Genomic DNA, 114,340 nt, shown 5'->3' with positions numbered 1-114,340 from the left:
GTCTCCGGGCTCTCGAAGCTGACCTGCCGGGCCCTGACCGCCGCCCGCTCGCTGGGCGACGAGGTCCTCGCCGTCACCGTCACCCACCCCGCCCCCGAGGACCGGCGGGCCGCCGAGGCCCTGCGCCGCGACTGGGAGCTGTGGAACCCCGGGGTCGAGCTCGTCGAGGTCTGCTCGCAGACCCGGGCGCTGGGCCGACCGGTGTCCGGTTACGTACGCGCGCTCACCGCGGCCGACCCTGACGCGCAGGTCACCGTACTGATCCCGGAGACCGAGCCCGCACACCTGTGGCAGCGGCTGCTCCAGAACCAGCGCGGCTCGGTCGTGGCGCACGCCGTACGCCGCGACACGGACGCCGTCATCTGCCGACTGCGGTTCCGGATCACCGACGCCACGGGCGTCACGGACACCGGCAACGACGGGCGCCGGCCGAGGTGACCCGGGCCTCGGCCAGCCCCAACGCCCGGGCCCCCGTCAGGGATCGCCCGGGCCCGCCCGGTGAGCAGGGTCTGCGGCGGTGTGTTCGAGGATCGCAGCGGCGATCGTCGCCCAGTCGGCCCGCTCGACGCCGTGGCCGGCGTCCTCCAGCGCCAACAGCCGGCCGTCGGGGATCCGTTCCGCGAGTGCCGCACCGTGCGGGAGCGGGAACATCGGGTCGGCGGTCCCGTGGATCACCAGCGTGGGCACGGCGATCGAGGACAGGAGGGCTGGTGAGAGCTCGCCGTCCGCAAGCGAGTCGTGGTTGCGGGCCGCGCCGAAGTCGTGCGCGCGCTCGACGTCGCGCCGGACGAGGCTGCGGGCGGCAGCCTCGTCGAACGGGCGCCGACCGCCGGCGAGCACGCGGGCGTAGGCCACCTGGTGATCGATCACCGAGTCGGCATCCGACCAGTCGACGTGCGCAGCGGAGACGAACCGCATGAACTCCTGCGTCGGCGGGGGGAGCTCGCCGCAGGGAACTGCGCAGGACGTGCTGATCAGTATCAGCGAGAGGACGCGATCGGCGTAGTGGAGCGCGAGCAGCTGCGCGAGCGCCCCTCCGGCGGAGACGCCCACGACGTGCGCGGCCGGGATCCCGTGGGCGTCGAGCACGCGGGCGGCGTCGCCGACCAGGTCCGCGCCGGTGTATCCGGGACGGCCCGGCGCGTAGGTGACCGATCGGCCGGTGTCGCGGTGGTCGTAACGGATCACGAAACGCCCGCCCTCGGCGAGCAGCCGGCAAAAGCCCTCCTCCCACCAGAGCATCGAAGCACCCAGGCCCATGACGAGCAGGACGGGCGGGGCCGACGGGTCGCCGAAGGACTCGGTGCACAGCGCGATGCCATCCGGCTCCACGACGTGCTCGGCCATCGTCGCTCCTCCTCTCCTGCGGTACGCGGGCCATGGGGTCGGTGGTAGTTGTACCAGCCCAGCCGGTCGGGAAACGCGACCTGACGCTCGGCCCGCCTCGGTAGGGTGGTCGCTTGCCGATCGGGGAGGCGGGGGAGGCGGATGACGGCGGGGGACCAGGTCGACATGGCGCGCAGTCAGGTGTTCGGGGAGGTGGCCGAACTCTACGACGCCGCCCGCCCGGGATATGCGGACGCCCTGGTGGCGGACGTGCTCGCGTACGCGGCCCTGGGGGAGCGCGAGGCGGTGGAGGTCGGCGCGGGGACCGGCAAGGCCACGGTGCCGTTCGCGGCGCAGGGCACGCGGCTGGTGTGCATCGAGCCCGATCCGCGCATGGCCGAGGTGCTCAGGCGCAACACCTCGTGCTACCCGGGGGTCCGGGTCCACAGCGGTGGCTTCGAGGAGTGGCGGCCCGGTGGCCGCCGCTTCGGGCTGCTGCTCGCCGCCACGTCCTGGCACTGGGTGGCCCCGGACCGGCGCTGGGACCTGGCCCGTGATGCTCTCGCGCCGGGCGGGGCCGTGGCGCTGTTCTGGAACCCGCAGGGGGTCCGCGACGCACGGTTGCACGCCGCCCTCGCCGAGGTCGACGGCCGCCACGGGATCGACGGTGCGCCGCACGCCGAGCCGGCGTCCTCGTACGGCGATGTGCCCGGGAACTGGGCCGGGCTGCCCGGCTGGCCCGCGGAGGAATGCCGGCGCGACGGGCGCTTCACCGACCTGCGTACCGTCCGCCACCGGCAGCGGCAGTACTACGACACCGGGCGGTACCTGGGCTATCTGACCTCGCTCTCACGCTATCGCGTCCTGCCCCCTGACCGGCGCGAGCAAGTCCTCGCCGAGACCGCCCAGGTCCTGGAGGCCCACGGCGGCGGCATCGAAATGGAGCATTTCAGCGACCTCTTCCTCGCCCGGGCGGGGTGAGCGGAACCGGGACGAGGCGCAGCGCACCGGGGCCTTCGACGTCCGCCGGGGCGCGCCGCAGGGACACGGTGCTCCACGGTGTCGCGCTCGGGGCGCACCCGGCATCGCTCATGGCCTGCGGCCGCCCTGGAGCACGGCCTCGATCTCGCCCGCGACATCGCCACGGCCGAGCTGCGCCGCGCGGAAGTCCTGCGTGCGCGGCATGCGCAGGACCAGTTCGTAGCCCACGTCGACGCGTACCCGCCCGCGGCGGAGTACGAAGTCGTAGGCGTGTCCGCCGCGGGCGCGGCAGCTGGAGAGGAAGTGCAGGTGGTATCCGGCGGCGGCCACCCCGAGCAGGTGGGTGGGGCTGCGGAAACCGACGATGGTCCCGTGCAGGTCGGTGTGGGTGGAGATGATCTGTCCCGCCACCGCGTCGATCAGCCGGGGGTAGGGGCGGTGCTGCTCCGGGAGCATGCGGGTGACCATGTGGTCGAAGTGCCCGTCGATGCGGACCGCGTAGAACGTGTTGGGGCTCGGCAGCCAGTCGTCGATCACCGCGCGCAGCTCTGTGGCGTCGACCGGCCCGGTCACCCGCCAGTCGTGCTCGCCGTGGAAGTAGGTCACCGCCGCGAGGGGGGTGCGCGCGGCCGGGTCGGCTTCACCGGCGGTCCCGTCGGCGCGCAAGCGATGGCACCGGCCGTCGAGGACGATCATCTCGCCGTCGAGCCGGTCGAAGGCTCCGATGCCGAAGTCGCCGTGGCGGCAGAGCTCGGCCACGGTCGTCGTGCCTTCGTAGACGCCTTCGAGCATGGCCGTCATGGTCGAGGCCTGGAAGATCCGCCCCCTTGGCCGGCCGGGCGCCCCCAGTGGTCCTGGCGTGTCATGCGCAGTCGAGTCCGGTTCCGGCATGTGCCCCCCTGCGTCCCCGTGAGTACGACGGCCCGGCAGCGACTTCGCGACACTTCCCCCGGCCCCGCCGGACCTGCATCCAGCAGCACGTTGGGGAGGCGGCCATCCCGTCACAACGGCGCGCGGGTGGTCGCGCGTTGTGCCCGGGAGAGCACCTGAAGGGCAACCGCCGTCCGGCACCCCCTTGCGCCCCCTCCCGGTCGCGCGTGTCAGGGCAGGGGCCCCTCCCTAGGGGGCCGGAGCGGTTGGCCGGGGATTGCGGCCCACCGGCGGGATCGGCGGGCCGGGCGGCAGCAGTTCGGCGGTCACGAATGCCACGACGGCGGCGATGATCGTCACCGGGATCATCTCGGTGCTGCCCAGGACCAGGACCACGAGCACCACGCTGCTGACCGGCAGCCGCATCGCGGTCACGGTGGCGGCAGCCATGCCGGCCGCCAGCCCGGGGCCGATGCCCAGGCCGGGCAGCGGTGAGCAGAGGACGCCTGCCGCGGCGCCGAGGAACAGGGACGGGAAGATGGGGCCGCCGCGCAGGCTGCCCAGGCACAGGGAGAAGGCGGCGCCCTTGCACAGGAGGACGGCGATCAGCGCGCCCACGCCCCAGGCGTGCGGATCTCCGGCCAGCTGGCCCAGCGTGGCCTGGCCCGAGGAGGCCACGTCCGCGGGAGAGCGGCCGGTGCCCAGGGCGTAGGCGGCGGCGCAGACGCCGGCGGCGAGCGCGCTGAGCGTCGTGACGGTCAGGGGTCGTCTGGCGACCTGGACGGCGGTCAGCCGGCCGCCGTACTGGATCAGGTGCACGCCGACGGCGAGGACCACCGCGATGACGATCGACCAGGCCACGTCACCGACGTCCAGACGGGGGAACTGCGGGCTCGCCTTCAGCTGCAGATCGCCGGTCCCCAGACCGGTCCAGCGGCCGAAACCGCTGAACACGAGCGAGCCGATGCCGCTCGCCAGCAGCGCGGGCAGCATGACGGCGAACAGCCGGGGCCCGCCCACGCCCACGACCTCCATGAGCAGCACCGCGCCGACCAGCGGATTTCCGAAGATGGTGGCGATGGCCGCGGCGGCTCCGGCCGCGCCCAGCAGCGCGGTGCTCATCGGTGTCTCCGGCGTTCCGGTGAGGTGCCGCAGTGCGATCGCGAGTCCGCCGCCCAGCGCGATGAGCGGCGCCTCGGGACCGAGCGTGGCGCCGAGCGGCAGGCTGAACACGGCCGCGAGGATCACCCCGGGCAGGGCTGCGGCTCCCGGACCGCCCGCGTGCAGGCCGGACGCGGGGATGTGCCCGCCCGCCCCGGGGAGACGGGTGACGATCTGCCCTACGCAGACACCCGATACGAGCAGGAGCGGAAGGGGCCACCACCACGGCGGAGCGTCGTGGCCGAGGGCGTGCGGGAGGTCCACCCAGACCAGGCTCTCCAGTTTGTGGATCCCGGCGAGGAACCAGAACGCGGCGAGCGAGACCGGGATGCCGATGAGCCCGCAGAACACCAGCGTCTTGCGGTATCCGGGAGTCCGGAGCAGCTCGCCGAGCCGCTGGGCCTCCGCGGGCCGCGCCGGCGGCTGCGGACTCGGCTGCGTCGGCTGCGTCATGGGGCCGTTCCTTCCCGTCCCCCGTCCCACACCGGTGCGTCCGGTACAGGGTGCTCCGTCAGCCGAGGAGCCGACGCTTCTGCTCGGCGAATTCCTCTTCGGTCAGCACTCCCTGCTCCTTGAGGGTGCTGAGCTGCTTGAGCTGGTCGATCTTGGTGCTCATGTCGTCGGCGGCAGGGGCGGCAGCCGGGGCCGGGGCGGGAGGCGGGGGCGGGGCTGCGGCCACCGGCTGTTGCTCGGCCTCCTGCTGGGCCCACCGGCCGGCCTGCCGCCGGGACACCCGGTTGGACACGGCGGTGGCGGTACCGGCGACGACGGCCGTACGGGCGACTCCGCGAAGAAGTCCGGGCATGGTGCTCATCTCCAGGGGTGAGGTGAAGCAGGGCTGCGGCCGTCGTCACGCGTCGGCGGGCGGGACCTCCATGGCGTCCAGCGATGCGAGCAGAGCCTGGACGGGAATCCGGCCGGCGGCCACGAGCTGGGCGCCTCCGCGCCTCAGTTCACGGGCGAACGGCGCCGCCCACTTGTTCTCGTAGACGATGATCCCCGCCGAATTGCCGGGTTCCAGAGCGACTCCCGCGTCATCGATGTCGCTCTGGTCCAGCAGGCCGGACGAGGCGCCTTCGAAGACGGACAGGTCGACCTCGTCGCCGAAGTCGGTCAGTTCCACCGCCGTCACCGAGCCGTCGAGGTCCTTGCGGACGAAGACCAGGTCGAAGATGCGGATGATGCCGCGATCGACGAGATCGACGAGCATGGGGAGCCCCTTGCCCGTCATCCGGTTGCCCCGGAACTCGATCACGACGTAGTCCACGGGGCCCATGTCCTCGATGTCGCCGATGTCGCCGATTCCGCGGGATTCCTCGGACTCGCTGCTCATGGCTGCTCCTGTCGGGCTGGGGGAGGAGGAGGACGTCGCACCGGCCGCCGAGCCGCGGGCGCTGGGCTCCGGCAACGGTGGGCAGGAGCAGACGTCACCCAAGGCCATTCCAGCACCGCCCACGCACCTTCGCACGTCCGGAAGGCCACCCGGTGAACGAGCCGAACGGTCAGCCGGTCAGCTGGTCAGCCGGTCAGCTGGTAGATGCTCCTGCCGGTCAGCAACAGGCCGACCACCAGGCAGATGACGACGATCGCCTGCTGCTGATGGCCCTCCAGCCAGCCGCGCAGGCGCATCAGCCGGTCGTGCGCGACCTCGGGCGCGAACACGATGTACAGCTCGGCGGCCAGCAGGCTGGCGCTCGCGAGGAAACAGAAGCCGAACAGGGCCACGTAGGTGGACGTGTGCGACGTGTTCGCCTCGAGCACGGTCGTCACGCCCGCCGCGACCAGGCCCCACGGCTGGACGAGCACGGCCAGCCCCGCGGCCGCCCAGACCGAGCTGGAGTCCACGCGGGAGGCCGCGCCGTCGGAGGGGCCGCCCCGCACGTCGGGGCCGAGCGGGGTGGCGGAGCCGGTGGGGGCCGCGCCCGCCTTCATGAGGCGGCGGCGATGGAGCCCGTAGAACACCAGCCCGACTCCGATGACCAGCTTGGCCGCCAGCCCCGCGATGCCGGGCGGGGAGCGCGGTGGCGGGGGCTGCCCGTCCGTGAATGCGAGTACGACCGCGATGACCACGACGAGGCAGGCCAGCCAGGCCAGGATGAACGCCAGGCCCTTCCACACGCCCCTGGCGGACGACACCACGAGCACGAACGCCATGATGGGCAGCGGGTCGACGGTGATGGCCAGCGCGATGAGCAAGAGGTCGAGGACCATGGCGCCCCAATCCTGTGACGAGATACCACGCTACGCACGGGTCCGGGCCCCGACACCTTTTCGGGGCCCATCGGTGGACGGGTGCAGGGCGGCCGGCCGCAGGTATTCGAGATGCCGGTCCCGGCCGTGTCCTTCAACCTGGACGCACACGAAGGAGACCGCACATGACGACGACTCGCCCACCGGCCCTGGCGTCGGCGTCGAGCCGTCCGTCCCCCTTTGCACCGACTCCCTCCCCGGTGCGCTGATGCCCTCCGGCCGACGCAGGCGCGCCGTCCTGCACTCCGAGTGGTGGCGTACCCGCTCGCAGCGGACGGCGGCCTCGGCCAAGCGGCTCCAGCACCGGGCCGAGACCCGGTTTCCGGTGATCACCCACATCGCGGAGCGCATGGTGTCGGTGAACGTCTTCGACTCCGCGACACGGCTCGCCGCGCAGTGTTTCCTGACCGCCGTCCCCCTGGTCTTCGTCGTCGCGTCGGTCGCCCCGGAGCGCGTACGGCAGCAGATGGCCGCATCGATCCGTGCGGTGTTCGGGCTCACCGGTGAGGCGGGCGATCAGCTGTCCGCCATCTTCCGCAGCTCCGACACGGACCTCCAGAACGCGGTGGGCGTGGTGGGCTCCCTGATGGTGCTGGTGTCCGCGACCGCCGTGAGCCGCGCCATGCAGCGGCTGTGCAAGCGTGCGTGGGAGATTCCGCGTACCGGGGCGCGGATCGCGATCTGGCGCTGGCTCGCGTGGATCGCCGTCTGGATCTGTCTGCTGGTCGTACAGGAACCGGTGCGCAGCGGGTTCGGCGTCGGGCTCTGGCTGGGCGTCCCGCTGACCTTCGTCTTCCAGGCGTTGATGTGGTGGTGGACCCAGCACATCCTGCTGGGCCGCCTCGTCGGCTGGATGCCGCTGCTGCCGGGCGCCCTGATCACGGCCGGCGCGATGACCGCCCTGTCGGTCACCGCCGGCTTCTACATGCCGCGCGCCCTCAACAGGGCGCTGAGCGAATACGGTTCGGCCGGCTCGGTCTTCGTCCTGCTGTCGTGGCTGATCGTGCTGTGCGTGGCCGTCGCCGTCGGTGTCACCATGGGCGCCGTCCTGGCGCAGGAGCCGTTCCTCGCCCGGCGGCTGGGCAGTCCGCCGCCGAGCCGGGAGCGGACGGAGCAGGGCTGAGCGCCGGCGCTCCGGCGCCGCGCAGCGCCGTACGGCAGCGCGGTGCCAGGGGTGCCATGCTGGGCAGCAGGGGCCCCGAGCGGCCTGGAGGTCCACAGCGATGGCAAAGCGTGCAGCAGAGACGGAGAACGGCGGGCGCCGGCTGTCCGCCGAGGAGCGGGTCGCCCGCGGCCGCGCCGCCCGGAGCCGGGCACCCCGCACCGGGCAGGGGGAATTCGAGCCGTACGCGCACCGGCAGGATCCGGTGGACGTGCTCGAAGGGCAGTCGGCCGGCCGGGTGCCGGAGCTGGTGCCGATCCGCTACGGGAGGATGTCGGAGTCACCGTTCCGCTTCTACCGGGGCGCCGCCGCCGTCATGGCCGCCGACCTGGCCCACACCCAGAACTCGGGCCTTCGGGTCCAACTGTGCGGCGATGCCCACATGCTGAACTTCGGGCTGCTCGGCTCCCCGGAGCGGAATCTGCTGTTCGACGTCAACGACTTCGACGAGACACTGCCCGGGCCGTGGGAATGGGACGTCAAGCGGCTGGCCGTGAGCCTGGCCATCGCCGGGCGGGAGAACGGGTTCACCGATGCCGAGCGCGCGGCGATCGTCCGGTCCGCGGGCAGGTCCTACCGCGAGCAGATGCGCCGCTACGCCGCCATGCGCCACCTCGACGTCTGGTACTCGAGGATCGACGCGGAGCAGCTCCAGACGCTGGGGGCGGCCGAACTGCGCTCGCGCGGCCGCAAGCGGCTGGCCGAGACACTGGCCAAGGCGCGCGGGCGCGACAGCCTGCAGGCCGCCGGGAAACTCACCGAGGTGGTCGACGGGGAGCGCCGGTTCAGGTCGATTCCGCCCCTGGTCACGCCGCTCACCGAGCTGCTGCCGGACGACGAGCGCAGCAGGCTGGAGGAGCCGATCCTCGACATGGTCGAACAGTACGGCCAGACCCTTCCTTCGGACCGGCGGCACCTGCTGCGCCAGTTCACCGTCGTCGACATGGCCCGCAAGGTGGTGGGCGTCGGCAGTGTGGGCACCCGGTGCTGGATCATCCTGCTCCTGGGCAGGGACGGCGACGATCCGCTGATCCTCCAGGCCAAGGAGGCCGGCGAGTCGGTCCTCGCCCCGTACGCAGGCGCCGGCGAGTACTCCATGCAGGGCGAACGGGTGGTGGCCGGGCAGCGCCTGATGCAGGCGGCCAGCGACATCTTCCTGGGCTGGCACCGGGTCAAGGGCGTCGACGGCCGCGAGCGGGACTTCTACGTACGGCAGTTGCGGGACTGGAAGGGGAGCGTCGAGCCGGAGCTCATGGCGCCGCGGGGCATGCAGACGCTCGGTGACGTGTGCGCCGCCACCCTGGCCCGGGCGCACGCCCGGTCCGGCGACCGGATCGGCATCGCCGCCTATCTGGGCAGCGGCGACGTGTTCGACCGGGCGCTGGTGCGGTTCGCCGAAACCTATGCCGACCGCAACGAGCGCGACCACCAGGCCCTGGTGGACGCCGTGGCCTCGGGCAGGGTGGCGGCGCAATCGGCCTGACCCTCGTCGTGAACCTCGTCGTGAACGGCGGCGGGCGCATCGAACGCGCCGCCTCTGTGCCAGTCGGCTGACCCGCCCGGCGAGGCGACACGTCGCCTTCGGTGACCGTGGGAGGCTCCGGTCATGACAGCCAAGGCACCCACGGCCGGGAACGCGAAGGACGCGAGGCTCGTCCTGCTGACACTGGCGGCCGGACAGTTCCTGATGGCCCTCGACAGCTCGGTCATGAACGTGTCGATCGCGACGGTGGCCGAGGACATCGGCACCACCGTGACCGGCATGCAGGGCGCGATCACGGCCTACACGCTGGTCATGGCGATGCTCATGATCAGCGGTGGCAAGGTCGGCGCGCTCATCGGCCGCAGACGGGCGTTCATGATCGGTTGTGTCATCTACGGGTGCGGATCCTTCACCACGGCCATCGCCCCGAACCTGACGGTCCTGCTGCTCGGATGGTCCTTCCTGGAAGGCGTGGGGGCGGCGCTGATCCTGCCGGCGATCGTGGCCCTGGTCGCCTCCAACTTCGCTGTGGAGCGGCGGCCGGCCGCCTACGGCCTGGTCGCGGCCGCGGCGGCGATCGCCATCGGGGTCGGACCGCTCATCGGCGGTGTGGCCACCACCTTCTTCTCCTGGCGCTGGGTGTTCGCCGGGGAGGTCGTGGTCGTGCTCGTCATCCTGGTGCTCGCCCGCCGGGCGGCGGACGCGCCCCCCGACCACAGGCCGCGCATCGACTTCGCGGGCGCGGTCCTGTCCGCCCTGGGCATCGGGCTGTTCGTCTTCGGTGTACTGCGCACGAGCGAATGGGGCTGGTTCCTGCCCAAGGCCGGCGCACCGTCCTGGTGCGCCCTCTCACCCGTCGTCTGGCTGATGATGGGCGGACTCCTCCTCGTCTGGCTCTTCTTCCGCTGGGAGGCACGCCTCGTCGCACGGGGTACCGAACCGCTCGTCGACCCGGAGCTGATGCGCAACCGGCAGCTCACCGGCGGCCTGACCATGTTCCTCTTCCAGTACCTCGTACAGATGGGCGTGTTCTTCGTCGTCCCGCTCTACCTGTCCGTCGCGCTGGGCCTGTCCGCCATCAAGACGGGCGTGCTGCTCCTGCCGCTCTCCATCTCCCTGCTGGCCGCCGCGATCGGGATCCCCCGGTTCCGTCCGGACATCTCGCCGCGGCGCGTGGTGAAGCTGGGGATCCTGTTGATGCTCGCCGGCGCCGTCGTCCTGCTCGCCACGCTGAACGTGGACTCCGGTGCTGCCGTGGTCACCGTCCCGATGCTGCTGATCGGACTGGGGATGGGGGCGCTGGCCTCCCAGCTCGGGGCGGTCACCGTCTCGGCGGTTCCGGACGAGCAGAGCGCCGAGGTCGGCGGGATCCAGAACACCGTCACCAACCTCGGCGCGTCGATCGGCACCGCGCTCGCCGGTTCGGTCCTCATCACGGTCCTGACCGCGTCGTTCCTCGCGGCCATCGGGGCGAACCCGGCGATCCCGGACGAGGTCGAGAACCAGGCGAACGTCCGGCTGGTGGGAGGCGCTCCCTTCCTGTCGGACGCCCAGCTCACCGCCGCCCTCGACGAGGCCGGTGTGGAATCGGCGGTGGCGGAGGCCGCACTCGACGCGAACGCCACCGCGCGGATCGACGGCCTGCGGGCCGCCCTCGGGATCCTCGCCCTGGCCGCGCTGACGGCGTTGTTCTTCACCCAGCGCATCCCCGAGACCCAGCCGGGGGCGGCACGAAGCCCGGCATGATCCGGAAGAGACGGCCTAGACGGGACGCGGCGGACTTCCACCGGGCGTCGCCGCGTCCTCGGCGTCCGGCGCGCCCTCCTCGGCGATGAAGTCCATCACGGCAAGGGCGAAGAGGAGCACGAGGGCGATGCCCAGGATGACCCAGCCCGTCGGGTACGGCCACAGGATGAAGGCGAGGACGGCCGCCGCCACCAGGATCCAGGTGATCCAGACGCGGTGGCGAGCGACGAACGGGCCGACCGGGCCCATGCGCAGGCCCGCCCGGTCGGCAGACGCCCGGGTGGCCGCGATGCCCGAGTGCCACATCTGGCGCACCACAGTGGCGCGGCGACCCGGGCCCGAGAGCCAGGCGGCGAGCGCGAGCAGCACGCCGAGGACCACGACCATGCGGACCGTGGTGCGCAGGAGCTTGATCATCGCGTCGTAGACGGCGCCGGCAGCCGGCTGGGACACGGTGTCGGGGAGCGCGTTGAGATAGACCGTACGGAAGACCGTCAGTGCGATGCCCAGGATGAGCGCCGCGACGGCGAAGCCGAGGGCCGCCGTGACCAGGGTCCGCCTCCGGTGGACGGAGAGCAGGACGCCGACGGCCGCGAGCACGACGGCGATGACCGGCAGCCAGAAGCCCATGATCTGCAGCAGTCGGAAACCGGTCTTGACCCGGCCGATGTCGTCCGATTTGAGCACGGTGAAGTCGGTGTGGACCTCGGGGATCTTGGCGGCCACGCTCATCCCGGAATCCACCAGCTTGTTCTTCACCTGGTCGATCACGGGAGCGAGGTCGATGGTCACCGAGTCGTTCTTGATCTGAACGGCCCCCTCGTCGCTGCCGGTCAGGGCGCGGACGAGCGAGGTGTGGATCGTGCGGTTCGCGTTGGTCCAGATGGTCTCGAAGGCGTTCGACTGGACGACGTCCAGCGCCTTCTCGTGCACGAAGCTGCGGACCGCGCCCTCCAGCCCGTTGCCCAGCTTCCCCAGTGCCTTCTGCAGCAGCGGCCGTTGGTCCGGCGCCACGTCCTCGAGGAGGTTGGGCAGGTCGATGTGTTCCATCACCGCGCCGGTGACCCGGTTCGCGGCGGCCGCCTGTACGTCGGGGTTGGACGCCAGAGGGGCCACGGTGGTCACGTAGCGGTCGGTGTCGCCCACGATGCTGGACGTCCAGGCGGCGACGATGCCCAGCGGGGCCAGGACGCAGCCGATGACGATCAGCAGCGCCGACAGGAACGCGCGCACCCGGTGGTGCGGCGGCGGGCGCTTCGCGGCCTCGCTCTCCAGCGTGGCGACCCGGGCCCGCAGTGCGGCGAGCTCGTTCTGGCTTTCGTCGTCCGGCATGACAGCCCTCCTAGGGGTCTACCCCAGACAACCCCGGCCCGCTCGATCCGGCGAGCGGAGGCGACCCGACCGGGTGAGACCCGCCGATGCGTTCCGTGGCGGCGGTGCGGCTCGGCGAGCACGGCGGCCGCGCCGTTCGGCGAGGCAGGGGGGAAGCCGTACGGGGCCGCTCGACATGCGGAACGCAGGAGGCGGGCCAATACTGCTGATCGCGGGCATCGGGCCCGCCCGAAGGAGGCATCCGTGGACGACTACCCGGCACTCAGCATCTTCTGGTCCATGCTGTGGTTCTTCCTGTGGATCATGTGGCTGTTCCTGCTGTTCAAGATCATCACGGACATCTTCCGCGACCATGAAATGAGCGGCTGGGGCAAGGCGGGCTGGCTGATCTTCGTCATCGTGCTGCCCTTCCTCGGCGTACTGGTCTACGTCATCGCCCGCGGCAAGGGCATGACCCAGCGGGACGTCAAGCAGGCCAAGGAGAACGAGGCGGCCTTCCAGGACTACATCCGCCAGACGGCGGGCGCCGGTCCGTCCGGCGGATCGGGTGGCGCGGACGAGCTGGCCAAGCTCGCCGAGCTGAAGGCCAAGGGCGCGCTCAGCGAGGAGGAGTTCCAGCAGGCCAAGGCGAAGCTGCTGGCCTGACGGCGCCACGTACCGGTTTCGTCTGCGCCCCGTACGCGCCGCGGTCCGGACGCGACGGACCGCGGCGCGGGAGCCCGGCGAGCCGCCCTCCACTGCCGGCTCGTCGAGGCCGCACACCGCCTACGACACCGCGGTGTCCGGTCGGCCCGGTCTCATCGGCGGGGGAGCGGCAGCGTGACCCGGTGCTGCGGGCTGAGGCTTTCGATGCCGTACCGGCCGCTCAGTTTCGAGATCAGCAGGCAGTAGGCCGGTGCGCACACCAGCTCGAGGACGAGCGCCTGCCACGGTGCATCCGCTGCGGTTCCGGAATCCGCGAGTTGCCCCAGCGCGAGCGCAATGCCGTAGGACAGCACGTTGTTGGCCGTGTGGATCGCGATCACGGCTTCCAGCCCGCCCGTACGGATGACGAGCCAGCCCCACCACACCGCGGAGTAGAAGAGCAGCGCGAACCCGGACCATGCACCGAACCCGTGCGCAAGGGCGAAGAGCAACGAGGCGACGACGATCCCCGGCCAGGGCGAACGGAGGAACCCTCCGAAGAACTGGGCGAGCCAGCCCCGGAAGACGAACTCCTCGGCCGCGGCCTGGAACGGAACCAGCACCAGGAACACCGCCGAGCCGAGCAGCAGCGGCAGCCATCCGGGGAATTCGCCGGAGAGGCTCTCCGGGCCGTCCTCGATCCAGCCCCAGAGCAGGAGCCCGCCCATCTGAAGCGCCATCAGGGGGAACGCCACGGCCGCACAGCGGGCGAGCCAGCGCCAGCGCAGCCGCCCCAGGACGGACATCACCGTACCGGCGGGCCGCCGGCCGCAGGCACGGACCGCCAGCAGGACCACGGGAATGCCGACCGCCAGGCCCGCGAGTCCCATGGCCTCGTCCGCCAGCGGGTCGGACAGCACCCGGTCACCGCCGTCGGGGGCGAGCTCCAGGCCCAGGCCGTGGCCGATGGCGATACCGGCCACGGTGACGGCTATGAGCCCCACCGCCAGGAGGACCGTCACGAGGAGAACCTCACCGATGCGGCCGAGTGCCCCCTGCCGCCCGTTCCTCGCCTGCTCGTGATACCGGGAGCCGGCCGGCGCGGCCACGAAGGCGGGGGGCTGAACGTACCCGGTGGGGGGAGCGGGCCAGCCGTGCGGCGGGGGCCACGGGGCTGCGCCGCCGGAAGGGCCGCCGCCGTCCCACACCTGGGCGTTCGGGTCGGCGGGCCTGAGCCGGCCATCCGGATGGGGAGTGTCTGACACAGGTACGGCCCGCCTTCTTCCCGTTCGACTGTCTGCGCGCCCATTCGATCATGCGTACGCCGCCCAGTCAGCCGGCGGAGGCGGACCCCGGCCCACGCCGCCGTGAACCGGCGCCGGCACCTGACACGTCAGGGTGACGTCGGAGCCGGTCGGCGTGAGCCGGTGCCCGGCCTCTGCCCGGGTTGCAGGAATTCTGGTCCTACCGGCAGGTATCGGACCGTGTTCCGCCCAGGTTTGATAGGAGTTGGCGTAACCGGTGCGCCACGGCGTCTGAGCGGGAAGGGCACGATCATGCTGGAGTTTCCCAAGCCGCGAGCCCTGGTGTGCTCGTACTGCCAGGCCGGCCCGAAGGACGGGACGGCCCGGACCCTGTCGGCGGAGGCCGGAATGCTGACGGTCACCTGGCACACCGCATCGTGTCCGCACTACGCGGCGGACCGCATCCTCGCCGACAAACGCATCTGACCTGCCGTCGGCCCCACTCGGCGTCCGCGGCCGCGGTGTGCGGGGCAGCAGGCCGCTCACAGCGTCGTGACGAGTCCGCCGTCGATGGTGTGGTCGGACCCCGTGGTGTTGCCGGCCCTGTCCGAGGCCAGCAGCAGGACGAGATCGGCGACCTCCTCGGGGCGGGTGAAGCGCCCGGTGACGCTCTGGGACGCGGCACTCGCGACGATGTCGGCCGGTGCGGCCCCCGTGCCACCCGCGACGGTGGCGGCGACGCCCTGCTCCCCGAGCCAGAGGGCCGTCTCGACCGGGCCCGGGCTGATCGTGTTGACGCGCACGCCGTGCGGGCCGACCTCCTTGGACAGCGCCTTCGAGAAATTGGTGAGCGCAGCCTTCGCCGCGGAGTAGTCGATCACCGCCGGGTCGGGCAGGAAGGCGTTGACCGAGCCGACCGTGACGATCGACCCCGCTCCGCGCTCGATGAGGTGCGGGAGGGCGGCCCGGGTGGTGCGGACGGCCGTGAGGAAGTTGATGGTCAGGGCCCAGGTCCAGTCCTCGTCGGTCAGCGACAGGAAACCGCCCAGCCGCGGACGCACGGCGCCGACGTTGTTGACGAGGATGTCGAGCCCGCCGAACGCCGCGACCGCTTCCCGCACCGCCTGCTCCGGTCCCTCCGGGGTCGTCAGGTCGACCGCGACGGGCCGGACCCGCCCGCCGGCGGCCAGTTCCGTCAGGGGACCGCCCACCGTACGGGCGGCCGCGACCACCCGGGCGCCCTCGCCGGCCAGCGCCCGGGTGACCGCCAGGCCGATGCCCTTGCTCGCTCCGGTGACCACCGCCACCTTGTCCGTGAGATGCAGGTCCACGCAGTGCTCCTCGACGAGGTCCGGACCGGGTTCCCGGGCGCCCGGCCCACGAGGACCGAGTCTGCAGGAACGCGGGCCCCGCACGGCACCGACGGGGCCGCGGCGTCAGGCAGGTGGCCCTCGTCTCCGTGCGCGGCCGTCAGCCGAGGCGCGTCGGGGAGGAGGCCGACGGGGTCAGGATGCGCGGGGCGCCCGTGCCGTCCGCCGGGACCGTCCACAGATCGGTGGTGTCCACCCGGCCCTCGGCGGGCAGGGCGTAGGCCAGGGTGCGGTCGTCGAGCCACACGGCCTGGTCGTCCACGCTCCGCTTCTCCGCGAGCGGTGTCTCGCGCAGCGTCCCCAGGTCCAGTACGTGCTCGCGCCACAGTGACGCCCCGCGCGCGACGCGCTTCTTGTACGCGACCCGGGTCTCGTCCGGCGACAGGGAAGGACACTCGACGTTCCGGGCGAGGGTGGTCATGCTGCGCCGCGAGAGCGAGCCCTTCACCAGGTACGTCTGGCCGGCGGTGCCGAGGGTGGCGTAGAAGGTGTCGTCGTCCTTGGAGAAGGTGACGCCCCAGAAGTTGACGTCGCCCGAGGCGTAGGGCCGGCCGTCCAGCTGGACGGAGAACTTCTCCAGGTCCGGTTCGATCGCCCCGGTACGGGTGTCCACGATCGCGGTGCGCGTGGAGAAGAACGCGGCTCCGTACGACTCGCCGGAGACGAACACCGTCCAGGCGGCGAAGTGGCCGCTCGGCGAGACCCGGGCCCGGGACGGGGTGCCCGCGAGCGGGAAGCTGCGCAGCGTGCGCAGGTCGGAGTCGACGATCAGGGCCCGGTTGTCCTGGGCGAGCGCGCCCGGACTGGAGTTCAGGCACACGCCGGTGCCGGCGGCCGCGTGGAAACGCTGGCAGGTGAGCCCCGACGCGGTGCGCCCGGCCTGGGGCGACTGCCCGGGGACCGAGACGAGGGCCCCGCGGTGCGGGCCCTGCGCGCCGTTGAGGAAGGCCAGCCGGTCCTGGCGCCCGAGCGTGACCGGGCCCTGGGCGACCGTCGGGTCCCCCTCGTGCGTCTGCTCGGCCCGGGCGGCGGCGCGCAGCACCAGCGCGGCGGCGAGGCCGCCGAGGAGCAGCACGGCCACGGCGAGTACGAGCAGCCGGCGTGAGCGGGTCATCGGGTTCCTCAAGGGTGTCGGGCCGGTTCGGGAGCGGTGTCGGGAGCCGCCGGGCGCAGTACGAAGCCGGCGACGGCCGCGCAGCAGCACAGACCGGCCGCCGCGGCGGCGAGCGCGGGAACGGCGCCCCAGAGGGTCCAGACGGCGCCGAAGGCGAGCGAGCAGCCGAAGCGGGCCAGCGCCTGGCCGGTGCCGACGAGGGCGATGCCGGTGGCGCGCAGCTTCGGGGGAACGGTCGCGGCGACGGCGGCGGGCAGGACCCCGTCGGTCGCGGCGTAGAACAGGCCGTGCAGTACGAGGACCAGGTAGGGGAGGGCGGGCCAGTGCGGGGCCCACAGCAGCAGCCCGTACCCGGCCAGCAGGAGGGCGTGCCCGGCGAGGAACACGGTGCGGCGCCCGATCCGGTCGGCCAGGGCGCCGGCCGGCACGGCCAGCAGCAGGAACACCGCTGCGGTGCCCAGGGGGAGCAGCGGGAACCACTGCTCGCGGATGCCGGTGCGGTCCTGGAGCAGCAGGTAGAGGAAGGCGTCGCTGACGGTGGTCAGGCCCAGCAGGGCGGCGCAGAGCGCGAGGGCGCGCAGCCGGGGCAGCCGCAGCAGCGCCGCCGCCTCCCGCAGGTTCACCGCGGCGGCCTTCGGGGCGGGCTTCGGGGCGCCGGACTCCGGTGAACCCGGCTGCGCCGCGCCGGGGTCCACCGCGGCCGGGCCGGCCGGGCCGGTCGGGCCGAGGCCCGCGCCCGACGGGACGAACAGCACGAGCACCACCACGCCGAGTACGGCGACGCACGCGCTGACACCGAAGACGGCGTCGTACCCGCCCACCGCCGTGTTCAGGATGAAGAAGGCGGCGAGCGGGCCGAGCAGGGCCCCCGTGGTGTCCATGGCGCGGTGGACGCCGAACGCTCGGCCCTGTAATTCGGCAGGTGTGGAAAGGGAGATCAGCGCGTCGCGCGGGGCGGTCCGCAGGCCCTTGCCGGTGCGCTCCAGAGCGAGGACCACGCCCACCGGGCCGAGGCTGTGGGCGAGCAGCAGCAGCGGCTTGCACAGGGCGGACAGGCCGTAGCCGATGCCGGCGATCAGCTTGTGGTTGCGGACCCGGTCGGCGAGGTGGCCGCCGGTCAGCTGCACCAGCGCGCTCACCCCGTTGTACACGCCGTCGAGCGCGCCGAAACCGAGCGGGCTCAGCCCCAGTCCGGCGACCAGGTACAGGGGCAGCACTGCGGTGACCATCTCGGAGGAGACGTCGGTGATCAAGCTGACCGTGCCCAGCGCGAGGACGGCCGAGGCGACCGCGGGGGACCGGACGGGCCCGCCGTCCGGGCCGGTCTGCGATGCGGTCTTCGCGCCGGCGGGCGCGGAGCGGTCCGCGAGGTACATGCTCTCGAGCTCCCGGTGCCGACGGTCTGAGTCACTCGTACGTGTGAGTGAAACCCTAGGGGTTGTACGGGCCGACCGGGCGGCGTACGGCCTGATTCGGCTCGGTCGGGCAGCTCAGCCCTGCCGGCTGCTCTCGTCGCGCAGCCAGGTGGAGAAGTCCCCGGTCCGGATGGCCTTGCGGGCGCCCCGGCGGGCGGCGAGCGCCGCCGCGACGAACACCACGACCGCGGGGAGCAGGCTCGGCCGGTCCCGGAGCAGGGCGCGCAGGTCGCCCGTACCGGTGCGCGCGGACGGCGCATGCGCCCCCTCCGTGCTCCGGGCCGCCTCCGCGGCCTGGAAGCGCTCCAGCTCGGCGGACGAAGTCGCCGCCCTGATGCGCCGCCTGACCAAGTCCCGCCAGGTGCGCGGCGGATGCACCACGACCCGGGCCGCCTCGACCACGCGCCGCTCCTGCGGCGCGAACGCGAGGGAGGCCGCCAGGTCGTCGGCCATCAGCGGGGGCAGGGCGGCGATCCGTGCGTGTCCCGGCTCGGACACCGCGATGACCCCGCGCCCGAACAGCCCCTCGCGGACCGCCGGCAGCCGCTGCCAGACCCGGTAGTACGCCCGGACGGGCCAGGCGCACCCGGAGAGGGGGATGTCGCGGCCGGGGGCCGCGGCGAGGAGGCCGGGACTGGCGGCCAGCGCTCCGGCCAGCTCCCGTACGTCGGCCGCCGCGAACTCGACGTCGGCGTCGACGTACAGGCGGGGGAAGCCCCGCGCGTGCTCGTCCCCGACCCGAAGTGCCTTGTGTTTGGAGGGAGTCGGTATCTCCACCACCCGGACGCGGGGGCCCCGCGCACCCGCCACCGCGGCGGTGTCGTCCGTACAGCCGTTGCACACCACGACGATGTCGGGCCCGGAGTCCGGGGCGTCGGCCAGGAGCGCGTCGAGGAGCCGGCCGATGACCCGGCCCTCGTTGTGGGCCGGGATCACGATGCTGGTCACCCCGGAAGTATGCACGCTCGAACGGCCGAGCCGACCGTTTCCTCCAACTCTCCCCGGGGGTAGGTCCGGTGGTCTAGATTGAACGCAGCCGACCGGATTCGGCGTGCTTCGGCGACGCTGAAATCCAACCGGAGCAGGGCAGTTGGGGAAATGCGGGTGCGGCGGCTTGGGGGAACAGGCTGCCGGCCCGTGGCCGGACCGGCGAGGGGTGCCGGGCGGCCGGGGGGCGGAAAGTACGTCGCAACACGTAGGGCATCGGTCGTGGGGGGCCATCACCGTCGGGCAGGTCACGCACGGGTCGCACAGGCGACCCGGCGCCGGCCGTCGGCGGCACCCCCTTCCTTCGCACGCGTCCCGGCCATGGGTTGTCGATACGCCCGCGGGCGTGTGCCGAAGGAAAGGGAACGCTGTGAAGGAATCCGAGAAGGAAGCCGAGAAGGACGCCGCGAAGGGTGCGGGGCGCGAGGGCGGGGCCGCGGCTGCGTGGCCGTCCAAGCCGTTAGGCGTCGCCGTCATCGGAGCGGGCTACTGGGGACCCAATCTCGTCCGCAACTTCCAGTCCAGTCCGGGGTTCCGGCTCCGCTGGCTCTGTGATCTGAACGTCGACCGTGCGCGGCAGGTGCTCGGCGCCTATTCCACGGTCCAGGCGACCTCCGACTACGCGGCCGTCCTGGCGGACCCGGCCGTCGACGCGGTCGCCGTCGCCACCCCGGCCGGCACTCACCTCGACGTCGCACTGGCCGCCCTGCGCGCCGGAAAGCACGTCCTCGTCGAAAAACCCCTCGCCGCCACGTACGAGGACGGCCTGAAGCTGGTGACCGAGGCCGAGGAACGCGGCCTCATCCTCATGTGCGACCACACCTACTGCTACACCCCGGCGGTGGCCCGCATCCGCGACATGGTCCGCTCCGGCGAACTCGGTGAGATCCAGTTCGTCGACTCGGTCAGGATCAACCTCGGGCTCGTCCAGAAGGACATCGACGTCCTGTGGGACCTGGCCCCCCACGACCTCTCGGTCCTCGACTTCATCCTCCCGGAGAACATCCGGCCCGTCGCCGTCGCCGCGCACGGGGCGGACCCGATCGGCGCCGGCCAGTCCTGCGTGGCCTATCTGACGCTCACGCTCAACACCGGCGCCATCGCCCACGTGCACGTCAACTGGCTCTCCCCGGTGAAGGTCCGCACGACGATGGTCGGCGGCTCCAAGCGCACCCTGGTGTGGGACGACCTCAACCCCACGCAGCGCATCGCGGTCTACGACCGCGGCGTGGACATGACGACCCCGCAGGAGATCGGCGCGGACGAGCGCCGCGACATGCTCGTCTCCTACCGGTCCGGGGACATGGTGGCGCCCGCGATCGGCGAGAAGGAGGCCCTGCGCAGCATGGTCGAGGAGTTCGCCGCCGCGATCAGGACGCGGCGGCCGGCGCTGACCGACGGCTGGGCGGGCCTGCAAGTGCTCGACATCCTGGAAGCGGCCTCCCGGAGCCTGGAGTTCCGCGGCGCGGTCGTCGGACTGCGCACCGGGCGCTGACCGTTGGCGGTCCCGTCACGGGACCGCCCGCGCCCGCGGGCCGCGCACACCGCGGCGGGCGCAGCAGGAAACACCATGACCGACTCAGTAGGGGCAGGGCGTTGAGCAGCGTACGAGGCAAGAGGATTCTGGTCACCGGCGGGGCGGGCACGATCGGCTCGCACGTGGTCGACCTGCTGGTGGACAACGGGGCGCGCGAGATCGTGGTGCTCGACAACTTCGTGCGGGGGCGCACCGCCAACCTGGCCCGCGCCCTGCAGAGCGGCGTGGTGGAGGTCGTCGACGGCGACATCCGCGACACGACCGCCGTACGCAAGGCGACCGAGGGCGCCGACCTGGTGTTCCACCTGGCCGCCATCCGGATCACCCAGTGCGCCGAGGAGCCGCGGCTGGCGAACGAGGTGCTGGTCGACGGCACGTTCAACGTACTGGAGGCCGCGGTCGGCGCCGGTGTGGGCAAGGTGATCGCCTCGTCGTCGGCCTCGGTCTACGGGCTGGCGGAGACGTTCCCGACCACCGAGCGCCACCACCCGTACAACAACGACACCTTCTACGGGGCGGCGAAGGCCTTCAACGAGGGGGTGCTGCGCAGCTTCCACGCCATGTACGGGCTGGACTACATCGCGCTGCGCTACTTCAACGTGTACGGGCCCCGGATGGACATCCACGGGCTGTACACCGAGGTCCTGATCCGCTGGATGGAGCGGATCACCGCCGGCGAACCGCCGCTGATCCTCGGCGACGGCACCCAGACGATGGACTTCGCCGATGTCAGGGACATCGCGCGGGCCAACCTGCTCGCCGCCGAATCGGACCTGACCGACGAGGTGTTCAACGTCGCGAGCGGGACCGAGACCAGCCTGCGCGACCTGGCCCTCGGGCTGCTGGAGGCCATGGGAGCGGAGGGGATGGTCCCGGAGCACGGCCCGGCGCGCGCCGTGAACGGGGTCACCCGGCGCCTCGCGGACACCTCGCAGGCCTCGGGCCGCCTCGGCTTCACCGCCGAGATCGACATGCGCCGCGGCCTGCGGGACCTGGTGGACTGGTGGCGGGCCGAACGCGCGGCGGACGCGGCCGCGCGGGCAGCAGCAGGGGAGGCCGGCCGATGAGCGCCCGGCACCCGGCCCCCGCCCGCATCCCCGTCATGATCCCGTGGCTCGGCGAGGAGGAGGCGCAGGCCGCCGCCGACGCGGTGCTCTCCGGCTGGGTCGCCCAGGGCCCCCGGGTCGCCGAGTTCGAACGGGCCTTCGCCGAGCGGGTGGGCGCCGAGCACGGCATCGCAGTGAGCTCGTGCACCACCGCCCTGCACCTGGCACTGATCGCGCTGGAACTCGGGCCGGGCGACGAGGTGGTCGTGCCCTCGCTGTCCTTCATCGCCACCGCCAACGCGGTGCGCTACGTGGGCGCCCACCCGGTGTTCGCGGACGTCGAGGAGACCACCGGGAACCTCACGCCCGACACCGTGGACGCCGTGCGCACCCCGCGGACCAGGGCGGTGCTGGCCGTCCACCAGGGCGGGGTGCCGGCCGACGTGCACGCCCTGCGCGCGGCCTGCGCCGACTGGGGCGTGCCGCTGGTGGAGGACGCGGCCTGCGGGATCGGCGCGACCGTGGGCGGCAAGTCCGTCGGCCACGGTGCACTCCTCGCGGCCTGGTCCTTCCACCCCCGCAAGGTGATCACCACGGGCGAGGGCGGCATGGTGACCACGGACGACGCCCAGTGGGCGGAGCGGCTGCGCCGACTGCGCGAGCACGGCATGAACGTGTCCGCGGCGCAGCGGCACGCCAGCAGGAAGCCGATCGCCGAGAGCTATCTGGAGGTCGGCTACAACTACCGGATGACCGACATCCAGGCCGCGGTCGGCCTGGTCCAGCTCGGCAAACTGGACGCGATCGTGGCCCGCCGCCGCGAACTGGCGGCCCGGTACGGGCAGTTGCTCGCCGGCACCCCCGGCCTGCGCCCGGTCCGCGACCCCGCACACGGCGAGGGCAACTTCCAGTCGTACTGGGTCCTGCTGGCCGAGGACTTCCCGGTCGGCCGGGACGAGCTGCTCGCGGTCCTCGCGGAGGCCGGGATCTCGGCCCGGCGCGGGATCATGGCCTCGCACCTGGAACCGGCGTACGCCGGGCACGGGGCGGCGCCGCTGCCGGCGACCGAGCGGATCAGCCGAGACTCGCTGATCCTGCCGCTGTTCCACACGATGACGCAGGACCAGCAGGACCGGGTGGTGGCGGTGCTGCGCGAACAGGCCGGCGGATGACCGCCCCGGGCGCCCCGGCCGGCCCGGCCGGCCAGGACCTCCTGATCGTCGGCGCGGGAGGATTCGCCCGGGAGACCGCCCAGGCCGTACGGGACGCGGTCGCCGCCGCCCGGGAGCGCGGCCGCGCCCCCCGGTGGCGGCTCGCCGGGCACCTGGACGACGACCCGGCCCTGCACGGCCGGGACGTCGACGGCGTGCCGGTGCTGGGCGGCAGCGAGCTGGTCCACCAGCGGCCGGACGCCCGGGTCGTGGTGTGCGTCGGCAGTCCGCGCGACTACGCGGTACGGGCCCGCCTGGTGCGGCGCCTGGCCCTGCCCGGGAGCCGGTACGCGACCGTGGTCCACCCCACGGCCGCCGTCTCGGCGTCCTCGGTGCTCGGCGCGGGCTCGGTGCTGCTCGCGCACTGCGTGCTGACCGCGGCCGTACAGGTGGGCGCGCACGTGGCGGTGATGCCGCACGCGGTCCTCACCCACGACGACACGGTCGGCGACTTCGCGACGCTCGCCTCGGGGGTCCGCCTCGGCGGCGGGGTCCGGCTGGGGCGGGGGGCGTACGTGGGCGCGGGAGCCCTCGTACGGGAGAACACCACGGTCGGCGCCTGGTCGCTGACCGGTATGGGAAGCACGGTCCTGGCCGATGTGCCGCCCGGCGAGGTGTGGGCCGGAAGCCCGGCCCGCCGGCTGCGCGAGGCGGGCGGCCCGGCGCTCGACGAGCTGCGGGCCGATGGCGAGCGCACCGGCCGGGGGCCGGAGGCACGGATGAGGCCCGGGACACGGATGAGGCCGGAAACACGGATGGGGAGCACAACCGGATGAACCAGATACCGCTCGTGGACCTGAAGGCGGCGCACGCCGAGGTCGCGCAGGAATTACGCGCCGGATTCGACCGGGTGCTGGCCGACACCGCCTTCATCGGCGGTGAGGAGGTCCGCGCCTTCGAGCGCGAGTACGCGGCCTTCGCCGGGGTCGGCCACTGCGTCGGCGTGGCCAACGGAACCGACGCGCTCGAACTGGCCCTGCGCGCCTCAGGGGTGGGGGTCGGCGACGAGGTGGTGCTGCCCGCCAACACGTTCATCGCCACCGCCGGCGCCGTCGCCCGGATCGGCGCCCGGCCGGTCCTGGTGGACTGCCTGCCCGACACCCTGCTGATGGACCCGCAGGCCGCGCTGGACGCGGTCGGCAAGGCCACGCGCGCCGTGGTCCCGGTCCACCTGTACGGACAGTGCGCCCCCGCGGCGGAGCTGGCCGCGCAGTTGCCCCCGCACGCCAAGGTCGTCGAGGACGCCGCGCAGAGCCAGGGAGCCACCCGCGACGGCCGCACCCCCGGCAGCGGCGGGATCGCCGCGACCAGCTTCTACCCGGGCAAGAACCTGGGCGCGTACGGCGACGCGGGCGCGGTGGTCACCGACGACGAGGAGACGGCCGACCTCGTCCGGGCCCTGGCCAACCACGGCGGCATCGCCAAGTACCGGCACGACGTGGCCGGGTTCAACAGCCGGCTGGACGGGCTGCAGGCCGTGGTCCTGCGGGCCAAGCTGGCCCGCCTCGCCGACGGCAACGCGGCCCGCCGCGCCGCCGCCGCCCGTTACGACGCCCTGCTGGGCGATCTGGCGGCCGCCGGACGCCTGACCCTGCCGGTCACTGAGGACGGCAACGTCCACGTGTGGCACCTGTACGTCGTCCGGGTCAGCGGCGCGGACCGTGACGCGGTCGTCGGCAAGCTCAACGCGGAGGGCATCGGCGCCGGCGTGCACTACCCGGCCCCGGTCCATCTCACCCCGGCCTTCGGCCACCTCGGACACGGCCGGGGGGACTTCCCCCACGCCGAGCGGGCCGCGGACCGGATGCTCTCCCTCCCGCTCTTCCCGCAGATCACCGCCGCCCAGCAGCAGCGGGTCGTGGACGCCCTCACGAGCGCCCTGCTCTGACGCAGAACAAGAGGTACAGATGAACAGACGGACAAGGCTGATCCGGTACGGCCTCTTCACCGTGGTCGCGGCGCTCATGACCGCGCTCTTACCGCCGGCGGTGGCGGGTGCCGCGGACCCCTGCGGTCCCGGCACCAACGCGATCGTGTGCGAGAACTCCAAACCGGGCACGCCGATGTCCGACTGGTTCGCACCCAGCGCCTACGGCGACATCAAGGGCTTCAGTGCCCAGATGAGCGTCCAGGCCGGCGACACCGTGCAGTTCAAGGTGCAGTCGTCGACCCCGTACCACGTCTCGGTCTACCGGCTGGGCTACTACGGGGGCAACGGGGCCCGCCTGCTGTCGACCGCGGCACAGGCGGCCCAGACCTACCCGGCCAACTTCCTGCCGGGCGGCAACCCCCGCAGCTGCACCACCAAGCCCGCCACCGGCCTGGTCGACTGCGGCAACTGGCCCGTCACCGCGACGTGGGCCGTGCCGTCCGACGCCGTGTCCGGCCTGTACATCGCCAACTTCGACCAGGCGGACGGCAACGGGGTCATGCCCTACCCGTTCGTCGTCCGCAGCGACTCCAGCCACTCGGACATCGTCGTCCAGACCAGCGACCAGACCTGGCAGGCGTACAACGACTACGGCGGCCAGGACCTCTACGGAGGCGCCGGTCCCGCTCCCGACGGCCGGGCCTACGAGGTCAGCTACAACCGGCCCATGGACATCGGCGGCGAGAACGGCATCTACGGCTCCGAGTACCAGATGCTCTCCTGGCTGGAACGCAACGGCTACGACGTCAGCTACGTCTCCGGTATCGACATGTCGACCCGGGGCGCGGCCCCGCTGCAGAACCACAAGGTCTTCCTGTCCTCCGGGCACGACGAGTACTGGACGCAGGACCAGTTCACCAACGCCCTCACCGCCCGCCGCGCCGGCGTGAACCAGACCTACTTCAGCGGCAACGAGGTCTTCTGGAAGACCCGGCTGGCCCCCAGCAACGACGGCACCAACACCGCCAACCGGACCCTGGTCTGCTACAAGGAGACCAAGCTCTCCTTCCCCCAGCCCAACGGCATCCCCGACCCGAGCGGGATCTGGACCGGCACCTTCATGGACCCGGCCAGCTCCGCCAACGGACGGCCCTACCAGCCGCAGAACCAGCTGACCGGCTCGCTGTTCAGCGTCAACGGCTACCGCAGCGACGCCATCACCGTTCCCGGCTCCTTCGCCAGGATGAGGCTGTGGCGCAACACCACCGTCGCCGCCCTCACCCCCTCCCAGACCGCCACCTTCCCCGTCGGCACCCTCGGGTACGAATGGGACAGCGACGTGGAGGACGCGGCCCGTCCGCCGGGCCAGATCCAGATGTCCTCCACGACCGTGGACATCAACGACGGCAAACTGCGCCTCGACTACGGCAACACCTACGGCAACGGCACCGCCACCCACAGCCTGGTCGCCTTCCGCGACCAGACCTCGCACGCCCTGGTCTTCGGCGCGGGCACCGTGCAGTGGTCCTGGGGCCTGACCAACATGCCCACGAGCAACCCCGACGACACCGTGGTCACCGCCGACAAGCGGATGCAGCAGGCCACCGTGAACGTCTTCGCGGACATGGGCGTCCAGCCCAAGTCCCTGCAGAGCGACCTGGTCGCCACGACCGCCTCCACCGACACCACCGGACCGGCCGTCACCGTGACCAGCCCCGCCTCGGGCGTCACCGTCCCCGCCCTCCGGCCGGTGACCATCAGCGGCACCGCCACGGACACCGGCGGCGTCGTGGCCCGCGTCGAGGTCTCCACCGACGGCGGCACCACCTGGAAGGCGACCACCGGGATCGGCTCCTGGAGCTACAAGTGGACCCCGACCGCCCCCGGAGCCGTACAGCTCAAGGTCCGTGCGGTGGACGACAGCGTCAACATCGGCGCCACCACCACCGTCCCGGTCACCGTCGGCCCCCAGCAGTGCCCCTGCACCGTCTGGCCGGCCGCCTCCGTACCGGGCACCGTCAACGCCGGCGACGGCAGCGCCGTCGAACTCGGCGTGAAGATCCGCTCCTCGGCGCCCGGGTCCATCACCGGTGTCCGCTTCTACAAGTCCCCGGCCAACACCGGCACCCACACGGGCAGCCTGTGGAGCAGCACCGGCCAGCGACTGGCCACCGGCACCTTCACCAACGAAACCGCGTCCGGCTGGCAGCAGCTGAACTTCTCCTCGCCGGTCCCGGTCAAGGCCAACACCACCTACATCGCCTCCTACTTCGCCCCTCACGGCGGGTACTCCTTCGACAACACCTTCGCCACCGCCGACGCGGGGCTGGCCCCGCTCACCGCGCTGCGCAGCGGTACCGACGGGGGCAACGGCGTGTACCGCTACAGCGCCACGGGCGGGTTCCCCTCCACCGCCGCGTCCGGCAGCAACTACTGGGTCGACGCGGTCCTGGACACCTCCACCGCGAGCACCACACCGCCCTCCGTCACCGCCACCACCCCGCAGTCCGCGGCCGTCGGCACCGCGATCACCGCGCAGCTGGGCGCCACCTTCAGCGAGGGCATCGACTCCGACACCCTCGCCTTCACCCTCAAGGACGCCGGCGGGGCCACCGTCCCCGGCAACAAGGTCCTCAGCGCCTCCAACAGCGCCACCTTCACCCCGTCCACCGAACTCGGGCTGAACACCACGTACACGGCCTCCGTGCAGGCGGCCGACCTGTGGGGCAACACCATGGCGGCGCCCGTCACCTGGACGTTCACCACCAGCACCAGCCCACCCACGGTCAACTGCCCCTGCACCCTGTGGGGTTCCTCGACCGTACCCAGCACCCCGAGCGTCCCCGACGACACCAACTCCGTCGAGCTGGGCACCCGCTTCCAGTCCGCGGTCAGCGGCTACGTCACCGGCATCACCTTCTACAAGGGCCCCGGGAACACCGGCACGCACACCGGCAGCCTGTGGTCGTCCACCGGCACGCTCCTCGCCACCGGCACCTTCGGCAGCGAGACCCTCTCGGGCTGGCAGCAGCTCCACTTCGCCACCCCGGTACCCATCACCGCGGGCACCGGCTACGTGGCCTCCTACCACGCGCCGAACGGCAAGTACGCCGTGGACGGGGGCTACTTCTCCGCCGCGCACCGCTCCTACCCGCTGGTCGCTCCGGCCGACGGCAGCGGTGGCGCCAACGGCGTGTACAAGTACGGTGCTTCCGCCGCCTTCCCCGCCAACACCTACGGTTCCGTGAACTACTGGGTCGGCCCGGTGTTCACCACCACGGCGCCGGCCGGCCTCGCGTCGGACGGTTCCACGGAGGTGACCGGCCAGTGAGCACCGTCAGCGTGGTGATCCCCTGCTACAAGTACGGCCACTTCCTGGCCGACTGCGTCAAGAGCGTCCTGGACGAGCAGGAGGGCGTCGACGTACGGGTCCTGATCATCGACGACGCCTCGCCCGACGACTCCGCGGACGTCGCGCGCGCCCTGGCGGCCGCGGACCCGCGGATCGAGGTCCTCGTCCACGCGCGCAACCGGGGCCACATCGCCACCTACAACGAGGGCCTGCTGGAGTGGGCCGACGGGGACTACGTCGCCCTGCTCTCGGCCGACGACCGGCTGGTCCCCGGGGCCCTGGTCCGCGCCGCGGCGCTGCTCGACGCCCACCCCGAGGCCGGCTTCGCCTACGGCAGGCCGCTCCGGTTCCAGCACGGCGGACCGCTGCCCGCGGCCCGCACCCGGAGCACGGGCTCGGTGGTCTACCCCGGGCAGTGGTGGCTGGAGCGGCGCTTCCGGGAGGGCACCGGGTGCATCACCTCACCCGAGGTGGTCGTCCGCACCAGCCTCCAGCGCAAGGTCGGCGGCTACGACCCGGAGCTCCCGCACGCCGGCGACATCGAAATGTGGATGCGGCTCGCGGCGCACGCCGACGTGGGCTACGTCCGCGGGGCCGACCAGGCCTTCTACCGCGTCCACGGCAACAACATGTCCACCACGGACTTCGGCGGACAGCTCGACGACCTGCGCCAGCGCCTCGTCGCCTTCGACTCGGTGCTGGACAAGTGCGGCGGCCTGCTCCCGGACGCCGGCCGGCTGTCGGACCTGGCGCGGACCCGGCTCGCCCGGTACGCGCTGCGGCGCGCCTACCGCGCGTACGACCGGGGTCGCACCGCGGTGGTGCCCGTCGAGGAGCTGGAGGCGTTCGCCGCCGAGTGCCTGCCGGGCTACACCTCGCTCGCCGAGTACCGGGCCCTGCGCCTGCGGCGGCGGATCGGGGCCCGCGCGATGCCGTACCTCCAGCCGCTGGTGCTCTCGGCCGTCGCCGACCGCGGGCGCGAGTGGCTCTGGTGGCAGTCCTGGAAGCGCCGAGGGATTTGATGAACCAGCAGCACCGTCCGCACCACCGCCCCTTCCCCGGGGCACCGGCCCGGCGGCCCGTCTTCTCAGCGGGCCGCCGCGGCGGCGGGCACCCGGAGCTCGGGCCCGTCTCCACCCGGACCGGTGTCGGCGCTCCCGCGCCGGCGCCGGTTCCGGCGCGTCACGAGCTGATCGGTCCACACGGCGGCCGTCACGGCGCACACCCCGGCCAGCAGCGCCGTCCCGGCCAGCCCGCGGCTCTTGGTACCGGTCTGCGCCACCGCCGTCGGCGGTACGAGAAGGGTCACGCTCATCCGCGCCGGTTCCGGGATCTGCTGCTCGGCCTGCATGTCCGTGAGGTGCTTCGTATAGGCCTCGACGACCTTCAGCACGGCCAGGTTGGCCGCGGCGGGCTCCGTGTGCTCCGCCTGCACCTGGAGCGAGGGGATCAGATAGCGGGGCGTGACGCTGGTGCCGCTGTTGCGCGGGATCAGCCGGTAGGTGCCCGTCACCCCGGCGGCACGCAACTCGGCCGCACCGGCCGGGGATTCCAGCTGCCGGACCGCCCCGTAGGACACCGCGGCGAGCGGCGGCTGGAGATTTGCGAGCTGATTGGGCTGCCGGCCGGTCACCGGCGGCTTGAGCACGACGATCGCCGAGCTCACATAGGTCTGCGTGGGGCGGAGCACCTGCAGGGCCCCGGCGGCCGCGAGCACCGCCACCAGGAGCAGGACGTACCAGCGGCGGCGAAGCGTGCGGAACAACTCACCAGGCGACACAGGATTCCTTCCGTCGCGTTCGATCTTTCCAGGACGCGGGTCCGCCCGCCATCGGTTCCGGCAGGCACGAGGGGGCGTTCGTGAGCATCGGTGAGATAACCGCCGTACTGCGGCGGCGCTGGTACGTGATGGTGCCCCTGACACTGGTCGGACTCCTCGCCGCACTGCACCTGTACCGGTCGGTGCCCGTGGCGTACCAGTCGCAGAGCTCCGTGGCGCTGCTCGACTCCACGGCGGTGGCCGAACTGGCCCCCGCCTTCGGCAACCCCATCTCGAATGCGGGCGGTTCGCTGGTCGTGACCGCCGACGTGCTGATCCGGACGCTGTCGGGAGCCGACGCGGCGCGCGATCTGCAGGGCCTCGGCGTGAGCGACCCCTACACGGTCGGCTTCGCCGCCAACACCTCGGGCCCGATCCTCACCCTGACCGTCACCGGCACCGACCGCTCGAAGGTGCTCGAGGAGACCAGTACGCTCACCACCTTCGCCGGCGAGCAGCTCAACGCGCTCCAGGCGGCGGCCAAGGTGCAGCCCGCGTACTTCGTGCAGACGGCCCCGGTGGTGCTGCCGCAGACCCCGGTGCCCCAGCTCAAGAGCCGGTACCAGCAGGTGCTGGGCGTCGTCATCGTCTCCCTCGTCGCGGGCTTCACGCTCTCCTTCGTGACGGAGACCCTGCTGGTGGCCCACCGTCGCCGGCGCCTGCGCCGACTCAAGGCCGCCGCGGCCGGGGCGGGCGGGGCGGGCGGGCCCGCCGCGCGCGTGCGCCGCAGGCCCCGGGCCCGGCAGCTGGACGCCGTCGCACTGCTCAGCGGCTATCTGGCGCTGGCCGTGTTCATCCCCTCGAACCTGACGCTGCCGGGGATGGGCGGGGTGGGCACCCCGGCCAACGTCTTCGCGCTGCTGGGTCTGTTCTGGTACCTGGCCGCCTGGATCACCGGCCGCATCCGGCCGGCCCCGGGCACCCGGCTGCCCCGGGTCGTGATGTGCCTGCTGGCCGTTTCGGTGCTGGCCTCGTACCTCGCGAACGCGACGCGCGGCAGTTCCCAGAAGGAGGTCCTCGCGGCGGACCGCGGCCTGATCGGGCTGCTCGTGTGGGTGTCCCTGACGGTGCTGGTCTCGGCGGGGATCCAGGACCGGGCGCGCCTGGACACACTGCTGCGCAGGGCCGTGGTGATGGGCGCGGTGGTGGCCGCGATCGGCTACTACGACTTCTTCACCGCGACCAACATCGCCGACAAGATCAGCATTCCGGGTCTCCAGTCGGCCGTCGGCCAGATCACCACCCTGGACCGCGGCTCCTTCACCCGCCCGCGCTCCACCACGGCGCAGCCCCTGGAGTTCGGCGGGATGCTCGCCATCCTGCTGCCCTTCGCCGTGCAGCAGGCCTTCGATCCGGTGCGCCGGCACCTGAGCGCCTGGCGCCGCTGGGGGCCAGTGGTGCTGATGGGAGGCGCCCTGCCGCTCACGGTGTCGCGGACCTCCATCATCGGGGTGCTCATCGTGGTCCTGGTCATGGTGCTCCGCTGGAAACCGCAGCGCAGGTGGACGGCGATCGGCCTGCTCCTGGGCTCGGTGCCCTGTTTCAAGGTGATCGTCCCGGGGCTGATCGGCACCATCACCACGCTGTTCGGGTCCTTCCTGACGAACTCCGACAGCAGCACCCAGGCGCGCACCGTCAAGTACAGCGCGATCGTCCCCTACCTCGACGAACGCCCCCTGTTCGGGCGGGGCTTCGGCACCTTCCTGCCCGAACTGTTCTTCTTCACGGACAACCAGTACATGCTGACGCTGGCCGAGATGGGCTTCCTGGGGCTGATCGCGCTCCTGGCCCTCTTCTTCACCGGCATCCACCAGGGCGGTGCCATCCGCAGGCTGGCCCGTACCGAATCCGACCGTGAACTCGGGCAGGCCTTCTTCGCCTCGGCCCTGGTCTCCCTGGTGATCAGCGCCACCTTCGACGCCCTCAGCTTCCCGATGTTCGCCGGGATGTTCTTCCTGACGATCGCCGCCGGAGGCAGCTACCTCGGCTTCATCCGGCGCGAGGCGCCGAAGCCCCGAACCGTGGAGTCCCCGTGCCCGGTCCCGTCCACCCCGTCCGTCCCGTCGGCTCCGCCGGTCCCGTCGGTTCCCTAGGCCCCGTCGCCGTTCTCGTCGTCACCTGGAACAGCGCCGGGGTGCTCCCGGAGTTCCTCGCCTCGCTGCCGGAGGGCATGGCCGGGCTGGACTGGCGCCTGGTCGTCGCCGACAACGACTCGGCCGACGGCACCGTGGATCTGGTCCATTCGCTGGCCCCGGCCGCGACCGTCGTCCAGACCGGCCGCAACGCCGGATACGCGGCCGGGGTGAACGCCGCCCTCGAGGCCGCCGCCGCGTGGGAGGGGGGCTTCCGCGCCGCCCTGGTGTGCAATCCGGACATCCGGATGCGGCGCGGCTGCGCCAAGGTGCTCGTGGACGTGCTCGAGACCCCGCCGGCCGAGGGCGGCAGGGTCGGGATCAGCGTGCCCCTGCTGTACGAGGAGGACGGCCGCACCCTCGTACACTCGCTCCGCCGGGAGCCGAGCGTGACCCGCGCCCTCGGCGAGGCCGTCATCGGCAACCGCCGGGCCGGGCGCTTCCCCCGCCTGAGCGAACTGGTCACGGACCCCGCGGCGTACGAGGGGCCCACGGACGCGGACTGGGCGACCGGAGCCCTGATGGCCCTGTCTGCGGCCTGCCTGGCCGCCTGCGGCCCGTGGGACGAGTCCTTCTTCCTCTACTCCGAGGAGACCGAATACTGCCTGCGCGCGCGGGACCGGGGTTTCGGGACCCGACTCGAGCCGGCCGCCGAAGCCGTACACCTCGGCGGCGACTCGCGGGTCTCCCCACGGCTCTGGACCCTGCTCACCCTCAACCGCGTCCGTCTGTACCGGCGTCGGCACGGTGCCCTCGCCACGGCCGCCTTCCGAGCCGCCGTCCTGCTCCGGGAGACCTCGCGGGCCCTGCTCGGCCGCCCGGCCAGCCGCGCGGCCGTGGCCGCACTCGCCCGGCCGGGTGCCCTTCGCGCCACGCCGGGACCCTGACCTGACCGCCGCCGGACCTCGCCGACATGCTCGGCGGCCACCTGCTCGGGAGAGGAGGTGGCCGCGTCGCCGGTCATCCGATCAGGCCGTTCAGCACACGGGCGCCGTGCGCACGGCGATGAGCGACTTCGGGGCACCGAGCACCCGCTCGCTGAGGAGCGCCGATCCGGGGAACAGATAGCGCATTTCGGTGCGGGTCAGCAGCTCGATGTTGATCACCGCGTCCATCCCCGCCTCCGGGCTGTCGGGGCGGCTGTGGACCAGCGGCCAGTACCGCACCAGACGCGCCCTGGCGGCCAGGGGCAGGAACTGGAAGCCGGGCGCCACGAAGTGCGGCTCGACCGGGAAGTAGCGGTACGGCGTCTGGATCCAGTGCAGTGGCGCCAGCTGCTCGACGGCCGAGACGAATTTCCGGCGCTGGACGTGGCCGCCCACGTGCTCGATGGTCGAGTTGGAGAACACCAGGTCGTAGCCGCCTTGGGCGCTCAGCTCGGCGGCGACCACCGGGTCGGTGACGTCGGCGATCTCCGCAGTGATCCAGTCGGGCAGTTCGGCGGGATGCTCTTCCAGATTGATCAGGTGGACGTGCTTGGCGCGCACCGGTGCGCGCAGCCACATCTCGGCCGTGCCGCCCAGGTCCACGACGCGCATGTTCTCGATGCCGGGGAAGCAGCGTCGAAACCGCTCCCAGCGGGCGATGCGCATGCGTTCGCCCAGCGAGCCGGGCGCGTCGACGAATTTGTTCCTGAGGGCTCGGGATCGGGGCATCGGATCAACCACCTGTGGTCGGAGCGGATAAGGGCGAGCCTCAACTGGGCTGTCGCCATTGCGTGTAGAAGCTGGCCGGATTCATCAGGTACCGCACGGTGGGGTGCGGCACATGCAGGACCCGGTGCCGGCGGCCGTACCGGCGGATCAGCTCCCAGTCCTCGCGGGGCAGCACCTCCGGTGTCCGGCGCAGACGGCTGAAGTGCAGGGAGCGATTTCGGCGGGCGACGAAGGCGTTGGTGTCCAGGAAGGCCTCGCGGGCGGCGCGCCGCCGGTCGTAGGGCACCGACAGGACGTCCTTCTCGCTGCCGTCGGGCAGGACGCGGCGCAGTGCCGTGTAGACGCCGGCGGGCCCGCCGGGGGACTCCAGGACCGCCAACGTCCGTTCCAGGTGGTCGGGTTCCCACAGGTTGTCGTCGTCCAGGAACGCCACGTACCGCGAGCGGGTGAGACGGATGCCCACGTTGCGCACGACGCCCGCCACGCCGGTGTTGCGCTCCAGCGAGACGGCGAACAGCCTCGGGTCGGCGTGGAGTTCGGGCAGTCCGGCGCCGTCGTCGACCACGATCACGACCTGGTCGCGCACGGTCTGGTCCAGGGCCGAGCGCACCGCGGCACGCAGCGCCTCGGGGCGCCGGTGGGTGGCGATCACCGTGGCGATGAGTGCGGAGGGCGGCGACGGCAGGGCGGCGGCCAGCCGTCGGGTCTCGGCGTCCTCGATCCGGCGCAGCCGCACCGCGGTTCGGGCCAGCAGGACCTTGTTCCTGGCCTCGAAGAGGACCAGCCAGCCGAACCAGGCCTTGAGCAGCGTCCAGGGCGCCCGCGCGATGCGGCGCGTCACGACGCCGGTCACGGGGCCGGCTCCGGCTGGATCGGGCGGCCGTCGGACATCCGGTTGCCCCGCCACACGTTCTCGGCGCCGCCGTGGTTCCAGTGGGCGACCACGCCGTATCCGCCGGAGGCGGGGTGGAACTCCGTCGAGAAGACGTTGTCGGTGACCTTGATCCCGGTGGCGCCGGTACTGCCGCCGTAGAGGGCGTACGCGCCGCCGGCCACCCAGTTGTTGTCCACGGTGACGTTGCGGACCACACCGGTGTCCGCGAACAGGCCGATGCCGCCCGAGGCGCCCTGCCCCAGGCCGGTCGGGTTCAGCAGGGTGTTGTGGCGGATGACCAGGTTCCCGGTGTTGCCGCCGCCGCTGATCACCGCGTTGGTGTGCTGCCACTCGCCGCTCAGGTTGATGAACGGGACGATGTCGTGCACGTAGTTGTCGTGGATGTTGCCCTGTCCCATGGACAGGGCGTCGCCGAACACCGAGACGTCGCACCAGCCGACCTCGACGGAGCTGCCCCCCATGTTCGACACCGCGTAGTCCACGCCGCCGTTGTCCGGCCCCTTGCCGGACACGGCGGTGATGGTGGAGTGCAGGACCCGCAGGCCGCTGAAACCGGGGCGCAGGTTGATGCCCCACCAGTTGTCAGAGGTGATCTTGCTGTCGATGACGGTGACGTCGTTCGCGTAGATGTCGAGCGAGCCGGTGATGTCCCACCCCTGGATGACCTGCCCGTCGGTACGGACGGACATGTTCCCGGTCTTGTGGGGCGTGAGGGGGATCCGGGGACCGGTGGTGCCGGCGTCGGGGAATCCGCAGGCGCCGGGAGAGGCGCAAGCGGCCTGTGCCGCGGGTGTGCCGGACGCGCCGCCGGCGCCCGCCGTCGCGCTGGGCTTCCCCGACGGGGACGCGGAGGCGGCGGGGCCGCCGCTCGCCTGACCGGATGCGGTCGGCGCACCGGCGCTCGATGGTGCGGGGGACCCGCTCGCAGGGCAGGACGGCGCGTCGTCCGGGCAGCCCGCCGGAGCGGACCGGTCCGATCCCGAGCAGGCCACGCCCGGAAGCGCCAGCAACGTTGCGAGCAGCAGTCCCGCGAACGAGTTTCGGCTGATGCGCCGTGACATCGGGCTCACCTCACGTCCTGTTGGGTCGGTCGAACAGGTGCGGACGACCGGTGCCGGCCGCGGTGGTGCCGGTCGCCGGGTCCGACGCCGCGCAGGAAGTCGCGGCTGGGCAGTACGCAGAGCGTGTAGCCGGCCAGCGCGATCACGCCGATGGCCAGCAGCGCGAGCCGGCCGTCACCGAACCGGCGCTCCAGGCCCAGGATGATCGCGGCCATCACGGCGCCGCCGAGGAAGGGCCACGCGCAGGCCCTGGCGATCGAGCCGACGCCGATGCCTCCACGGCTGAGGGCGTACAGGAACACGGGCACCACCATGCCGCCGGCGACCAGGACATGGGCCTGCGAGACTCCGACCATGCCGTTCAGACGGGCGGCGACGAGGAGCACCGGGACCAGGGCCGCCAGCCACAGGCCCTGCACCAGGAAGAGCGAACGGCGCTGTCCGATCGCGACCAGACAGTCGTAGGAGAGTTCGCAGCCGATGCGGATCAGGCCGAGGGCCATCAGCCAGGGCAGTGCCGCGGCGGCGGGCCCCCACTGGCTCCCGTAGACGAGCTCGATGACCGGCCGCGCCAGGCAGGCCAGCAGGACGCACAGCGGGACGGTGCCGGTGATCAGTACGCCCAGGGCACGGCTGTAGCCCTGCGCGAGCGCCTGCGGCGAGTCGGCCAGGCGGGAGAAGCCGGCGAAGGAGACCCGGCGGGCGGCCTCGGAGATGATCCTCACGGGCCAGCCGGAGATGTTGAAGGCGAGCACGTAGAAGCCCAGGGACACGCTGCCCACCGTCGCGCCCACCACCATGGTGTCGACGTTGACCACCGCGAGGGCCAGCATGCTCGCCCCCGCCAGCGGAAGCCCGAACCTGAGCAGCGCCCGGGCCTGCCCGGGGTCCCAGCCGAACTTCAGGGTGCCCGGTGCGGCCAGCGAGCAGCCGATCAGCGTCACGACGTTCCCCGCCACGGCTCCCCAGGCGAAGCTCATCGCGCCCCAGCCCTCGAAGGCCAGCAGCAGCGTCACCGAGGTACTGAGCACGAAGTTGAGTGCGTCGATGATCATCCGCTTGCCCTGGGCGAACTCACGGGTCAGGAAGCCGCCGGGTACCTGGGCCACCCCGTCGATCACCACGCACAGGCACATCACCCGCAGTACGCCCGCGGCGTCCGGCGAGCCGAGCAGGCCGGCCACCGTCGGTGCCGCCGCGAACAGTGCCACGTACAGCAGACCGCTCGAGAGGGTGCTGAGGGTCAGCACGGTCGGCGCGAACCGCCGTGCGTCCCCCTCCCAGCGCACGATGGCCAGGCCCACGCCCAGCTCGTTCGCGGACAGCAGGACCAGCAGCACGGTCTGGGCGATCCCGTACACGCCCCATTCCGCGGGGCCCAGGGCGAAGCGCGCCAGCACGATGCCGGTCGCGAAGTTGCCCAGGCGCATGACGACGGTATTGATCAGGCTCCACCGGGCAGCCGAACGGACCTTCCGGCCGAGCGAGGCAGGAGCGGGGGGTGCGGGCGCGGGAGGAGCGGGGGCGTCGCTCGGCTCACCGGTCTCACTGTCCGGTGCGCGGGCGGTGTCCACGTGTCGACTCCTCGTCGAGCGGCTCGGCGTCGGACGCCACGGTCATGGCGGGCTGTGGCGCCTCGGGCTCTGCGGCGGCCGGCCCGTCGTCGCCGGACCGCGACCAGCTCGGCCGCCGCCGGACGGCGCGCGTCCCTCCCGCGGCCGGTTCCCCCGTCGAGGGGACGGGGGCGGTCTTCTCCTCCTCCTGCGGCGCGGCGCCCTGGGCCGGCGGCCGGGGCCCGGGCTTGTGCGACCTCTTGCGCGCCTCCACGTAGAAGGCGGCGACCATGCTGAGCACCAGGCCCAGGCCCCCGGCCATGGCGAGGTACTGGATCCTGGTCTTGGTCTCGGCCACCGGCTTCTGCGGCGGCACGATGGTCGCCATGCGGATCATGGCGTCCGGGGCGACCTTCTGCTTCGCCTGGAACTCGGTCAGCTGCTTCTCGGCGTAGGCGGTGAGCTTCTGGTCCGACTCCAGGACGCGGTCCGGGTCGCTCCCGCTGACGGTGAGCCACATGAACGGGCCCAGGGCGTTGTCGGCGATCTTCGCCTCGGGGGTTCCGGTGACGCCCAGCTCCTTGAGGTCGGCCAACGAGGCGTCGGAGTTGAGGTTGCGGGCCAGGCCGTCGGCCATGCCGGTGAGCGAGGCCTGGGTGCTGAGGAAGGGGTTGCCGTCGAAGGCCACCGTGGCCTTCTTCGAGTTCAGCAGCGTCACCGTGCTCTGCGACCGGTACTCCACCGGCACCAGCAGGTAGACGCCTGCGACGAGCGCGGCCGTGAGCAGCAGTCCGGGCAGCAGCACGTACCAGCGCCTGCGCATGACCCGCCAGATCTCCGCGAGATCCATGGTCTTCCCCCTCGCGGCGGCGCCGTGTCCTCCACGCGCCGCCGCTCTTTCATTTCGGTGATTACGGTTCTTGCGTTCTTGCGTTCTTGCGGTGTTGCGGTGTTGCCCGGTGGCTCCGGTGCGGACCGGCGGCCGCGCTACGGGGCCAGGTCGGTCGGCCGCAACCGGGTCCCCGTGGCCCCGCCGTCCAGCAGGACCCCGGCGATGCGCTCGCTCGCGCGGCCGTCCCAGAGCTCCGGACAGCGTGCCGCGGGCGGATCGTCGAGCACCCGGTTCACCGTGGCCGTGATGCGCCCCGGGTCGGTGCCCGCCAGTACGTTGGTGCCCTCCTCGACGGTGATCGGCCGCTCGGTGTTCTCCCGCAGCGTCACGCAGGGCACCCCGAGGGCGGTCGTCTCCTCCTGGACGCCACCGGAGTCGGTGAGCACGACCCGGGCGGCGTCCTGCAGGGCGATGAAGTCGAGGTATCCGGCGGCCGGGACCATCCGGATCCCGCCGGGGACCCCGATCTCGGCCAGCCGCTCCGCCGCCCGCGGGTGCACGGGCAGCAGCAGCGGGCAGCGGTCGGCGATCTCGCCCAGCGCCTTCAGCAGGCCGCGCAGCGCCCCGGGGTCGTCCACGTTGGCCGGCCGGTGCAGGGTGACCAGGCCGTAACCGCCGCGGGTGAGCCCGTACCGGTCCAGGACGTCCGAGGCCCGGGCCCGGTCCAGGTTGGCGAAGAGGGTGTCGATCATGACGTTGCCGACGACGTGGATCTGGTCCTCCCGGTACCCCTCCGACCGCAGGTTCGCGGCCGCATCGGGGGAAGGGGCCAGCAGGTAGTCGCTGACGCGGTCGGTGGCGACCCGGTTGACCTCCTCCGGCATGCCCCAGTCCCGGCTGCGCAGTCCTGCCTCCACGTGGGCCAGCAGCGGGCCCGCCTTCGCGGTGACCAGGGCGCAGGCCAGCGTGGAGTTGATGTCGCCGACCACCACCACGACGTCCGGGGCCAGTTCGTCGACCAGCGGCTCGAACGCCGCCATCACCCGGCCGGTCTGCTGGGCGTGGGTACCGGACCCGGCGCCCAGGTACCGGTCGGGGGGACGGATGCCGAGGTCGCGGAAGAAGACGTCGTTCATGGACTCGTCGTAGTGCTGGCCGGTGTGGACGAGGAGCACCTCGGCGCCGCGGCGCTCCAGTGCGTCCATCACCGGTTTGATCTTCATGTAGTTGGGCCGTGCTCCGGCCACGCAGATGATCCTGGGCACGGTGTCAGAGCACCTCCACGGCGGGACCGGAGAGCCGGTTGCGGCAGTCGAGTACGAAGGAGGCGTGCTCGGTGATCATCGCGTAGTCGAAGGAGTCGTGGTCGGTGAGCAGGACGACCACGTCGGCCGCGGCCAGCTCCTTGCGGGTCGGTTCGACCCGCACGAGGCGGGCGTCGACCTTGAGGCCCTCCACCACGTGGGGGTCGGCCGCGCGCACCTTGGCGCCCATGTCGAGCAGCAGCTGGGAGATGCGCACCGCCGGCGACTCCCGGGCGTCTCCGGTGTTCTTCTTGTACGCCAGCCCCAGCAGCAGGATCCGGGAGCCGTTGACCGAGCGGCGCTTCGCGTTGAGCGCGTCGATGACGCGGCGCGCGACGTACTCGGGCATGTGGCTGTTGATGTCGTTGGCCAGCTCGACGAAGCGGAAGTTCTGCCCGAGTTCGCGCTGCACCCGCCAGGACAGGTACGACGGGTCGATCGGCAGGCAGTGTCCGCCGACCCCGGGGCCCGGGGTGAACTTCATGAAGCCGAACGGCTTGCTCGATGCGGCTTCGATGGCCTGCCACACGTCGATGTCGAGGTGGCGGGCGAACATGGCTATCTCGTTGACCAGGGCGATGTTCACGTGCCGGAAGGTGTTCTCCAGCAGCTTCGCCAGCTCGGCCTCCTTGGGCGAGCGCACCGGCACCGTCTTGTCGACGAGGCCTCCGTAGAAGGCTTCCACGGCCTTGAGCGAGGCGGCGTCCACGCCGGAGACGACCTTGGGCGTCTGCTGGAAGCCCCAGACGGTGTTGCCGGGGTCGATCCGCTCCGGGCTGTAGCCGAGGTGGAAGTCGGCTCCGGCGGTGAGGCCGGAGCCGTCCTCCAGGATCGGGCCGAACAGCTCCTCGGTGGTGCCCGGGTAGGTGGTGGACTCCAGGACGACGGTCGCGCCGGGCCGCAGGAAGCGGGCCAGCGTGTGCGCCGACTCCTCGATGTAGCGCAGGTCGGGGGCACCGTCCTGTAACGGGGTCGGGACCGTGACGACCGCGATGTCGAAGCCGCCGCAGTCGCGTGCGAGTTCGCTGGGCTGGTAGGAGCCGCGCTCCAGCGCCCGGGTCAGCCGTTCGGAGGAGACGTCCTCCACGTACGACTCGCCGGCGGCGAGGCTCTTGACCCGCCGGGCGTCCACGTCGTACCCGACCACTTGGTGCCCGACCTCGGCGGCCCTGACGGCCAGCGGGAGGCCTACGTATCCCTGTCCCACGACGACGACGCGCATCAGTGACTCCTGTTCGCGGAACCGGCAGACGGTGTGGCAGACGGTGTGCGGCGGATGAGTTCGCGGACCGTCATGAGGAGGAAGGCGGTGTTGGTGGTGAGGTAGCGCCTGCCGAGGCGGCGCGGCTCCTGCAGGGCCCGGTAGCACCATTCGAGGCCCATGCGCTGCCAGACCACGGGGGCCCGCTTGGTGATGCCGGCCAGGATGTCGAAGGAGCCGCCGACACCGTGCACCACGTGGGCGCCGGTGCGCTTGCCGTAGCCGGCGGTGAAGATCTCCTTCTTGGGCGAGGTCATGCCGAGGAACAGCAGCTGGGCGCCGCTCTCCGCGACGGCGTCGGCGACCGCCGCCTGGTCGGAGTCGTCGAAGTAGCCGTTGCGGCTGCCGGCCACGCGCAGCGCCGGGAAGCGCTCGGCGATCCGGCCGAGCATCAGGTCCAGTACGTCCGGCCGGGCGCCGAGCAGGTAGACGGGGACGCCCGCGGTCTCGGCGGCGGCCAGCAGCCGCATGAACAGGTCGATTCCCGCGACCCGTTCGGGCAGCCGGACACCGAGGACACGGCCGGCCCACACCACGGCCTGGCCGTCGGCCAGGACGAGGTCGCAGCCGGAGACCGCCGCCGCGAGGCGGGGGTCGCGCCGCATGTTGACCAGCTTGGCGGCGTTGACCATGCCGATCTCGATCTGTTCGCCGCGCCGTACCGCATCGAGGCAGCGCTGCACGGTCTCGTCCATGGTCAGGGCGTCGAGGGTGACCCCGAACAGGGTCTGGCGCGAGGGTGTGCGCAGGTTCATCTCCGCGGCCCCCCGAGCCAGGCGTGGAGCAGCCAGCCGAACTCGTACGGCCTGCACTCGCGGTCGATCACGACGGGGCGGAAGATCCGGTCGAGCGGAGCCAGCCGCGCCTGCGGGGCCACCTTGGTGGTGACTCCGCGGGCGGCGCGCACGGCCTTGGCCGGGTCACCGCGGTAGACCTTGCGCCAGGTGACCCCGTACTTCTCGAGGATCACGGGCTCGCGCGGGGTGCCCTCGGGCCCACTGATCTCGGGCACCTCCGTCATCCAGCGCAGCCCGCGGCGGATGGCGGCGCCGAAGTCGGTGCCGCCCGCCTCGGCGAGGTCGAACAGGGCGGTCGGAGCCATGGCGTGCTGGTGCACGCTGTAGACGGGATAGCCCTCCACCACGCCGCCCGTGCGGGCGTCGTAGTGCCACCACCACTGTCCGCCGTCCCCCTGGAGCGCGCAGATCCGGGCGGCGCAGGCGTCGGCGGCCGCGAGGGCGTCCGGGTCCGCGCCGCTCGCGTGCAGCCGGGCCAGCGCCTGGAGCGGATAGGTCTGGTCGGCGAAGCAGGCCACGTGGGAGCGGTACCCGGGGACCAGCCCCGGCCCGGTGGCGTGCGGGAACAGCGGACCGCCGGCCGCCCTGGCCGCCAGCAGGCGGTCGCGGGCGGCCGCCAGCCGGTGCTCCACGTCCGCCGAGGTACGGGCCGCGACGAGGGCGGAGAGCACCCAGGCCGCCTCGACGGTGTACTGCGGCCGGCCGGGGACGTCCAGCGCGGCCACCCGCGCGAGGGCGTCCGCCAGTTTCGGGTGCTCGGTCTCGGCGGCGACCCAGGCGATGAGCGCCGCGTCCCCGAGGTTCGTCACCACGGGCAGCCGCTCCACCAGCAGACCTGCGTACTCCTCGACGCTGTGCCCGCCGAACAGGGCGCGCTGGCGCTCCTCGGGCAGGAACCGCGCCCCCAGCGCGGTGATGGCCGCGTACCGGGTGCTCGTTCCGCGACCCTCCACCCGGCGGATGCCGTCGGAGGTGACCGTCCCCACCCGGGTGAACACGAAGGTGTCGGAGCCCGGCAGGTACATGTCGGGCAGTCCCGCCTCGGCCAGCGCGAGCAGGCGCTCGGCGAGCGCGTGCAGCGACGGGTCTTCGTGGGCCAGTGCTTCTAATCGTGCGGCGGTCACCGGGTCCCCACCCCGGTTCCCCGTGTGCTGCGCGCACCTCGTATGTCCGAGCTGTACGGCTCCAACACACCTACCCCCTCTGATCGCTCCTCGGACAGACCTGGCGGTCGTCGTTCCGCGGAGGGGAATGCGCATGACGGCGCACGTGCCGACGGTGTGATCCCCCCGATGGCACGAACCGTCCGGGGCCGCCCACTGGATCCCCCCAGCGATGCCCCGGACCGGAGCACGCGCGGAGGCAGCGTCGGGCGGGCGCGATGATGCGCCGTCCGTCACCTGGTCCGCGATGCCCTCGTCGTGTACAACCCCCCACTGAACAAAGCCTGTTGCCTGCTCAGATCCCGTGTACAGGGACAAGGTATGCCCAAGGATGTTCGTTGATTGTGGTTTTGAGGAAATGCCGCGGACCTAAATTGCCGACGTACCGTCAGGTCCGCTCGAGCAGCTTTCCGTCCTTCTCCTCGTGCAGCGAACCGGTGCGCGGACACTCCCACACGCCCGGCTCGCCCTCGCGCTCCACCAGGCGGACCCCGGCCCGGCCCACCCAGCCGATGCGGCGGGCCGGTACCCCTGCGACCAGTGCGAAGTCCGGTACGTCCCGGGACACGACCGCGCCGGCCGCGACCAGCGCCCACCGCCCGATGCGTACCCCGGCCACACACACCGAACGGGCCCCCAGCGAGGCCCCCTCGGCCACCACGACGCCGGCGGCCTCCCAGTCGCCGCCGCGCTTCTGCCGGCCGTCGGGGTCGACGGCCCGCGGATAGAAATCGTTGGTGAGCACGGCGGCCGGGCCGATGAAGACCCCGTCGCCGAGTTCGGCGGGCTCGTAGACGAGTGCGTAGTTCTGCAGCTTCACGTTGTCGCCGATGCGTACCCCCGGCCCGACGTAGGCCCCCCGCCCCACGATGCAGTCGCGCCCGAGCCGCGCGTCCTCCCGTACCTGCGCCAGATCCCAGATCGTGGTCCCGTCCCCGAGTTCGGCGCTCTCGTCGACCTGGGAGGTGGGTTGAATGCGGACACTCACGCGGCGGTCCCCTTAAGACTGGAGGTACTGACGTAAGGGGGGAGCATATGCGCCGCAGGGTCGGCCCACCGGGAGATCAACCAACCGTTCACGCAGTCGACTTGGGGTCCTGGCCGGGGTGGTGCACGACGAGCGTGCCGTACGCCGAGAGGGCGGTGGCCGGGTCGCCCGGGGTGTTGCGCAGGGTGCTGTCGAGGAAGGCGAGGCTCGCGGCGGCGGTGATGCGCGGGCCCGCCGTACGGTCCAGGGAGCCGACGAGTGAGGGGAGGGGCGGCAGGTACAGGGGGGCGTCGGTGAAGGTGAGGTGTGCGGCTCCGGGGACGGTGAGGCGGTAGCCGGTCGCGGTGCCGAGGCTCAGGACGCGGGTGAGGTGCGGGATGAACTCCGGGTCGGTATCCGGGCCGATGGCCTGGGTGAGGGCGAGCACCGGCTGGGGGTAGGGCTGCGGCGCCGGGTCGTGGGGAGCGCCGTCCAGGTCGATGACGGCGGCGAACCGGGGGTCCTGGCGGGCCGCCTGCAGGGCAGCGGCGCCGCCGAGGGAGTGGCCGGCTGCGGCGACGCGGCCGGTGTCGAGGTGCCCGGTGAGCGGGCCGGCGATCTCGCCGCTGTGGATGCGGTCCAGTTGGGTGCGTACGAAGCTGAGGTCCGCGGCGCGGACCGCCGTCCAGCCGGCCGCCCGCTTCTCGTCCTCGGCGTCGTCGCCCGTGGCCGAGACCTTCGTGCGGATCGTGCGGCCGTCGGCGAGCACGACGGCGGCGGAGTCGTAGGGGTGGTCGAGTCCGACGACGACGTAGCCGTGGCCGGCCAGTTCCTCCGCCCAGGCGGTGTTCTGCGTACGCACCCCGCCCAGTCCGGGGGAGAACAGCACGACGGGGAACCGTTCTCCCTCCCCGGCCACGGGCACGTCGAACGACGCGTGCGTGTGGGCGCGGGGGAGGCCGTCCAGCAGGATTCCGGGGAGACCGGCGTAGTCCGCGAGCGCGTCGGAGACCACGCGCGCCTCGGGTTGCGTGCGTCCGAGGTACTGGGCGTGGCCGGTGTCCTTGCCGCCCGTGCGGGCGGGGTACCAGAACTGGGCGACGACCGTACGACGGTCCTCGGGTGCGGCGGTGGCGGTCTCGGGGCGCTCGGGGTCGGTCAGCTCGAGCACGCTGGTGCCGACCGCGAACCGGCCCGACGGCTCGGGGAACACCGGCGTGGGCAGGGCCCAGGCCGCTGCCGGGCCGCCGGCGATCAGCGCGAGGCACGCCACCGACCCCGGCAGCGCGAGCCACCACGGAGCCCGGCGTGCCACCCGCCCGGTACGCGGTCGCAGCAGCGGCGCCAGGGCGAAGGGGAGGGCGAGCGCCGCCCCGGCCAGTACGGGAACCATCTGCCAGCGCAGCCCGAGTACGCCGAGCACCGCCCCGGACCCCGCCACGACCGCCGAAGCGGCGACGCCGACCGGTGCCCGGAGCCGGAGCGGAAGCCACCGCGCCAGGACCAGCGCGACCGCTCCCAGCACCAGGAGGACCTCCCAGGGGGACATCTGCACATGTGCGCTCATCGCCTTCACGTCGTCATCGTCGAGGCGTTCGGGCCTCCGGGCGTCACCCTCGGGTCGGGTCGCCCCTGCGACCTGAGTCGCATCGACTGCCGTCCGGGCCGCGACCGGGTGAGACGCATCCGGAATTCCTCGTGTCATATGCCTGTCGCGATGCGCGTATCCGTGCATATGGTGTGGCTCCGGACCATCCCGGGCACACGGCCCTCCCGCACTCCCCACGGGAGGGCCGTCGCGCGGCACATCACGTGCGGCGTACGAGTGCTGCGTCCGGCTCGGGAAGTGGAGGTCCGTCTTCAGGAGTTCGCCGTCAGGGCCGGCGTACGTGATCGTCGTGTCCGGCGTGGTGTCGGGAGTTCCTTCCAGCCGTTGATCCGCCCCCGAGGTTACGGAGCCAAGTCCCGGCGGCGTCCCGCCACGGAGCCGCATCGGCGCGTAGCTCTCCAGAGCTACGGGGGAGTGCTTCCTGCTCACCGACCGACCGACCGCCGGCCACGGCAACGACAAAAACACCTGGCAGACCAGGGGAAGGGCCCGTATGGTCATCGCGATGATGACTCACACCGCTCACAGAATGGGGGTCCCGTCCGCGCAAGGTGAGTGCTGATGGCCCCTCACACCGCGAACGAGGAATCCCCTCCTTCCCTCCGGCACCTTTCCCTCTGGCTGCGCGTGCGCGAGTTCGCCGTGCCGCCGTCCATGATCGAGACTGCGACCGCCCGCCGCCTTGCCGGGGACTGGGCCGGGGCGTGCGCCGCCGCGGGCATCGACGTCGATCTCCGTCTCCGTTCCGTGGCGCGAACCCACGGCCGCGAACTCGCGGCCCGGATCCGGGCCGATCTCCGCCACCTGGCTCCCGACCTGCTGCGCTGGCACATGCCCAGGATCGCTCCCGACGGACTGCTGCGCCCGGGCCTGACCATCTCCCTGGCCCGGTACGACGACCCCCGGCACGACGGCACACGCCCGGTGCACCTCGTGGCACGGACCCTGCCGGCGTGGGCGGATGCCGGTCAGCGGATCAGCCTCGCGCTCTGGGACGGATCCCCCGGCGACGCCGGCGCCCGCCGTCATCCGCATCCCCACCCCAACCCCCGGTTCCGCCTCGACCTGCACCGCCACCTGTGGGACGCGCGCAGGACCGATGAGCTGCGGATCCGGTCCGGGGCCGAGCCGCTCCCCGCCGACGGCACCCCCGCAACGGCCCCGGACGTGCCCGGGCTCGTGCCACAGGGGCGTCGCTGCGCCGTCGACCGCTGGGCCGCCGAGGCGGCGATCCTGCTCCGGGCCGACGGGTGGTCCACCCGTACCTTCACCGTACGGCTCGGGCACCGGCAGCGGCTGGACCTGGACCTGGACCTGGACCTCGCAGCGGACGGGGACGGTGGCGGCGGCACGGACGCAGCGGACGGTGGGGACGGCAACGGGCCGCCCGTACTGCGGATCTCGGCGGCGTCCACGCAGCACGGCGCCTGCCCGCCCCCGGTCCTGCCCGACGCGGCGACCTGGCTCCTGCCCGACCTGGAACTGCTCCGCACCGGCTCCATCGACGCCGGGCGGCTGCACCCGCTGGTCGCATCGGCACTCGTACCGGATCGCGCGCCGACCGCCCCGTCCCGGATTCCGGACCGGGCCGGCCCACCGCACCTCGTCGAGTGCCGGGGAGCCCGGCACCGGATCGGCCTCGTCGACGGGGTGCTGGCCCCGCTCGACCACGACCCGGCCGAGATCCGCCGGGAAGAACTGCTGGTCGCCCTGACCGGCAACCCGCTGCCCTGTCTGCAGGCGATCGACGAGGCGCACCGCCGTCCGGAATGCCTCACCGGCGTACGCGAGCGCCTGGACCACGGCGACACCGCCGGTGCGCTGGCCGTCGTCGAGAGCCTGCTGGGCCCCGAAGCACTGTTGCGCGACGGCGCCCTTCGGGACGAACTGGAGGCGGCCGCGCGGCAGCGGATCACGTACGGGCTGTTCAGAGCGGGCCTGATCGGCCCCGGACCCGACCGCATCCGCCCGGGCCCCCGCCGCCCCCGCGGGCACCGCTCGCATCCACGCCATACGACGGGTCGCTGACCCGGGGCGGCCGCCCGCCGCACCCGCTCCTCCCACCACGCACGACGAACCCACGAAAGGTGATCGAACATGCCCGCACACGCCCCCTTCGCCGTACGCAGCACCCCCGCCGGCCCCGCCGCCGACGCCTCCCAGCTCGACGTCGCAGGCGACCTGCTGGCCCTGCTCCGCGCCACGACCACCGAACCCCGCCCCGACACACAACTCGAGGCCCTGACCCTCGCCGTGGCCGCCGACCTGCCCGTACTGCTGTGGGGCGAGCCGGGGATCGGCAAGACCGCGGCCCTGACCCAGCTCGCCGCGTCGCTGGACCTTCCCCTGACCACCGTGATCGCCAGTGTCCACGAGCCGTCCGACTTCTCCGGCCTGCCCGTCATCGGGGACGACCCCGCAGAACAGGGCGTTCCGATGGCCCCGCCGGACTGGGCCGTACGCCTCGTACGAGCCGGCCGGGGGCTGCTGTTCCTGGACGAGCTGTCCACTGCTCCGCCGGCCGTACAAGCCGCCCTGCTCCGCCTCGTACTCGAGCGGCGGATCGGAGCCCTGCAACTGCCGCCCGGGGTACGGATCGTGGCCGCGGCCAATCCGCGGTCCTCGGCGGCCGACGGCTGGGAGCTGAGCCCGCCGCTGGCCAACCGCTTCGTGCACCTCCAGTGGACCCACGACCACGACGTGGTCGTGCGCGGCCTCGGCGGGACGTGGCCCCGGGCCACACTGCCGCGGCTCGACCCTTCGATGCTGCCGCATGCCGTGGACTTCGCCCGTCGCGCGGTGTGCGGGCTCCTCGCCGCCCGCCCCGGGCTCGTACACCGGCTGCCCAGCGGTGAGACCCGCCGGGGCGGCCCCTGGCCGTCGCCCCGGAGCTGGGAGACGACCCTGAGCCTGATCGCCTTCGCGACCGCCGCCGGCTCCTCCCGGGACGTGCTGTCCCTCCTGGTCAGGGGCACGGTGGGGGACGGCCCCGGACTGGAGTTGCTGGCGAGCCTGGACCGGATGGACCTCCCGGACCCCGAGGTCCTGCTGGCCGATCCGGCGGGCGCGGTCCTGCCCGAGCGGGGCGATCTGTGCCAAGCCGTGCTCGACGGCGTGGTGGAAGCCGTCCGCAGGCGCCCCGACGAGACGCGCTGGGACGCGGCATGGGCGCTGATGGTCCGGGCGCTGGAGACGGGAGCACCGGACCTGGTGGTCGTCCCCGCGTCCACCCTCGCCTCGTTGCGCCGCGAGGAGTGGGACGTACCGGCTGCGATCGAACGGCTCGCCGGCGCGGTGTCCGTCTCGCGGCGGGCGGACCGGGCGGCCGCCCGGTCCGCGGACGCGACGAAGGTCCGACGATGACCGGGGAGGCGCCGGGGGCGCTGGACCTCGACAAGCTCTTCGCCGCCCGGCTGCACGCCGCCCGGGCCCGGCCGTACTTGGCGACCGCGCTGTTCGCCCTGCACACCGTGGAATCGCGGCGGGTACCGACGATGGCCGTCGACCGGCACTGGCGGTGCTACGTCTCACCGGCGTTCGTGGACCGCACGCCGGTGGAGGAACTCGCCGGGGTATGGGTGCACGAGGTGTCCCATCTGCTGCGCGACCACCACGGCCGCGGCGACCGGGTGGCGCGGGAGCGCGGCCTGCACGGCCCGGGGGAGCGGCTGCGGATGAACATCGCCGCGGACTGCGAGATCAACGACGACGCCTTCGGCGACGGGCTGGTGCGGCCCGAGGGCGTGGTCGATCCGGTGTCCTTGGGACTGTCCGAGGGGCAGCTCATGGAGGACTACCTGCGCCAGTTCACGCTCGGGCCCCGTACGCAGCACATGGCCTGGCTGGACTGCGGCAGCGGCGTCGACGGGGTGGAACGGGAGTGGGACCTCGGGGAGGACGGCGCGCACGGACTCGGCGATCAGGAGCGGGACGCGGTGCGGTTCCGGGTGGCGCAGGGCATCAGGGGCCGTCCGGGGAACGCCTCGAAGGGGTGGAAGCGTTGGGCGGAGGAGGCCTTCCACCCGCCGCAGCCGTGGCGGGAGCTGCTGGGAGCGGCGGTCCGTTCGGCGGTCTCCGGTTCCGGCGCCGGCGAGGACTACTCGTACGGTCGCCCGTCGCGCCGCTCGGCCGGGCTGCCCGGCGCGGTTCTGCCGAGCCTGCGGCGCAGGCCGCCCCGGGTCTGCGTGGTCATCGACACCTCCGCTTCCGTCAGCGACGCCGAGCTGGGCGGCGCGCTCCTGGAGGTCGCCGCGATCACCCGTGCCGTGGGCGGCCGTCGGGACCTGGTCACCGTGGTGGCGTGCGACGCGGCGGCCCGGATCGCCCACCCCCTGTGCCGCGGCGAGGGGATTGCGCTGGTGGGGGGTGGCGGTACGGATCTGCGCACGGGCTTCGCGAAAGCGCTCCGAGCGGGGGCCCGGCCGGACGTCATCGTGGTCCTGACCGACGGGCAGACCCCCTGGCCGAGCACACGACCGCCGTGCCGGACGGTGGTCGGCCTCTTTCCCCGACAGGGGTTGTGGGACGAGGACGACCCCGACTACGTGCCGGACTCGCCGCCGTCATGGGCCCGCGTGGTCGCCATCGGATAGGCGCCCCCGCCGGCAGCCCTGTCCGCTCCACGACGGCCGGCTGAACCGGCGCAAACTGATGTGCGGATCCGGCGTCCGGTTGACAGGCTGAGATCATGAACGACCTCACCACCACACCCATCACCGCGGAACTCCTGCGCGGCGCCCTCGACCTGGAGCGCACCGAGCACGGTGTGCTCCCGCACCGGCTGCCCGCCCGAGCCCGAGCCCAGTGCACCGACGGACAGCTGGCGATGGCGGAAGCCCAGCCCTCCGGCGTACGGCTGGTGTTCCGCACCCGCGCCACCGTCGTCGAGCTGGACACGCTCCGCACCAAGATGGCCTACGTGGGCGCACCGCCCCGCCCCGACGGCGTGTACGACCTCCTGGTCGACGGCAGCCTGGCCGGGCAGTCCGGGGTGAGCGGCGGCCGCGTCCATGTCGTCGACATGACCACCGGTGCCACCGAGACCCGCCCCGGCCCGGTCGGCACCGTCCGGTTCGCCGATCTGCCCGACCGGGCGAAGCACGTCGAGATCTGGCTGCCGCACAACGAGATCACCGAGCTCGTGGCCCTGCGCACGGACGCCCCCGTCGAGCCGGTACCGCAGGGGAGCCGCAGAGTGTGGCTGCACCACGGCAGTTCGATCAGCCACGGCTCGGACGCCGCGAGCCCCTCCACGACCTGGCCGGCGCTGGCCGCCTCCCTCGGCGGTGTGGAACTGGTCAACCTCGGACTGGGCGGCAGCGCCCTGCTGGACCCGTTCACCGCCCGGGCCATGCGGGACACCCCCGCGGACCTGATCAGCGTCAAGATCGGCCTCAACCTGGTCAACATGGACCTGATGCGTCTGCGCGCCTTCACCCCGGCGGTGCACGGCTTCCTCGACACCCTCCGCGAGGGGCATCCCACCACGCCCCTGCTGGTCGTCTCGCCCATCCTGTGCCCCATCCACGAGGACACTCCCGGCCCCACCGCCCCGGACTTCAGCACCCTGGGCGCCGGGAGGCTGCAGTTCCGGGCCGCGGGCGACCCCGCGGAGCGCGCGGCCGGGAGGCTGACGCTCAACGTCATCCGTGAGGAGCTGGCCCGCATCGTGCAACAGCGGTCGGCCGACGACCCCCACGTGCACCACGCCGACGGCCGCGTGCTCTACGGCGAGGCGGACTTCGCCGACCTCCCGCTCCCCGACCAACTCCACCCGGACGCCGCCACCCACCGCCGCATGGCGGACCGCTTCGCCGAACTGGCCTTCGGCGCCGGCGGCCCGTTCACCGTCCGCACCGACTGAGCGGCCACCCGGGAGCCGGGGCCGGCTCAGCTTCGGCCGGCTCGGCCGCGGCCACCGCTCTCAGGCGGCCGCGGCGAGCCGGTCGGCCGTGCGTCAGGGGGAAGGGCTGACCTGGACCGTGGTCAGGGCGCCCCCGGAGGCCTCCTTCACCACGGCGATCCGGGTCCCGGTGTCCGGTACCTTCACGCCCACCTGCGGCATGTCGGCGTTCCAGTAGCCGCCCCGGCGGTCGTCGAAGACCGGGACGCCCGGCCGCGCCGGGATCAGTACCGGTACGCCCGCCTTGTGCAGCACGATCTCGTCGCTCGGGCGGGTGGAGAACGTCGCGTCGAAGGTCTGGGCCCGCGCGTTGAGCAGCGTCCCGTCGGCGTTGCGCAGCGGCTCCGGCCGCGCGTCGACGGGCAGCAGCAGGCCCGCTCCCGGGTGTGCCTTCGTGGTGTTGTCGCTGTACGCCGTGTCCCAGAGCCAGATGAGCACGCCCTGCTGGTACGGGTAGAACTCCACCGTGTCGTTCCCGGCGCCGAAGTTGTACGGGCCGCTCTTGAGGTAGGCCCCGTAGCCGGTGTAGCGCCGGTTCTCGACCAGGTAGGCGCGCGGGTGCTCCGCGGTGCCCGTACGGCCCTGCGCACGCGACCACTTCAGCGCGTTCCAGCCGTTCGCGCCCTGCTCGGCGCCGTCGCGCAGCAGCTCCCGATCACCCGCCGTGATCCGGATGTCGTCGAAGGTGACGCCCTTGCCGTGCGTGTTGCCGTCCGAGGTCACCCGGAGCCGCAGCTGGACGCTGCGACCGGCCAACCCGTCGAGGGGGACGGCGAGTTCCACCCAGCCGCCCGAAGTCCCGGAGATGCCCTTCGCCGGGATCGGGGCGCCGCCCACCGTGCCCGGCAGGGGGGACCACGTGGTGCCGCCGTCCGTCGAGGCCTCAACGGTCAGGAAGTCGAAGTCCTGCTCGATGTCGTACCAGACGCGGGCGTCGAGCCGGGCCGCCTGCCCCGCCCCGGAGAGGTCGACCGCCCGGGTCAGGGTGTTGTCCATGAAGTCGCCGGTGCCGCTCCACCACTGGCTGCCGCCCTCGTACGGGTCGGTCAGATCGGTGCGGGTCACCGACGGCGGCAGATGCACCAACAACGCCTGTGGATCCTCGGTGTTGTAGCCGGAGACCCCGAGCACGGCGCGCGTCTTTCGGCCCGCGTCGGCCTCGGTGTACTCCAGCCAGCCCAGTTGCAGCTTGCTCCAGGGGTCGAGGTCACCGGGGTAGTCGCCGGTGGTGTTGCGCCCCTTGCCGAGGTAGGAGGCCGAGGACATCAGCGACCAGAAGTTGACGCTGTTGTCCCCGTCGGAGCTGTACAGGTCGGGCAGCCCGAGGTCGTGCCCGAACTCGTGGGCGAACAGGCCGACTCCGCTGTTCTCACCGCCGGTCAGGTAGTCGCCGGCCCAGATGCCGGAGTCGCCGACCGGGGTGCCGCCCGCCTTGTTGTCCGCGGGGCCCGCGCTGCCGGCCTGGTCCCAGTACGCGAACCAGCGGTGCGCCCACACGGCGTCCTTGCCCTGGTCGCCACCGCCCCAGGTCTGGTCCTTGCCCCCGTGGACGACGACGAGGTGGTCGAGGTAGCCGTCCGGCTCGTCGAAGTTGCCGTCGTGGTCGGCGTCGTAGCGGTCCCAGACGTCGTACTCGGCCAGCTGGGCCTTGATCTGCTCCGGGGTGCGGCCCTTGGCGCGCTCGGTGTGGTACCAGGCGTTGGTGGCATCGCGTACGAGGTCCCAGTTGGTGCGGCACTGGCCGGGCTCGGAGCAGTTGTCGGTCCCGTACCGGGCCTCGTTCCACGGCAGCCGTACCCAGTCGCTGACCTGGCCGTCCATGTCGTAGCGGCCGGAGGACTGCAACCGGTAGTAGTTGCGGAGCGTGACGGCGCCGGGATCGGTGCCGAAGAACTGCTGCTGGTAGTACGCCTGGCTGAAGTCCTTGCGCCACAGGGTGTGGTTGTCGCTCTGCGCGGGCTTGCCGATGGTGTTGTGGCGGGGTCCGGGCGTGCCGCCGAAGCGCGGCTTGCCCTCGAACTCGGTGGTCGTGTCCACCTGGTCGCCGAACTCGGCGAGGATCACGAAGACCTTGTCCTTGCGCTCCTGGGCGAGTTCGACGTACCGCTTGCCGACCGCGGCCCGGCGGGGGAGCGTGCCGTCCGCCTCCGCCGCGGTGGCGCCGGAGGCGACGCCCTCGAGCGCCTGGCGGCGCAGGCTCTGGCGCTGGAGCTCCAGCGGTGCGGGCGGTGGGGCCGGGGAGAGTTCGGGGGCCGGCCGCGCCGCGGGGGGCGGCGGGGCGGGCGCGGCGAGAGCGGGGGTGGCGAGGAGGGCGAGGCATATCGCCGCCACCACCGCGGGGAGTCTGCGCAACGTGGCTGACCTTTCGGTGAGTTCGGTCGAAGCGCAGGTAATATTTCACATGTCACAGGTGACGGCTAGGGTGCGGGAGGCGTCACGAGTTCGCCGCGGGTGGGACGCCGGGAGGCGCCCGCCCGCGGCGAACCGTGCCAGGGGGTCGACGTCAGGTCAGCCGTCGATGCGGTGCTGCGTCCAGAAGGAGGTCAGGTCCGTGGTCGTGGCGGCCTGGGCGGCCGCCTTGAACTCGGCCGTGGTCGAGACGCCGTACCAGTGCGAAGTGGCGTAGTCCTTCAGCAGCTTGGCCATCACGCTGTCGCCGAGGACGCGCCGCAGGTCGTGCAGCGCGCACTTCCCGTAGCCGTAGATGACGGTGGAGTACCGGGACGAGTGGGCGTCCCAGTAGGCCATGGAGTTGGTGATCTTCTCTGCCGATCCGGCCCAGGAGACGCTGTTCCAGCAGTTGGCGCCGGTCTTGTTCAGCGCCAGGTCGGTGGAGTAGTCGGTGAACGCCTCGTCGAGCCAGGGGCTGGTGTACTCGTCGTCGCCGACGATGCCGTACCACCACTGGTGGCCGATCTCGTGGGTGAGTGCGGTGGTGCTCACCAGGTCGAGGACGAACCCGGGGTACTCCATGCCGCCGAACCAGAAGTTGTTGTCGATCACGGCGTCCAACTCGCCGTACGGGTAGGCGCCGAACCGGGCCGCGTGGGCGTCCACGGCGGACTTGGCGGTGGTGAGCATCGACTGCGCGTCGGTCGAGCTGATGCCCGAGACGGAGTAGACGTTGACCGGGGTGCCGGCGGCCGAGGTGCCGGAGATCTTGCTGAACGGGCCGGCCGCCCAGGCGAAGTCGCGGACCTTGGAGGCGGTTGCGGTGGTGACCGTACGTCCGCTCGATCCCGGGGTGTCGACCGAGCCGCCGGTCGCGGGCACCAGGAGGGTGTTCGGGTGGTCGAGGGCCACGCGGAAGTCGGCGGCCAGCGAGTAGAACGACTCGCCGTTGTTGGTGTACGGGTCCAGGTGCCAGCCCGCCGCGTCCCTGACCGCGAGTACGGGCAGTGCGTTGCCGATGAAGCTGAAGGCGCCGTCGTAGCCGAAACGGTCTGCGCCGCTGGGCACGGTGATGCCCAGGTCGAAGCCGATCGTGGCGGTCTGCCCCTGCGTCAGCGGCGCCGGCAGGTCGATCTTCAGGGCCGTGCAGCCGACCGAGAGGGCGCCGGCGGTGCCGCCGGTGACGTTGCCGACGGTGATCGGCATGGCGGAGCAGGTGCCGTGGTAGTTGTCCCACAGCCTCAGGTACACCTCGCTGAGCGGGTCGGCGGAGGCGTTGGTGAAGGTCGCGCTCTCGTGGCCGGTCCAGACGGTGCCGCTCGTGTTGCTGCTGAGGTTGACGGTGTACGAGGGTGCGGCCGGCGTACGCGTGGAGTCGGCGGGCGGAACCGTGCCGCCGGAGGTGGCGAGGGCCACGTCGTCGACGACGAAGCTCGTCTGGAGGCTGGAGTCCTCGGTTCCGGTGAAGGCCACGCTCACGGTCTGGCCCGCGAAGGCCGATACGTCGAACGACTTCTGGACGTAGCCGGTGTTCTTGTCGAGGTTCGAGTACGTCGCCAGCGTCGTGGCGCCGATCTTCGCCGTCAGCTTGTCGTACTTGGTCGACGTGGTCGTCTCGGCGGTGTCGATGTGCAGCCAGAAGGTGAGGGTGGCCGTGCTGCATCCGGAGGGGATCGTCACGCTCTGGGAGAGCGTGTCGGTGTGCGTCCGGCCGACACCGTTCAGCCAGGCGAAGGTGGTGCCGCCGTGGGCGGCCTGCCCGGCGCGGTTGGTGATCAGGCCGGCCTGGGACTGGGTCCAGGCCGAAGTGCCGCCTTCGAAGTCGCCGCCCGCGACCACCTGGGCGGGGGTGCAGGCGGCTGCGAGGGGTGCCTTGGGCGGCGCGGCGGCCGCGGGGGTGACGCAGAGTGCGGTGGCGGCGAGCGCGGCGAGGGCGAATGCGCTCGCGGCGAGGGCCTTGTGGGGGGTCGGTCTCACACGGAACTCCTTTGAGGCGGCCGGGATTCCGGCCTGCTCGGTGGCCGCCCGGTCGGCTCGGGTGCGCCGGAGGGCGGCCGCGGGCTGCGCGCATCGTCTGCACGAGCGCTGAGTGAGATCTGCTGTGCCGCGTCCCCCTGGGGTCAGGGCGACGACTGCCGGAAGAGCCTGGCAGATTTGACCGGAGCATGCCATGAGGGACGAGTAAAGTGTTCGTTCGCGTCGGGGGCCGGCGATCGCCCCGGCCTCGGGTGAGCCGCGTCTCACCCGGGTGCTGCGGCTTGTCTATGCAACGAGTTGCATAGAAAGATCAGGGGTATGGCGCTCGAACACGCGATCCTCGTCTCGCTGCTGGAGAAGCCGGGTTCAGGCTACGAGCTCGCCCGGCGCTTCGACCGGTCCATCGGCTATTTCTGGACCGCCACCCATCAGCAGATCTACCGCGTCCTCAAGCGCATGGAGACCGACGGCATGCTCGCCGTCCGCGAGGTGGCGCAGCAGGGCCGGCCGGACAAGAAGGAGTACTCCGTCGCCGGCCCCGGGCGCGCCGCCCTCTCCCAGTGGCTGCACGAACCCATCGAACCCGAGAGCCTCCGGCACGACCTCGCCGTGAAGATCCGCGGCGCGGCCTTCGACGACCCCGCCGCACTGCTCCACGAGGTCGAGCGGCACCGCCAGGTGCACCGCGAACGGCTCGCCCACTACCTCGCCGGGGAACTGCGCGACTTCACCGGGCCCGAGGCGCCGGCGCCGCTCGACGCCGGCCGGGAGCTGCAGCACGTCGTGCTCCGCGGCGGCATCGCGTACGAACGGATGACCATCGCCTGGCTCGACGACGTGCTCGCCACCGTCCACCGGCTCGCAGCGCCCCGCCCGCGCGGCTGAGCCGTCCCCCCCCGCATCCGGAACCAGCACCCTCCACCCCTCGACCCACACCCTCGGAAGGCGGACCTCCCATGGCCGACGCCCTGCTGTTCAACCCGCGCACCTACGACCCGCAGCACTTCGACCCCGAGACCCGCAGGCTGCTGCGCGCGACCGTCGACTGGTTCGAGGAGCGCGGCAAGCGCCGGCTGATCGAGGACTACCGCTCCCGCGCCTGGCTGGCGGACTTCCTCGCCTTCTCCGCGAAGGAAGGCCTGTTCGCGACGTTCCTCACCCCGGCCTCCGCTGCCGACGGCCACGCCGACAAGCGCTGGGACACCGCCCGGATCGCCGCCCTGAACGAGATCTTCGGGTTCTACGGCCTCGACTACTGGTACGCGTGGCAGGTGACCATCCTCGGTCTCGGCCCCGTCTGGCAGAGCGACAACGCCGCCGCCCGCGCCCGCGCGGCCGAACTCCTCTCCCAGGGCGAGGTGTTCGCCTTCGGTCTGTCGGAGAAGGCGCACGGCGCCGACATCTACTCCACCGACATGCTGCTGGAGCCCGACGGCAACGGCGGATTCCGGGCCACCGGCTCCAAGTACTACATCGGCAACGGCAACGCGGCCGCCCTCGTCTCCGTCTTCGGCCGCCGCACCGACGTCGAGGGCCCGGACGGGTACGTCTTCTTCGCCGCCGACAGCCGCCACCCGGCCTACCACCTGGTGAAGAACGTCGTCGACTCCTCCAAGTACGTCAGCGAGTTCCGCCTCGAGGACTACCCGGTCGGCCCGGACGACGTCCTGCACACCGGCCGCGCCGCCTTCGACGCCGCCCTCAACACCGTCAACGTCGGCAAGTTCAACCTCTGCACCGCCTCGATCGGCATCTGCGAGCACGCGATGTACGAGGCCGTCACGCACGCGCAGAACCGCATCCTGTACGGCCGCCCCGTCACCGCCTTCCCGCACGTGCGCCGCGAGCTGGCCGACGCGTACGTCCGGCTCGTCGGGATGAAGCTGTTCAGCGACCGCGCCGTCGACTACTTCCGCACCGCGGGCCCCGACGACCGCCGCTACCTCCTCTTCAACCCGATGACGAAGATGAAGGTGACCACGGAGGGCGAGAAGGTCATCGACCTGATGTGGGACGTCATCGCCGCCAAGGGCTTCGAGAAGGACAACTACTTCGCCCAGGCCGCCGTCGAGATCCGCGGGCTGCCGAAGCTCGAGGGCACGGTCCACGTCAACCTCGCCCTGATCCTCAAGTTCATGCGCAACCACCTGCTGGACCCGGCCGAGTACGCCCCCGTCCCGACCCGCCTCGACGCGGCCGACGACGACTTCCTCTTCCGGCAGGGCCCGGCCCGGGGCCTCGGCTCCGTACGCTTCCACGACTGGCGCCCCGCCTTCGACGCCTACGCGGCCCTGCCCAACGTCGCCCGCTTCCGTGAGCAGGCGGACGCGCTCTGCGAGTTCGTCACCACCGCCGCCCCCGACGAGCAGCAGAGCCGCGACCTGGACCTCCTGCTCGCCGTCGGCCAGCTCTTCGCGCTCGTCGTCCACGGCCAGCTGATCCTCGAGCAGGCGCGGCTGACCGGCCTGGACGAGGACGTCCTGGACGAGCTGTTCGCGGTCCTCGTACGCGACTTCTCCGCGCACGCCGTCGAGCTGCACGGAAAGGACTCCGCCACCGAGGCGCAGCAGAGCTGGGCCATGGGTGCGGTCCGGCGTCCGGTCGTCGACGCTGCCCGCTCGGCCCGCGTCTGGGACCGTGTCGAGGCGCTGTCCGGGGCGTACGAGATGGCTCCGTAACGACGGCGGCGCAGCAGCCGCTCCGGCCCGCCACCGCGTACCCCGCGCGGTGGCGGGCCGTGCTGCTTGCCTCCGGCGGCGGACCCCGGCCCGGGAACGCGGCCCCGGCCCGTAGCGTGGTGGCATGACGACGAAGCCCACCGGTGCGAGCGGACCGAAGGTGCCGCCCTCCTACCCGCCCAGGACGCCCCCGCCGCAGAAGAAGCCCGTGGAGGCCCCGCGTCCCCGGCCCGCCACGAAGCCGGCGGCCCGGACGCCCGCGCGCGGAGCCCGGATACGGGGCGGTGCCGCGACCTCGTAGGGTGGCGGGATGGCGATCACACCACCCGAGAAGGACGGCACCCGGCTGCTGTACGGATGCATGGCGCTCGGCGGCAGCTGGGACACCGATGCGTACGGATCCGCCGACATCGATGCGGCCGAGGCGGCGATCGCGGCGGCGCTGGACAGCGGGATCGACACCTTCGACCATGCCGACATCTACCGGCGCGGGAAGGCGGAGGCCGTCTTCGGAGAGGTCCTGGCCCGCACCCCCGGCCTGCGCGAGCGGATCGTGCTGCAGACGAAGTGCGGGATCCGGCTCGCGGACGGCGACCTCCCCGGCATGTACGACCTGCGCGGCGCCTCCATCGTCCGGCGCGTCGAGGAGAGCCTCGGCCGCCTGCGCACCGACGCCGTCGACGTGCTGCTCCTGCACCGGCCCGATCCGCTGGCCGACCCGCAGGACATCGCGGCGGCCCTCACCTCGCTGCGCGACCGGGGACTGGTCCGCCGGTTCGGCGTCTCGAACATGAACGCCGCGCAGATCGCCGCCCTCCAGCGGCATCTGGAGTTCCCGCTGGTCGCCAACCAGTTGGAGATGAGCCTGGACCGGCGGGACTGGCTCGAGGACGGCGTCCTCGTCAACACGGCCGCGGCGGCGGGCAACGGCTTCCCGGCCGGGACGCTCGAGTACTGCCTGGAGAACGGAGTCCGCCTGCAGGCCTGGGGTGCGCTGGCGCAGGGCCGGTTCACCGGCCGGCAGGAGACCCCCGAGGAGCACGCAACGGCCCGCCTCGTGCGGTCGCTGGCCGATGCGAAGGGCACGACGCCGGAGACGGTACTGCTGTGGTGGCTGCAGCGGCATCCCGCCCGGGTCGTCCCCGTCGTGGGCAGCGGCCGCCCCGAGCGCATCCGGGCCTGCCGCGACGCCGCGCTGCGCGAACCCGATCTCACGCACGAGGAGTGGTACGAGCTGTGGATCGCCGCCCGCGGAGCCCCGCTGCCGTAGCGGGGCGGGCGGGTCGGCGGGTCGGCGGGTCGGTGGGTCGGGCGGTGTCAGGGTGTGACGGTCAGATGCTCCACGACCAGGTCTGGTCCGCGCTGACCACCCACGCGAGGACGGCGAGGTCGGCGAAGCCCAGGGCGAGACCGAGCCGGGCGCGTCCGGGACGGCTGGTGCCGCGGTGCAGGGCGAGGGCGGCGAGGACGATCGCGGTCGGCCCGAGGAACAGGTTCATCGCGAGGAGGCCGACCAGGCCGAGTGCGAACGAGGCCACCGCCATCCCGTCGGCCTGGCGGGCGACGGGAGCGGGGAGCGCGGTACCGGGGGTATTCATGATCGTCCTTCCTGTCGGCCGGCCGGCCGGTGGCGCCGGGCGGTCCGCTCGCGCACGGCGAAGACCAGCAGCCAGCAGGCGATCGCGGCGGTGGCGGCGAGGGATATGTCGACGGGCACATGGGCCACGGTTCCCAGGGCGACCCCCATCAGCATGAGGGCCGCTATCAGGAAGAGCATCGTGCTTCCTCCATCGTGCTCACTCCAAAGAATAGGAGACAGTTGTGCACTGACTGCTCAGTCTAAATGCAAGCATGCGGAATCAGGGAATCGGGGGTTGACTTTTCGTCATGAGCGGGACCATCGGGGCACGGCAGGCCCAACGGAACAAAACCCGCAGGGCCTTGCTGGACGCAGCCCTGTCACTGCTGGAGGAGCAGGGCCTGGGCAGCCTCGGCCTGCGGGAGGTGACCCGCGTCGCGGGGGTCACCCCGACGGCCTTCTACCGGCACTTCCGCGACACCGAGGAGCTGGGCATCGCGCTGGTGGACGAGGCGCTGCAGAGCCTGCACGGCACCGTCCGCTCGACCCTCACCGCCTCCGGCGACGCGGAGCAGCGGATCGACACGACCGTGGGCCTGATGGCCGAACTCGTACGGGAGTACCCGGGGCACATCCGGTTCATCGTGCGGGAGCGGCACGGCGGCGTGCGCAGGGTGCGCGAGGCGGTGGCCGGCCAGCTCGACGCGTTCGCCGACGAGGTGGCCGAGCGCCTCGGCGGCGATCCGCTCAGTGCGGGCTGGAGCGCGGACGACCTGCTCATGCTGGCGCGGCTGTACGTCGACCACATGGTGATGACCGTTTCCGCCTACCTGGCGGCCGGCCCGGAGGGCGAGGAGTGGGCAGCGGTCACGCGCACCGCCCGTCGCCAACTCCGGCTGATCCACACGGGGCGGCTGAACTGGACCCCCGGAACGCCTCGCTAGCATCGCCCTCCCCGGCCGGACCGGGGAGGGCGGGCGCACGGCCGGTCCACCGGGGGCGTGGAAGTGCGCGAGCGCCCAAGTATCCTCAGCCGGACGGACTTTGGCTGACCACCAGCGAACCGGGACGGCGAGGGGCAGATATGTGGGGGCGGGGGACGGTCCTGGGGGACCGGTACACACTGGCCGAGCGGATCGGCGGCGGTGGCATGGGCGAGGTCTGGCGCGCCGACGACGACGTGCTCAGACGTCAGGTCGCCGTGAAGGTCCTGCTTCCCGCGCTGCTCGACGACCCCTCGTTCGCGGCGCGGTTCCGCCGGGAGGCCACGGTCCTCGCCTCGCTCAGCCACCCGGGCATCGTCGACGTGCACGACTACGGGGAGAGCCGGACCGAGTCCGGTGAGCAGGTCGCGTACATCGTCATGGACCTCGTCGAGGGGCGGACGCTGAACGAGGTCCGCGCGCAGTCCGGGCCCCTCCCCGTCGAGCAGGCGCTCGACATCGCAGGGCAGGCCCTCGACGCACTGCACGCCGCGCACCTGCAGGGTGTCACGCACCGCGACATCAAGCCGTCGAACCTGATGCTGGGCGAGGACGGCCGGGTGACGGTCACCGACTTCGGCATCGCCCGTTCCAGCGCGGCCAGCACCGGGATCACCGACTCGCACGCGGTTCTCGGGACGGCGCTGTACATGGCTCCCGAGCAGGCGGAGGGGCTCGGCGCCATCGCCGCGTCCGACCTGTACTCCATGGGCGTGGTCTGCTTCGAACTGCTCACCGGAGAACCGCCGTTCACCGGCGAATCGGTCGTCGAGATCGCGCTCAAGCACATCAGGGAGCCGGTCCCGGACCTCCCGGCCGAATTCCCCGGGCCGGTACGCGCCTTCGTCGCCAGGGCGCTGGCCAAGCGGCCCGAGGAGCGGTACGCCGACGCCTCGGTGATGGCTGCGGCGGCGCGGCGCGCGGCGGCCGGGCGGCCGCTCGGCGAGCTCGACGCACCGGCGGGGCCGGTCGTCGCAGGGACCGCCCCGGCCGCGGGCGCGGGCGCCGAGCTGCGGCGGTCGTGGCGGGATCGGCTGCGCATTCCCGCGTCCGTCTCCGCGCCGCTTGCCGTCGGGTTCAGTGTGACGATCACCGTCTCGGTGGCCGTCACGGTCTTCTACATCGACTCCGGGGCGCGGCAGACCGACGCGAACGGGCCGGGGCAGCACCCCTCCACCTCCGTGTCCGCGCCGGCGTCCGGCCCCGGGAGCCAGAGCCCCGGCGCGTCCCCCTCGGGAAGTGCGGCAGCCGGTACGCCCGATGCCTCGCCCCCGCCCGCCGGCGAGAACCCGGGCGGGCAGGGCGGCGGCGGGGCCGCCGCCGCAGCCGGCGGCGTCGGGGGCGCGGCGCCGCTCCCGGACCCCCAGCCGGCCGCAGGCGGATCCGGCAACGGCGGGAGCCGGCCCGGCTCGGGGCCGAGCGGCGGCGCCGCCGGGGGAGGGGGCACGCCCGGCGGCGGAGGCTCGACCCCCGGAGGATCGGGCAACGGCGGGTCCAATCCGCCGCAGGGCTGCGGCGGAACCGGCTGGGGCGCCATCACCAACGTCGGCGACGGGCTCAAGATCGGCTTCAGCGGCTCCGCACCGCAGGGAAACGCCAAGGTGATCATGGGCGGCACCACCGCATTCGGCTGGCTCCACGAGAAGAGCAACTACGACAGCTTCAAGACGTGCGGCTCGGCCGGTATCGCGATGGCGCGGGCGCTCACGCAGTTCAACGACACCGTTCGCGTCGAGCTCGCGGGCCAGTTCGCCGGGGACGTGTGGTGGAACCTGGAGAAGGCCCCCACGGCGGGCGCCTACTACATCAAGGACATCTCGTTCCAGGGCGGCTGCCTGACGGACAACGGCGCCGGCAACCAGCTGACGGTGGTCGCCTGCTCCGGGAGCAAGGCCCAGCAGTGGCGGATCCAGTAGCGGCCGCTGCGCAGAGCTCCTGAAAGGCCCAGCGCGCCGACCCGGGACCGGGCCGGCGCGCTGCTGCGGTCAGCGGGCCGACTCGGTGTCGAACGTGTAGAACTTGCGGTGGTCAAGCAGGTCGGCCGGGGTCACGTTGTTCCACGGCCGCATCGGGCGGTGCAGGTCCACGACGTTCGGCGTGGCCGCGCCCGGCAGGTAGGCGGACTTCGGGTTCCGGCGCTGCCACTCGGCCCACAGCATGTCGATGAACGCGTGGTGCATCCAGAACACCGGGTCGTTGGGAGAGGCCGCGCTGGACATCTGGCCGCCGATCCACACGTGGACCCGGTTGTGCAGGCCGGCCCCGCGCCAGCCCTCCAGATGGTTGCGGAAGCCCTCCGAGGAGCTGTTCCAGGGGGCTGCGTCGTACACCGGCATGGCGAGTACGGCGTTCACCTCGGCCTTGGTCGGCAGCTGTACCCCTCGCGCACCGAGTTCGCGCACCAGGTAGGGGCGCTTGTCCACCCCCACGGTGACCGCCCACTTGCCCGCCGCGTACGCGAACGGGCCGTCGAGCACCTGGCCGTCGCGGTCCCGGCCGGTACCGCCCAGGAAGTCCGCGGCCCAGAGCGAGGAGGCGGGGGTGCGGTCCACGGTCCAGTCCCAGTAGGGGAGGGAGACCTTCGGGTCCACCTTCTGCAACTCGGCTTCGAAGTCCAGCAGGAAGCGGCGGTGCCAGGGAAGGAAGGAGGGGGCGCGGTGTCCGACCCGGTCGCCGAAGTCGCTGTCGGTCATGAGGAAGGTGTTGTGGGCCGTGACGAAGCGGTCGTAGGTGCCGTTCCGCTTGAGCTCGAGCAGCGCACCGGTGAAGGCGCGCTTTTCCTCCGGGGTGAGCTTGGACTGGTTCTTGCGGACGGTCATGCCGTGCCCCCCGCGGGGCCGAACGCGGCGAGGGCGGCGCCCCGGAGGTCCCGCACGGCGGCACGGACGACCGTGACCGGGTCGGGAAACGTCTCGTAGTGGTTGACGACGCTGACCCAGCTGCCGTCGGCATTGCGCATCACGTGCAGCTCGTTGCCGTCGATGCGGACCGTGGGCAGACCGGGGGAGTGGTGGCCGCCCTGGTGGCCTCCTTCGCCGAACGTGATCTGGATGCGGCGGCCCTCGTAGACCTCGTCGACGGTGCCGGTCGGTATCGGGCCGGGCGACGAGGCCGCGTCGGCCCCCTTCGGGTCGCCGTCCGGCGAGGACGTGGCGGAGGCATGGATGACGGCCGCGGTCAGCCCGACCGCGGTGACTGCGCCGACAGCAGTGCCCAAGGCCTGTCGGCGGGTGATCTTCTTCATGGCTTGAAGAGGTACCAGATGGCCGGGAACACCCGATCAGTGCCCTACACATCCATCCCGGCGGCGCGCAGGACTCCCCGCCTCGTACGGAACGTCACACGAAGGCGGGGAGCCCAGAGCCCGCTGTCAGCCGTTCGGCGCCGCCACCGGTACGGGCCGGCGGGCGGACCGTGTCGTACCGGCGTCCACGTGGTTCGCCCTGAGCGCTGCGTACGCGCTGGACAGCGCCTGCCTCCGGACCGGGCGCCGGTCGGCGAAAGCCGTCAGATCGCCTGCGCACTGCAGCTCCCACCGCGGGAAGCGGCGCCGGGACGTGGCCACGGACGCGCTGGGGGCGAAATACAGCATGGTGGTGTTCTCGTGGGGGTTGTGCGCCGAACCCTCGTACACCATTCGGCCGGTGGTCTCGAGGCGGTCCGCCAGGCGGGCGAGCGCGTTCGCATCGGGCCTGTCCATGAACAGGCCGACGTGGTTCTCGAAACCGTGGACGCGCTCCTGCGCCCCCACGTCGTCCGTGTACCCGGGGCTGCACCGCGGGAAGAGGAAGACCTCGACCTCCGGCGCCAGGCCGCTCGTGACGCGCAGCCGCGTCACCCGTATGTCCGCATCGTCCGGGAGCCAGTGACGCTCCACCAGACGGCGCTTCACCAGCACGCTCGGTATGGTGGTCGATGCGGGCCAGCCGTTCTCCTCGAAGTACTCGAGAGCGGATTCCACTGTTTCCGGGAACAGTAGCGTTGCACAATGCGACACAACGCATCTGCTCTTGATTTCCCGTTTGAGATCACCCGGTATCCAGGGTGGCAGGAGAGCGTCCAGTGATTTTTTGGAGGCGTGGAGGGCGTAGTCAACAGCATGCTGGAGGCGCTGGACGTCGCACGGTTCGAACGTCACTTGATGCATGTCGCAGCCTTTCTGTTGCCGACACCTGATTAAAGCCTTGTCACCCATCAGGCGGCACTTGGCCGTAGCCTGATCGGGTGAACGGAGATGTCTGACCTGGGCATCTTGATCTCTTGCAGCCGTGGTTGTACTCATCGGTGAAGTACCGCACTTTCAACGGAAGGCGTCTTTCCCAGGAGGTAGAGGGCATGTCTCCGTACGGCCGAAAGAATTCTCCGCGCATCGTGATAGCCGGTGCCGGAATTGGCGGACTGGCAACGGCCTTGAGCCTTCATGCGGCAGGCCTGGACGATGTGCTCATCCTGGAAGCGTGTCCGAGCCTGCGCGCGGTCGGCGCGGGAATCAATCTGCAGCCCGCCGCCGTGCGCGAGCTGACCGAACTCGGTTTGGCGAAGGCCCTCGACGACGTCGCAGTGGCGACCGCCCGGTTGGAGTACCACCACCGCTACGGCGGCCTGATCTGGTCGGAGCCGCGCGGGCGCGCCGCCGGCTACAACTGGCCGCAGTACTCGGTGCACCGGGCGGACCTGCAGGACATCCTGCTGTCGGCGGTCCGGGACCGGCTCGGCCCCCGGGCGCTGGTCACCGGAGAGCGCCTCGTGCGCTACGAGCAGGGCGACGAGCAGGGACGGCCCACCGTACGGGCGTACGCGACGGGCCGGCCGGGCCCGTTCTCCTGCGACCTGCTCATCGGCGCGGACGGGATCAACTCCGCCGTGCGCGCGACCATGTATCCGGACGAGGGGCCGCCGCTCGGCAACGGGATATCCATGTGGCGCGGGGTGACCGAAGGCCCGCCCTTCCTCGACGGGCGCACGATGGTCATCGTCGGCTGCAACGCGCGGGTGAAGGCCGTGGCCTATCCCGTCTCCCGACCCGACCGGAGCGGGCGGTGCCTGCTCAACTGGGTGGTGGAGAGCCGCACCGCCGACGGCCTCGGGGACGAGGACGCACGGGGCGGGGCCGACTGGGACCGTGCGGTACCGCCCGAGGAGGTGCTCGTGCACCTCGCAGGCTGGCGCAGCGACTTCCTGGACCTCCACGGCATCATCGCCGCGGCGCCCCGCATCGGCCGGTACCCGATGATCGACCGCGACCCGCTGCCGGCCTGGACGGACGGCCGTGTCGTCCTGCTCGGCGACGCCGCCCACCCCTTGTACCCGACCGGCTCCAACGGCGCCTCACAGGCCATAGTCGACGCCCGCGTCCTGGCGTACGCGCTCGCCCACCACGACGTGGACGAGGCCCTGGCGCGGTACGAGGCGGACCGCCGCCCGCAGACCACCCTCCTCCTGGCGGCGCACCGCCGGCTGGAACCCGATCCGGTCCTGCGCCAGGTGGAGGCCCTCGCCCCGAACGGCTTCCTCGACATTCGCCACGTCCTGCCGGAGGACAGGCTGGACGGCATCAAGTCCTGTACGCGCCAGGTCACCGGCGTGGACGCCACCGCGCTCAATGCGCGTTCCTCCTGGAGCGTCGCCGTATGAACAGATCCCGACTGCGGGCCACCTCCGCCGCCGCGCTCGCCTCCGCCGCCCTGCTGGCGGCGCTGCTGTCCGCCATCGGGCAGCCCGCGGCCCCGCCGCCGCCCTCCGGCTCCGCCGCGCGCCTGCCCGACTGCGGTGACGACACCGGCGGCGCGGTGTGCTCCGCGTACGGTCCCGCCGCCCGCCTCGGCCGCGGCACGGTCCGTACGTACGGGGAGTACCAGGGCGGGATCCCCAGAACGCTGGGAGTCTCCCTGACGGCCCCGGCCGTCACCGCCCTGCCCAGCACCCCCACCGACGGCAAGCACTGCTTCGACGCGGACGGCGACGGGAGCGTCGACGACACCCACGAGTGCGTCGGCGGCCACAGCCTGGAACTCGCGCTGCCGCCCGCCCCCGCCGCCCCGGCCGGCCTGCCCTTCCAGTGGGTGCTGTTCAACTGGAACCCGCACGGCCACAACCCGCACGGCCGGTACGACGTCGCCCATTTCGACGTGCACTTCTACCTCGTCCCCCGCGAGGTCCGGTCGGGCATCAAGACCGGCGGCTGCGCCCTGCTGATCGCCTGCGACCAACTGGCCGCGGCCGCAAAGCCCGTCCCGGCCGCGTACCTGCCGGCGGGCTACCCCGCGAGCAGCCCGCAGACCGCGGAAGGCGCCATGGGCGCGCACCTCGACAGCCGCCCCCCGTCCACCGGCACGCTCAGCGGCCAGACCTTCATCTACGGGGCGTACGCGGGCGACCTGATCTTCATGGAGCCCATGCTCACCAGGGACTTCCTCCAACGGCACCGCACCTCGGCGGGCCACCGCAGCTGCGAGGCCGTTCCCCAGCCGGCCGCCTGGCGGATCCCCGGCTGGTACCCCACGCGGTACTGCACCGCGTACCGCCCCGACGAGGGCGACTACACCGTCTCCCTCACGGACTTCGTCCACTCGGCCGGGGCGCACCGCCTCGCCGCGGCGGGCCGGTGAACCTCTGCCGCGTGGCGCAGCGGGCGCGTCCGGCGGGGAGCCGTCACAATCGGGCTGTCCGCCATGCCGCTTAATCACCCATTTGGGGGCCAGTTCATGTATGCAGCCGTGGTCCACGCCCTGGGGCAGCCTCCCCGGTACGAGTCCGTGCCCGAGCCCACCCCCGCGGCCGGCGAGGTGGTCGTCGAGGTACTGGCGGCCGCGCTGTACCCGCTGGTGCGCTCGTTCGCCTCGGGCGGCCACTACACGGGTGGCGATGCGCTGCCGCTGATCCCCGGGTTCGACGGGGTGGGCCGCACCCCGGCCGGTGAACTCGTCTACATCTCGGGGCTGGAGCCCCCGCACGGGACGATGGCCGAACGCGTCGCCGTACCGGCCGCCGCGCTCATGCCCGTACCGGAGGGGCTCGATCCGGTCACTGTCGCCGCCGTCATGAACCCCGCATCCTCCGCATGGATCGCGCTGCGCGAGCGGAGCCGGCTGCGCAGGGGGGACGCGGTGCTCGTTCTCGGTGCCACGGGCAACGCCGGGCGGGCCGCGATCCAGCTGGCCCTCGACCAAGGCGCGGGCTCCGTCGTGGCGGCCGGGCGCGATCCGCTGGCACTGGAGGCTGCGGCGGGGCTGGGCGCCCACCGTACGGTGGCCCTCCAGGGCTCCGACGAGGACATCGCGGCCGCGTTCGGCGCGGCGGCCGCCGACGTGGACATCGTGCTCGACTACCTGTGGGAGCGGCCCGCCGAGCTGGCGCTCGACGGAATCCTGCGCCACCGCTCCGATCTCACCCGAACCCTGCGGTGGGTACAGGTCGGCTCCGCGGCCGGGGCCGACATGACCGTGCCGTCCGCGTGGTTGCGCAAGGGTGACGTCAGCGTCTGCGGGAGCGGACTCGGCTCGATCTCGGGCACCCGCCGCGATGCCGCCCTGCGCGAGCTGCTCGAGCGCCTGCCCGACCTCGTGCCGACCACCGAGGCGGTCGCCGTGCCGATGGCCGAGGTGGCAGCCGCCTGGGAATCCCCGCTGCGGTCCGGCACCCGGCTCGTGTTCGTCCCCGCCGGCGGAGACGAACGGGCCTCCGGAGCGTCCGAAGCCGTCAGGGACCGGGAAACGGTCTGACGGTCCCTCTCACCGCTCACGGTGCCCCGTCGTACGGTGGTGGCGGCGGGCTGGGTGCCAGGTGGAGGCCCAGCGCGTCCCCCACTTGCGGGGTCAGGGGACCGGGCGGGTCCATCCCGAGCGGGCCCGCCAGGTCACGGGCGTGCAGGCGCGTGACGGCTTCGAGCAGGGTCGCGTAGCCGTCGGCGGCGCTGCGGGTGCGCTGCCGCGACGTGACGGCGAGCGCGGCCGCGATCACGGCCGCGGGCCACCACCACAGGGCGAGGGGCAGATAGAGCAGGGCCCAGGCGGAGAGCGTGGTGGCACGGGTCAGGGCCTCGCGGGCGGCGGTGATCTCGGTCCGGGTGGTCTCCGGCAGGACCAGCCACAGGTGGGGCCACAGGGTGGCCAGATCGAGGTGGTGGTCGCGGTCAACGCGCACGGACGCGGCATGGATGCGGTCGCCGCTCCACGTGGGGCGGTCCGGACGCTCGGGGGATATCCGGAGCATCGCCGACCGGGCGGCATGCCGCCCGGTCGGGTCCACACGCTCGCCGCGGGTGCGGGCGGCTGCGGCTTCCTGCCGGTGCCGGTGCCAGGCTTCGGCCGCCGTCCGCCAACGGCGCTGACGGCGGACGGTGATCCGGTGCGCGAGGCCGCGGGCCGGAGCCGGCCAGGTGTACCAGTCCGTGGCCAGGTGCAGCCGCTCGGCGGCGGAGCCCAGAGCCTGTGCGAGGACCCCGACGGCCGCTGCGCCGCCCAGGACCGCCGCCAGCACCACCACCTGGCCTCCGACGGTGCGCGCGACCGGAGCACCGGCCCACGCGCCGATCTGGCCGATGAGGCGGTCCACGGCGAAGGGACGGGCCTGGCCGAGCGTCCGGGCCAGGGCCGCGACCGCCAGGTAGAGGGCCCCGGGCAGCACCAGCAGGGACAGCCACCGCTCGGCGAGCTTCTTGCCGAGTTCTCCCAGCAGGGCGCCCACCGCTACAGCCGGTCCAGGCGCAGCGGGTCGCCGCTGACCGCGCAGACCGGCGCCGGTCCGTGGCCCGGCCACCCGTAGCGCGTGCACCGGTCGGCGGGGCACAGGTACACCGGCTCGCCACTGCGGTCGCGGTGCACACCCGCGGCATGGACCCCGCGCTCCGCCGTGCTCCCGGTCCCTCCGTATGCGTACAGGCCCTGGTTGTCGCCCAGGGACTGCAGGACCGCATGCAGGTCGTCGACCGGGCGGGCCGTCGCCCGTCCGTCCTGCACCGCGGTGAGCACCTCTTGCAGGACGGCGTCGCTTCCGGTCGGACCGCGGCGCAGACGTCCGCGGATGCGGTCCGCGTTCGCGCATACGATCCCCAGTCGGCGTGCCGTCTCGTCGGCCTCGGTCATGTTCTCTCCCCCGGCTCGGCGTCGCGCTGTCGCGGAGCGTATCCGAGGGACTACCCGCCGCTCCACGGGTCCTGGGACTAGCATCACCGGGCATGAGCGATCCGGGGGGCCCTGAGCGCGCCGCACGACTGGCCGCAATGGAGGTGCGTCTCCAGCGGGTTGTGGCATCCCGGGACCCGGCACCGGTGCTCGAGGCCGAGGCGCTGCGGGAGGCACGGCAGCTTGCGCAGCTGCTGCAGGGCGAGGACGACCTCCCCGCCCGCCATCTGCTCGGCTGGTTCCACTGGTTCCGCCACCAGGCCCTGCCCGTACCGGCAGGCCAGGACCAACCGGACCTGCGGGATGCCGTGACGGCGTTCACCGTGTGTTTCCTGGCCGGCGTCCGCGAGCTGCCGGAGCCGTTGGTGCCCCTGCTCGCGGAGAACGCGGCCGGGTACGCAATGCCGCTGCTCTCGGAGGCATGGAAGTCGGACGATCAGGCACGGCTCACCGCCCTGGTGAACCTGTGGCAACGCATCGTGGAGGCCATCCCCGTCGGACATCCCCACCGCGCCATCCACCTGACCGCCCTGGGCAACGCGCTGCGTCTCGGGGTCCGGCACGGTGGCTCCCCGGCAGACCTGGACGCGGCGATCGACCGGTTCCGGGAGGCGCTGTCGGCGGCCTCCGGGGACCGAGGCCGCGCCATGTACCTCTTCAACCTCGCAGACGCATTGCGTGACCGGTACGAACGGGCCGGAGCGGTCGCGGATCTCGAGAGCGCCATCGCCCTGCTCCGGGAGGCGTTGCAGGAAGCTTCGGACGGCCCCCTCTACCGCACGACGATGCTGAGCGGGCTCGGGAACCTGCTGCACGCCCGGTTCGTCCGCTCCCGAGCGGCTGCGGATCTGGACAGCGCCGTCGCCCTGCTCCGGGAAGCGGTGCACGTGATGCCTGCCGGCCATCCCGACCGCGCCGATGTCCTGTCCGGCCTCGGGAACGTGCTGCGGGCGAAGTTCGAGCAGGCCGGCGCCGTCGGGGACCTGGAGGCCGCCGTCGAAGCGGGGTGGCGGTCGGTCGAGGCGGCCACCGCCGGCGGTCGCGAGCCACTGGCCGTGGCGCTGTGCAACCTCGGCAACGCACTGAGGCTCCGTTACGAGCGGACCGGCGCCACCGGGGACCTGGAGGCCGCCGTCAGAGCGGGACGGGAGGCACTGGACGCACTGCCTGCCGGCCATCGTGGTCGGCCGATGATCCTGTCGAACCTCGGGGTCTGCCTGCAGGACCGGTTCACCCGGGCCGGCCTCCCCGCGGACGCGGACTCCGCCGTCGAGGTGGGGCTGCAGGCGGTGGAGGCCGCGGCACCCGGGCATCCGGACCGGGCGATGTTCCTGTCGAATCTCGGGGGAGCGCTACGCGTCCGGTTCGAACGGATCGGCGCGCTCGCGGACTTGAACGCCGCGATCGACCGCCTCCGGGAGGCGGCCCGGGCCGTGCCCGCCGACCATCCCGAGCGCGTACGGTACCTGTCCAACCTCGGGAACATGCTGCGGGCCAGGTTCGCACGGACCGGCGACATCGGGGACCTGGACGAAGCCATCGAGATGGGCCGCCGGGCGGTGGACGCGGCACCTGCGAGTCATCACCATCGCGCGATGTTCCTGTCGAATCTCGGGGCGGCGCTGCAGGTCCGGTTCGAACGGACCGGCGCCGTCGCGGACCTGGACGCCGCCGTGGTCCGCCACCGGGAGGCGGCCCGGGCCGTCCCGGCCGACCACCCCCACCGTGCGCGGTACCTGTCCAACCTCGGCCCCGTGCTCAGGACCCGCTTCGGCCGGACCGGCGTCCGGTCGGACCTGGACGCCGCGATCGACCTGGGCCGGGAGGCGGTGCGGACCGCTCCCGCAGACCACCCCGAGCGCGCCCTGTACCTGAACAACCTCGGAGATGCGCTGCTGGTCCGGTTCGAGCAGTACGGACACGCGGCGGACCGGGAGGCGGCGGTGGCCGCCTGGTCGGCGGCGTCGGCAACGGCTTCGGCAACCGTGTCCGTCCGGGTCGGCGCAGGGATGTCCGCGGCTCGGCTGCTGGCGCAGTCCGGTGATGCGGAGCGAGCGGCCGACACGGCGGACGCGGCTGTGCGCCTGATGCCCCGGCTGGCCCCGCGCCGGCTGGAGCGCCGGGACCAGCAGCATGTCATCGGCAATACGGCGGGTATGACCGCCACGGCCGCCGCGCTCGTGCTCGCGGCTCCGGGCGGCACCGCGGACTGGCGGGCGGAACGTGCCTTGGGGCTGCTGGAGGTGGGCCGCGCCGTACTGCTCGGCCAGGCACTGGAGATCCGCGGTGATCTGACCGAGCTGCGCGAGCGCCATCCCGAACTGGCGCAGAGGTTCGCCGAGTTGCGCGACCGCATGGACCAGCCGACGGACATGCAGGTCGTCGCCGCCGACGACGACGGGGCGCGACACCGGCTGCGCCAGGACCTCGCCGTGCAGGACAGGCACCGACTGGCGGAGGAGTTCACCGCCGTCCTGGCGCAGATCCGCACCCTCGAGGGCTTCGCCTCCTTCGCCCTCCCGCCCACCATCGACGAACTCGGGGCCGAGGCGTCCCACGGGCCGATCGTGGTGTTCAACGTCAGCAGCCACCGCAGCGACGCACTGCTGCTCACGGCCGAGGGCATCACCAGCCTCCCTTTGCCCGGGCTCGAGTACACCACCGTGATCGATCGGGTCAACGCCTTCCGGCAGGCACAGCACACGGCGTTGGCAGGAGCGGATCCGCAGGAGCGGGAAGAGGCGCAGTCCGTGCTCGTCGGCGTCCTCGAATGGCTCTGGAGCGCCGCCGCGGGCCCCGTGCTGGACGCCCTGGGACATACGGGGCCCCCTCCCGCGACCGGACGGGACAGTGACGCCATGCCGCGCGTGTGGTGGGTGCCGGGCGGACTGCTCGGACTGCTGCCCCTCCACGCCGCCGGCCATCACACCGACGCGCCGGACGACCCGCACCGTCGCACCGTGATGGACCGGGTCGTCTCCTCCTACACCCCGACGGTGCGTGCGCTGCGCCACGCCCGCGAACGCAGCCGGCGCGAGGGGAACGACCCGACCGCGTCAGGCCGGGCGCTGGTCGTCGCCATGCCGACCACGCCCGGACTGCCCGGGCAGGGCCGGTTGCGGTTCGTCGACGCCGAAGTCGCCGTGCTGGAGGCCCGCTTTCCCGCTCCCGTCGTCCTCAGGGAGCCGGACCACGGCGCGGGACGGGCCGACCCGGCACCGCCCAACACCCCGACGAAGGCCCGCGTGCTGGCGCGCCTGCCCCGCTGTGCGATCGCCCACTTCGCCTGCCACGGCAGCAGCGATCCCGCCGACCCCTCTCGGAGCCGGCTGCTGCTCCACGACCACGAGGACGACCCGCTCACCGTCGGGAGCCTGGCCCCGGTCGCCCTCGACCGCGTCAGGCTCGCCTACCTCTCCGCCTGCCGTACCGCGGCCGTCGACACCGTCGAGCTGCTCGACGAGGCCATCCACCTCACCTCGGCCTTCCAACTCGCCGGATTCCCCCATGTCATCGGCACCCTGTGGGAGATCGACGACCAGACCGCCGTCCGTATCGCCCGGGCCTTCTACGACGGTCTGGGGACCGGCCCGGCAGCCGTCGACCCGGACCGGGCCGCCCGCGCACTGCACGGGGCAGTACGACAACTACGGGACGGCGACGACCTGCCGCCGGGCCATGACCGCAGGAGCACCCCTCTGCTGTGGGCCGCGCATCTCCACGCCGGGGCGTGACGGGGAACGGTTCCGGGCGCGCCTAACCGCCGTTGAAGCCGCTGCACTCGGTGTGCTCGTTGCCCTGCGTGACGGTGTACTGGGCGTTCTCCACGTTCAGCTTCTGGAACCCGCCGTCGGCTCCGATCGTGAACTGCCCTCCTGCGGCGGTCGGCGAGGACAGGTACGCGGGCCCCGGTGTGAAGCCGCCTCCGGACAGGTGCACCTTGCCGTTGTCGAAGACGCCGGAGATGGAGCAGGTGGCCGTGGGGGCGGCGGCCGCTGCGCTCCCTGCAAGGGCGGCAGGAGCGGCGATGAACGTGCCGGCCATCAAAGGGGTCAGCACCAGCAGACGAATACGTCGGTTCGACATGCTTCCTCCGGAGAACGCCAAGGGAAAGCGGGTGTCCGTTCTTTCCATCGTCCCCCTCCCCCACCGGCCTGTCGATCGGGGCCGATGGGCCCGTGCCGCGCCGATGGCGCGGGCGGGTGGGACGCTGGGAGGAGGCCGGCCCGAACTGTGGGGCCGTGCCGTGGAAGCGTGGAGGACAACCCATGAAATGCGCAACGCGAAGTGGCGCGATCAAGGTCTCGTCCGTGCTGCTCGTGGCGGGCGCGATGGCCGGAGGCCTGGTGGCAGGCACCGGCTCCGGCGCGGCGGCAGCCGCGGACGCCCTGCGACCCGCCCAGGCGGCCCCGTGCACGAGCAGCCAGATCGTTGCGGACAGCGCGCAGCGAACCGATTCCACCCACGTACTGGTCACCGTGACCAACCAGGGTTCGAAGCCGTGCGTGCTGAACGGCTTCCCCACCGTGGCTCTCGCGGGCCAGGGCTCGCCGGAGAAGAACAGGCCCCTTCAGGTCGCCCGCAAGGGGACGGCGCGACCGGTGAAGCTGGCGCCCGGAGGGCAGGCCTCGGCGCGGCTCACCTTCACACCCGTCCTCGGTGAGGCGGACGGCTACTGCGCCTCCGGCGCCGATCCCACCGTCGCACCGTCGATCGTGGTGGGCGTCGCGGGCGGGCGGTACCAGCTGGCGCCGGACGACGGCGGCGAGTTCGCGCTGTGCGGCAACACCGTCCGTGCCACGGCCTTCCGTGGGGCAGGTTCCTGACACGGCTGTTGCCGTGGGCGCAATGCGGCTGGTGACGGCTGGTTGATATAGCGTGCGCACGTCAAACTACGTACGATGCACACGCTCACGGGGGATTCCCACATGACCTATCCGCCTCAGCAGGGCCCCGGCCCGTACGGCCAGCCTGCCCCGAACGGGCAGCAGCCGCAGGGGTACCCGCCCCAGCCGGGATACGGATACCCGCAGCAGCAGGCCCAGCCCCCTTACGGAGCCGTCCCCCAGCAGTACCCGCACCCCCAGCAGTACCCGCACCCGCAGCAGTTCGCGGCCCCGCCGGCGCCGCCCGCCCGGCGCGGAGGCATGGGGGTCATGAAGATCCTCAAGATCATCGCCGGTGTGGTCGTCGTCATCATGGTCGCGGTCGGCTACTTCGCGAGCCGCGACGACGCGGACAAGGCGAAGGTCGGGGACTGCCTGACCAACAAGGGGAACACGGTGACCCCCGACCTCCAGGTGGTGAAGTGCGGTGGCGCCAACGCCGAGTTCAAGGTGGTCAAGGTGATACCCGACACGCTCGACACGAACCGGTGCCAGGGCACGTCGGACATCGGTTACCAGGAGCAGATGAGGGGCTCCCGCCGCAGCTCGGGCAAGCAGTTCGTGCTCTGCATCGACGAGATCAAGAAGAGCTGACCGAGCCGTACCGGCCGTCCTCGTTGCTGTCCGACCCCGTCCACTGAGCCGGTCGGGGGAGGGGGAGTCACGGCGGGGGCGGCCCGTCGTTTCCCGGATATGACTGATCTCATGGTCCAGATCCCGGCCGACTGGCTGGCCCGGGTGTTCCTTTCGCTCCGCCGCGGCTCGTCGGAGGATGCCCAGGTGTCGGCCGCGGAGTTGCAGCCGTTCACCGAGAAACCCGGTCAGCGCATCCCCGTACCGCGGGCGACGGTCCTGCGCACCGAACTGGCGCTGCGGGGAGAACTCGAGCGTGCCCGGGAAGAGGAGCGGCGGGCCCGGCTGTTAGAGGAGGCCGACTACCTGATCAGCGCCCGCCTCGGCGGATAGCGTCCCGCCGGTTGCCGCGGCCCGGCCCGCTCAGTACACGAGCTTGTACGTGACGTCCCTGGGGACCGGGGACGGCGCGGTACCGGGGTAGAAGAGCCGGATGGTCGTGAAGCGCTGGATGTCGGGGTGTCCGGGCCAGGGCTCCGGTTTGCTCAGGGTCACCGTGACCGGGTAGGCGTGGAATCGGCCGGCCGCGCAATAGGGCTTGCAGTCGTTCACCATGTCGGTGCCGGTGGCCGTGGCCTTCCGCGGACCCCAGGTGTCCCAGTTCAGCCGGACGAGGCGGTTGTTCCCGTCGCCGCAGGCCAGCAGGTACTCCTCGGGGCGTACCTGGGCCTTGGAGAAGCAGTCCACGACCACGACCGGTTCGGGATCCGGTTCCGGGGCGGCCCGGGTCTGCGCGGAGGCGGGTACGGCGCCCACCACGAGGGCCGCAGCCGCGCACAGCATGGTGGCCGTCCGCACCCTGGCTCGGGCCGCAGGAGCGCGCCCGCCGTCTCCTGAAACGTCCACGGGACCTCCTCGGGTCATCCGTCCGCCGTAGGTGCTGCACCGTCCCCAGCTTCCCCCATCCGGACGTACCCCGCACCCGCTGCGTCCCGGGGCCGCCGCCCGCCGGCCCTCCACCGGCGGTGACCCGCTGCGGCCCGGCCCCGGAAGCAGTCCGAACGCCTCGGCTCAGGAAACTCCGTACCACTGGCTGGCCCAGCCGGTGTTGATGGTGCTGGTGGACTGCTCGGCGAGGTTCAGCGTGGCCGGCAGGGAGGTCTGGCCGGTCAGGACCGTGCTGTAGCGGAGGTTCGGCGGGGTCAGGCCCGCATTGACCGAGATCCCGGCGCCCGTGGACTTGAGGGTGAGGCCGTTGGTGGCCCAGTTGCCGTTGAGGAGGAGGGCGACGAAGTACGTGCCGGGGGCGGCGGTGAACGGCTTCGCCAGCGGCAGCGGCTTGGCTATCGCGTCGGTCATCAGCTGCGGCGAGATGTCCGCGGTGGACGCGCGCAGCGCGCCGGTGGCGTCGTAGACGCCGAGGTAGCACTGGGAGAGCTGGGCGTTCGGGTCGATGCCGGCCAGCCCCAGCCAGACGTTGGACCAGGTGATCTGCTCGCGCAGCACGATCCGTACGAGAGTGATCCGTCCGCCGACCCCGGCGGCGGACTGGGCGGTGACGTGCCCCGCGTCGTTGGGGTCGCCGGTCCAGGCGAGGAGGTTCTGGTCCTGGGGCCGGGGGCCCTCGTACCCGGAACCGTTGCCCGGCGCGGCGGGGGCAGGAGCGGTGGCGACCGCGCTGCTCGGCTTCTCCTTCGGGCTGCCACCGGCCGAGGTGCAGCCGGTCAGGACGAGCAACGCCGCGAGCGCCGCGGCGATACCGGTCGAGACGGTGGTGGTACGGGTGCGCATGGTCCCCCCATGAGGTGCAGATGTGCCGAGGGGCCATGGTCACACGGGCACCCACCCGCCTCCCGCGCGAGGTCCCCTACTTCTTCGCGGTGCCCACCGGCGCGGGCCAGAGGTGATCGGGGGTCACGATGGAGGTGACCGCGTTTCCGATCAGGCCGGACAGGTTCTTGCCCCGGTAGTCGATGTCGCTGTTGACGAGCACGACCATGGTGGCCTTCTCGGCGGGGAGCTGGGCGGCGATGGTCTCGTAGCCGGGCAACTCCCCGTTGTGGCCGAGCCAGCCGTTGAAGTCGAGGATGCCGAGGCCGTACGAGGCGCCGGGGACGACCCCGATCGGGAGCGTGCGGAGCCGTTCGGCCTGTGTCTTCTTCGTCAGCAGCCGGCCGTCCGCCAGCGCCGGGGCCCAGGTGTGCAGGTCGTCGAGGTCGGAGACGATGCCGCCGGCGGCCCAGGCCCAGGAGGGGTTCCAGTTCGTGGCGTCGGCGACGGTGCCCTTCGGGGTGAAGTCGGTGTAGCCGTGGGCATGCGGGTCGGGCATGGCGCCGTCGCCGGGGAGTGAGGTGTCGTCCAGTTCCAGCGGAGCGAACACGTGTTCCCGGAGGTAGTCGCCGAGGCTCTGCCCGCTGACCTTCTCGATCAGCATCCCGAGGAGGACGGTGTTGGTGTTGGAGTACTCCCACTTGGCGCCCGGCTTGAAGTTCGGGGGATGGCGGAAGGCGACGTCCACGAGCTGGCGCGGGGTGTACGCGCGGTGCGGGTCGGCGCGCACGCCGGCCAGCCACTTCTCGTCGGCGGTGTAGTCGAAGAGCCCGCTGCGCATGTCGGCCAGCTGGCGCAGGGTGACGGCCTCCCCGCCGGGGACGCCGGAGACGTAGCGGGAAATGGGGTCGTCGAGGCCGGCCTTGCCCTGGTCGACGAGCTGGAGGACGCCGGTGACGGTGAAGGTCTTGGTGACGCTGCCGATCCTCGAGTAGAGGTCGGACTTCATGGGCGTACCGGTCTGCCGGTCCGCGACGCCGAAGGACTTCTCGTACACGCCGCGGCCGGGCATCCACAGACCGATGTTGAGGCCCGGCATGCCGGTCTGCTTCATGATCTTCGCGATCGCCGCGTCCAGCTTCTGCACGGTGGCGGGATCGAAGTCCTCGCGTACGGAGCCGACGGCCGGCCGGTCGGGGCCGGTGCCCCCGCACAGGGCGGCCAACAGCAGTGCCACCGCGGCGGGTACGGCGGTCCGGCGGAGCCGGGGCCCTCGGAACGGGCGGTACCTGCCCATGATCGGTCACCTTGCCCAGGGTCGATCGGACGACGCTCCCCGACCCCCGAGGTGCTCCACCATCGTAGGAGCGCCGTACCCGCCGCGCGACCTACTGCCGTGACCAGTGGCTGCAGGAGTGCGCGGTGGGGGCCGCCTCGCCGCTCCGGGTGGTGGGGCAGGGCACCGGCGCGTCACTCGGTGACGGCGCGCGTTCCCACCGCGCCGGCTCCGGCGTGGCGCTCGTCGCGTCATCGAGGTACAGCGTGTACGCGCCGCCGGCCACTACGACGGCCACCCAGCCCGCCACCACACAGCGCCAGACCCTTCGCGGCACGGTTGCCCCCTCTGCTGCGTCCAGACGTTCCGTTACGGCGCGATCGGGAGGCGGCGCTTGTGGTCGGTCTGGCGGTAGCGGCGGACGATCGTGTCGAAGGCGCGCTCGTCGACCGGCTTGCCCTCCAGGAAGTCGTCGATGTCGTCGTACGTGACACCCAGCGCGTCCTCGTCGGCCTTGCCCGGGTCCAGGGTCTCCAGGTCCGCCGTGGGGGTCTTCCAGACCAGTTCCGCGGGGGCGCCCAGCGCGTCGGCCACGGCGCGCACCCGGCGCTTGGTCAGGCCGGTCAGCGGGACCAGGTCGGCCGCGCCGTCGCCGAACTTGGTGAAGAAGCCGGAGACGGCCTCCGCCGCGTGGTCGGTGCCGACGACGAGGCCGTCGTGGGCGCCGGCCACCGCGTACTGGGCGATCATGCGCTGGCGGGCCTTGATGTTGCCCTGCACGAAGTCCTGGTGACGGGCGTCCCGGAAGACGGTTCCACCGGCGAGGGCGGCCTCCAGCGCGGCGTCGCTGGCGGGCTTGACGTCCACCGTCAGCACCCGGTCCGCCTCGATGAAGCCGAGGGCGAGCTGCGCGTCCTGCTCGTCGGCCTGGACCCCGTACGGCAGCCGCATCGCGTAGAACGTCGCCTCGTGGCCGCTCTCCCGGACCCGCTCCACGGCGAGCTGGCAGAGCCGTCCGGCCGTGGTGGAGTCCACGCCTCCGCTGATCCCGAGCACCAGGGAGCGCAGGCCGGTGGAGGTGAGCCGGTCCGCCAGGAAGGCCACCCGGCGCTCGATCTCCCGGTGTGCGTCGAAAGTCTCCGACACCTCGAGTTCCCGGGCGATCTCCTGCTGCAGAACGGTGGACGCCGGCCGGCTCACGGCTGCTCCTCGTGGTCGATGGTCGATCGTGGTGCGCTGTCCCGCCGACCCTAGTCGAAGCGCCCGGCCCGCCGTCAGTCGGCTGCCGCCTCGGCCTGCGGCCGTACGGCCCGCAGGCCGCCCGCCCGCGCCTGCTGGAGCGAATCACGCCCCGATCATTCGCTGCTCACCGAACATTTGAGGCATCCTTGGGGGCATGAACGCATTGCATGCCGGGACGCCGGACGGTGTCGCCCCCGCGGCGCGCCTCGCCGCCTTCGCCGCGGCCTTGGCCGACGAGACCCGGGCCGCCATCTGCATGACGCTGCTCGAGGGGCGCGCCTGGACCGCGGGTGAGCTGGCCCGGATCACCGCTGTCGCGCCGTCGACCGTCAGCGGCCATCTGACGCGCCTGCTCGATGCGGGCATCTGCGTCACCGAGCGGCAGGGCCGCCACAGCTACGTGCGGATCGCCGACGCGGCGACGGCCCGCCTCGTCGACGAGCTGGCCTCGTACGCGATCCCCGACCGGGACGCTGCGCACGCGGTGCCCGTCGTCGCAGCGCCTGACCCGCTCGCCCGCGCCCGCACGTGCTACGACCATTTCGCGGGGCGGCTCGGGATGGCGGTGACCGACGCCATGGCGCGGCGCGGGCTGCTCCGTACGGACGGGGTCTTCGAGCTGACGGAGGCCGGGCGCGCGTGGTGTGCCGAAGCCGGCGTCAGCCTCGTCCACGAGGGGCGCAGGCCGCTGGCGAGCTCCTGCCTGGACTGGACCGAGCGGCGCCGCCACCTGGGAGGCCTGGCCGGGGCGCGGCTGTGCGCGAGGGCGCTCGGCGAGGAGTGGGTGGTGCGGCCGGCGGCCGGCGGGCGGGGGCTGGAGGTGACCGAGGCCGGGGAACGGGCCTTCGGCGACCTGCTGGGGATCGGCCCGGAGGCCTGGAGCTGAGCTGAAGCGCCGTCCTCTATATTTCGGTGGACGCCGAAGTGTTTCGCTCGTAAGGTGGGTCCATGACGTCCCACCTGCGCTCGATTTCACCCGCCGTCCTCACGGTCGGCGCCGTCTCGTTCACCGTGTTCGCCTGGGCTTCGGCCTTCGTGTCCATCCGCAGCGCGGGCGACGCGTACTCACCCGGGGCCCTGGCCCTCGGCAGGCTGCTGGCCGCCTCGGTGGTGCTCACGGCCCTGCTCCTCATCCGCCGCCAAGGCCTGCCGCCGCGCGGGGCCCGGCGCGGAATCCTGATCTCCGGGCTGGTCTGGTTCTGCGGCTACACGGTCGCGCTGAACTGGGGCGAACGGCTGGTCGACGCGGGTACGGCGGCGCTGCTCGTGAACACCGGGCCCATCCTCATGGCCCTGCTCGCGGCCCGCCTGCTCGGCGAGGCGCTGCCGCCGCGGCTGCTGGCCGGCATGGCCGTCTCCTTCGTCGGGGCGGTGGTCGTCGGCCTGTCCATGTCGTCCGGCGGCGACGGCTCGACCTCGGTGCTCGGGGTCGTCCTGTGCCTGCTCGCGGCGGTTGCCTACGCGAGCGGCGTCATCGCGCAGAAGCCCGCGCTGTCCTTCGGGACGCCCCTGCAGATCACCGCCTACAGCTGCCTGACCGGAACCGCGGCCTGCCTGCCCTTCGCGGGGCAGCTGGTCGCGGAACTGCCGAGGGCGCCGGTGTCCGCGACGCTCAACATGGTCTACCTGGGTGTGGTGCCGACCGCCCTCGCCTTCACCACGTGGACCTACGCCCTGGCGCGCATGCCGGCCGGGAAGCTGGGCGCGACGACGTATGCCGTCCCCGCCATCGTCGTACTGCTGAGCTGGACCCTCCTGGGCGAGGTTCCCGCCTGGCTGACCCTGCTCGGCGGGGTGCTGTGCCTGGCCGGCGTGGCGGTGTCCCGCTACCGGCCGCGTACCCCTGCGGACACGACGGCCGGCGCGCAGACCTCCGGCGCCCGATGACCTCCGATACGGCGAAGGGCCGCGAGCGGCAGACCGTTTAGCAGGCGGCGGTGTTCTCCTCCAGCGGGACCGTCAGGCCTATGCCTTCGGCCGCCACGGCGATGGCGAAGTCGAAGTACGCCGACTCGTCCCGGACGCTGTCGTGGGTACGGCTGAAGACCTGGAACACCAGCAGCCCGATCAGATTGCTCCACAGCACGATGCCGCGCTCGATCAGGTCCGAGAACGGGGCCTCGGGTGCACCGCCGAAGAGCTCCACGGCCTCCGGCCGGAGCAGCGGCGGCCCGGGCACCGTCCGCCGGGGCGGGGTGAGTTCACCGGCCGCCAGCGCCGAACGTACGATGCCGGCCAGTACGGCGGGGGTGCGCGAGGCGGCCGGGACGGTGTCCTGCGGGGCGTGGTAGCCCGGGACGGGGGAGCCGTAGATCAGCGTGAATTCGGCGGAGTGGTCGAAGGACCACGTCCGCAGTGCGCGGGTCACCGCGAGGAGCCGGGCGCCGGCCGTCGCGCCGGCGGCGCCTGCGGCCCGGTCGGCCCGCTCCATCGCGGCGGCCGAGTCGTCGTAGGCGTCGATGACCAGTGCGGTCAGCAGGTCGTCCCGATGCGGGAACACGTCGGCCACGTCGCCGACGGCAAGACCGCCGGCCTCGGCAACGGCGTCCAGGGACAGCCCTGCGGCGCCCAGTTTCACCAGCAGCTGGCGCGCGGTGGCCTTGATGACCGCCGACTGCGTGGAGTTCTCATCGGTAGCGCTCGCGGAAAGATCCATGGCCAAACCGTACCTGTCCGCCACCGAGTTGCTGCTCCGGGCGGGTGCACCGCCGACTGCCGGTCGCGTACCCACTCGACCACCGACTCGACCGTCCCCGGGCCCCCGACTCCGGCGGGGCCCGGCCGGCGACCGCGCCCGGCCGGCGCGGGAGTGCACCCGCGCGAAGGGGCCCGTACCCGGGCCGGACGGCCCATCCGAGGGGGAGGGGCGGGGAGCGTTTGCATAGCCATGCGTTTAAGTGCATACTCTTCCCATGTCTAAGGTTCTCACCTCCCTGCCCGCCGGCGAGCGCGTCGGCATCGCCTTCTCGGGCGGCCTCGACACCTCCGTCGCGGTCGCGTGGATGCGCGACAAGGGTGCCGTCCCGTGCACCTACACCGCCGACATCGGCCAGTACGACGAGCCCGACATCGCGTCGGTGCCCGGCCGCGCGAAGGCGTACGGTGCCGAGATCGCGCGCCTGGTCGACTGCCGGGCGGCGCTGGTCGAGGAGGGCCTGGCCGCGCTGGCCTGCGGCGCGTTCCACATCCGCTCGGGCGGGAGGGCCTACTTCAACACCACGCCCCTCGGCCGCGCCGTGACCGGCACCCTGCTGGTCCGGGCGATGCTCGAGGACGACGTCCAGATCTGGGGCGACGGCTCGACGTTCAAGGGCAACGACATCGAGCGGTTCTACCGCTACGGCCTGCTCGCCAACCCCCACCTGCGCATCTACAAGCCGTGGCTCGACGCCGACTTCGTCAGCGAGCTCGGCGGCCGCAAGGAGATGTCGGAGTGGCTGGTCGCCCACGGGCTGCCGTACCGCGACAGCACCGAGAAGGCGTACTCGACCGACGCCAACATCTGGGGCGCCACCCACGAGGCCAAGACGCTGGAGCACCTCGACACCGGCGTGGAGACCGTGCAGCCGATCATGGGCGTGCGGTTCTGGGACCCGTCGGTGGAGATCGCCGCCGAGGACGTGACCATCGGCTTCGACCAGGGCCGCCCGGTGACGATCAACGGCAAGGAGTTCCACTCCCCGGTCGACCTGGTCATGGAGGCCAACGCCATCGGCGGCCGCCACGGCATGGGCATGTCGGACCAGATCGAGAACCGGATCATCGAGGCGAAGAGCCGCGGCATCTACGAGGCGCCCGGCATGGCGCTGCTGCACGCCGCGTACGAGCGCCTCGTCAACGCGATCCACAACGAGGACACCCTCGCCCACTACCACAACGAGGGACGGCGCCTCGGCCGGCTGATGTACGAGGGCCGCTGGCTGGACCCGCAGGCGCTGATGGTCCGCGAGTCGCTGCAGCGCTGGGTCGGCTCGGCGGTCACCGGCGAGGTCACGCTGCGGCTGCGGCGCGGTGAGGACTACTCGATCCTGAACACCACCGGCCCCGCCTTCAGCTACCACCCGGACAAGCTGTCGATGGAGCGCACCGAGGACTCGGCGTTCGGCCCCGTGGACCGGATCGGCCAGCTCACCATGCGCAACCTCGACATCGCCGACTCGCGCGCCCGGCTCGAGCAGTACGCGGGCCTCGGCATCGTCGGCACCGCCCACCCCGTGCTGGTCGGCGCCGCGCAGGCGGCGGCGACCGGGCTGATCGGCGCCATGCCCGAGGGCGGCGCCGAGGCCATCGCCTCCCGCGGCGAGGTCTCCGCCGAGGACGAGCTGCTGGACCGCGCCGCGATGGAATCCGGCACCGACTGACCGGACGGCCGGCCGGCCGGCCGTGCCGCACGAGCCGCCCCCGACGCCGCGTCGGGGGCGGCTCGTCCGGTGTGGGACCGCATAGGATGCGTCGCATGCCGGACGCCGCTCCCCGCCCCGAGCCGTTCACCCCGAAGACCGCCCCCGCGGCGCTCGAGGACCTCCGCGCGCGGCTGCGCGCGACGCGCTGGCCGGACATGCCCGAGGACGCCGGCTGGTCGCTCGGGACCGACCTCGGCTACCTGCGCGAGCTCGTCGCCTACTGGGCGGACGGGTTCGACTGGCCGGCGCAGGAGGCGGCGCTCGCCCGGTACCCCCGCTTCCGCGTCCCGCTGGGCGGCCTCGGGATCCACTTCGTGCACGTCCGGGCCGCCGCGCCGGCCGGGCCCGTACTGCCACTCGTACTCAGCCACGGATGGCCGGACTCCTTCTGGCGCTACACGAAGGTCATCCCCCTCCTCACCGACCCCGGCGCCCACGGCGCCGATCCCGCCGACGCGTTCGACGTGGTCGTGCCCGACATGCCGGGCTACGGGTACTCCGACCGCCCCACCGGCCCCCCTCCCGACGCCAGGGCCGTCGCCGGCCTGTGGGCAGAGCTCATGGGAGCCCTCGGCCACGCACGGTTCGGCGCGGCGGGCGGGGACGTCGGCAGCCACGTGAGCCGCTACCTCGGGCTAGACCACCCCGACCGCGTCGTGGCCGTCCACCGCACCGACGCGGGCCTGCCCGTCTACACCGGCGACCGGGCGGACCTGGCACCCGAGGAGCGCGCCTGGCTCGAGGGCGCCGCGGCCTGGGGCGCGACCGAGGGCGCCTACGCCGCCCTGCAGCGTACGAAGCCCCAGACCGCCGCGTTCGGGCTCACGGACTCGCCGGCCGGGCTCGCCGCGTGGATCGTCGAGAAGCTCCGGGCGTGGAGCGACTGCGACGGCGACATCGAGCGGAGCTTCACGAAGGACGAGATCCTCACGAACGTCACGCTCTACTGGCTGACGGAGACGATCGGCTCGTCGATGCGCATGTACCGCGCGAACGCCGAGATCCCACCCGCGCAGCACGCCCGCCGCGTCGAGGTGCCGTCCGGCTTCTCGCTCTTCCGGGGCGACGTCGTCCGCCCGCCGCGCGCCTGGCTCGAACGCACCGCGAACGTCGTGCGCGTGACCGAGCCCGCACGCGGCGGGCACTTCGCACCGTTCGAGGAGCCCGAGCTCTACGCGGCGGAACTGCGTGAGTTCTTCCGCCCCTACCGGGCGGCGGCCGGCTGAAGGCAGCCCGCGACCGGGGCGTGATCCCGTTCGTGACCGAAGGGTGCCCCTCCGTACAACCCGCATGTCATGATGCTGAGTTGTGGCTGAGGGGGAGGCTATGGCGAATACGACCATCCGCGTGCGCCTGACGCAGGGCGCGAGCGAGAGCGACACCGCGGCGCTGAAGGCGTGGCTCGAGCGGGAGCAGAAGCTCGAAGCGCACAGGGACAACGGCGTGCTGGAGATCCACGAGCGCGCGGGGACGGAGGACGGGCCCGGCAGCCCGATGGGAACCGGGATGGAGATCGTGCTGGTGCTGATCGGAGCAGCCGCCTCCACGTTGTTCGACGAAGTGCTCGCGCAGGTGAAGAGCGGGGTCCGCGCGTGGCGGGAGAACCGCCGCTCCGTGGAACGCGGCGACCCCCCGGAGGTCGAGGTCGCGGCGGAGAGCGACGGGAGATAGCCGGGTGGCGCGCTTCGACCCGCGCGGGAAGGTGAACCGGGCGCTGCTCGTCGGAGTCCCCGCATACGACTTCAAGCAGCCCGAGCACCCCTTCGGAGTCTCGGGCGACCTCGGCGCCGTCGAGCACAACCTCGCCGGACTGGAACGGGCCCTCCGCGAGGGCGGTGTGTTCGCCGACGACGGGATCACCGTCACCCGGCCGCACACCGTCGACGAGTTCGACCAGCAGCTGGACACCGCGGTCGAGGCGGCCGAGGGACTGCTCCTGCTCTACTTCTCCGGCCACGGCGCCGTGCCCAGTACGGGGGACGAGCTCTGGCTGCTGATGCGGCGGGCGACGATCGTCCCGGGCGACGAGTCCGTCTTCCGCGGCGCCGTGCCCTGGAAGAGCGTCCTCACCGTGCTGTCCCGCGCCCGGGCGCAGCAGGTGGTCGTCATCCTCGACTGCTGCTACGCGGGTAACGCCTCGGCGGCCTGGAACGCGCTCGGCACCGCCCAGCGGCAGCGGACCTCGCTGCTCATGAGCGTCCAGGCCAACAACCGCATCGACGCGGGCGACGGTGGCTCGCCCACGCCGTACACCGCCCAACTCGTGCGTTTCCTGCACGAGGGGGTGTCCGCAGAGGGCGGCAAAGTCGGCTTCGCCGAACTGGCCCGAGAGCTGTGGGCCTACATGTCCGAGCACCACACGACGCTGCGCGAGCCCGCCGAGCAGTGGGAGCCGCAGAGCCGCGCGGCCACCTCGGGCGTCGACGTACTGCTCGCAGCCCCTCCCGTCCGCTCGCCGCAGGCGCCGCCCGCGTCGGAACCCGACCCCGCCCGGGGCGGGTCCGGCGGCGGGCCGTCGTCGCCGCAGTCGCCTGGCCCAGGCCCAGGCCCTGCCCCAACACCGGCCTGGCTCGCCAGGCTCCGTCCCCTCACCGGCCGACGGCTCGCGGTCGCCATCGGCGTGCCCGCGGCGATCGCCGGACTCGTCGCCACCGGCATCGCCACGCTCGGCGGCGGGGACGGCGCCCCCTGCAAACCACCGCTCGAACTGCGGCTGCTCACCGACCCCGACCTCGAGCCCACCGTGCGCAAGGCCGCGGAGGCGTACCTGACGTCCGCGCAGAACACGTCGGAAGGCGGGTGCAGGCGCACCGGCATCACCGTCTACAGCGCCGGAGCCGCTGCGGCGGTCGCCGCGTTCAACCGGCAGTCCGACCCGTGGCAGCGGCCGGTGGCCGACGACACCAACCCGCAGCGCGACATCGGTCCGCAGCCGGACATCTGGATCCCGGGCTCGTCCGCGAGCGTCGAACGGGCCCGTACGGCGTCCAGCGAGCGGACCTACGTCGCACTGGAAGCAGATCCCGAGCCCTTCGCGTACTCGCCGGTCGTGCTCGCCGTACCGCAGGGCCCGGCGGCGGAGCCGCTCGCCGAGCGGGTGGGCCCTCTCGCGGCCCTGACGGACGCGCTCAGGAAGCGCCAGCCGACGTCCGAAATACGGCGTACGGACCCGGAGAACACCGACGCCGGCCTGCTCGCGACCGTCGGCCTCTACGGCGCGGGAGCGCCGGACCCGGCCGCCGCCGAACAGGGCGTGGCCCAGCCGGGACCGCCCGCGCGCACCGGCGGGGACCTCCTGTGCACCCTGCCCGACGACGACACCGCGGACAAGCGCACCACCGTTCTGGTACCGGAGTTCCTGCTCAGGACCGGAGTGGGCTGCGACAGGACGACCCGGGTCCGCCGGATGGCCGAGTACCCCGTCGACGTCCCGGGCCTCACCCCGACGTTCGTGCGCGTGCGCTGGCTGGGCCCCGAACGGGACAAGGCCGCGCGGGACGGCGCCGCGGAACGCTTCCACGCCTGGCTGACCGGCAAGGGGGCGGCCGCGAAGAGCGGGGCGAAGGACTCCGCGTCCGCCGTCCGAGGCGGACTCGCCGTGTTCGGGAACGACGGCTTCCGCAGTGCATCGGGTCCTCGCAAGCCCCTCGGCAACGGCAGCGAACCGTCCGCCGACACCGGTGTCGTCTTCAGCAACTTCGGGGCCCTGGACGACCCCGGCCAGCTCGGCGGCCCCGTCCCTCCGGCCGCGATGGCGGCGGCGCTGAAGGGGTATCGGGAGGCCAGCGGGCCGGGCCGGGTGCTCTTCCTGCTCGACTCGTCCGGGTCCATGGGCAGCCTGTGGGAGGGCCCCGGCGGCGCGCCCGGCATCATCTCCCAGTCCCTCGCCGGGCTCGGCGAGCAGGACGAGTACGGGGTCTGGGCGGTTGCCACCGAGCGGGACGGCTCCCGCGCGTACAGCGAAGTGCTGCCGTTCGGCAAGTACCAGCGCAAGGAGGCGCAGAGCGCCATCGCGGCCAAGGCCCAGGTCAAGGACCTGGAAGCCGAGCCCGACAAGGCGCTGGTCGCGGCCCTGGACTACATGAGGCAGCGCGGTACCGACGGCCGTGGCCCGCAGCTGATCGTCTACATCACGGATGACGAGGACAACAACCGGCTGGCCGAAGGCGGCCGGCTCGGCACTCTGCTCCAGGCCGTGCGGACGGGGCGCAGGATCCCGGTGGTCATGGCCTCCCTGGACAGCGCCGGCTGCGACAAGGGCAAACCGGATGCCGCCGTCTCCGAGGCGAGCGGCGGCCGCTGCCTGGACACCAAGAGCGATCTCGTCGCGCGGCTGCGCGACGAGGTCGCGAGGACCGGAACGGGGGATCAGGGATGAGGCACGGGCCCGCAGCGCGCGCCGCGTCCGCAGTGCTCCTCGCCGTGCTGCTCGCCGCAGGCTGCGACGCAGGCGCCGGAGCCGGCGGCGGGCAGAGCGGCGCCGCGCCCGCCGCCGACCAGCCCGGCGACATCGTGCTGGCCAGCGGCCGGGACGTGACCGGCAAGGGCGGCATCCGCCAGCAGCTGATCGACGAGTGGAACCGGCAGCAGGAGGGCAAGGGCTCCGGCCACCGGGCCCGCCTGGTCGAGCTGCCCGGCTCGGCGGACCAGCAGCGCAGCCAGCTGCTCGGCGCACTGCAGTCCGGCAGCGCCGAGTACGACGTGGTCAACCTCGACGTGACCTGGGTGCCGGAGTTCGCCGCCGCGGGTCTCGTCCAGCCGCTCCCCGACAAGCTGGTCGACTCCGACGTCATCAAGTCCGTTGCCGCCACGGCCCGCTGGGGGGACAAGCTGTACGCGGTCCCGTTCAACAGTGACGTGGGGCTGCTGTTCTACCGCCGCGACTACCTGGAGAGCGCGGGCGTCACGGAGACCGACCTGAGCAAGGGCACCGGCGGCTGGCCCGTCGTCCAGCAGCTGATCCGGGCCCTCGACGTGGCGCGCAAGAGGCTGCCGGAGGCCTACGAGAAGGGCTGGACCTCGCAGCTCGACGCGTCGTACGAAGGGCTCACCGTCAACGGCATCGAGGCCTTCGCCTCCGCTTCGGGCTCCGACGGATTCACCCTCACCGACAAGGAGGGCCGCTACGCCGGTTCCGTGGACGAGCTGAAGGAGGGGCTGGACGAGCTGCGCAACCGCACCGAGGCGGCCTACACCCTGCCGGCCGCCGCCCAGTCCGACGAGGCGGACACGCTCACCGACTTCGCGGCCGGCCGCACCGGCTTCCTCCGCCACTGGCCGTACGCCTACCGCACGCTCCACCAGTCCCTGCCGGGAGACAAGCTCGGCGTGGCCCCGCTGCCCGGCCGGGCGGTGCTTGGCGGCCAGAACCTGGCCGTGGCCACGGGGTCGCAGCGGAGCACCGCCGCCGGACAGCTCGTCGAGTTCCTCACCAACAGGGAGAACGAACGCTGCCTGCTCGACGCGGGGTTCGCGGCCACCCGGATCTCCGCGTACGTGGACGACAAGCTGAGCTGCAAGGCGGCGAAGCCACCCGGCCAGGCCACCGCGGCCCCGACGGCAGAGCGCACCGACCACATGCCGCGGGACGGGAACGGCCGCCCCGGGTACGCGCGCGGCACCCTGCTGCCCGCCCTGGAGAACGCCGTCCAACGGCCGCGCACCCCGCTCTACGGCGCCTTCAGCCAGACGTTCACCGCCCAACTGGCCCGCCTCCAGGGCGACAAGCCGCCCTCCAACACGCAACTCGCCAAAGACCTGGACGAAGATCTGAAGAAGGCACTGCCCCGGGGGTGACCGCGGACGGTCAGCCGGCGCGGTCCGGACGGGCACTGCGGAAGGTGCGCCGGTAGGTGTCCGGGGGCACGCCCACCGTGCGGTTGAAGTGGCGCCGCAGGGTGGCGTCCGTACCCATGCCCGTGGCTGCGGCGATCGTGCCGATGGTGTCGTCGGTGGTTTCGAGGAGTCCCTGGGCGCGGTGGATGCGTTGCGTCAGCAGCCAGCGCAGCGGAGTGGTGCCGGTCACGTCCGTGAAGACCCGGGCCAGGTGGCGCGAGCTCATGTTCGCCCGGCGTGCCAGGTCCTCCACGGTGAGCGGCTGGTCGAGGCGCTCCATCGCCCACGCCAGCAGCGCGCCGAGGGGGTGGTCGCGACGTTCGGGCAGCGGCGTGGTGACGAACTGGGCCTGCCCCCCGGCCCGGTGGGGCGGGACGACGAGGCGGCGCGCGACCTCGTTGGCGACGGCCGAGCCGTGGTCGAGGCGGACCAGATGCAGGCACAGGTCCATCGCGGCGGCCTTCCCGGCCGAGGTCAGCACGGTGCCGTGGTCGACGTAGAGCACGTCCGGGTCGACCTCCACCTCGGGGTGCCTCTCGGCCAGCGCCGCGGCGTGCAGCCAGTGCGTGGTCGCGCGGCGCCCGTCCAGCAGGCCCGCGGCGGCCAGTACGAACGCGCCCGTGCACAGGGAGGCCACCCGGGCGCCCGCCTCGTGTGCCGCGCGTACGGCGGCGACGAGTTCGGCGGGCGGGTCCGCGTCCAGGTCGGCGCACGCCGGGACGATGACGGTGTCCGCATGCACCAGCTGGTCGAGTCCCGCGTCGGGCTCGAGCCGGAAGCGGTCGCCGACCGGCACGGTGCCCGGGGCGCACACGGTGAACTCGTACCAGGGGTCGACGAGATCCGACCGGTCGACGCCGAACACGTCGCAGGCGGCGGCGAGTTCGAAGTGCGGTACCCCGGGCGTGACGGCCAGTGCGACAAGGGTCATGTCCGAAAGTGTACGGGGCATGGCGTTGCCGCCACTCCCGGCCGCAGGCCGCCGGAGGCACGATGGCATCCGGTGATCGTTCGCGTACGGGCAAGAGAAGCGCGAGCGCAGGAGACGGGGGAACCTCATGGGAACGAGTCGAGCGGCGGCGGTAACGGTGTTCGGTGCCTACGGGCACACCGGACGCTTCGTCGTGTCCGAACTGCTGCAGCGGGGGCTGATCCCGATCCTGTCCGGACGCGACCCCGACAAGCTCCGGGCACTGGCCGAGGGCTTTCCCGGACTCGAGGTGCGGCCGGCCTCGGCCGACGATCCGGCCTCGCTCGACCGTGCACTGGACGGCGCGGCAGCCGTGATCAACTGCGCCGGTCCGTTCGCCGTGACGGCCGCACCGGTCATCGAGGCGGCGCTGCGCGCGCGCATCGCCTACCTGGACGTCGCGGGGGAGGTGGAGGCCGTCGCCGATACGTTCGCGCACTTCGCGGAGCGGGCCCGTGGCACCGGCATCCTGGTCGTGCCCGCGATGGCGTTCTACGGGGGCCTCGGCGATCTGCTCGCCACGGCCGCGCTGGGCGACGCCCCGGCGGCCGACGAGGTGCACCTCGCGTTCGCCCTGAGCAGCTGGCAGCCCACGGCCGGGACGCGTGGGTCCGGCCAGGTCTCCCGGAGCCGGCGCGAGGGCCGGCGGCTCGTCTACGCGAAGGGCCGCCTGGAGCTGCGGACCGACCAGGCGCCCACCGGCCGGTGGACGTTTCCCGCTCCGGTCGGGGACCGGCCCGTGATCGGCGAGTTCACCACCACGGACAGCGTGACCATCGCCCATCACCTGTCCGCCCCGGACATCCACACCTGCATGACGCTCGAGGCCGTCAAGGACGTACTGGCCCCGGACGCCGAACCCCCGAGGCCGGTCGACGAGCGAGGGCGGTCGGCGCAGACCTTCCTCGTCGACGTCGTCGTCCGCGCGGGCGGCACCCGGCGCCGTGCGGTGGCCCGCGGACAGGACATCTACGCCGTCAGCGCGCCCCTCGTCGTGGAAGCGGTCAGCCGAATCCTCGCGGGAGAGGCCGGGACGGCGGCCGGGGTGGTCGCGCCCGGCGAGATCTTCGACGCGCACGCGTTCCTGCGCTCGCTGGCCCCGCACCACCTTTCGTACGAGCTCGGCCGGGCCTACTGACCCCGATCGGACGCGCGGCGCGGCTACTTGGGAGTCACCCAGACCTGCCGCTTGTTGGTGTTGGCCGTGTACAGCTGCACCGGGGTGCTGTTGGCGGTCGCGCCGCCGGTGACGTCCAGCACCTTCCCCGACGCGGTGTGCACGATCTGGCCCTTGGCGTTGACCGACCAGCGCTGGGCCGGCGTCCCGTTGCAGTCGTAGAGCGAGATCTTGTTGCCGTTGGTGTTCGCGTTGCGCGCGTTGTCGAGGCACTTGCCGAACGCGCGGAACGTGCCGTCCTTGCCCAGGATCCAGGACTGCGCCGGGCCGCCGTTGCACGTGTAGAGCTGGATCTGCGTGCCGTTGGCCGCCTTGCCGCCCTTGACGTCGAGGCACTTGCCGGCCAGGCCGACCACCTTGCCCTGGGGGGACAGCGCGGCACCGGCGCCGGCTGCGAGAAGGCGCAGCCCCTGTACGTCGAACTGCTGGACGTACGTGCCCGCCCGCTTGTCCAGGTACGCGTACGTGGGCGTGCACATGACGGGGAACTCGCCGGAATCGCTGCCCTTGACGCAGTCGCCCTTGGTCAGGCTGCGGTTCGCGTGGGTCAGGCCCAGCGTGTGGCCGATCTCGTGGCTGACGTGGTTGCGCATGATGCTCTCGCCCATGGCCGCGGTGGGCTTGCCGTCCGCGGTGAAGAATTCGTCGTCGATGTACGCGTGGCCGCTGGTCACCGTCTCCGGCACGGACGAGCTGGTGAACCCGCAGCTCAGGGTCGCGCTGCCGGATCCGTCGCGGACCACCTTCCATCCGGTGCTGCCCATGCTGCCCTCGCCCGCCGGCGGTACGCACGGCCGGTGCAGCACCCCGATGACCACCTCGCCCTTCGCGCGGGCGTAGTCCCATCCCACGGGCCGGGTGTCGACGGTGACGGGAAGGTTCGTGATGCGCTGGAGGTCCGCCGCCGAAGCCTTTGCGTAAGGGGCCAGCCAGTCGGCGGACTTCTGGTCGTAGAACTTGATCGTGTAGCCGGAGGCCAGCCACTTCGTCGCCCCGGAGAGCTTCCACCCCTCGCCCTGCGGGGGAGCGGCCGCCGCCACCCGCGCCACCGCGGCGGTGCGGCCCGCGTCGATCTTCATGACACCGTTGCCGAACACGGTGTTGTCGCTGGAGGAGACGACGGAATCGGCGTCTTCGGTGTGGGCGTCGGGTGCGTCCTCGACCGCGGGCGGCGCTGCCGTCTCCGCGACCACCGGCTCGGCGCCGGTGTCCTCGGTGCCGAAGGCCGTGGAGGACAACTGCAGCCCGCCCACGACGGCCGCGACGGCACATGCCCCGATCAGAGGTATGCGATATCTGGCGGTGAATCCCACGTCCCCGTTGCCCTTCATCGTGACCGCTCCCGCTGCACGAGCCGACGGATCGGCCGCCCGGGAGTCGAACAGATGATAGGGAACGCGCGAAGGGCGCCATGGGGCGGGGGAGTTGCCGCGTGCTGCGCAGCGTCGATGTGGCCGGCCGGTTCGGCGGGAGATCAGCCGTGCCATTGCCGATCGTGCAGCTGGTGGGCCTCGGTCAGGCCGTCGCGGAAGAACCGCTCGTAGTAGCCGGTCTCGACGTGGTGGGCCTGCAGCCAGACCCCCGGGACGTGGATCGTGTCGCAGTGTGCGGGGAACCGCCCGTGGGTCTCGTGGATGTACGTGCAGATGTCGCGCGTGCAGGCGATGACGTCGGCCGAGTAGTTGCTGGCCTCGCGCAGGTACCGGGCGCCGAACTCGCCCCGGTAGATGCGCTCGAACAGGCCCTCGTCGGTGTAGATGCCGCGCGGCCCGAACTTGTCCGCCACGACTGCGTCGACCGCGTCGTTCATGGTGGCGTAGTTCGGCGGGCACATCGCCTTGATCAGGTGCTCCCCGTTGTGGCGCAGGCCGACGGCGGTCGCCCGCAGCGAGGAATAGCGCGGCAGCGGCACCTGCCAGCGCAGGAGGTCGGCCGGCCGCCACCGGGGCGTGGTCCAGTCGAAGCCGAGCATCGGGCCGTACGCGGGGCGGAACTTCGGGTCGCCCAGCAGGATCGGCGGGGCGAGCGAGGCATGGATCCAGGCCCCGAGCCCCATGGCGTCGGCGGTGAGCATGATGTTCTGCAGCAGCAGGTCGGCCTCGATCTGCGTGCGCATCGCCCAGATGGCGCCCAGCGGGAGCTTGATGTCCTTGTTCAGGAACCCCGACGCGACCCACTTGCCCACGCCCGCCGAACGGTAGAGGTTCCGGTCGTCGACGATGGCCGGCCGTGCCCCCTCGGGCTGCGTGAGCAGGTACATCATGCCGTTGATGTACTGCCGCGACAGGTCCACCACGGGGAACAGGACGGTGGTGCCCGGCAGGTTCGAGAGGAACCGGTTGGAGTCGAGGTAGGCGGGGAAGTCGCGCTTCCCGTCCGGTACGTCGATGCGGTGGTCGAGCAGCTGCACCTTCGCCTCGGCGGCGCGTGCGCACAGGGTCTGAGCGTCGAAGGTCGCCTGCGAGCCGTCGGTGGGGGGAGGCAGCTTGCGCAGGAAGTACGTGCCGGTGTCGTTGATCAGGAAGAAGTGGGTGCCCTGGGCGTTGTCGGGGCTGCCCGCGGTCCGCCCCGCCATGTTGAGGTTCGGCTTGGCCATGATCGGCTTGCCGTTCCGGGGATCGGCGAAGGGGCGGTCCGGCATGGTGAGGCCGGTGCACCCCGTCATGGAGATGAGCACCGCTTCCTCCAGCTCCGTCAGCGGTGCGCGCGCCTCGGTGGAGGACCAGCTCATCGAGCCGGCTTCGACGGAGCTTCCGCGGCTGACCCGGTGGGTGCGGCGGCGCCAGATCGACGTGATCAGCGGGCGGTTCATGAGGGCGTCGAGCCCGGTGTGGCGGTCGGTGTTCCTCAGGTCTGTCATGCTCCCTGCCCCTTCCCGGTGGCGGCCGAGCCGGCCGGCGGTCAGTCGCGCAGACGCGCTTCGAGGGTCTCGACCAGACCGGCGATGACGCCGTCGGGCGAAGGGCTGTAGTGCGGGACGGCCCACCGCGTGATCCTGGCGTCGATGACGGTGGGCCGGCCGGAGGCCAGCGCCGCACGGAACGCCTTCTCGAACTCCTCCAGCGTCTCGACGCGGTGGCCGTCGGCGCCGCACGCCTGCGCGTAGGCGGCGAAGTCCGGGTTCTGGAACTCGACCAGGCCCGTCTCCCCGTAGGTGGTCAGCTGGAAGAGTTTGATCAGCTTGAACTCCCGGTCGTCGAAGATGACCCAGATGACGGGGATCTCGTTCTCGACGGCGGTCATCAGCTCGAACCCGGACAGCGAGTAGCATCCGTCGCCGCAGCCGACGACGACCGTCCGCTCCGGATGCGCGACCTTCAGGCCGATGGCGCCGTTGACATGGCCGGCCATCGGTCCGAACGAGCCGGCCTTGCGGAAGTGCTGCCCCTCTTCGAGCTCCACGTAGTAGCCGAGCCAGGCCAGGTGGGCGCCCGCGTCGGCGAGCAGAACGGCCTGTGGGGGCAGCATCCGGCCGATCGCCTGGGCGAGCTCTCCGGGGTGGATGTGCCCCGTCAGGTGGGTGATGTGCCGGGCCTCGTAGTCCCGGCCGTCGACGTCGGCCGTCGGGACCTCGCCGACCTTCCCCTCCAGCGCCTCGACGAGCGCCGCCACCGCCAGGCGGGCGTCGGACAACAGTGCGTGGTCGGGGCGGTAGGCCTTGTGGAATTCGGCCTCGGAGATGTTCACATGGATGAGCACCTTGTTCTCGAAGAGGTCCTCGCGGTAGTTGAACGTGGCGTGCTGGTTGAGGGAGTTGCCGATGCACAGCACGACGTCCGCCTCGCGGAAGGCCTTCCACGCACTGGAGTGGCCGCTGTCGGCGAAGACGCCCACCGAGAGCGGGTGTCCCTCGGACACGATGCCCTTGCCGTCGAGCGTGGTCAGCAGCGGAATCTGGAACCGCTCGATCAGCCGCTTGACCTCCGCTCCGGCTCCGCTGCGGACGGCGCCGAAGCCGACGAGCGCCACGATCCGCTTCCGCGCGGTGAGGGCCTCGGCCAGTACGCAGGCGATCTCCTCCACGCGTGCCGGATCGGGCACGACCGGCTTGACGTCGAGCCGTATGTGCCGGAAGTCCGTGACGTCGATGCCGCGCTCGGTGAGGTTCTCGGGCACGTGGATGTGCACCGGCCCGGGTCGGCCCTCGAACGCGGTGTTGACCGCTTCCTCGAGGACGTCGCACGTGTCGGCGGCGTCGGTGAGGAGGAAGGACTTCTTCGTGGTGGCCGCGAACATGGCCCGGGAGTCGGGCGTGCGGTTCAGGCCCGAGGTCTCGTTGAGCGAACCCCACCCCTGCCATTTCATCGACGCGTATCCCGAGACGGCGAGGACCGGGTAGGAGTCGGACATCGCCACGGCCAGCCCGGAGAACAGGTTGAACGCACCGGGCCCGGCCGTCGCGAAACAGAAGCCCAGCTGATGCGTGTACATCGCGTAACCACAGGCCATGAAGGACGCTGCCTGCTCGTGCCGCGTGATGACCGGTCGGATCTGCCGGGAATGCTTGAGCGCCAGCATCAAACCGGCGGCGTTCTCTCCGGCACCGCCGAACGCGGCCCGGACCCCGATGCCTTCCAGCCCCTTGACGATGGCCTCGTAGACTCTCATCGGCACTCCCTCAGCCGTGCCCTGCCGCACCGGGCGAGGACGACGATCCGATGCCGTGCTGTGCCGCCATCCTGCGTATCAGTCTCCCCGCGCAGACCCGGTCGGGCCGATTGCACTGGTCCGTTCGGGTGATGGGGCCCATGGCCGGCAACGCAGTGCGACGGGCAGCCCGAGGCCCCGATGTACCCGTCTGCATTGCTCCGCGCGACGTATCCCCTCGAATGGGTCAAAGTTGCTGCGTGTGACGAAGATGCCCGCAGCCACGTCACGGGCAGCCGTTCAACGTCGCCTCGTCATCGCTGGTACCGACGCGTCCGGACGACGAGGGGTGGCGCCTTCGCGAAGGGGCACAGATGGACGAGATCGGGCAGTACGAGCGCTACGTGGGCGGCAACCCCGAAGCGGAACGCCTCGTCTTCGAGCGGCTCGCCCGTGAGCTCATGAAGGTCCAGCTCAAGGCCAGGAAGCGCAGCGGCGCCGCGGGCATCGAGCGGGCGTTCCACGCGAAGGCCGTCCTCGGCGTGGAGAACGCCCGACTGGCGTTCGCCGAGGACCTGCCCCAGGACCTGCGGGCCGGCTTCGCGAGGCCTGCGGCCGAATACCCGGTCACCGTCCGGCTGTCCAATGCGAACGGCTCCCGCATGCCCGACCACACCCCCGACCTGCGCGGAGCGGCATTGCGCATCGAGGTGGGACCGGACGAGGCCCACGACCTTCTCATGACGAGCTACCCGGTCTCCCACGCACGCAACGCACGCGAGTTCGTCGAATTCGCCAAGGCCATGGCAGGTGCCGACACGACGCTCCGCAAGGCAACCGGGCTGTTCGTCACCCTGCCCCTCGCGGTCGGCTGGTCCACGGCTGCGCGCATGCGGCGCAACGTACGCGCCGGAACGAGCCGCACCGTACACAGCCTGGCGCTCGAGACGTACTGGAGCCGCGGGGCCGTCCTGTGGGGCGATCACGGGCCCGTGCGCTATCAGTTGCGTCCCGCCGCGAACGCGTCACCGGCCCCGAGCCCTTCCCCTGCCGACCCGGACCACCTGCACCACGAGCTCGCCCGGCGCCTGAGGGAGGCGGACGTCGTCTTCGAGCTGTACGTCCAGCGCTACGTGGACGCCCGCCGGACGCCCATCGAGGACGGTGCGACCGAGTGGACGGAGGCGGATGCGCCCGTCGTCCGGGTGGCGACGCTGACGATCCCGCGCCAGGACATCGACAGCGCCCAGGCGCGGGCCGCCGCGGTGCGGGTCGACCAGCTGGTCTTCAATCCGTGGAACACCACGGACGAGTTCCGGCCCCTGGGCAACCTCAACCGTGCCCGCAAGGCGGCCTACGAGGCCAGCAGCGCCCACCGGCTGGGCCACCGCTTCCTCACCACCGAGCCGCACCGCAACGCCGTGCTGGGCGTGCCGCTGGACGCCGCCTTCCAGGCCCTCAACCGGTTCGTCCCCTGGCACCGGCTGCCCACCCGGCTCGGCCTGCTCAACCTCGTGACGCTGCGGCAGGCACTGCGCCGGCACAACCTCATCGACACCGAGATCCACGAGGCTCCGCCCAAGGCCGGGCCGGTGCCGCCACCCGTCGACGAGCAGCTGCGGATCGCACGGAGCTACGACGGCACCTACAACGACCTGTCCGCGCCGAGGATGGGCGCTGTCGGATCGGCCTTCGGCCGCAACCTCCCACCCGTCTACCGGCCCGACCTGTTCGACACGCCCAACCCGGTCACCGTCAGCAGGGAGCTGCTCCGGCGCGACGCGTTCGTCCCCGCACGGTCGCTGAACATCCTGGCCGCCGCATGGATCCAGTTCCAGGTGCACGACTGGGTCAACCACAAGCGCTACCCGACCGGTACCAAGAGCGTCGAGGTGCCGCTCCCGCCCGGTGTCACCTGGAGCAACACCCCCGGCGGACGGCCCGAGACGGTGATGCGCTTCGCCGAGAACGAGAGCCTCGGCGCCGCCGACGGCGAAGCGCCGCCCATCCTGTTCGGCAACGCGGCCTCGCACTGGTGGGACGGCTCGGAGGTCTACGGCGGGACCAAGGACGCCGGAACGTCCCTGCGCGAGCCGGACGGCGGAGCCGCGCTGCGCCTGGAGGACGGGCACCTGCCCTTCAGCCCGAACGGATTCCCCCTCACCGGCTTTTCGGAGAGCTGGTGGCTCGGCCTGAGCGCCATGCACACCCTCTTCGCCCGGGAGCACAACGCCGTGTGCGAGGCGCTGCGGCAGGAGTACCCGCAGCTGGACGAGGACCGCATCTACCACACGGCGCGACTCGTCGTCTCCGCCCTCATCGCCAAGATCCACACGGTCGAGTGGACACCCGCCATCCTCGCCACCGAGACGATCGACATCGGGCTGAAGACCAACTGGCAGGGGCCGCCCAAGAACTGGCTCACCCAGCTCGGACTGTGGCTGTTCGAGGCCCACTCGCTGACCGGCATCCCGAAGACCCTGCCGGACCACCACGCCGCGCCGTACTCCCTCACCGAGGACTTCGTCACCGTCTACCGCATGCACCCGCTGCTCCCGGACGACTTCGAGATCGTGGACCACCGGCTCGGCCGGAGAATCGACACCCTCGGGTTCAACGACCTGCAGGGCACCGCCGCGGAACCGCTCATCCGCAAGACCGGGCTGGCCAACTCGCTGTACTCACTCGGCATCGCCCACCCCGGCGCGATCACCCTGCACAACTACCCCCGTGCCCTCCAGGCGTTCGAGCGGGACGGCGAGGTGATCGACCTGTCGGTGGTCGACCTGGTGCGCACCCGGCGGCGCGGTGTGCCGCGGTACAACGACTTCCGGGCCGGTCTGCACAAGCCGCGCCTGCGCCGCTTCGAGGACCTCTCCGGCGATCCGGACACGGTCGGCCGGCTGAAGGAGGTCTACCGTGACGTGGACGAGATCGACACCATGGTCGGGCTGTTCGCCGAGAATCCGCCCCAGGGCTTCGGCTTCAGCGACACGGCCTTCCGCATCTTCATCCTGATGGCCAGCCGCCGGCTGCAGAGCGACCGCTTCCTCACCGTCGACTTCCGGCCCGAGGTCTACACCCCGCTGGGCATGGACTGGATCGAACGCAACGGCATGACGAGCATCGTCCTGCGGCACTGCCCCGAGCTGGCGGGCCTGCTGCCGCGCACGGCGAGCGCATTCGCACCCTGGCGCCCGGCCCCGGTGCGCGGCCCCTCCGACGGAGGCGGCGCCTGATCAGCGCAGTGATGGAGGTGGCTCCCACACCACGGACCGCCGTGGTGTGGCTGCCCCCGTCCGGGCTGTGGCCCGTCATCCAGAGCATCCGTGAGGTGCACGACCCCCAGATCCGCCGCTGGCCGCCCCATGTGAACCTGGTCTTCGGCTTCGTACCGGAGGCCGACTTTCCGGCGGCAGCCCCACTGCTGGCCGCTGCCGCCGCGGAAACGGAGCCGTTCGCGATCCGGCTGAGCGGGGTGCGTGCCTTCCGGCACCGCGCCTACGCCACCGTGTGGCTCGACCCGGCCGCGGCCGGCCTCGCCCCCTGGACAGCGCTCCAGGGCGCCCTGACGGAGCCGTTCCCGCTCTGCGGCGGACAATTCCCGACCTTCACACCGCACCTGTCCCTGGGCCGCACCCACGAGCCGCGGCGTCTGGCCGAGGAGTGCGCCGCCCGGCTGGGCACCATGTCGGCCCGGGTCGAGGAGATCGTGCTGCTCTCGCGCCGCGGCGACGAGCCGATGCGGCCCCGCGTCACGATCACCCTGGGCACGGGCTCCGTCCACCGGCACTCCGGGCCCGACCGGTGAGCGCGCCGGTCACTTCGTCGAGGACGGGCCCTTGTTCTGCCACTGGACCGTCACCTTCAAGTGGCAGTTGGCTCCGGTCTTGGTGATCACGGCCCCGGCCTGGACCGCGAGGTCGACGCCGAACTCGACGGTGATCGCATCGGGGCGGGCCTTGCGCAGCTGCTCCAGGGTGGCGCGCGCCGCCGCCGTGATCGGCTCCAGCGCCTCCTGCAGGCTGCCCGGCAGATCGTGAATGGCGTCACTGAGGAGACCGGCCTTCACCGGTCCCGCCAAGCCGGGCGGGGCCTCGATCAGAAGGCTGCCCCCGCCGTCCAACGGAATCCGAGCCAGAGATGCCAAGACTCCTCCTCCGCCTGCTGCGCGCCGGGGACCGCCGGCTGTGGGGTCCCGGTCAGCATGGCCGGGTTCCGGCAGGTGCCGCATCCGGGGTGGACCGTACGCATGAGACACCCTCCGGTCCGCACCCCGTACGGGACGGGGCGGGGGCGGGGATCGCGTCAGCGACGGGACGACTCACGACGGGACGACTCAAGTGGCCCCGCACTTGTTGCGGCCGCGGCCCCACGGCTGCTCCCTGGAAGGTGACCTCTTCGACGACGGAACGGTGGACCCCATGGCTGAGCTGCCGGGGATGGACGAAGCACACGACGCCCTCGAACGGCAGCAGGCTGCGGCGAACCGGCGCTATCGCGACGCGAGCGGCACGCGCCGCACCGTGGAAGAGCGACAGGCCGAAGGCACGCGGTTCCCGGACTCGGCCGAGCACATGGCCGCCCGGGCCGGCCGGCTCATCGACAGGGGCGGGGTCCCGCCCTCGGCCCTGGTGGACGGCGTTCGCGCGGCGGCACTCACCGAGGCCGACGCCAACGAGCGCATCATCAACATCGCCAACGAGTCCCAGCCGTGGAGCTTCCTGCCGCGGGGCGCCCGCGCCGCCGCCACCGTCGCCCGGATCTCCGTCCGCACCGAGGGCCGCGAGCAGCCGCACGGCACCGGCTTCATGGTCTCGCCCCGCCTGCTGATGACCAACCAGCACGTCCTGCTCCACGAGGCGTTCAGCCAGCGCTGCTTCATCGAGTTCAACGTCCAGAACACCGTCGACAACACTCCCGACGCGGCCGTCCGCTTCGCACTCGATCCTGCGGCCTTCTTCGTCATGGACAAGCACCTCGACTTCGCACTGGTGGCGGTCGCCCCGGCAGCCGACGGGCGCCTCCCGGGTGAGATCTTCGGCTGGAACCGGCTGAGCATCCAGCAGGGCAAGGTGCTCCTGGGCGAACGGGTGAACGTCATCGGCCACCCCGGGGGCCGGTTCAAGGAGGTCGCCTTCAGGGACAACACCGTCCAGGACCGCCTGCCCGAGTTCCTCCACTACACGACCGACACCGAGCGCGGGAACTCCGGCTCACCGGTCTTCAACGACCAGTGGGAGGTCGTGGCCCTCCACCACAGCGGTGTGGCGAGGGAGGACGCCCAGGGCAACAGGCTGCTCAAGAACGGCGGCATCGCCCGCCCCGGCGACCCTGACGACGCCATCGACTACATCGCGAACGAGGGCGCGCGCGTCAGCTCGATCCTCAAGCACCTCGCCGCGCTGCCACCGGAACCCGCGCAGAGTGCGCTGCTGGCGGAGATGGGGCCGGAGTCCGGCCTCCAGCAGGGTCCCGCCGTCGCCGTTCCCTTCGCCGCGCCCGTCCCCGTCGCCGCGCCCGTCCCCGCTCCGGTCCCTGCCCCGATCTCCGCCCCGATCCCGGCCCCGGTGGTGGAGGCCCCGTCCCCGCTCCCCGCCGCGGGCTTCCCCCACGAGGCGGCCGCCCCGGGCGGAACCGCAGTGATCCGCAGCGGCCTGACCGCCCGCGGCGCTCCCTCCGCAGGCGGACGGCACCTGGTCTTCCTCCACGGCCGCAGCCAGCAGGTACACGAACCCGAGGAGCTCCGCCGTGGCTGGACGGCGGGCCTGAACCACGGACTCACCCGCGCCGGTCTCCCCACCGTCGACCCGGCGGACGTGTGGTTCCCCTTCTACGCGGACAGGATCATCGAGGCCATCAAGCGCAGGGAGAGCGCCGGGGGCCATGAGTCCGTCTCCCCCTCCGGCCCGTTCGAGGAGCTGAACGGCCACTCGGCAGCGGAGGCCTTCGCCGCCGAGTCGACGACGGGACTGTACGAGCAGCTCCTGCTGGAGGCGGCGGCGCAAGCGGGCATGCCGCAGGACGGCGCCACGACCGACGAAAGCATCGGGAGCATGCTGGCCGGACGTCTGCGCCAGGCGGTCAGCTGGCTGGCCGCCACGACCGACATGGACGCGCTGGCCATCGCCACCCGGTTTCGCGACGTCGACGCGTACCTGGACGACCGGGCCGTCCGCGAGGCAGTCCTGACCAGCGTGCTGGACACCCTGCCGTCCTCCGGTGAAATCGTCCTGGTCACCCACAGCCTCGGCACGGTCGTCGGGATGGACCTCGTCCACCGGCTCCCGGAGCGGCTGGACGTCTCACTGCTCGTCAGCACCGGCAGCCCGCTGGGGCTGGACACGGTGTACAGCCGGCTGCTGCCTCCGGGGCCCAACCTGTCGGCCAGAGTGCGTCGTTGGGTCAATGCCTGGTGCCCCACCGACACGGTCGCGCTGGGCTGTCCGCTGGGGGAGACCTGGGGCAAGCTCACCGACATGGCCGTGGAGAACGCGAACGGCCGGGCGCACAGCATCGAGGAGTACCTCGCCCATGCCGAGGTCGCCGCGGAGATCGGGCACGGGATCAGCCGTACCTGACGAAGTCGGCCGGACGGCTCAGCGTCCGACGATCCGCCGCAGCCAGCGGGAACGGGTGTCGCGGGCCTCCAGGCTGAGGGCCGCCCGCGGTGCGAGCGTGTCGGAGCCGTGGAACGCGCCGGGCCATACGTGCAGTTCGGCCTCGCCGCCGGATCGCCAGATCGCATCGGCATAGGCCACGGCCTCGTCCCGAAAGGTCTCGGCCGACCCGACGTCGACGTAGGCGAAGGGCAGTCCTGACAGATCCGTGGCGCGAGCCGGGGCCGCATAGGGCGCAACGTCGCCGGCGCCGTGCCGGTCGCCCAGCAGGGCTTGCCACGCGGTCGCGTTCGAGGTCCGGTCCCAGGGGTCGTGGCCGGCCATCTGGTGGCCGGACAGCGTGTTGTTGCGGTCGTCGAGCATCGGGCTCAGGAGCAGTTGGCCGATCGGATCCGGCCCGCCCCGGTCGCGGGTCAGCAGGGCGAGGGCTGCGGCGAGTCCACCGCCGGCGCTCTTGCCTCCGACGACGATGCGGTCCGGGTCGAGGCCCAGCCCGGCCGCGTGGTCAGCCGCCCAGACGAGTCCGGCATGGCAGTCCTCCACGGGTTCGAGGTACTGCGCCTGCGGCGCCAGCCGGTACTCGACGGATATGACCGCGAGCCGCAGCGGGAGGGCCCATTCGCGCAGCAGCCGCGGAAGGACGGACCATGCGTTGCCCATGATCATTCCGCCGCCGTGCATGTAGTACAGGAGCGGCAGCGGCCCGGTGATCCCGGCGGGCCATGCACTGACGAGCGTGACCTCCCTCCCGTCCCGGGGCCCCGGCGCACGCAGCTCCTCCACCTCGAACCGGCCGTCGGCCCGGAGCTCCCGAACGGTCGGCCTGGGCCGGGCCGCGGCGTCGCGCTCCTGCCTGGCCGCAAGGCCCTCCAGGGTGACCGGCTCCTTCGCGCCCTCGCCCCTGGCGGCCAGCGCGGCGCCCAGCTCCGGGTCGAAGGGAGGCGCATGCCGGGGCGCTGGGACGGGGCCGTGCTCCCACGGCACTCCGGCGACACCCACGCACGTACCTCCCTCGGCTCCGGGATGCCCGGCGGCATCCCGGCCGGTACAGCTTGCCAGGTCACATCCCGGTCGCGCCGTCGATGCCTTCGCGGAGGAGGTCCGCATGACCGTTGTGCCGGGCGTACTCCGCGATCATGTCGACCATGATCCTGCGCAGTGAGATCGGCTCGCCGGTCCTCTTGCGGATCCCCGTCTCGTCCAGCGAGGCTGCGGCGGCAGTGATCTGCCGCGATCGCTCGCATTCCGCCCGCCACACGGCGAAGGCCTCCTCGACGTCACCGTCGAGGCTCTCGAAGTCCTGGTCGGGGTCGTCGTCGGAGTAGTAGAGCAGCGGGACGTCCTCGTGGGCGAACTGGATGCGGAACCACCAGCGCTCGACGCCGGCCAGGTGCCGGACCAGGCCGTGCAGGGACAGCGCGGACGCCGGAACGGCCCTCTCGGACAGCTGCTCCGGGGTCAGACCGGCGCACTTGAGCTCGAAGGTGGCCCGCTGCCAGTCCAGGACCGTACTCAGCGTTTCCCGCTCGCCCGCTATGGAGGGCGGAGCCGTGCGGGTGTCGCCGTTCCATCGGAGTGCGTAGTGCTTGGGCACGGGTGCATCGGTCATCGCTCTGCCTCCTGCTCAGGTGGCACGGGTGTAGCGGACGTTTCCGCTCCAGATGCGCTCGAGCCGGACGCGCGTGCCCGGCCGTGGGGCGTGCCAGATCTTGTCGTGACCGGCGTAGATTCCCACATGTCCTATGGTCGCGCCTACGGGGAAGAAGACGAGGTCGCCCGGCACGCGCTGAACGCGTGGGATGTGGCGCGTACGTTCATATTGTTCATCGGCCGTACGGGGAAGCTTCCGGCCGGCCTTCTTAAAGGCGTAGAGCGTGAGGCCCGAGCAATCGAATTCCCGCGGCCCCGTCGCTCCGTAGACGTACGGTGCACCCCGCTTGGAGGCGGCAATTGCGACGGCCTTGGCGCCGTACGGTGAGGCCGCCTCGGCTTGGGCGGCGGGCCCGGTGAAGCTGGCCAGCGAGATTATGAGGAAGAACGTGAACACCGCGGCGATGCGACGGTTCGGCATGTGGCCGTTCGCAGGTTTTCGGTTGTCCGTCCTGGTGCAGCTCAATCGTGATACCTCCGCATTGCTTTGCTGAAACAGCCCCGGGCGGGGTTCTGCGTCGGTGACATGCGTATTGGCTCTCGATGGCGGACCAGTTTTCTCCGATGGGCCGGAAGTTGCGACCACCGGACACGACTTCAATCATCTCGGTTGGGTAAAATCATCCCAATTTGTACTTATGGATGATGTTCCGGAGAAGCGCCACGGCGGTGCCTGCGTGATCGGCCTGTCCGGGCTCCCCGAGTACGACGGTGGCGGGCTCGCGGCCCGCGGTGGCCGACCTGTCCGGCATCGCACCCCAGCGGCTGAGCGCCGCCCGTGAGTACACGCAGAGGTGCGGACTTGTCCGGTATTGCGGCCCCGCACTACCGTGCCGGTGTGGATCTCTTCTCACGCTCCTGGACGGCGTTGCGCACGGCGGTCGCCGCGCTCCCGGACACGGCCTTCGAGCAGCCGTCCGGCTGCACGGGCTGGCTCGTGCGGGACCTCGTGTGCCATCTGGTCATCGACGCGCAGGACGTCCTGATCACCCTCGCCACCCCCGCCGAAACGGAACCGACCGTCGACGCGGTGACCTACTGGAACGTCGAGGACCGGCCGCCGGCCGGCGAGGATCCGCTCGACGCGCTGATCGTCCGGCTGGCCGCCGCGTACGAGGAGCCGCGCCTGCTCACGTTCCACCTCGACGACGTCGGCTCCGCCGCCGGGCGCGCCGCGGAACTCGCCGATCCCGGCGCACGGGTGAGCACCCGCGGCGAGGTCCTCACCGTGGGCGACTACCTCGGCGCGTACGTCCTGGAATGGACGCTGCGCCACCTCGACCTGATCGCGCACCTTCCGGACGCGGCGGAACCGCCCCCGGAGGGGCCGGCTCGAGCCCGCGCCATGCTGGAGGAGATCGCCGGCGCCGCGTTCCCCGCGTCGTTCAGCGACAAGGACGCCCTCCTGATCGGCACCGGCCGCCGGGCCCCGACCGAAGCGGAGCGGGCCGCACTCGCCGGGCCGGCCGAACTGGCCGCGAAACTGCCGCTCGTCCTCGGCTGACCCGCGCACGGGCCATACCGCCGCCGGGCCTCAGCCGTCACCGCCTCCCTCGCCGCAGCCTGCCGCGCCGCCGCAGACCCGCTCCCAGGCCGCCGCGAACATCTCGTGCAGCGGTGCCGTCGGCAGGACCCGCCCGAACGGGCTGTGGATCTGGTTGCGCCACAGCGAGCGCACCGCGTGCGCCGCCAGCTTCGCGGTCTCCAGGGGCAGGTGCGGGGCCTTCAGCTCGGTCCACTCCCCGGGCAGGAACAGGGTCCGGCCCGCCCGCGCCCGCTTGGCCTCCACCACCGCGCCCGTGCCGAGCAGTTCCGTCCGGGCCTGCGCATGCTGCCTGGCCGACCAGCCGTTCCACCGCCGTACGTTCCGGTCGGTGGGTGCGGCCAGCGTCGCCAGCTGGAGGTACAGCGCCGCCGCGTCCGGGCCGGTGCCCAGATGCCGCGCCGCCCGCGCGACCAGCTCCGGGCAGGACTGCCGCGGATCCGCCTCGTACGCGCCGGCCGGCAGCGCCCCCGACCGGGCCCGGAGCATCATCCGCTCCAGCCCGCCGCCGGTCAGCAGCGGCGCCACCCGGTCCAGCTCCTCGGCCAGATCGGTGATCTCCAGGACCCGCTGCCACACCTGCGGGTCGGCCACCGCCGCGGGCCGCAGGAAGGAGGCACCGCCGGGCGCGCACACCACCAGCGGCCCGGAGTCGTACGCGGTCACCGGAACCGGCCCCTCCTCCTTGCGGCCGTCCATCGCCACGGAGAGCCGCCCGGGTCCGAACCGCTCCGCGATCCTCGCCGAGGTGTCCTGGACCCGCCCACCGGGCAGCGCCACCAGCAGCTCCGGACGGTCCAGTTCGGACCGCAGCCGCTCGTACAGGGCCGTGGCGCCGGCCACCGCCGGATCGCCGACGGGCCGGTCCGTCCACGCCCACACCAGCGCGCTCGCGATCTGCCGCCACGAGAGGCCCACCGGGGTGCGGTAGGGCAGCTCCGGCCCGGCCGGCGGTACGGCCCTGACCTCGACCCCGATGCCGTACGGGGTCGCCGCCAGCTCCCAGCCGGCCGCTTCCACGGTCGTGTCCGCGGCGGCCCCGTACCCGCCCGCCAGCCGCCGGGCCCACACCTCGGGGAGTTCGAGCTCGGCCTCCAGCGCGTCGGCCGCCTCGTCGTGCACGGCCGGCTGCACCCCGATGCGCTCCCGCCACACCTCGGCCATCCGCTCCACCGCCGCCCCGATCCCGCCGGGCCGCCACAGTTCGGCCGGATCCTCGGGCAGGGCCGCCGCCAGGACGGCGCGCCGGCCCGTGCCACCGAGCTGCGCGCGCAGCCGGTCGTAGGACTCGGCCGTCATCGGCGTGGCCTTGTACGGGGCCTTGCGGACCAGGGCGCGGTCCTCGTCGCGGTCCGGCCGGCCGACCAGACCCGACACCACCAGCCGGGCCACCGCCCGTCGTACGCCCGTCAGTTCGGCGAAGCGCGCGGCCGCCGACTCCGGCACCGGGACCGGCCCGTGCGCCTCGACCGCCGCGACCAGGGCCTGCAGCCGGGCGGCGTCGTCCCTCCGCACGTGGACGCAGCGCGCCTGCGCCACCGCCGCCGGGACCGGGTCGCCCGCAGGATCCTCGGCGGCTGCCGCCACGAACCAGCACTCCGACCCGCCGGTCCGCACCGCGCCGGACGCCACCGCGATCCCGCCCTCGCGCAGCCCGTCCAGGAGCTCGGCGGACGCGCGGCCCACCCACCACCGGGTTCCCGCGCGGGCGAACGGCTGGTCGGCCCAGGTGTCCAGCAACGCCAGCAGGGCGGCCCGGTCCCCGTCCGGGGTCGGTGCCACGGCAGCCCGCCACGCTGCGGCGTCGATCCCGCCCATCAGCTGCGACCAGTCGTGCGGCGGCGCCGGCGGCGAGAGCCGGCGCACCTCCTCGACGAGCGTCCCCGCCAGGCAGGCGCCGTCGGAGGCCAACGCGGTCAGCGTCGCCGCCGACGGCACGGCCGGGCTCCGTCGCCACGGGTCCCGGTCCCCGCCCGAGACCAGCCCGAACAGGGCGGGCAGCAGCTCGGTGTCCGGCACGGACCGGCCCGGCAGGGCCGGCGGTGCCTGGGAGAGCAGGGTGACCCGCCGGTGCAGGGCGAGCCTGCGCTCCTCCACCCGGGCGGCCCGGGCGGCCACCGCCACCACCGCCCCGACCAGCACCGGGTCGGTCACTTCCGGCAACTCCCGGGCCACGGCGGCACGCAGCACCTCCGCACCGGTACAGGCAGCGGCCAGCAGTGCGTCCGCGGTCTCCCGGCCCACGACCCGCAGCGCCCGGGAACCGGCCGCGTCCCGGGTCCGCAGCAGGTACCAGAACGCGGGGGGCAGCGCCACACCGCCCGAGGCGGTGGCCCGCCGGACCGGCTTCACCCGCGGATGCCGGGGCGAGTGGTGCCCGTCCAGCTCCCACAGCAGGGCGCCGTCGGCGGCGTACGCGCGCACGCCCGTCCGCGTCTCCGCCTCGGCGAGGACCACGTCCTCCACCGCACCCTCCGGCGGCGCCCACAGGGCCCAAGGCTCCTGCCCCGGCCGGTCGATGTCGAAGCGGGCCGTGCGCCCGTCCACGCTCTCCACCAGGAAGTGGTCGGGCGCGTGATCGCGGTGCCGGGTACGGAACAGCACCCGGGTCCCGACCAGTCCGTCCCGGCTGCCCAGCGGGGAGCCGGCCAGAGAGGTGGGCAGCGGTGCCAGTTGCAGGGCCTCCGCGGCCAGGGTCATGCCGACCTCGGAGGGTTCGGCGGCCGGATCGGCGCTCGCGGGCCGGCCCGGGAAGTCCGGCAGCGCGACCGCGCCCTGCGGCTCCCCGGTGACCGGGTCCACCGGCTCCCACGGCCGGCGCCCGAACACGGCGTTGGTCCAGATCCGGGCACCGTCGCCGAGCTGGAGTTCGTCCCGGTCGATGCCCTCCGTGCCGCCCGGACGCAGGACCCGCCGACCGCCGTGCCGCCCGCCCCCGTCCGCGGTCTCGAACTGGAATCCGTACGCCCCGTCCAGACTGCCGCCGAAGGGCACCAGCCCGCCCAGCTCGTCCGGGGTGAACGGCTCCGTGGGGTCGTCGGCCCAGACGGCGGTGTCGCAGTGGTACGGGCTGGGCCTGACCGTCCAGCTCACCAGGAAGGAGCCGCCCACGTAGTGGACCGCGTACATGGTCGCGCCGTCGGGCACCGTGAACCGGCAGGATCCCCGTACCCCGTCCGGGTCGACGGCGACCGCCCGGTCCCGCCCGAACACCGTCAGCACCGGCCAGGTCGTGGTCACCCCCGCCACCCCCGGCAGCACCTCGTCCGCCTCCTCGGGCCCGGCGTCCGCCGCGAACTGCGCGTACACCGACTCCAGGGCCGGCCAGGCCAGTTCCTCCGGCAGACCGGCCGCGAGCGAGCGCCGCAGCGCGCCCGCCGCTCCCGCCGCGGCGAGGGCGTCGCAGATCCCGCCGAGCGCCGATACCGTGGGCCGGTCCAGCAGCGTCTCGAGCTCCGCCACGGCCTCCTCGGCTCCGGCCATGCCGCCGCCCGCGACGGTGCCGACGAGCTTGCCCACCCGCCCCGCGACCTCGTGGGCGATGCCCTCGTTGCCCGGCAGCAGCGTCACCGCCGACCCGGCCGGGCGCCGCTGCGGCGACCACCGCGGCAGCAGGTCCGCGTGTACGGTCCCCTCCAGACGCGGGCCGAACACCGGGTCGGCGGCCAGCGCGGACAGGTCCCGCCGGGACCGCTCGGCCCAGAAGCGCATCCGCATCTCCGGGCCCGGGTCCACGACCGCCACCCCGGCCGCCAGACAGGCGTCCAGCACGTCCGCGTCGAAGCCCTGGTAGTGGTGCCGGGTCGTGTGCACCGTCACCGCAGTGCCCTCCGACCGCAGCCGCGGCCCCAACCGGCCCACCAGGTCGAGGAATTCCACCGGCAGCTGCTGACGCGCGACCCCGCCGCCGGACTGCTTCGCGTACTGGTACATGTGCACGAAGTGCCCCACCCAGCGGTGCAGTCCGCCCTCCGGCACCACGCGACCGGCCGCCATGGCCTCGGCCGCGCCGCAGCCGGTCAGCATCCGCAGCCAGGCCCCGCCGTCGGTGACCCCGTCCGGGAAGACCTCGACCAGCCCCGCGGCGATCGCGTCCGCCGGCGGATGGGCGGCCAGGATCGGACCGGCGGCATCCAGCAGTGCGTCCGGCACGGACTTCTTCCGCGTGACCGACAGGATCGCGCCCACCATCCGCGCGATCTCCCCGTCCCTGTGCCCGGCGGCCTTGGCGGAGGCCCGCACCCGCCGCACCAGATCCGCCGGCAGGTCCGCCGCCGATCCCGCCCACGCGGTCAGGAACGCCTCGAGCGCCGTGTGCGCGGCGGCCGGCTCCAGGGTCTCGGCGAGGAACCGCTGATGGGCCCCGAACTCCTTGGCCGGCATGGCCCCGCCCGCCGCGAACAGGAGCGCATTGGCCCTGCGGTATCCGGGATCCACCGGGAGACCGTGCTCGGCCTCGGCCGCCCGCGCCGCGGCGTAGGCCCGCCCGCCGGGCCGGCTCCCGTAGCCGATCAACCGGTGCCCCACGGTGTCCCAGAACCACGGCAGGTGCGCCGGCGGCAGCCGCCGCGCCCGCGCCGCCATCGTGTCCACGAACCGGCCGGGCTTGGTCCAGGACCGGCCGAGTTCGGTGCGCATGCCCTCCATCACCTCGCGCGCGACGTCGACCGCGGCCGGGTCGTGCGCGGCGACCCAGTCGGCGTACGTGGTCGAAGCGTGCGGGCCGGTGGTGGGAAGCAGGGGTTCCAGCGAGACGATCATGCTTCGGATCCTCGCACGCCCGACTGACGGCGAAGCCTTCGCGTCAGTGCATGAAGGTGCTCGCGTCCCCAGGCTCGGTCTCCGGCGTCTCGCGGTCGACTATCAGCATGACGAGGAAGAACGGCCCGCCCACGAGGAGCAGTCCGACCACGATCACGACGGAGACGAGCGCCTCCCCGGGTCTCACCAGCACGCACAGCGCGACGAGCGTCCACACCAGCGCACAGATCGCGACCGGCAGCTCGAAACGCCCGAGGTCGAACGCGCCCTTCTTGCGGCCCAGCCGTCTGCGCACCGCCAGGTGGAGGACGATCGTCGAGCCGTAGACGACGGCCGGCAGGATCGTCGATGCCGTGATCAGCTCGATCAGTGCGGCGCCGGGCAGCACCGGACCGAGCTGGTTCCGCATGATCGCCGCGACCGGAGAGCCGTCGCGGCTGGTCCGGGGGACGTCCTCGATCGCCACGGTGAGCGTGATCAGGAAGACCATGCCCAGGATCCCGGCGGCCACGACCGACCCCACGATCGCGCGCGGGGCGGTGCGGAAGGGATCCTTGGCCTCCTCGGCCAGGTTCGCCGCGGAGTCGAAGCCGACGGGCGTGGCGAGGCCCATTGGCAGGAGGAGCCGCTGAGCGGGATGCGGGCCGCGAACTGCGCGACCACCAGAGCCACCAGGGTCTGCCCCACCGCCGCGACGATCCAGAGCCAGATCCCGACCGGCCCCGCGGCCACGAGCACGTCGTCGTACGTCGTGAAGATGCCGACCGCCACCGAGATGAACGCGAACGAGATCGCGAACACCTGGAAGGATCCGAGCGTCCGCTTCAGCTCCTGCCGGTAGCTCCCGAGCTCGGCGGTCTCCCCGCCGCGCCCGACGTCCGCCGATGGTTCCGCCACGTCGGCCACCTCGCCTCTCCGGGCCCCCTCCGGCTCCGCACGCAGCGGCAGGGCCGTGACCAGTCTCCTCGTCCTGTCGCCTCCGTCACGCGTGCGGCGGCCGACGCACGCGACTTCGCCCCGAACGGACGCCTTTCGGAGCGTCAGTGGTGTCGCTCACAGGGGGCGTTGACGGATTCAAGGCGGATCGGGGCTGTGCCTTCGATCCCCAGAGCAGCCCCCGGCTCCCGCCATGGATCCCGTGGGCTGCACCTGTACCGCTGGGTAGAGGGACTCGGTATTGCCGTGCGGTTGTCGGAGGCGGGTGGCACCATCTGGCGCGGTGATCCGACCAGCTACAGGGGGTAGGCATGGCGAGCACGTACGACTGGCCGCGCGGAGCGGAAAGTGCGGACAGCGAGGCGCTGGAGCGCTGGCTGGACGACCGGGGGTGGGAGGTCGACCCGACCGTCTTCATGGCCGGGGTGCTGGGCCCGGCGGTCCAGGTCCGCCGCATCGGCCGGGCCTGCCAGGAAGGCGAATCCGGCCTGCTGATCCTGCCGGGCGAGACGGTGTCGTTCGACGGTGACCGCATGCGCATCGTGCCCCGCACACCGGCCCCGGCCACGGCGTAGCCGCACCGCCCGCACGCGCGGATGCCGGGGGCCGGCTCGCCGAACCGTCACTTCACCGAGCCGGCCATCACGCCTTGGACGAAGTGCCGCTGGAAGGCGAAGAAGACCACGAGCGGAACCACCAGCGACAGGAACGCACCCGGCGCGAGGACGCCGATGTTGCTCCCGAACTGCCGCATCTGGGACTGCAGTGCGACCGTGAGCGGCTGGGACCCGCTGTCCGCGAAGAGCAGCGCCACGAGCATGTCGTTCCAGACCCAGAGGAACTGGAAGATGGCCAGGCTCGCGATGGCCGGCCGGCCCAGCGGCAGCACGAGCCGCGAGAAGATGCGCCACTCGCTGCCGCCGTCCATCCGGGCGGCTTCCAGCATCTCGCGCGGTATCTCGGCGAAGTAGTTGCGCAGGAGGAAGACCGCGAACGGCAGCCCGTACGCGACGTGGAAGAGGACCACTCCGGTGATCGTGCCGAACAGTCCCACCGCGCCGAAGAGTTTGGCCACGGGCAGCAGGCCGATCTGCACGGGGACCACCAGCAGCCCGACGACCACGAGGAAGATGCCGTCCCGGCCGGGGAAGTCCAGCCAGGCGAAGGCGTATCCCGCGAGGGCTGCGATGCCGACCACCAGGGCGGTGGTGGGAACCGAGATCAGGACCGTGTTCCCGAAGGCCGCCGCGATGCCGGAGTCCTTCAGCAGGGCACCGTAGTTGTCGAAGGACAGCTGGGACGGGTCGGTCAGCGCGGTCCACCAGCCGTCGGAGGCGTTGTCCCGCTCGGAGCGCATCGACGACAGGAACAGGCCCGCCAGCGGGGTGATCCACACCAGGGCGACCAGGATCAGCAGGCCCTGGACGACCGAGCTGCCCAGCAGGCGCGACAGCCGGCTCCCGCGACGCGGTCCCGGCGTGGACGGGCCCGGGACGGGCCTCACCGGCGGTGTCGCCCGCCGGGACCGCCGGCGCTCGATGGTGCTGTGGCTGCTCATGCTCCGCTCCTTCGGAAACGCCGGATGTTGAAGACCATCGCCGGTACCACCAGCAACAGGAGCACCACGCTCAGCGCGCTGCCGAGCCCCTGGTCGTTGCCGCCGCCGAAGGAGACCAGCCACATCCGCGTGGCGAGTACGTTCGCTTCCTCCTGGACCGGCCCCGGCGCAATGATGTAGACGAGGTCGAAGACCTTCATCACGTTGATCACCAGGGTCACGAACACCACGGTGAGCACGGGCGCGAGCAGCGGCACGGTGATCCTGCGGAAGATCTGGCCCTCGCTGGCCCCGTCCATCCGCGCGGCCTCCAGCGCATCGCGCGGGATCGCCGCGAGCCCGGCGCCGATCAGGACCATCGCGAAACCGGTCCACACCCACAGGTACGCACCGATGATGGCCGGCGTCACCAGCGCCGGGCCGAGCCAGTTCACGCCCTGGTAGGGCGCCGCGAAGTTGGCCGCGGGAAGCCGTACGGTGTACGCGCCGTCGGCCAGCCCGGTGAAGCGGAACGACCCGTCGGCGGAGGCGGTCGTGGTCGCGGCGACCCGGCCGTCGTCCCCTACGGCCTCGACCGTCATGCCGGGCAGGCCCTTCTCGCCCGGGTCGACCCTGCCCGGTGTGCCGACGCCGCCGGGGGCGAAGTCGAGGTAGACCACGCCCCCGATTCCGTCCGCGCCGGGCGTCGCGGCAGCGGCGGCCTTCGCGCCGGCGGGTATCGCGTCGGGTGCCACCCCGACGAATCCGAGGGTGACCGTACCGCCGGGACGCACGGTCTGCCCGGTGCTGTAC

General features: G+C 72.5%; 98 protein-coding genes (2 of these 98 cut by a window edge). 47 read left to right on the top strand and 51 right to left on the bottom strand.

Annotated features, from left to right (window positions below; all coding sequences use genetic code 11):
• Positions 1–438, top strand: the final stretch of a protein-coding gene (locus ACFYXK_RS10965) for an APC family permease (protein WP_389410839.1). Its footprint begins 1,482 nt before the window's first position; the window shows 438 of its 1,920 coding nt (coding positions 1,483–1,920); the start codon falls outside the window, past its left edge; the stop codon is at positions 436–438.
• A gap of 36 nt (positions 439–474) precedes the next feature.
• Here the strand turns inward: ACFYXK_RS10965 and ACFYXK_RS10960 are convergent, their stop codons facing one another.
• Positions 475–1,347 carry an alpha/beta fold hydrolase gene (locus tag ACFYXK_RS10960; RefSeq protein WP_389410838.1) on the bottom strand — a complete coding sequence of 291 codons (873 nt, stop codon included), beginning with the start codon at positions 1,345–1,347 and terminating at the stop codon, positions 475–477.
• 141 nt (positions 1,348–1,488) lie between these two features.
• Here ACFYXK_RS10960 and ACFYXK_RS10955 point away from each other — a divergent pair, with 141 nt between their 5' ends.
• Positions 1,489–2,307, top strand: coding sequence for a class I SAM-dependent methyltransferase (locus ACFYXK_RS10955; RefSeq protein ID WP_389410837.1), 819 nt, complete (start codon positions 1,489–1,491; stop codon positions 2,305–2,307).
• A 108-nt stretch (positions 2,308–2,415) separates the two neighbouring features.
• Here ACFYXK_RS10955 and budA read toward each other — a convergent pair whose 3' ends face one another.
• From budA to ACFYXK_RS10930, 5 genes are all read right to left on the bottom strand, one after another.
• On the bottom strand, positions 2,416–3,198 hold the full coding sequence (gene budA / locus ACFYXK_RS10950) for an acetolactate decarboxylase (protein WP_389410836.1): 783 nt from the start codon (positions 3,196–3,198) through the stop codon (positions 2,416–2,418).
• 228 nt (positions 3,199–3,426) lie between these two features.
• The gene (locus ACFYXK_RS10945; protein WP_389410835.1) at positions 3,427–4,791 is read right to left on the bottom strand and encodes a chloride channel protein; all 1,365 of its coding nucleotides are present in this window, start codon (positions 4,789–4,791) and stop codon (positions 3,427–3,429) included.
• 58 nt (positions 4,792–4,849) lie between these two features.
• Positions 4,850–5,143, bottom strand: coding sequence for an SHOCT domain-containing protein (locus ACFYXK_RS10940; protein WP_389410834.1), 294 nt, complete (start codon positions 5,141–5,143; stop codon positions 4,850–4,852).
• Between the two features lie 45 nt (positions 5,144–5,188).
• A complete protein-coding gene (locus tag ACFYXK_RS10935; protein WP_389410833.1) occupies positions 5,189–5,671 on the bottom strand; it encodes a DUF6325 family protein in 483 nt (160 codons plus the stop codon).
• A 185-nt stretch (positions 5,672–5,856) separates the two neighbouring features.
• On the bottom strand, positions 5,857–6,549 hold the full coding sequence (locus tag ACFYXK_RS10930) for a GAP family protein (RefSeq protein ID WP_389410832.1): 693 nt from the start codon (positions 6,547–6,549) through the stop codon (positions 5,857–5,859).
• Positions 6,550–6,796: 247 nt separating this feature from the next.
• Here ACFYXK_RS10930 and ACFYXK_RS10925 point away from each other — a divergent pair, with 247 nt between their 5' ends.
• The 3 genes from ACFYXK_RS10925 to ACFYXK_RS10915 all read left to right on the top strand — a co-directional run bounded on the left by ACFYXK_RS10925 (position 6,797) and on the right by ACFYXK_RS10915 (position 10,979).
• Positions 6,797–7,711: a YhjD/YihY/BrkB family envelope integrity protein gene (locus tag ACFYXK_RS10925; protein ID WP_389410831.1), complete on the top strand. Its 915-nt coding sequence runs from the start codon at positions 6,797–6,799 to the stop codon at positions 7,709–7,711.
• A gap of 100 nt (positions 7,712–7,811) precedes the next feature.
• Positions 7,812–9,233: a DUF2252 domain-containing protein gene (locus ACFYXK_RS10920; RefSeq protein WP_389410830.1), complete on the top strand. Its 1,422-nt coding sequence runs from the start codon at positions 7,812–7,814 to the stop codon at positions 9,231–9,233.
• 123 nt (positions 9,234–9,356) lie between these two features.
• A complete protein-coding gene (locus tag ACFYXK_RS10915; protein WP_389410829.1) occupies positions 9,357–10,979 on the top strand; it encodes an MFS transporter in 1,623 nt (540 codons plus the stop codon).
• Positions 10,980–10,994: 15 nt separating this feature from the next.
• Here ACFYXK_RS10915 and ACFYXK_RS10910 read toward each other — a convergent pair whose 3' ends face one another.
• Entirely contained in the window at positions 10,995–12,311 is a 1,317-nt protein-coding gene (locus tag ACFYXK_RS10910) for a hypothetical protein (RefSeq protein ID WP_389410828.1), read from the bottom strand.
• A gap of 243 nt (positions 12,312–12,554) precedes the next feature.
• Between ACFYXK_RS10910 and ACFYXK_RS10905 the strand changes: the two genes are divergently transcribed.
• Positions 12,555–12,956, top strand: coding sequence for an SHOCT domain-containing protein (locus ACFYXK_RS10905; RefSeq protein ID WP_389410827.1), 402 nt, complete (start codon positions 12,555–12,557; stop codon positions 12,954–12,956).
• Between the two features lie 152 nt (positions 12,957–13,108).
• On the opposite strand, the gene ACFYXK_RS10900 is transcribed toward ACFYXK_RS10905, so the two are convergent.
• Positions 13,109–13,957: a CPBP family intramembrane glutamic endopeptidase gene (locus tag ACFYXK_RS10900; RefSeq protein ID WP_389410826.1), complete on the bottom strand. Its 849-nt coding sequence runs from the start codon at positions 13,955–13,957 to the stop codon at positions 13,109–13,111.
• 534 nt (positions 13,958–14,491) lie between these two features.
• On the opposite strand from ACFYXK_RS10900, the gene ACFYXK_RS10895 reads away from it, so the two are divergent.
• Positions 14,492–14,665, top strand: a complete 174-nt coding sequence (locus tag ACFYXK_RS10895; RefSeq protein ID WP_389410825.1) for a hypothetical protein — start codon at positions 14,492–14,494, stop codon at positions 14,663–14,665.
• Positions 14,666–14,721: 56 nt separating this feature from the next.
• Here the strand turns inward: ACFYXK_RS10895 and ACFYXK_RS10890 are convergent, their stop codons facing one another.
• From ACFYXK_RS10890 to ACFYXK_RS10875, 4 genes are all read right to left on the bottom strand, one after another.
• Complete coding sequence (locus ACFYXK_RS10890) at positions 14,722–15,510, bottom strand: SDR family NAD(P)-dependent oxidoreductase (protein ID WP_389410824.1); 789 nt, start codon at positions 15,508–15,510, stop codon at positions 14,722–14,724.
• A gap of 139 nt (positions 15,511–15,649) precedes the next feature.
• Positions 15,650–16,663: a TolB family protein gene (locus ACFYXK_RS10885; RefSeq protein ID WP_389410823.1), complete on the bottom strand. Its 1,014-nt coding sequence runs from the start codon at positions 16,661–16,663 to the stop codon at positions 15,650–15,652.
• Between the two features lie 8 nt (positions 16,664–16,671).
• The gene (locus ACFYXK_RS10880) at positions 16,672–18,039 is read right to left on the bottom strand and encodes an MFS transporter (RefSeq protein ID WP_389410822.1); all 1,368 of its coding nucleotides are present in this window, start codon (positions 18,037–18,039) and stop codon (positions 16,672–16,674) included.
• A 114-nt stretch (positions 18,040–18,153) separates the two neighbouring features.
• Entirely contained in the window at positions 18,154–19,026 is an 873-nt protein-coding gene (locus ACFYXK_RS10875) for a glycosyltransferase (protein WP_389410821.1), read from the bottom strand.
• A gap of 409 nt (positions 19,027–19,435) precedes the next feature.
• Here ACFYXK_RS10875 and ACFYXK_RS10870 point away from each other — a divergent pair, with 409 nt between their 5' ends.
• From ACFYXK_RS10870 to ACFYXK_RS10840, 7 genes are all read left to right on the top strand, one after another.
• Positions 19,436–20,560, top strand: a complete 1,125-nt coding sequence (locus ACFYXK_RS10870) for a Gfo/Idh/MocA family protein (RefSeq protein WP_389410820.1) — start codon at positions 19,436–19,438, stop codon at positions 20,558–20,560.
• Positions 20,561–20,661: 101 nt separating this feature from the next.
• The gene (locus ACFYXK_RS10865; protein WP_389410819.1) at positions 20,662–21,669 is read left to right on the top strand and encodes an NAD-dependent epimerase/dehydratase family protein; all 1,008 of its coding nucleotides are present in this window, start codon (positions 20,662–20,664) and stop codon (positions 21,667–21,669) included.
• A complete protein-coding gene (locus ACFYXK_RS10860) occupies positions 21,666–22,820 on the top strand; it encodes a DegT/DnrJ/EryC1/StrS family aminotransferase (RefSeq protein ID WP_389410818.1) in 1,155 nt (384 codons plus the stop codon). The genes ACFYXK_RS10865 and ACFYXK_RS10860 overlap by 4 nt, the downstream gene beginning before the upstream one ends.
• Positions 22,817–23,635, top strand: coding sequence for a NeuD/PglB/VioB family sugar acetyltransferase (locus ACFYXK_RS10855; protein ID WP_389410817.1), 819 nt, complete (start codon positions 22,817–22,819; stop codon positions 23,633–23,635). The genes ACFYXK_RS10860 and ACFYXK_RS10855 overlap by 4 nt, the downstream gene beginning before the upstream one ends.
• The gene (locus ACFYXK_RS10850) at positions 23,632–24,747 is read left to right on the top strand and encodes a DegT/DnrJ/EryC1/StrS family aminotransferase (RefSeq protein ID WP_389410816.1); all 1,116 of its coding nucleotides are present in this window, start codon (positions 23,632–23,634) and stop codon (positions 24,745–24,747) included. The genes ACFYXK_RS10855 and ACFYXK_RS10850 overlap by 4 nt, the downstream gene beginning before the upstream one ends.
• A 19-nt stretch (positions 24,748–24,766) precedes the next feature.
• Positions 24,767–28,060, top strand: coding sequence for a DUF4082 domain-containing protein (locus tag ACFYXK_RS10845; RefSeq protein WP_389410815.1), 3,294 nt, complete (start codon positions 24,767–24,769; stop codon positions 28,058–28,060).
• A complete protein-coding gene (locus ACFYXK_RS10840; RefSeq protein WP_389410814.1) occupies positions 28,057–29,103 on the top strand; it encodes a glycosyltransferase in 1,047 nt (348 codons plus the stop codon). Before ACFYXK_RS10845 ends, ACFYXK_RS10840 begins: the two co-directional genes overlap by 4 nt.
• A gap of 65 nt (positions 29,104–29,168) precedes the next feature.
• On the opposite strand, the gene ACFYXK_RS10835 is transcribed toward ACFYXK_RS10840, so the two are convergent.
• The gene (locus tag ACFYXK_RS10835; protein WP_389410813.1) at positions 29,169–29,846 is read right to left on the bottom strand and encodes a hypothetical protein; all 678 of its coding nucleotides are present in this window, start codon (positions 29,844–29,846) and stop codon (positions 29,169–29,171) included.
• A 95-nt stretch (positions 29,847–29,941) separates the two neighbouring features.
• On the opposite strand from ACFYXK_RS10835, the gene ACFYXK_RS10830 reads away from it, so the two are divergent.
• Entirely contained in the window at positions 29,942–31,993 is a 2,052-nt protein-coding gene (locus ACFYXK_RS10830) for an O-antigen ligase family protein (RefSeq protein WP_389410812.1), read from the top strand.
• Entirely contained in the window at positions 31,933–32,919 is a 987-nt protein-coding gene (locus tag ACFYXK_RS10825; RefSeq protein ID WP_389410811.1) for a glycosyltransferase family 2 protein, read from the top strand. The genes ACFYXK_RS10830 and ACFYXK_RS10825 overlap by 61 nt, the downstream gene beginning before the upstream one ends.
• 90 nt (positions 32,920–33,009) lie before the next feature.
• Here the strand turns inward: ACFYXK_RS10825 and ACFYXK_RS10820 are convergent, their stop codons facing one another.
• The 11 genes from ACFYXK_RS10820 to ACFYXK_RS10770 form a co-directional block, all read right to left on the bottom strand.
• Positions 33,010–33,687, bottom strand: coding sequence for a class I SAM-dependent methyltransferase (locus ACFYXK_RS10820; protein WP_389410810.1), 678 nt, complete (start codon positions 33,685–33,687; stop codon positions 33,010–33,012).
• A 40-nt stretch (positions 33,688–33,727) separates the two neighbouring features.
• Entirely contained in the window at positions 33,728–34,540 is an 813-nt protein-coding gene (locus ACFYXK_RS10815; protein ID WP_389410809.1) for a glycosyltransferase family 2 protein, read from the bottom strand.
• On the bottom strand, positions 34,537–35,271 hold the full coding sequence (locus ACFYXK_RS10810; protein ID WP_389410808.1) for a hypothetical protein: 735 nt from the start codon (positions 35,269–35,271) through the stop codon (positions 34,537–34,539). Before ACFYXK_RS10810 ends, ACFYXK_RS10815 begins: the two co-directional genes overlap by 4 nt.
• A 377-nt stretch (positions 35,272–35,648) precedes the next feature.
• A complete protein-coding gene (locus ACFYXK_RS10805; RefSeq protein ID WP_389410807.1) occupies positions 35,649–37,217 on the bottom strand; it encodes a lipopolysaccharide biosynthesis protein in 1,569 nt (522 codons plus the stop codon).
• Complete coding sequence (locus tag ACFYXK_RS10800; protein WP_389410806.1) at positions 37,189–38,046, bottom strand: chain length determinant protein; 858 nt, start codon at positions 38,044–38,046, stop codon at positions 37,189–37,191. Before ACFYXK_RS10800 ends, ACFYXK_RS10805 begins: the two co-directional genes overlap by 29 nt.
• A gap of 137 nt (positions 38,047–38,183) precedes the next feature.
• Entirely contained in the window at positions 38,184–39,275 is a 1,092-nt protein-coding gene (gene wecB, locus ACFYXK_RS10795) for a non-hydrolyzing UDP-N-acetylglucosamine 2-epimerase (protein WP_389410805.1), read from the bottom strand.
• A gap of 22 nt (positions 39,276–39,297) precedes the next feature.
• Positions 39,298–40,554, bottom strand: coding sequence for a nucleotide sugar dehydrogenase (locus ACFYXK_RS10790; protein ID WP_389410804.1), 1,257 nt, complete (start codon positions 40,552–40,554; stop codon positions 39,298–39,300).
• The gene (locus tag ACFYXK_RS10785; protein ID WP_389410803.1) at positions 40,554–41,348 is read right to left on the bottom strand and encodes a WecB/TagA/CpsF family glycosyltransferase; all 795 of its coding nucleotides are present in this window, start codon (positions 41,346–41,348) and stop codon (positions 40,554–40,556) included. The genes ACFYXK_RS10790 and ACFYXK_RS10785 overlap by 1 nt, the downstream gene beginning before the upstream one ends.
• The gene (locus ACFYXK_RS10780) at positions 41,345–42,514 is read right to left on the bottom strand and encodes a hypothetical protein (RefSeq protein WP_389410802.1); all 1,170 of its coding nucleotides are present in this window, start codon (positions 42,512–42,514) and stop codon (positions 41,345–41,347) included. Before ACFYXK_RS10780 ends, ACFYXK_RS10785 begins: the two co-directional genes overlap by 4 nt.
• A 427-nt stretch (positions 42,515–42,941) precedes the next feature.
• On the bottom strand, positions 42,942–43,541 hold the full coding sequence (locus tag ACFYXK_RS10775; protein ID WP_389410801.1) for an acyltransferase: 600 nt from the start codon (positions 43,539–43,541) through the stop codon (positions 42,942–42,944).
• An 88-nt stretch (positions 43,542–43,629) separates the two neighbouring features.
• Positions 43,630–45,087: an alpha/beta hydrolase family protein gene (locus ACFYXK_RS10770; protein WP_389410800.1), complete on the bottom strand. Its 1,458-nt coding sequence runs from the start codon at positions 45,085–45,087 to the stop codon at positions 43,630–43,632.
• Between the two features lie 603 nt (positions 45,088–45,690).
• Between ACFYXK_RS10770 and ACFYXK_RS10765 the strand changes: the two genes are divergently transcribed.
• The 4 genes from ACFYXK_RS10765 (at position 45,691) to ACFYXK_RS10750 (ending at position 50,992) form a co-directional block, all read left to right on the top strand.
• A complete protein-coding gene (locus tag ACFYXK_RS10765) occupies positions 45,691–47,157 on the top strand; it encodes a hypothetical protein (protein WP_389410799.1) in 1,467 nt (488 codons plus the stop codon).
• Between the two features lie 69 nt (positions 47,158–47,226).
• Positions 47,227–48,492: an AAA family ATPase gene (locus ACFYXK_RS10760; RefSeq protein ID WP_389410798.1), complete on the top strand. Its 1,266-nt coding sequence runs from the start codon at positions 47,227–47,229 to the stop codon at positions 48,490–48,492.
• Positions 48,489–49,721 (top strand): VWA-like domain-containing protein, encoded by a 1,233-nt coding sequence (locus ACFYXK_RS10755; protein WP_389410797.1) that lies wholly within the window; start codon positions 48,489–48,491, stop codon positions 49,719–49,721. Before ACFYXK_RS10760 ends, ACFYXK_RS10755 begins: the two co-directional genes overlap by 4 nt.
• A gap of 95 nt (positions 49,722–49,816) precedes the next feature.
• On the top strand, positions 49,817–50,992 hold the full coding sequence (locus tag ACFYXK_RS10750; protein WP_389410796.1) for a GDSL-type esterase/lipase family protein: 1,176 nt from the start codon (positions 49,817–49,819) through the stop codon (positions 50,990–50,992).
• Positions 50,993–51,085: 93 nt separating this feature from the next.
• Here the strand turns inward: ACFYXK_RS10750 and ACFYXK_RS10745 are convergent, their stop codons facing one another.
• Positions 51,086–53,383, bottom strand: coding sequence for an immune inhibitor A domain-containing protein (locus tag ACFYXK_RS10745; protein ID WP_389410795.1), 2,298 nt, complete (start codon positions 53,381–53,383; stop codon positions 51,086–51,088).
• 156 nt (positions 53,384–53,539) lie between these two features.
• Entirely contained in the window at positions 53,540–55,399 is a 1,860-nt protein-coding gene (locus ACFYXK_RS10740; RefSeq protein WP_389410794.1) for a M1 family aminopeptidase, read from the bottom strand.
• A 318-nt stretch (positions 55,400–55,717) separates the two neighbouring features.
• On the opposite strand from ACFYXK_RS10740, the gene ACFYXK_RS10735 reads away from it, so the two are divergent.
• The 4 genes from ACFYXK_RS10735 (at position 55,718) to ACFYXK_RS10720 (ending at position 59,347) form a co-directional block, all read left to right on the top strand.
• Entirely contained in the window at positions 55,718–56,284 is a 567-nt protein-coding gene (locus tag ACFYXK_RS10735) for a PadR family transcriptional regulator (RefSeq protein WP_389410793.1), read from the top strand.
• Positions 56,285–56,355: 71 nt separating this feature from the next.
• On the top strand, positions 56,356–58,077 hold the full coding sequence (locus ACFYXK_RS10730; protein ID WP_389410792.1) for an acyl-CoA dehydrogenase family protein: 1,722 nt from the start codon (positions 56,356–56,358) through the stop codon (positions 58,075–58,077).
• A 124-nt stretch (positions 58,078–58,201) separates the two neighbouring features.
• Entirely contained in the window at positions 58,202–58,378 is a 177-nt protein-coding gene (locus tag ACFYXK_RS10725; RefSeq protein WP_389410791.1) for a hypothetical protein, read from the top strand.
• Positions 58,379–58,387: 9 nt separating this feature from the next.
• Entirely contained in the window at positions 58,388–59,347 is a 960-nt protein-coding gene (locus ACFYXK_RS10720; protein WP_389410790.1) for an aldo/keto reductase family oxidoreductase, read from the top strand.
• Between the two features lie 61 nt (positions 59,348–59,408).
• On the opposite strand, the gene ACFYXK_RS10715 is transcribed toward ACFYXK_RS10720, so the two are convergent.
• Both ACFYXK_RS10715 and ACFYXK_RS10710 read right to left on the bottom strand, forming a co-directional pair.
• Positions 59,409–59,675, bottom strand: coding sequence for a DUF4190 domain-containing protein (locus ACFYXK_RS10715; RefSeq protein WP_389410789.1), 267 nt, complete (start codon positions 59,673–59,675; stop codon positions 59,409–59,411).
• Positions 59,672–59,854, bottom strand: a complete 183-nt coding sequence (locus ACFYXK_RS10710) for a hypothetical protein (RefSeq protein ID WP_383516103.1) — start codon at positions 59,852–59,854, stop codon at positions 59,672–59,674. Before ACFYXK_RS10710 ends, ACFYXK_RS10715 begins: the two co-directional genes overlap by 4 nt.
• 110 nt (positions 59,855–59,964) lie before the next feature.
• On the opposite strand from ACFYXK_RS10710, the gene ACFYXK_RS10705 reads away from it, so the two are divergent.
• Both ACFYXK_RS10705 and ACFYXK_RS10700 read left to right on the top strand, forming a co-directional pair.
• Positions 59,965–60,600 carry a TetR family transcriptional regulator gene (locus ACFYXK_RS10705; protein ID WP_389410788.1) on the top strand — a complete coding sequence of 212 codons (636 nt, stop codon included), beginning with the start codon at positions 59,965–59,967 and terminating at the stop codon, positions 60,598–60,600.
• Between the two features lie 140 nt (positions 60,601–60,740).
• A complete protein-coding gene (locus tag ACFYXK_RS10700; protein ID WP_389410787.1) occupies positions 60,741–62,555 on the top strand; it encodes a protein kinase in 1,815 nt (604 codons plus the stop codon).
• Positions 62,556–62,624: 69 nt separating this feature from the next.
• On the opposite strand, the gene ACFYXK_RS10695 is transcribed toward ACFYXK_RS10700, so the two are convergent.
• The 3 genes from ACFYXK_RS10695 to ACFYXK_RS10685 form a co-directional block, all read right to left on the bottom strand.
• Positions 62,625–63,458: a tyrosinase family protein gene (locus ACFYXK_RS10695; protein WP_389410786.1), complete on the bottom strand. Its 834-nt coding sequence runs from the start codon at positions 63,456–63,458 to the stop codon at positions 62,625–62,627.
• On the bottom strand, positions 63,455–63,883 hold the full coding sequence (locus tag ACFYXK_RS10690) for a tyrosinase family oxidase copper chaperone (protein WP_389410785.1): 429 nt from the start codon (positions 63,881–63,883) through the stop codon (positions 63,455–63,457). The genes ACFYXK_RS10695 and ACFYXK_RS10690 overlap by 4 nt, the downstream gene beginning before the upstream one ends.
• A gap of 126 nt (positions 63,884–64,009) precedes the next feature.
• Positions 64,010–64,600 carry a hypothetical protein gene (locus tag ACFYXK_RS10685; protein ID WP_389410784.1) on the bottom strand — a complete coding sequence of 197 codons (591 nt, stop codon included), beginning with the start codon at positions 64,598–64,600 and terminating at the stop codon, positions 64,010–64,012.
• 374 nt (positions 64,601–64,974) lie between these two features.
• Between ACFYXK_RS10685 and ACFYXK_RS10680 the strand changes: the two genes are divergently transcribed.
• The 3 genes from ACFYXK_RS10680 (at position 64,975) to ACFYXK_RS10670 (ending at position 68,360) form a co-directional block, all read left to right on the top strand.
• Entirely contained in the window at positions 64,975–66,273 is a 1,299-nt protein-coding gene (locus ACFYXK_RS10680) for a flavin-dependent oxidoreductase (protein WP_389410783.1), read from the top strand.
• Positions 66,270–67,247 (top strand): hypothetical protein, encoded by a 978-nt coding sequence (locus ACFYXK_RS10675; RefSeq protein ID WP_389410782.1) that lies wholly within the window; start codon positions 66,270–66,272, stop codon positions 67,245–67,247. Before ACFYXK_RS10680 ends, ACFYXK_RS10675 begins: the two co-directional genes overlap by 4 nt.
• Before the next feature lie 96 nt (positions 67,248–67,343).
• The gene (locus ACFYXK_RS10670; protein ID WP_389410781.1) at positions 67,344–68,360 is read left to right on the top strand and encodes a zinc-binding alcohol dehydrogenase family protein; all 1,017 of its coding nucleotides are present in this window, start codon (positions 67,344–67,346) and stop codon (positions 68,358–68,360) included.
• A gap of 16 nt (positions 68,361–68,376) precedes the next feature.
• Here the strand turns inward: ACFYXK_RS10670 and ACFYXK_RS10665 are convergent, their stop codons facing one another.
• Both ACFYXK_RS10665 and ACFYXK_RS10660 read right to left on the bottom strand, forming a co-directional pair.
• The gene (locus ACFYXK_RS10665; protein ID WP_389410780.1) at positions 68,377–69,324 is read right to left on the bottom strand and encodes a hypothetical protein; all 948 of its coding nucleotides are present in this window, start codon (positions 69,322–69,324) and stop codon (positions 68,377–68,379) included.
• Between the two features lie 2 nt (positions 69,325–69,326).
• Positions 69,327–69,722, bottom strand: coding sequence for a hypothetical protein (locus ACFYXK_RS10660; RefSeq protein WP_389410779.1), 396 nt, complete (start codon positions 69,720–69,722; stop codon positions 69,327–69,329).
• 92 nt (positions 69,723–69,814) lie between these two features.
• On the opposite strand from ACFYXK_RS10660, the gene ACFYXK_RS10655 reads away from it, so the two are divergent.
• Positions 69,815–73,495: a CHAT domain-containing protein gene (locus tag ACFYXK_RS10655; RefSeq protein ID WP_389410778.1), complete on the top strand. Its 3,681-nt coding sequence runs from the start codon at positions 69,815–69,817 to the stop codon at positions 73,493–73,495.
• Positions 73,496–73,517: 22 nt separating this feature from the next.
• On the opposite strand, the gene ACFYXK_RS10650 is transcribed toward ACFYXK_RS10655, so the two are convergent.
• On the bottom strand, positions 73,518–73,847 hold the full coding sequence (locus ACFYXK_RS10650) for a hypothetical protein (RefSeq protein ID WP_389410777.1): 330 nt from the start codon (positions 73,845–73,847) through the stop codon (positions 73,518–73,520).
• Between the two features lie 182 nt (positions 73,848–74,029).
• On the opposite strand from ACFYXK_RS10650, the gene ACFYXK_RS10645 reads away from it, so the two are divergent.
• The 3 genes from ACFYXK_RS10645 (at position 74,030) to ACFYXK_RS10635 (ending at position 75,613) form a co-directional block, all read left to right on the top strand.
• Positions 74,030–74,587 (top strand): DUF4232 domain-containing protein, encoded by a 558-nt coding sequence (locus ACFYXK_RS10645; protein WP_389410776.1) that lies wholly within the window; start codon positions 74,030–74,032, stop codon positions 74,585–74,587.
• 102 nt (positions 74,588–74,689) lie between these two features.
• On the top strand, positions 74,690–75,241 hold the full coding sequence (locus ACFYXK_RS10640; protein WP_389410775.1) for a hypothetical protein: 552 nt from the start codon (positions 74,690–74,692) through the stop codon (positions 75,239–75,241).
• Positions 75,242–75,352: 111 nt separating this feature from the next.
• Entirely contained in the window at positions 75,353–75,613 is a 261-nt protein-coding gene (locus ACFYXK_RS10635; protein WP_389410774.1) for a hypothetical protein, read from the top strand.
• A gap of 30 nt (positions 75,614–75,643) precedes the next feature.
• Here the strand turns inward: ACFYXK_RS10635 and ACFYXK_RS10630 are convergent, their stop codons facing one another.
• The 4 genes from ACFYXK_RS10630 to nadE all read right to left on the bottom strand — a co-directional run bounded on the left by ACFYXK_RS10630 (position 75,644) and on the right by nadE (position 79,466).
• Positions 75,644–76,126 carry a hypothetical protein gene (locus tag ACFYXK_RS10630; protein ID WP_389410773.1) on the bottom strand — a complete coding sequence of 161 codons (483 nt, stop codon included), beginning with the start codon at positions 76,124–76,126 and terminating at the stop codon, positions 75,644–75,646.
• A 165-nt stretch (positions 76,127–76,291) separates the two neighbouring features.
• Positions 76,292–77,011, bottom strand: a complete 720-nt coding sequence (locus tag ACFYXK_RS10625) for a hypothetical protein (RefSeq protein ID WP_389410772.1) — start codon at positions 77,009–77,011, stop codon at positions 76,292–76,294.
• Positions 77,012–77,087: 76 nt separating this feature from the next.
• Entirely contained in the window at positions 77,088–78,287 is a 1,200-nt protein-coding gene (locus ACFYXK_RS10620; RefSeq protein WP_389410771.1) for a serine hydrolase domain-containing protein, read from the bottom strand.
• A 348-nt stretch (positions 78,288–78,635) separates the two neighbouring features.
• Positions 78,636–79,466 (bottom strand): ammonia-dependent NAD(+) synthetase, encoded by an 831-nt coding sequence (gene nadE, locus ACFYXK_RS10615; RefSeq protein ID WP_389410770.1) that lies wholly within the window; start codon positions 79,464–79,466, stop codon positions 78,636–78,638.
• A gap of 196 nt (positions 79,467–79,662) precedes the next feature.
• Here nadE and ACFYXK_RS10610 point away from each other — a divergent pair, with 196 nt between their 5' ends.
• Positions 79,663–80,394 carry an ArsR/SmtB family transcription factor gene (locus ACFYXK_RS10610; protein WP_383516145.1) on the top strand — a complete coding sequence of 244 codons (732 nt, stop codon included), beginning with the start codon at positions 79,663–79,665 and terminating at the stop codon, positions 80,392–80,394.
• Positions 80,395–80,456: 62 nt separating this feature from the next.
• On the top strand, positions 80,457–81,395 hold the full coding sequence (locus tag ACFYXK_RS10605) for a DMT family transporter (protein ID WP_389410769.1): 939 nt from the start codon (positions 80,457–80,459) through the stop codon (positions 81,393–81,395).
• Positions 81,396–81,432: 37 nt separating this feature from the next.
• On the opposite strand, the gene ACFYXK_RS10600 is transcribed toward ACFYXK_RS10605, so the two are convergent.
• A complete protein-coding gene (locus ACFYXK_RS10600; RefSeq protein ID WP_389410768.1) occupies positions 81,433–82,164 on the bottom strand; it encodes a TetR-like C-terminal domain-containing protein in 732 nt (243 codons plus the stop codon).
• 256 nt (positions 82,165–82,420) lie between these two features.
• On the opposite strand from ACFYXK_RS10600, the gene argG reads away from it, so the two are divergent.
• From argG to ACFYXK_RS10575, 5 genes are all read left to right on the top strand, one after another.
• Positions 82,421–83,869: an argininosuccinate synthase gene (argG, locus tag ACFYXK_RS10595; RefSeq protein ID WP_389410767.1), complete on the top strand. Its 1,449-nt coding sequence runs from the start codon at positions 82,421–82,423 to the stop codon at positions 83,867–83,869.
• A 95-nt stretch (positions 83,870–83,964) separates the two neighbouring features.
• Positions 83,965–85,137: an epoxide hydrolase family protein gene (locus ACFYXK_RS10590; protein ID WP_389410766.1), complete on the top strand. Its 1,173-nt coding sequence runs from the start codon at positions 83,965–83,967 to the stop codon at positions 85,135–85,137.
• A 100-nt stretch (positions 85,138–85,237) separates the two neighbouring features.
• Complete coding sequence (locus ACFYXK_RS10585) at positions 85,238–85,582, top strand: hypothetical protein (protein ID WP_389410765.1); 345 nt, start codon at positions 85,238–85,240, stop codon at positions 85,580–85,582.
• Between the two features lie 4 nt (positions 85,583–85,586).
• The gene (locus ACFYXK_RS10580; protein WP_389410764.1) at positions 85,587–88,289 is read left to right on the top strand and encodes a substrate-binding domain-containing protein; all 2,703 of its coding nucleotides are present in this window, start codon (positions 85,587–85,589) and stop codon (positions 88,287–88,289) included.
• A complete protein-coding gene (locus tag ACFYXK_RS10575; protein WP_389410763.1) occupies positions 88,286–89,707 on the top strand; it encodes an extracellular solute-binding protein in 1,422 nt (473 codons plus the stop codon). The genes ACFYXK_RS10580 and ACFYXK_RS10575 overlap by 4 nt, the downstream gene beginning before the upstream one ends.
• Positions 89,708–89,717: 10 nt before the next feature.
• Here ACFYXK_RS10575 and ACFYXK_RS10570 read toward each other — a convergent pair whose 3' ends face one another.
• Complete coding sequence (locus ACFYXK_RS10570; protein WP_389410762.1) at positions 89,718–90,677, bottom strand: helix-turn-helix domain-containing protein; 960 nt, start codon at positions 90,675–90,677, stop codon at positions 89,718–89,720.
• A 127-nt stretch (positions 90,678–90,804) separates the two neighbouring features.
• Between ACFYXK_RS10570 and ACFYXK_RS10565 the strand changes: the two genes are divergently transcribed.
• A complete protein-coding gene (locus ACFYXK_RS10565; protein ID WP_389410761.1) occupies positions 90,805–91,854 on the top strand; it encodes a saccharopine dehydrogenase family protein in 1,050 nt (349 codons plus the stop codon).
• 23 nt (positions 91,855–91,877) lie between these two features.
• On the opposite strand, the gene ACFYXK_RS10560 is transcribed toward ACFYXK_RS10565, so the two are convergent.
• From ACFYXK_RS10560 to ACFYXK_RS10550, 3 genes are all read right to left on the bottom strand, one after another.
• Entirely contained in the window at positions 91,878–93,224 is a 1,347-nt protein-coding gene (locus ACFYXK_RS10560) for a ricin-type beta-trefoil lectin domain protein (protein ID WP_389410760.1), read from the bottom strand.
• Between the two features lie 143 nt (positions 93,225–93,367).
• Positions 93,368–94,753: a hypothetical protein gene (locus ACFYXK_RS10555; RefSeq protein ID WP_389410759.1), complete on the bottom strand. Its 1,386-nt coding sequence runs from the start codon at positions 94,751–94,753 to the stop codon at positions 93,368–93,370.
• 41 nt (positions 94,754–94,794) lie between these two features.
• Positions 94,795–96,501 carry a thiamine pyrophosphate-binding protein gene (locus tag ACFYXK_RS10550; protein WP_389410758.1) on the bottom strand — a complete coding sequence of 569 codons (1,707 nt, stop codon included), beginning with the start codon at positions 96,499–96,501 and terminating at the stop codon, positions 94,795–94,797.
• A 353-nt stretch (positions 96,502–96,854) separates the two neighbouring features.
• Here ACFYXK_RS10550 and ACFYXK_RS10545 point away from each other — a divergent pair, with 353 nt between their 5' ends.
• The gene (locus ACFYXK_RS10545) at positions 96,855–99,719 is read left to right on the top strand and encodes a peroxidase family protein (RefSeq protein WP_389410757.1); all 2,865 of its coding nucleotides are present in this window, start codon (positions 96,855–96,857) and stop codon (positions 99,717–99,719) included.
• Between the two features lie 11 nt (positions 99,720–99,730).
• Positions 99,731–100,291, top strand: coding sequence for a 2'-5' RNA ligase family protein (locus ACFYXK_RS10540; protein ID WP_389410756.1), 561 nt, complete (start codon positions 99,731–99,733; stop codon positions 100,289–100,291).
• A gap of 9 nt (positions 100,292–100,300) precedes the next feature.
• On the opposite strand, the gene ACFYXK_RS10535 is transcribed toward ACFYXK_RS10540, so the two are convergent.
• Positions 100,301–100,630: a CU044_2847 family protein gene (locus ACFYXK_RS10535; RefSeq protein WP_389410755.1), complete on the bottom strand. Its 330-nt coding sequence runs from the start codon at positions 100,628–100,630 to the stop codon at positions 100,301–100,303.
• A 274-nt stretch (positions 100,631–100,904) separates the two neighbouring features.
• Between ACFYXK_RS10535 and ACFYXK_RS10530 the strand changes: the two genes are divergently transcribed.
• Positions 100,905–103,061: a trypsin-like serine peptidase gene (locus ACFYXK_RS10530; RefSeq protein ID WP_389410754.1), complete on the top strand. Its 2,157-nt coding sequence runs from the start codon at positions 100,905–100,907 to the stop codon at positions 103,059–103,061.
• A gap of 18 nt (positions 103,062–103,079) precedes the next feature.
• Here the strand turns inward: ACFYXK_RS10530 and ACFYXK_RS10525 are convergent, their stop codons facing one another.
• The 3 genes from ACFYXK_RS10525 to ACFYXK_RS10515 all read right to left on the bottom strand — a co-directional run bounded on the left by ACFYXK_RS10525 (position 103,080) and on the right by ACFYXK_RS10515 (position 105,171).
• Positions 103,080–104,099: an alpha/beta hydrolase gene (locus ACFYXK_RS10525; RefSeq protein WP_389410753.1), complete on the bottom strand. Its 1,020-nt coding sequence runs from the start codon at positions 104,097–104,099 to the stop codon at positions 103,080–103,082.
• 61 nt (positions 104,100–104,160) lie between these two features.
• A complete protein-coding gene (locus ACFYXK_RS10520) occupies positions 104,161–104,709 on the bottom strand; it encodes a DinB family protein (protein WP_389410752.1) in 549 nt (182 codons plus the stop codon).
• Positions 104,710–104,724: 15 nt separating this feature from the next.
• Positions 104,725–105,171, bottom strand: coding sequence for a C40 family peptidase (locus ACFYXK_RS10515; RefSeq protein ID WP_389410751.1), 447 nt, complete (start codon positions 105,169–105,171; stop codon positions 104,725–104,727).
• Between the two features lie 417 nt (positions 105,172–105,588).
• On the opposite strand from ACFYXK_RS10515, the gene ACFYXK_RS10510 reads away from it, so the two are divergent.
• Complete coding sequence (locus ACFYXK_RS10510) at positions 105,589–106,254, top strand: maleylpyruvate isomerase N-terminal domain-containing protein (RefSeq protein WP_389410750.1); 666 nt, start codon at positions 105,589–105,591, stop codon at positions 106,252–106,254.
• A gap of 30 nt (positions 106,255–106,284) precedes the next feature.
• On the opposite strand, the gene ACFYXK_RS10505 is transcribed toward ACFYXK_RS10510, so the two are convergent.
• A complete protein-coding gene (locus tag ACFYXK_RS10505) occupies positions 106,285–111,054 on the bottom strand; it encodes a hypothetical protein (RefSeq protein WP_389410749.1) in 4,770 nt (1,589 codons plus the stop codon).
• A gap of 43 nt (positions 111,055–111,097) precedes the next feature.
• Entirely contained in the window at positions 111,098–111,667 is a 570-nt protein-coding gene (locus ACFYXK_RS10500) for an amino acid permease (protein WP_389410748.1), read from the bottom strand.
• 24 nt (positions 111,668–111,691) lie between these two features.
• Between ACFYXK_RS10500 and ACFYXK_RS10495 the strand changes: the two genes are divergently transcribed.
• Positions 111,692–111,895 carry a hypothetical protein gene (locus tag ACFYXK_RS10495; protein WP_389410747.1) on the top strand — a complete coding sequence of 68 codons (204 nt, stop codon included), beginning with the start codon at positions 111,692–111,694 and terminating at the stop codon, positions 111,893–111,895.
• A 406-nt stretch (positions 111,896–112,301) separates the two neighbouring features.
• Positions 112,302–112,565, top strand: a complete 264-nt coding sequence (locus ACFYXK_RS10490; protein ID WP_383516205.1) for a hypothetical protein — start codon at positions 112,302–112,304, stop codon at positions 112,563–112,565.
• A 47-nt stretch (positions 112,566–112,612) separates the two neighbouring features.
• Here ACFYXK_RS10490 and ACFYXK_RS10485 read toward each other — a convergent pair whose 3' ends face one another.
• Together ACFYXK_RS10485 and ACFYXK_RS10480 are read right to left on the bottom strand one after the other, a co-directional pair.
• Positions 112,613–113,548, bottom strand: coding sequence for a carbohydrate ABC transporter permease (locus ACFYXK_RS10485; RefSeq protein ID WP_389410746.1), 936 nt, complete (start codon positions 113,546–113,548; stop codon positions 112,613–112,615).
• Positions 113,545–114,340: the 3' portion of an ABC transporter permease subunit gene (locus tag ACFYXK_RS10480; protein ID WP_389410745.1), read on the bottom strand. 557 nt of this gene lie beyond the right edge of the window; the window shows 796 of its 1,353 coding nt (coding positions 558–1,353); the start codon falls outside the window, past its right edge; it ends in the stop codon at positions 113,545–113,547. Before ACFYXK_RS10480 ends, ACFYXK_RS10485 begins: the two co-directional genes overlap by 4 nt.

The organism is Streptomyces sp. NPDC002209 (genome assembly GCF_042890265.1).
GTDB lineage: Bacteria > Actinomycetota > Actinomycetes > Streptomycetales > Streptomycetaceae > Streptomyces.
The sequence above is the reverse complement of the archived record's forward strand: the minus strand, read 5'-3'. Positions and strand labels throughout refer to the sequence as shown.

Coding starts and splice junctions, on each gene's coding strand:
- ACFYXK_RS10960 (WP_389410838.1), bottom strand. CDS start 1,347: ATGGCCGAGCACGTCGTGGAGCCGGATGGCATCGCGCTGTGCACCGAG.
- ACFYXK_RS10955 (WP_389410837.1), top strand. CDS start 1,489: ATGACGGCGGGGGACCAGGTCGACATGGCGCGCAGTCAGGTGTTCGGG.
- budA (WP_389410836.1), bottom strand. CDS start 3,198: ATGCCGGAACCGGACTCGACTGCGCATGACACGCCAGGACCACTGGGG.
- ACFYXK_RS10945 (WP_389410835.1), bottom strand. CDS start 4,791: ATGACGCAGCCGACGCAGCCGAGTCCGCAGCCGCCGGCGCGGCCCGCG.
- ACFYXK_RS10940 (WP_389410834.1), bottom strand. CDS start 5,143: ATGCCCGGACTTCTTCGCGGAGTCGCCCGTACGGCCGTCGTCGCCGGT.
- ACFYXK_RS10935 (WP_389410833.1), bottom strand. CDS start 5,671: ATGAGCAGCGAGTCCGAGGAATCCCGCGGAATCGGCGACATCGGCGAC.
- ACFYXK_RS10930 (WP_389410832.1), bottom strand. CDS start 6,549: ATGGTCCTCGACCTCTTGCTCATCGCGCTGGCCATCACCGTCGACCCG.
- ACFYXK_RS10925 (WP_389410831.1), top strand. CDS start 6,797: ATGCCCTCCGGCCGACGCAGGCGCGCCGTCCTGCACTCCGAGTGGTGG.
- ACFYXK_RS10920 (WP_389410830.1), top strand. CDS start 7,812: ATGGCAAAGCGTGCAGCAGAGACGGAGAACGGCGGGCGCCGGCTGTCC.
- ACFYXK_RS10915 (WP_389410829.1), top strand. CDS start 9,357: ATGACAGCCAAGGCACCCACGGCCGGGAACGCGAAGGACGCGAGGCTC.
- ACFYXK_RS10910 (WP_389410828.1), bottom strand. CDS start 12,311: ATGCCGGACGACGAAAGCCAGAACGAGCTCGCCGCACTGCGGGCCCGG.
- ACFYXK_RS10895 (WP_389410825.1), top strand. CDS start 14,492: ATGCTGGAGTTTCCCAAGCCGCGAGCCCTGGTGTGCTCGTACTGCCAG.
- ACFYXK_RS10885 (WP_389410823.1), bottom strand. CDS start 16,663: ATGACCCGCTCACGCCGGCTGCTCGTACTCGCCGTGGCCGTGCTGCTC.
- ACFYXK_RS10880 (WP_389410822.1), bottom strand. CDS start 18,039: ATGTACCTCGCGGACCGCTCCGCGCCCGCCGGCGCGAAGACCGCATCG.
- ACFYXK_RS10860 (WP_389410818.1), top strand. CDS start 21,666: ATGAGCGCCCGGCACCCGGCCCCCGCCCGCATCCCCGTCATGATCCCG.
- ACFYXK_RS10855 (WP_389410817.1), top strand. CDS start 22,817: ATGACCGCCCCGGGCGCCCCGGCCGGCCCGGCCGGCCAGGACCTCCTG.
- ACFYXK_RS10850 (WP_389410816.1), top strand. CDS start 23,632: ATGAACCAGATACCGCTCGTGGACCTGAAGGCGGCGCACGCCGAGGTC.
- ACFYXK_RS10845 (WP_389410815.1), top strand. CDS start 24,767: ATGAACAGACGGACAAGGCTGATCCGGTACGGCCTCTTCACCGTGGTC.
- ACFYXK_RS10820 (WP_389410810.1), bottom strand. CDS start 33,687: ATGCCCCGATCCCGAGCCCTCAGGAACAAATTCGTCGACGCGCCCGGC.
- ACFYXK_RS10810 (WP_389410808.1), bottom strand. CDS start 35,271: ATGTCCGTCCGTACCGACGGGCAGGTCATCCAGGGGTGGGACATCACC.
- ACFYXK_RS10800 (WP_389410806.1), bottom strand. CDS start 38,046: ATGGATCTCGCGGAGATCTGGCGGGTCATGCGCAGGCGCTGGTACGTG.
- ACFYXK_RS10790 (WP_389410804.1), bottom strand. CDS start 40,554: ATGCGCGTCGTCGTCGTGGGACAGGGATACGTAGGCCTCCCGCTGGCC.
- ACFYXK_RS10785 (WP_389410803.1), bottom strand. CDS start 41,348: ATGAACCTGCGCACACCCTCGCGCCAGACCCTGTTCGGGGTCACCCTC.
- ACFYXK_RS10770 (WP_389410800.1), bottom strand. CDS start 45,087: ATGAGCGCACATGTGCAGATGTCCCCCTGGGAGGTCCTCCTGGTGCTG.
- ACFYXK_RS10765 (WP_389410799.1), top strand. CDS start 45,691: ATGGCCCCTCACACCGCGAACGAGGAATCCCCTCCTTCCCTCCGGCAC.
- ACFYXK_RS10760 (WP_389410798.1), top strand. CDS start 47,227: ATGCCCGCACACGCCCCCTTCGCCGTACGCAGCACCCCCGCCGGCCCC.
- ACFYXK_RS10755 (WP_389410797.1), top strand. CDS start 48,489: ATGACCGGGGAGGCGCCGGGGGCGCTGGACCTCGACAAGCTCTTCGCC.
- ACFYXK_RS10750 (WP_389410796.1), top strand. CDS start 49,817: ATGAACGACCTCACCACCACACCCATCACCGCGGAACTCCTGCGCGGC.
- ACFYXK_RS10735 (WP_389410793.1), top strand. CDS start 55,718: ATGGCGCTCGAACACGCGATCCTCGTCTCGCTGCTGGAGAAGCCGGGT.
- ACFYXK_RS10730 (WP_389410792.1), top strand. CDS start 56,356: ATGGCCGACGCCCTGCTGTTCAACCCGCGCACCTACGACCCGCAGCAC.
- ACFYXK_RS10725 (WP_389410791.1), top strand. CDS start 58,202: ATGACGACGAAGCCCACCGGTGCGAGCGGACCGAAGGTGCCGCCCTCC.
- ACFYXK_RS10720 (WP_389410790.1), top strand. CDS start 58,388: ATGGCGATCACACCACCCGAGAAGGACGGCACCCGGCTGCTGTACGGA.
- ACFYXK_RS10715 (WP_389410789.1), bottom strand. CDS start 59,675: ATGAATACCCCCGGTACCGCGCTCCCCGCTCCCGTCGCCCGCCAGGCC.
- ACFYXK_RS10710 (WP_383516103.1), bottom strand. CDS start 59,854: ATGCTCTTCCTGATAGCGGCCCTCATGCTGATGGGGGTCGCCCTGGGA.
- ACFYXK_RS10705 (WP_389410788.1), top strand. CDS start 59,965: ATGAGCGGGACCATCGGGGCACGGCAGGCCCAACGGAACAAAACCCGC.
- ACFYXK_RS10700 (WP_389410787.1), top strand. CDS start 60,741: ATGTGGGGGCGGGGGACGGTCCTGGGGGACCGGTACACACTGGCCGAG.
- ACFYXK_RS10695 (WP_389410786.1), bottom strand. CDS start 63,458: ATGACCGTCCGCAAGAACCAGTCCAAGCTCACCCCGGAGGAAAAGCGC.
- ACFYXK_RS10690 (WP_389410785.1), bottom strand. CDS start 63,883: ATGAAGAAGATCACCCGCCGACAGGCCTTGGGCACTGCTGTCGGCGCA.
- ACFYXK_RS10680 (WP_389410783.1), top strand. CDS start 64,975: ATGTCTCCGTACGGCCGAAAGAATTCTCCGCGCATCGTGATAGCCGGT.
- ACFYXK_RS10675 (WP_389410782.1), top strand. CDS start 66,270: ATGAACAGATCCCGACTGCGGGCCACCTCCGCCGCCGCGCTCGCCTCC.
- ACFYXK_RS10670 (WP_389410781.1), top strand. CDS start 67,344: ATGTATGCAGCCGTGGTCCACGCCCTGGGGCAGCCTCCCCGGTACGAG.
- ACFYXK_RS10660 (WP_389410779.1), bottom strand. CDS start 69,722: ATGACCGAGGCCGACGAGACGGCACGCCGACTGGGGATCGTATGCGCG.
- ACFYXK_RS10655 (WP_389410778.1), top strand. CDS start 69,815: ATGAGCGATCCGGGGGGCCCTGAGCGCGCCGCACGACTGGCCGCAATG.
- ACFYXK_RS10650 (WP_389410777.1), bottom strand. CDS start 73,847: ATGTCGAACCGACGTATTCGTCTGCTGGTGCTGACCCCTTTGATGGCC.
- ACFYXK_RS10645 (WP_389410776.1), top strand. CDS start 74,030: ATGAAATGCGCAACGCGAAGTGGCGCGATCAAGGTCTCGTCCGTGCTG.
- ACFYXK_RS10640 (WP_389410775.1), top strand. CDS start 74,690: ATGACCTATCCGCCTCAGCAGGGCCCCGGCCCGTACGGCCAGCCTGCC.
- ACFYXK_RS10635 (WP_389410774.1), top strand. CDS start 75,353: ATGGTCCAGATCCCGGCCGACTGGCTGGCCCGGGTGTTCCTTTCGCTC.
- ACFYXK_RS10625 (WP_389410772.1), bottom strand. CDS start 77,011: ATGCGCACCCGTACCACCACCGTCTCGACCGGTATCGCCGCGGCGCTC.
- ACFYXK_RS10620 (WP_389410771.1), bottom strand. CDS start 78,287: ATGGGCAGGTACCGCCCGTTCCGAGGGCCCCGGCTCCGCCGGACCGCC.
- ACFYXK_RS10610 (WP_383516145.1), top strand. CDS start 79,663: ATGAACGCATTGCATGCCGGGACGCCGGACGGTGTCGCCCCCGCGGCG.
- ACFYXK_RS10605 (WP_389410769.1), top strand. CDS start 80,457: ATGACGTCCCACCTGCGCTCGATTTCACCCGCCGTCCTCACGGTCGGC.
- ACFYXK_RS10600 (WP_389410768.1), bottom strand. CDS start 82,164: ATGGATCTTTCCGCGAGCGCTACCGATGAGAACTCCACGCAGTCGGCG.
- argG (WP_389410767.1), top strand. CDS start 82,421: ATGTCTAAGGTTCTCACCTCCCTGCCCGCCGGCGAGCGCGTCGGCATC.
- ACFYXK_RS10590 (WP_389410766.1), top strand. CDS start 83,965: ATGCCGGACGCCGCTCCCCGCCCCGAGCCGTTCACCCCGAAGACCGCC.
- ACFYXK_RS10585 (WP_389410765.1), top strand. CDS start 85,238: ATGGCGAATACGACCATCCGCGTGCGCCTGACGCAGGGCGCGAGCGAG.
- ACFYXK_RS10575 (WP_389410763.1), top strand. CDS start 88,286: ATGAGGCACGGGCCCGCAGCGCGCGCCGCGTCCGCAGTGCTCCTCGCC.
- ACFYXK_RS10570 (WP_389410762.1), bottom strand. CDS start 90,677: ATGACCCTTGTCGCACTGGCCGTCACGCCCGGGGTACCGCACTTCGAA.
- ACFYXK_RS10565 (WP_389410761.1), top strand. CDS start 90,805: ATGGGAACGAGTCGAGCGGCGGCGGTAACGGTGTTCGGTGCCTACGGG.
- ACFYXK_RS10560 (WP_389410760.1), bottom strand. CDS start 93,224: ATGAAGGGCAACGGGGACGTGGGATTCACCGCCAGATATCGCATACCT.
- ACFYXK_RS10555 (WP_389410759.1), bottom strand. CDS start 94,753: ATGACAGACCTGAGGAACACCGACCGCCACACCGGGCTCGACGCCCTC.
- ACFYXK_RS10550 (WP_389410758.1), bottom strand. CDS start 96,501: ATGAGAGTCTACGAGGCCATCGTCAAGGGGCTGGAAGGCATCGGGGTC.
- ACFYXK_RS10545 (WP_389410757.1), top strand. CDS start 96,855: ATGGACGAGATCGGGCAGTACGAGCGCTACGTGGGCGGCAACCCCGAA.
- ACFYXK_RS10540 (WP_389410756.1), top strand. CDS start 99,731: ATGGAGGTGGCTCCCACACCACGGACCGCCGTGGTGTGGCTGCCCCCG.
- ACFYXK_RS10530 (WP_389410754.1), top strand. CDS start 100,905: ATGGCTGAGCTGCCGGGGATGGACGAAGCACACGACGCCCTCGAACGG.
- ACFYXK_RS10520 (WP_389410752.1), bottom strand. CDS start 104,709: ATGACCGATGCACCCGTGCCCAAGCACTACGCACTCCGATGGAACGGC.
- ACFYXK_RS10515 (WP_389410751.1), bottom strand. CDS start 105,171: ATGCCGAACCGTCGCATCGCCGCGGTGTTCACGTTCTTCCTCATAATC.
- ACFYXK_RS10505 (WP_389410749.1), bottom strand. CDS start 111,054: ATGATCGTCTCGCTGGAACCCCTGCTTCCCACCACCGGCCCGCACGCT.
- ACFYXK_RS10500 (WP_389410748.1), bottom strand. CDS start 111,667: ATGGGCCTCGCCACGCCCGTCGGCTTCGACTCCGCGGCGAACCTGGCC.
- ACFYXK_RS10495 (WP_389410747.1), top strand. CDS start 111,692: ATGCGGGCCGCGAACTGCGCGACCACCAGAGCCACCAGGGTCTGCCCC.
- ACFYXK_RS10490 (WP_383516205.1), top strand. CDS start 112,302: ATGGCGAGCACGTACGACTGGCCGCGCGGAGCGGAAAGTGCGGACAGC.
- ACFYXK_RS10485 (WP_389410746.1), bottom strand. CDS start 113,548: ATGAGCAGCCACAGCACCATCGAGCGCCGGCGGTCCCGGCGGGCGACA.